Origin of the sequence: Corynebacterium glaucum (assembly GCF_030408855.1) — a bacterium.
Lineage (GTDB): Bacteria > Actinomycetota > Actinomycetes > Mycobacteriales > Mycobacteriaceae > Corynebacterium > Corynebacterium glaucum.
This window is the reverse complement of record NZ_CP047358.1, coordinates 1-114,256: the sequence shown is the minus strand read 5'-3', so window position 1 is coordinate 114,256 and position 114,256 is coordinate 1. Positions and strand designations below refer to the sequence as shown.

Annotated in this window: 98 protein-coding genes, 7 tRNA genes and 5 pseudogenes (1 of these 110 cut by a window edge); 46 read left to right on the top strand and 64 right to left on the bottom strand. The window is 63.2% G+C overall.

Annotated elements, in window-relative coordinates; all coding sequences use genetic code 11:
* The 5 genes from CGLAUT_RS00540 to CGLAUT_RS00520 all read right to left on the bottom strand — a co-directional run.
* On the bottom strand, positions 1-2,428 hold the 5' portion of the coding sequence (locus tag CGLAUT_RS00540) for an LPXTG cell wall anchor domain-containing protein (RefSeq protein WP_290185637.1). The gene continues 104 nt to the left of window position 1, outside the view; the window shows 2,428 of its 2,532 coding nt (coding positions 1-2,428); the start codon lies at positions 2,426-2,428; its stop codon lies off the left edge, out of view.
* A gap of 168 nt (positions 2,429-2,596) precedes the next feature.
* Positions 2,597-2,672, bottom strand: a tRNA-Arg gene (locus CGLAUT_RS00535).
* A 90-nt stretch (positions 2,673-2,762) separates the two neighbouring features.
* Positions 2,763-4,148: a magnesium transporter gene (mgtE, locus tag CGLAUT_RS00530; protein WP_095659006.1), complete on the bottom strand. Its 1,386-nt coding sequence runs from the start codon at positions 4,146-4,148 to the stop codon at positions 2,763-2,765.
* Between the two features lie 155 nt (positions 4,149-4,303).
* Positions 4,304-4,376 (bottom strand) — tRNA-Arg (locus CGLAUT_RS00525).
* A 1-nt stretch (position 4,377) separates the two neighbouring features.
* Positions 4,378-4,469, bottom strand: a tRNA-Ser gene (locus CGLAUT_RS00520).
* Between the two features lie 67 nt (positions 4,470-4,536).
* Here CGLAUT_RS00520 and CGLAUT_RS00515 point away from each other — a divergent pair.
* Together CGLAUT_RS00515 and CGLAUT_RS00510 are read left to right on the top strand one after the other, a co-directional pair.
* Positions 4,537-5,127 (top strand): aminotransferase class I/II-fold pyridoxal phosphate-dependent enzyme, encoded by a 591-nt coding sequence (locus CGLAUT_RS00515; RefSeq protein WP_095659005.1) that lies wholly within the window; start codon positions 4,537-4,539, stop codon positions 5,125-5,127.
* Between the two features lie 10 nt (positions 5,128-5,137).
* The gene (locus CGLAUT_RS00510) at positions 5,138-5,659 is read left to right on the top strand and encodes a hypothetical protein (RefSeq protein ID WP_157731219.1); all 522 of its coding nucleotides are present in this window, start codon (positions 5,138-5,140) and stop codon (positions 5,657-5,659) included.
* 1 nt (position 5,660) lies between these two features.
* Here CGLAUT_RS00510 and CGLAUT_RS00505 read toward each other — a convergent pair.
* Positions 5,661-5,748, bottom strand: a tRNA-Ser gene (locus tag CGLAUT_RS00505).
* 54 nt (positions 5,749-5,802) lie between these two features.
* Here CGLAUT_RS00505 and CGLAUT_RS00500 point away from each other — a divergent pair.
* Positions 5,803-6,777 (top strand): NAD(P)H-quinone oxidoreductase, encoded by a 975-nt coding sequence (locus CGLAUT_RS00500; RefSeq protein WP_095660952.1) that lies wholly within the window; start codon positions 5,803-5,805, stop codon positions 6,775-6,777.
* Between the two features lie 25 nt (positions 6,778-6,802).
* On the opposite strand, the gene CGLAUT_RS00495 is transcribed toward CGLAUT_RS00500, so the two are convergent.
* Positions 6,803-8,014: an aminotransferase class V-fold PLP-dependent enzyme gene (locus CGLAUT_RS00495; RefSeq protein WP_290185635.1), complete on the bottom strand. Its 1,212-nt coding sequence runs from the start codon at positions 8,012-8,014 to the stop codon at positions 6,803-6,805.
* Positions 8,015-8,217: 203 nt separating this feature from the next.
* On the opposite strand from CGLAUT_RS00495, the gene wzm reads away from it, so the two are divergent.
* Together wzm and wzt are read left to right on the top strand one after the other, a co-directional pair.
* Positions 8,218-9,066 (top strand): galactan export ABC transporter permease subunit Wzm/RfbD, encoded by an 849-nt coding sequence (gene wzm, locus CGLAUT_RS00490; RefSeq protein WP_290187163.1) that lies wholly within the window; start codon positions 8,218-8,220, stop codon positions 9,064-9,066.
* Positions 9,067-9,090: 24 nt separating this feature from the next.
* Positions 9,091-9,894: a galactan export ABC transporter ATP-binding subunit Wzt/RfbE gene (wzt, locus tag CGLAUT_RS00485; RefSeq protein ID WP_095659002.1), complete on the top strand. Its 804-nt coding sequence runs from the start codon at positions 9,091-9,093 to the stop codon at positions 9,892-9,894.
* Positions 9,895-10,018: 124 nt separating this feature from the next.
* Here wzt and CGLAUT_RS00480 read toward each other — a convergent pair whose 3' ends face one another.
* Positions 10,019-11,026, bottom strand: a complete 1,008-nt coding sequence (locus CGLAUT_RS00480; protein ID WP_290185632.1) for a hypothetical protein — start codon at positions 11,024-11,026, stop codon at positions 10,019-10,021.
* A 93-nt stretch (positions 11,027-11,119) separates the two neighbouring features.
* On the opposite strand from CGLAUT_RS00480, the gene glfT1 reads away from it, so the two are divergent.
* Positions 11,120-12,025, top strand: a complete 906-nt coding sequence (gene glfT1 / locus CGLAUT_RS00475) for a galactofuranosyltransferase GlfT1 (RefSeq protein WP_290185630.1) — start codon at positions 11,120-11,122, stop codon at positions 12,023-12,025.
* On the opposite strand, the gene CGLAUT_RS00470 is transcribed toward glfT1, so the two are convergent.
* Genes CGLAUT_RS00470 through CGLAUT_RS00460 form a run of 3 tightly spaced genes read right to left on the bottom strand, consistent with a single transcriptional unit; the run spans position 11,967 to position 13,848 of the window.
* On the bottom strand, positions 11,967-12,476 hold the full coding sequence (locus CGLAUT_RS00470) for a GtrA family protein (protein ID WP_290185628.1): 510 nt from the start codon (positions 12,474-12,476) through the stop codon (positions 11,967-11,969). The two genes, glfT1 and CGLAUT_RS00470, sit on opposite strands and share 59 nt — an antisense overlap.
* Positions 12,477-12,496: 20 nt before the next feature.
* Positions 12,497-13,393 carry a hypothetical protein gene (locus tag CGLAUT_RS00465; RefSeq protein WP_290185627.1) on the bottom strand — a complete coding sequence of 299 codons (897 nt, stop codon included), beginning with the start codon at positions 13,391-13,393 and terminating at the stop codon, positions 12,497-12,499.
* A 14-nt stretch (positions 13,394-13,407) separates the two neighbouring features.
* Positions 13,408-13,848 (bottom strand): hypothetical protein, encoded by a 441-nt coding sequence (locus CGLAUT_RS00460; RefSeq protein WP_095660948.1) that lies wholly within the window; start codon positions 13,846-13,848, stop codon positions 13,408-13,410.
* A gap of 31 nt (positions 13,849-13,879) precedes the next feature.
* On the opposite strand from CGLAUT_RS00460, the gene CGLAUT_RS00455 reads away from it, so the two are divergent.
* From CGLAUT_RS00455 to dprE2, 3 genes are all read left to right on the top strand, one after another.
* Positions 13,880-14,059 (top strand): hypothetical protein, encoded by a 180-nt coding sequence (locus tag CGLAUT_RS00455; protein ID WP_332461816.1) that lies wholly within the window; start codon positions 13,880-13,882, stop codon positions 14,057-14,059.
* Between the two features lie 65 nt (positions 14,060-14,124).
* The gene (gene dprE1, locus CGLAUT_RS00450; protein ID WP_095658998.1) at positions 14,125-15,540 is read left to right on the top strand and encodes a decaprenylphosphoryl-beta-D-ribose oxidase; all 1,416 of its coding nucleotides are present in this window, start codon (positions 14,125-14,127) and stop codon (positions 15,538-15,540) included.
* A 37-nt stretch (positions 15,541-15,577) separates the two neighbouring features.
* The gene (dprE2, locus tag CGLAUT_RS00445; RefSeq protein WP_290185625.1) at positions 15,578-16,342 is read left to right on the top strand and encodes a decaprenylphospho-beta-D-erythro-pentofuranosid-2-ulose 2-reductase; all 765 of its coding nucleotides are present in this window, start codon (positions 15,578-15,580) and stop codon (positions 16,340-16,342) included.
* A 14-nt stretch (positions 16,343-16,356) separates the two neighbouring features.
* On the opposite strand, the gene CGLAUT_RS00440 is transcribed toward dprE2, so the two are convergent.
* Positions 16,357-17,784 carry an FtsX-like permease family protein gene (locus CGLAUT_RS00440; RefSeq protein ID WP_290185623.1) on the bottom strand — a complete coding sequence of 476 codons (1,428 nt, stop codon included), beginning with the start codon at positions 17,782-17,784 and terminating at the stop codon, positions 16,357-16,359.
* Positions 17,781-18,470: an ABC transporter ATP-binding protein gene (locus CGLAUT_RS00435; RefSeq protein ID WP_290185621.1), complete on the bottom strand. Its 690-nt coding sequence runs from the start codon at positions 18,468-18,470 to the stop codon at positions 17,781-17,783. Before CGLAUT_RS00435 ends, CGLAUT_RS00440 begins: the two co-directional genes overlap by 4 nt.
* An 84-nt stretch (positions 18,471-18,554) precedes the next feature.
* On the opposite strand from CGLAUT_RS00435, the gene CGLAUT_RS00430 reads away from it, so the two are divergent.
* Genes CGLAUT_RS00430 through CGLAUT_RS00400 form a run of 7 tightly spaced genes read left to right on the top strand, consistent with a single transcriptional unit; the run spans position 18,555 to position 28,985 of the window.
* Complete coding sequence (locus CGLAUT_RS00430; RefSeq protein ID WP_290185620.1) at positions 18,555-19,283, top strand: sensor histidine kinase; 729 nt, start codon at positions 18,555-18,557, stop codon at positions 19,281-19,283.
* Entirely contained in the window at positions 19,280-19,936 is a 657-nt protein-coding gene (locus CGLAUT_RS00425) for a response regulator transcription factor (RefSeq protein ID WP_290185618.1), read from the top strand. Before CGLAUT_RS00430 ends, CGLAUT_RS00425 begins: the two co-directional genes overlap by 4 nt.
* Before the next feature lie 31 nt (positions 19,937-19,967).
* Complete coding sequence (locus tag CGLAUT_RS00420) at positions 19,968-21,884, top strand: galactan 5-O-arabinofuranosyltransferase (protein ID WP_290185616.1); 1,917 nt, start codon at positions 19,968-19,970, stop codon at positions 21,882-21,884.
* A 29-nt stretch (positions 21,885-21,913) separates the two neighbouring features.
* Positions 21,914-25,414: an arabinosyltransferase domain-containing protein gene (locus CGLAUT_RS00415; RefSeq protein ID WP_343898717.1), complete on the top strand. Its 3,501-nt coding sequence runs from the start codon at positions 21,914-21,916 to the stop codon at positions 25,412-25,414.
* 7 nt (positions 25,415-25,421) lie between these two features.
* Positions 25,422-26,336 carry a cutinase family protein gene (locus CGLAUT_RS00410; protein WP_290185614.1) on the top strand — a complete coding sequence of 305 codons (915 nt, stop codon included), beginning with the start codon at positions 25,422-25,424 and terminating at the stop codon, positions 26,334-26,336.
* A 22-nt stretch (positions 26,337-26,358) separates the two neighbouring features.
* Complete coding sequence (locus CGLAUT_RS00405) at positions 26,359-28,266, top strand: M13 family metallopeptidase (protein WP_290185612.1); 1,908 nt, start codon at positions 26,359-26,361, stop codon at positions 28,264-28,266.
* The gene (locus CGLAUT_RS00400) at positions 28,260-28,985 is read left to right on the top strand and encodes an alpha/beta hydrolase (protein WP_290185610.1); all 726 of its coding nucleotides are present in this window, start codon (positions 28,260-28,262) and stop codon (positions 28,983-28,985) included. Before CGLAUT_RS00405 ends, CGLAUT_RS00400 begins: the two co-directional genes overlap by 7 nt.
* Here the strand turns inward: CGLAUT_RS00400 and CGLAUT_RS00395 are convergent.
* Genes CGLAUT_RS00395 through CGLAUT_RS00360 form a run of 8 tightly spaced genes read right to left on the bottom strand, consistent with a single transcriptional unit; the run spans position 28,982 to position 33,096 of the window.
* Positions 28,982-29,194: a hypothetical protein gene (locus CGLAUT_RS00395; RefSeq protein ID WP_095658988.1), complete on the bottom strand. Its 213-nt coding sequence runs from the start codon at positions 29,192-29,194 to the stop codon at positions 28,982-28,984. The two genes, CGLAUT_RS00400 and CGLAUT_RS00395, sit on opposite strands and share 4 nt — an antisense overlap.
* Before the next feature lie 48 nt (positions 29,195-29,242).
* Entirely contained in the window at positions 29,243-29,419 is a 177-nt protein-coding gene (locus CGLAUT_RS00390; RefSeq protein ID WP_157731217.1) for a hypothetical protein, read from the bottom strand.
* The gene (locus tag CGLAUT_RS00385; RefSeq protein ID WP_095658987.1) at positions 29,403-29,990 is read right to left on the bottom strand and encodes a hypothetical protein; all 588 of its coding nucleotides are present in this window, start codon (positions 29,988-29,990) and stop codon (positions 29,403-29,405) included. Before CGLAUT_RS00385 ends, CGLAUT_RS00390 begins: the two co-directional genes overlap by 17 nt.
* Positions 29,991-30,000: 10 nt before the next feature.
* Positions 30,001-30,744: a VOC family protein gene (locus tag CGLAUT_RS00380; protein ID WP_095658986.1), complete on the bottom strand. Its 744-nt coding sequence runs from the start codon at positions 30,742-30,744 to the stop codon at positions 30,001-30,003.
* Entirely contained in the window at positions 30,745-31,038 is a 294-nt protein-coding gene (locus CGLAUT_RS00375) for an RNA-binding S4 domain-containing protein (protein WP_095658985.1), read from the bottom strand. It abuts the gene before it with no gap.
* A gap of 10 nt (positions 31,039-31,048) precedes the next feature.
* The gene (locus CGLAUT_RS00370) at positions 31,049-31,702 is read right to left on the bottom strand and encodes a LysE family translocator (protein ID WP_095658984.1); all 654 of its coding nucleotides are present in this window, start codon (positions 31,700-31,702) and stop codon (positions 31,049-31,051) included.
* Positions 31,703-32,419 carry an SDR family oxidoreductase gene (locus CGLAUT_RS00365; RefSeq protein WP_095658983.1) on the bottom strand — a complete coding sequence of 239 codons (717 nt, stop codon included), beginning with the start codon at positions 32,417-32,419 and terminating at the stop codon, positions 31,703-31,705.
* Positions 32,416-33,096, bottom strand: coding sequence for an alpha-ketoglutarate-dependent dioxygenase AlkB family protein (locus CGLAUT_RS00360; RefSeq protein WP_290185605.1), 681 nt, complete (start codon positions 33,094-33,096; stop codon positions 32,416-32,418). Before CGLAUT_RS00360 ends, CGLAUT_RS00365 begins: the two co-directional genes overlap by 4 nt.
* Before the next feature lie 465 nt (positions 33,097-33,561).
* Here CGLAUT_RS00360 and CGLAUT_RS00355 point away from each other — a divergent pair, with 465 nt between their 5' ends.
* The 3 genes from CGLAUT_RS00355 (at position 33,562) to CGLAUT_RS00345 (ending at position 36,447) form a co-directional block, all read left to right on the top strand.
* A complete protein-coding gene (locus CGLAUT_RS00355) occupies positions 33,562-34,119 on the top strand; it encodes a sugar O-acetyltransferase (RefSeq protein ID WP_232507133.1) in 558 nt (185 codons plus the stop codon).
* Between the two features lie 187 nt (positions 34,120-34,306).
* Positions 34,307-35,740, top strand: a complete 1,434-nt coding sequence (locus CGLAUT_RS00350) for an APC family permease (RefSeq protein ID WP_290185603.1) — start codon at positions 34,307-34,309, stop codon at positions 35,738-35,740.
* Positions 35,737-36,447, top strand: coding sequence for a M15 family metallopeptidase (locus tag CGLAUT_RS00345; RefSeq protein WP_095658978.1), 711 nt, complete (start codon positions 35,737-35,739; stop codon positions 36,445-36,447). The genes CGLAUT_RS00350 and CGLAUT_RS00345 overlap by 4 nt, the downstream gene beginning before the upstream one ends.
* A 529-nt stretch (positions 36,448-36,976) precedes the next feature.
* Here CGLAUT_RS00345 and CGLAUT_RS00340 read toward each other — a convergent pair.
* The 6 genes and pseudogenes from CGLAUT_RS00340 to CGLAUT_RS00315 all read right to left on the bottom strand — a co-directional run bounded on the left by CGLAUT_RS00340 (position 36,977) and on the right by CGLAUT_RS00315 (position 41,474).
* Positions 36,977-37,330: a hypothetical protein gene (locus tag CGLAUT_RS00340; RefSeq protein ID WP_157731216.1), complete on the bottom strand. Its 354-nt coding sequence runs from the start codon at positions 37,328-37,330 to the stop codon at positions 36,977-36,979.
* 125 nt (positions 37,331-37,455) lie between these two features.
* The gene (locus CGLAUT_RS00335) at positions 37,456-38,634 is read right to left on the bottom strand and encodes an IS1249 family transposase (RefSeq protein WP_290184867.1); all 1,179 of its coding nucleotides are present in this window, start codon (positions 38,632-38,634) and stop codon (positions 37,456-37,458) included.
* A 244-nt stretch (positions 38,635-38,878) separates the two neighbouring features.
* Positions 38,879-39,124: pseudogene (locus CGLAUT_RS00330) on the bottom strand (IS1249 family transposase); the annotation flags it as partial.
* Positions 39,125-39,140: 16 nt separating this feature from the next.
* Positions 39,141-39,930: pseudogene (locus tag CGLAUT_RS00325) on the bottom strand (IS256 family transposase); the annotation flags it as partial.
* Between the two features lie 123 nt (positions 39,931-40,053).
* Positions 40,054-40,935 (bottom strand): annotated as a pseudogene (locus CGLAUT_RS00320) (IS256 family transposase); the annotation flags it as partial.
* 227 nt (positions 40,936-41,162) lie between these two features.
* On the bottom strand, positions 41,163-41,474 hold the full coding sequence (locus CGLAUT_RS00315) for a transposase family protein (protein ID WP_010189373.1): 312 nt from the start codon (positions 41,472-41,474) through the stop codon (positions 41,163-41,165).
* A gap of 232 nt (positions 41,475-41,706) precedes the next feature.
* Here CGLAUT_RS00315 and CGLAUT_RS00310 point away from each other — a divergent pair, with 232 nt between their 5' ends.
* The gene (locus CGLAUT_RS00310; protein WP_290185600.1) at positions 41,707-42,105 is read left to right on the top strand and encodes an SHOCT domain-containing protein; all 399 of its coding nucleotides are present in this window, start codon (positions 41,707-41,709) and stop codon (positions 42,103-42,105) included.
* A 149-nt stretch (positions 42,106-42,254) separates the two neighbouring features.
* On the opposite strand, the pseudogene CGLAUT_RS00305 reads toward CGLAUT_RS00310, so the two are convergent.
* The 3 genes and pseudogenes from CGLAUT_RS00305 to thpR all read right to left on the bottom strand — a co-directional run bounded on the left by CGLAUT_RS00305 (position 42,255) and on the right by thpR (position 45,117).
* A pseudogene (locus CGLAUT_RS00305) lies at positions 42,255-43,602 on the bottom strand (IS256 family transposase).
* Between the two features lie 258 nt (positions 43,603-43,860).
* Positions 43,861-44,340: a class I SAM-dependent methyltransferase gene (locus tag CGLAUT_RS12175; protein ID WP_353959455.1), complete on the bottom strand. Its 480-nt coding sequence runs from the start codon at positions 44,338-44,340 to the stop codon at positions 43,861-43,863.
* A gap of 210 nt (positions 44,341-44,550) precedes the next feature.
* A complete protein-coding gene (gene thpR / locus CGLAUT_RS00300; protein WP_095660944.1) occupies positions 44,551-45,117 on the bottom strand; it encodes an RNA 2',3'-cyclic phosphodiesterase in 567 nt (188 codons plus the stop codon).
* 25 nt (positions 45,118-45,142) lie between these two features.
* Here thpR and CGLAUT_RS00295 point away from each other — a divergent pair, with 25 nt between their 5' ends.
* Positions 45,143-47,461 carry an ATP-dependent helicase C-terminal domain-containing protein gene (locus tag CGLAUT_RS00295; RefSeq protein WP_290185597.1) on the top strand — a complete coding sequence of 773 codons (2,319 nt, stop codon included), beginning with the start codon at positions 45,143-45,145 and terminating at the stop codon, positions 47,459-47,461.
* A 48-nt stretch (positions 47,462-47,509) separates the two neighbouring features.
* Positions 47,510-48,967, top strand: a complete 1,458-nt coding sequence (locus CGLAUT_RS00290; RefSeq protein WP_290185595.1) for an amino acid permease — start codon at positions 47,510-47,512, stop codon at positions 48,965-48,967.
* A gap of 5 nt (positions 48,968-48,972) precedes the next feature.
* On the opposite strand, the gene CGLAUT_RS00285 is transcribed toward CGLAUT_RS00290, so the two are convergent.
* Complete coding sequence (locus CGLAUT_RS00285; protein ID WP_232507132.1) at positions 48,973-49,731, bottom strand: TSUP family transporter; 759 nt, start codon at positions 49,729-49,731, stop codon at positions 48,973-48,975.
* Positions 49,732-49,756: 25 nt separating this feature from the next.
* Here CGLAUT_RS00285 and CGLAUT_RS00280 point away from each other — a divergent pair, with 25 nt between their 5' ends.
* The gene (locus CGLAUT_RS00280; RefSeq protein WP_290185593.1) at positions 49,757-50,776 is read left to right on the top strand and encodes an AbrB family transcriptional regulator; all 1,020 of its coding nucleotides are present in this window, start codon (positions 49,757-49,759) and stop codon (positions 50,774-50,776) included.
* A 23-nt stretch (positions 50,777-50,799) separates the two neighbouring features.
* Here the strand turns inward: CGLAUT_RS00280 and CGLAUT_RS00275 are convergent, their stop codons facing one another.
* Entirely contained in the window at positions 50,800-52,467 is a 1,668-nt protein-coding gene (locus CGLAUT_RS00275; RefSeq protein ID WP_290185591.1) for a DUF885 domain-containing protein, read from the bottom strand.
* A 142-nt stretch (positions 52,468-52,609) separates the two neighbouring features.
* Between CGLAUT_RS00275 and CGLAUT_RS00270 the strand changes: the two genes are divergently transcribed.
* Positions 52,610-53,671, top strand: coding sequence for an ROK family protein (locus tag CGLAUT_RS00270; protein ID WP_290185589.1), 1,062 nt, complete (start codon positions 52,610-52,612; stop codon positions 53,669-53,671).
* Here CGLAUT_RS00270 and CGLAUT_RS00265 read toward each other — a convergent pair.
* Entirely contained in the window at positions 53,627-54,151 is a 525-nt protein-coding gene (locus CGLAUT_RS00265; protein ID WP_095658970.1) for a gamma carbonic anhydrase family protein, read from the bottom strand. The genes CGLAUT_RS00270 and CGLAUT_RS00265 overlap by 45 nt on opposite strands.
* A gap of 146 nt (positions 54,152-54,297) precedes the next feature.
* Between CGLAUT_RS00265 and CGLAUT_RS00260 the strand changes: the two genes are divergently transcribed.
* Positions 54,298-55,629: a dicarboxylate/amino acid:cation symporter gene (locus CGLAUT_RS00260; protein WP_290185587.1), complete on the top strand. Its 1,332-nt coding sequence runs from the start codon at positions 54,298-54,300 to the stop codon at positions 55,627-55,629.
* On the opposite strand, the gene CGLAUT_RS00255 is transcribed toward CGLAUT_RS00260, so the two are convergent.
* Genes CGLAUT_RS00255 through amn form a run of 3 tightly spaced genes read right to left on the bottom strand, consistent with a single transcriptional unit; the run spans position 55,626 to position 59,147 of the window.
* Complete coding sequence (locus CGLAUT_RS00255) at positions 55,626-56,735, bottom strand: glycosyltransferase 87 family protein (protein ID WP_290185585.1); 1,110 nt, start codon at positions 56,733-56,735, stop codon at positions 55,626-55,628. The genes CGLAUT_RS00260 and CGLAUT_RS00255 overlap by 4 nt on opposite strands.
* On the bottom strand, positions 56,732-57,703 hold the full coding sequence (locus tag CGLAUT_RS00250; protein WP_290185583.1) for a Sir2 family NAD-dependent protein deacetylase: 972 nt from the start codon (positions 57,701-57,703) through the stop codon (positions 56,732-56,734). The genes CGLAUT_RS00255 and CGLAUT_RS00250 overlap by 4 nt, the downstream gene beginning before the upstream one ends.
* Before the next feature lie 49 nt (positions 57,704-57,752).
* On the bottom strand, positions 57,753-59,147 hold the full coding sequence (gene amn / locus CGLAUT_RS00245; protein ID WP_290185581.1) for an AMP nucleosidase: 1,395 nt from the start codon (positions 59,145-59,147) through the stop codon (positions 57,753-57,755).
* 20 nt (positions 59,148-59,167) lie between these two features.
* On the opposite strand from amn, the gene CGLAUT_RS00240 reads away from it, so the two are divergent.
* Positions 59,168-59,944: a serine hydrolase gene (locus CGLAUT_RS00240; protein ID WP_290185578.1), complete on the top strand. Its 777-nt coding sequence runs from the start codon at positions 59,168-59,170 to the stop codon at positions 59,942-59,944.
* 68 nt (positions 59,945-60,012) lie between these two features.
* On the opposite strand, the gene CGLAUT_RS00235 is transcribed toward CGLAUT_RS00240, so the two are convergent.
* Entirely contained in the window at positions 60,013-60,651 is a 639-nt protein-coding gene (locus tag CGLAUT_RS00235) for a TetR/AcrR family transcriptional regulator (protein WP_343898724.1), read from the bottom strand.
* 75 nt (positions 60,652-60,726) lie between these two features.
* On the opposite strand from CGLAUT_RS00235, the gene CGLAUT_RS00230 reads away from it, so the two are divergent.
* Together CGLAUT_RS00230 and CGLAUT_RS00225 are read left to right on the top strand one after the other, a co-directional pair.
* Positions 60,727-62,091, top strand: a complete 1,365-nt coding sequence (locus CGLAUT_RS00230) for a M20/M25/M40 family metallo-hydrolase (protein WP_290185575.1) — start codon at positions 60,727-60,729, stop codon at positions 62,089-62,091.
* Positions 62,092-62,095: 4 nt separating this feature from the next.
* On the top strand, positions 62,096-62,662 hold the full coding sequence (locus CGLAUT_RS00225; protein ID WP_095658962.1) for a hypothetical protein: 567 nt from the start codon (positions 62,096-62,098) through the stop codon (positions 62,660-62,662).
* Here the strand turns inward: CGLAUT_RS00225 and CGLAUT_RS00220 are convergent.
* The 4 genes and pseudogenes from CGLAUT_RS00220 to CGLAUT_RS00210 form a co-directional block, all read right to left on the bottom strand.
* On the bottom strand, positions 62,659-63,831 hold the full coding sequence (locus tag CGLAUT_RS00220; RefSeq protein WP_095658961.1) for an alpha-amylase family protein: 1,173 nt from the start codon (positions 63,829-63,831) through the stop codon (positions 62,659-62,661). The two genes, CGLAUT_RS00225 and CGLAUT_RS00220, sit on opposite strands and share 4 nt — an antisense overlap.
* Positions 63,832-63,867: 36 nt before the next feature.
* A complete protein-coding gene (locus tag CGLAUT_RS00215) occupies positions 63,868-65,109 on the bottom strand; it encodes an ATP-binding protein (RefSeq protein WP_290185572.1) in 1,242 nt (413 codons plus the stop codon).
* A gap of 55 nt (positions 65,110-65,164) precedes the next feature.
* Positions 65,165-65,587, bottom strand: a complete 423-nt coding sequence (locus tag CGLAUT_RS12170; RefSeq protein WP_343898725.1) for an SRPBCC family protein — start codon at positions 65,585-65,587, stop codon at positions 65,165-65,167.
* Between the two features lie 18 nt (positions 65,588-65,605).
* A pseudogene (locus tag CGLAUT_RS00210) lies at positions 65,606-66,844 on the bottom strand (glutaminase); the annotation flags it as partial.
* Between the two features lie 88 nt (positions 66,845-66,932).
* On the opposite strand from CGLAUT_RS00210, the gene CGLAUT_RS00205 reads away from it, so the two are divergent.
* Positions 66,933-68,228: a hypothetical protein gene (locus CGLAUT_RS00205; protein WP_290185568.1), complete on the top strand. Its 1,296-nt coding sequence runs from the start codon at positions 66,933-66,935 to the stop codon at positions 68,226-68,228.
* Between the two features lie 13 nt (positions 68,229-68,241).
* On the opposite strand, the gene CGLAUT_RS00200 is transcribed toward CGLAUT_RS00205, so the two are convergent.
* From CGLAUT_RS00200 to CGLAUT_RS00185, 4 genes are all read right to left on the bottom strand, one after another.
* A complete protein-coding gene (locus tag CGLAUT_RS00200) occupies positions 68,242-69,372 on the bottom strand; it encodes an FAD-dependent monooxygenase (protein WP_290185566.1) in 1,131 nt (376 codons plus the stop codon).
* Entirely contained in the window at positions 69,369-70,805 is a 1,437-nt protein-coding gene (locus CGLAUT_RS00195; protein WP_232507131.1) for an MFS transporter, read from the bottom strand. The genes CGLAUT_RS00200 and CGLAUT_RS00195 overlap by 4 nt, the downstream gene beginning before the upstream one ends.
* Positions 70,806-70,908: 103 nt before the next feature.
* Complete coding sequence (locus tag CGLAUT_RS00190; RefSeq protein WP_290185564.1) at positions 70,909-71,478, bottom strand: hypothetical protein; 570 nt, start codon at positions 71,476-71,478, stop codon at positions 70,909-70,911.
* Positions 71,479-71,535: 57 nt separating this feature from the next.
* Positions 71,536-71,619, bottom strand: a tRNA-Leu gene (locus tag CGLAUT_RS00185).
* A 712-nt stretch (positions 71,620-72,331) separates the two neighbouring features.
* Between CGLAUT_RS00185 and CGLAUT_RS00180 the strand changes: the two genes are divergently transcribed.
* The 8 genes from CGLAUT_RS00180 to crgA all read left to right on the top strand — a co-directional run bounded on the left by CGLAUT_RS00180 (position 72,332) and on the right by crgA (position 81,975).
* Positions 72,332-73,231: an FHA domain-containing protein gene (locus tag CGLAUT_RS00180; protein ID WP_095658953.1), complete on the top strand. Its 900-nt coding sequence runs from the start codon at positions 72,332-72,334 to the stop codon at positions 73,229-73,231.
* 48 nt (positions 73,232-73,279) lie between these two features.
* Positions 73,280-73,729 (top strand): FHA domain-containing protein FhaB/FipA, encoded by a 450-nt coding sequence (locus CGLAUT_RS00175; RefSeq protein ID WP_095658952.1) that lies wholly within the window; start codon positions 73,280-73,282, stop codon positions 73,727-73,729.
* Positions 73,726-75,090, top strand: coding sequence for a PP2C family protein-serine/threonine phosphatase (locus CGLAUT_RS00170; protein ID WP_290185561.1), 1,365 nt, complete (start codon positions 73,726-73,728; stop codon positions 75,088-75,090). Before CGLAUT_RS00175 ends, CGLAUT_RS00170 begins: the two co-directional genes overlap by 4 nt.
* Positions 75,087-76,469 carry an FtsW/RodA/SpoVE family cell cycle protein gene (locus tag CGLAUT_RS00165; RefSeq protein ID WP_232507130.1) on the top strand — a complete coding sequence of 461 codons (1,383 nt, stop codon included), beginning with the start codon at positions 75,087-75,089 and terminating at the stop codon, positions 76,467-76,469. Before CGLAUT_RS00170 ends, CGLAUT_RS00165 begins: the two co-directional genes overlap by 4 nt.
* Positions 76,466-77,932 carry a penicillin-binding transpeptidase domain-containing protein gene (locus CGLAUT_RS00160; protein WP_095658950.1) on the top strand — a complete coding sequence of 489 codons (1,467 nt, stop codon included), beginning with the start codon at positions 76,466-76,468 and terminating at the stop codon, positions 77,930-77,932. Before CGLAUT_RS00165 ends, CGLAUT_RS00160 begins: the two co-directional genes overlap by 4 nt.
* A gap of 6 nt (positions 77,933-77,938) precedes the next feature.
* Positions 77,939-79,561, top strand: a complete 1,623-nt coding sequence (locus CGLAUT_RS00155; protein WP_290185556.1) for a serine/threonine-protein kinase — start codon at positions 77,939-77,941, stop codon at positions 79,559-79,561.
* 3 nt (positions 79,562-79,564) lie between these two features.
* A complete protein-coding gene (pknB, locus tag CGLAUT_RS00150; RefSeq protein WP_290185554.1) occupies positions 79,565-81,634 on the top strand; it encodes a Stk1 family PASTA domain-containing Ser/Thr kinase in 2,070 nt (689 codons plus the stop codon).
* 65 nt (positions 81,635-81,699) lie between these two features.
* Entirely contained in the window at positions 81,700-81,975 is a 276-nt protein-coding gene (gene crgA, locus CGLAUT_RS00145) for a cell division protein CrgA (RefSeq protein ID WP_095658947.1), read from the top strand.
* A gap of 828 nt (positions 81,976-82,803) precedes the next feature.
* Here crgA and CGLAUT_RS00140 read toward each other — a convergent pair.
* From CGLAUT_RS00140 to CGLAUT_RS00125, 4 genes are all read right to left on the bottom strand, one after another.
* Positions 82,804-83,466: a rhomboid family intramembrane serine protease gene (locus CGLAUT_RS00140; RefSeq protein WP_095658946.1), complete on the bottom strand. Its 663-nt coding sequence runs from the start codon at positions 83,464-83,466 to the stop codon at positions 82,804-82,806.
* Positions 83,467-83,531: 65 nt separating this feature from the next.
* Positions 83,532-84,053 carry a peptidylprolyl isomerase gene (locus tag CGLAUT_RS00135; RefSeq protein WP_198304952.1) on the bottom strand — a complete coding sequence of 174 codons (522 nt, stop codon included), beginning with the start codon at positions 84,051-84,053 and terminating at the stop codon, positions 83,532-83,534.
* A 70-nt stretch (positions 84,054-84,123) separates the two neighbouring features.
* The gene (metE, locus tag CGLAUT_RS00130) at positions 84,124-86,382 is read right to left on the bottom strand and encodes a 5-methyltetrahydropteroyltriglutamate--homocysteine S-methyltransferase (RefSeq protein WP_290185552.1); all 2,259 of its coding nucleotides are present in this window, start codon (positions 86,380-86,382) and stop codon (positions 84,124-84,126) included.
* 19 nt (positions 86,383-86,401) lie between these two features.
* The gene (locus CGLAUT_RS00125; protein ID WP_290185550.1) at positions 86,402-87,367 is read right to left on the bottom strand and encodes a methylenetetrahydrofolate reductase; all 966 of its coding nucleotides are present in this window, start codon (positions 87,365-87,367) and stop codon (positions 86,402-86,404) included.
* 311 nt (positions 87,368-87,678) lie between these two features.
* Between CGLAUT_RS00125 and CGLAUT_RS00120 the strand changes: the two genes are divergently transcribed.
* Positions 87,679-88,539 (top strand): hypothetical protein, encoded by an 861-nt coding sequence (locus tag CGLAUT_RS00120; RefSeq protein WP_290185548.1) that lies wholly within the window; start codon positions 87,679-87,681, stop codon positions 88,537-88,539.
* Here CGLAUT_RS00120 and CGLAUT_RS00115 read toward each other — a convergent pair.
* Entirely contained in the window at positions 88,536-89,132 is a 597-nt protein-coding gene (locus CGLAUT_RS00115; protein WP_290185547.1) for a TetR/AcrR family transcriptional regulator, read from the bottom strand. The two genes, CGLAUT_RS00120 and CGLAUT_RS00115, sit on opposite strands and share 4 nt — an antisense overlap.
* A 97-nt stretch (positions 89,133-89,229) precedes the next feature.
* Between CGLAUT_RS00115 and CGLAUT_RS00110 the strand changes: the two genes are divergently transcribed.
* The 3 genes from CGLAUT_RS00110 to CGLAUT_RS00100 all read left to right on the top strand — a co-directional run bounded on the left by CGLAUT_RS00110 (position 89,230) and on the right by CGLAUT_RS00100 (position 92,470).
* Entirely contained in the window at positions 89,230-89,808 is a 579-nt protein-coding gene (locus CGLAUT_RS00110) for a hypothetical protein (RefSeq protein WP_290185546.1), read from the top strand.
* Positions 89,805-91,898, top strand: a complete 2,094-nt coding sequence (locus tag CGLAUT_RS00105; protein WP_290185544.1) for a YhgE/Pip domain-containing protein — start codon at positions 89,805-89,807, stop codon at positions 91,896-91,898. The genes CGLAUT_RS00110 and CGLAUT_RS00105 overlap by 4 nt, the downstream gene beginning before the upstream one ends.
* Before the next feature lie 110 nt (positions 91,899-92,008).
* On the top strand, positions 92,009-92,470 hold the full coding sequence (locus CGLAUT_RS00100) for a hypothetical protein (protein WP_290185542.1): 462 nt from the start codon (positions 92,009-92,011) through the stop codon (positions 92,468-92,470).
* A 52-nt stretch (positions 92,471-92,522) separates the two neighbouring features.
* On the opposite strand, the gene CGLAUT_RS00095 is transcribed toward CGLAUT_RS00100, so the two are convergent.
* The 6 genes from CGLAUT_RS00095 to gyrA form a co-directional block, all read right to left on the bottom strand.
* Positions 92,523-93,728: a beta-galactosidase gene (locus CGLAUT_RS00095; RefSeq protein ID WP_290185541.1), complete on the bottom strand. Its 1,206-nt coding sequence runs from the start codon at positions 93,726-93,728 to the stop codon at positions 92,523-92,525.
* A 102-nt stretch (positions 93,729-93,830) separates the two neighbouring features.
* A complete protein-coding gene (locus tag CGLAUT_RS00090) occupies positions 93,831-95,624 on the bottom strand; it encodes a beta-galactosidase (protein WP_290185539.1) in 1,794 nt (597 codons plus the stop codon).
* 287 nt (positions 95,625-95,911) lie between these two features.
* A tRNA-Ala gene (locus CGLAUT_RS00085) sits at positions 95,912-95,984 on the bottom strand.
* Positions 95,985-96,017: 33 nt separating this feature from the next.
* Positions 96,018-96,091, bottom strand: a tRNA-Ile gene (locus tag CGLAUT_RS00080).
* Positions 96,092-96,160: 69 nt separating this feature from the next.
* Positions 96,161-96,505 (bottom strand): DUF3566 domain-containing protein, encoded by a 345-nt coding sequence (locus tag CGLAUT_RS00075; RefSeq protein ID WP_095658936.1) that lies wholly within the window; start codon positions 96,503-96,505, stop codon positions 96,161-96,163.
* Positions 96,506-96,508: 3 nt separating this feature from the next.
* Positions 96,509-99,220, bottom strand: a complete 2,712-nt coding sequence (gene gyrA, locus CGLAUT_RS00070; RefSeq protein ID WP_290185536.1) for a DNA gyrase subunit A — start codon at positions 99,218-99,220, stop codon at positions 96,509-96,511.
* An 81-nt stretch (positions 99,221-99,301) separates the two neighbouring features.
* Here gyrA and CGLAUT_RS00065 point away from each other — a divergent pair, with 81 nt between their 5' ends.
* The 4 genes from CGLAUT_RS00065 to CGLAUT_RS00050 all read left to right on the top strand — a co-directional run bounded on the left by CGLAUT_RS00065 (position 99,302) and on the right by CGLAUT_RS00050 (position 101,129).
* Complete coding sequence (locus tag CGLAUT_RS00065; protein ID WP_290185534.1) at positions 99,302-99,514, top strand: CopG family transcriptional regulator; 213 nt, start codon at positions 99,302-99,304, stop codon at positions 99,512-99,514.
* Positions 99,511-99,783, top strand: a complete 273-nt coding sequence (locus tag CGLAUT_RS00060; protein ID WP_290185532.1) for a TetR family transcriptional regulator — start codon at positions 99,511-99,513, stop codon at positions 99,781-99,783. The genes CGLAUT_RS00065 and CGLAUT_RS00060 overlap by 4 nt, the downstream gene beginning before the upstream one ends.
* A 36-nt stretch (positions 99,784-99,819) precedes the next feature.
* Positions 99,820-100,284: a hypothetical protein gene (locus CGLAUT_RS00055; protein WP_290185531.1), complete on the top strand. Its 465-nt coding sequence runs from the start codon at positions 99,820-99,822 to the stop codon at positions 100,282-100,284.
* Positions 100,285-100,691: 407 nt separating this feature from the next.
* On the top strand, positions 100,692-101,129 hold the full coding sequence (locus CGLAUT_RS00050) for a DUF6918 family protein (protein ID WP_290185530.1): 438 nt from the start codon (positions 100,692-100,694) through the stop codon (positions 101,127-101,129).
* On the opposite strand, the gene CGLAUT_RS00045 is transcribed toward CGLAUT_RS00050, so the two are convergent.
* The 6 genes from CGLAUT_RS00045 to CGLAUT_RS00020 all read right to left on the bottom strand — a co-directional run bounded on the left by CGLAUT_RS00045 (position 101,130) and on the right by CGLAUT_RS00020 (position 109,737).
* Positions 101,130-101,942 carry an alpha/beta fold hydrolase gene (locus CGLAUT_RS00045; RefSeq protein ID WP_269768563.1) on the bottom strand — a complete coding sequence of 271 codons (813 nt, stop codon included), beginning with the start codon at positions 101,940-101,942 and terminating at the stop codon, positions 101,130-101,132.
* 56 nt (positions 101,943-101,998) lie between these two features.
* The gene (gene gyrB / locus CGLAUT_RS00040; protein ID WP_290185527.1) at positions 101,999-104,077 is read right to left on the bottom strand and encodes a DNA topoisomerase (ATP-hydrolyzing) subunit B; all 2,079 of its coding nucleotides are present in this window, start codon (positions 104,075-104,077) and stop codon (positions 101,999-102,001) included.
* Between the two features lie 709 nt (positions 104,078-104,786).
* Entirely contained in the window at positions 104,787-105,404 is a 618-nt protein-coding gene (locus CGLAUT_RS00035) for a DciA family protein (protein WP_290185525.1), read from the bottom strand.
* Positions 105,385-106,569 (bottom strand): DNA replication/repair protein RecF, encoded by a 1,185-nt coding sequence (gene recF / locus CGLAUT_RS00030; RefSeq protein ID WP_290185523.1) that lies wholly within the window; start codon positions 106,567-106,569, stop codon positions 105,385-105,387. The genes CGLAUT_RS00035 and recF overlap by 20 nt, the downstream gene beginning before the upstream one ends.
* Before the next feature lie 12 nt (positions 106,570-106,581).
* Positions 106,582-107,781, bottom strand: coding sequence for a DNA polymerase III subunit beta (dnaN, locus tag CGLAUT_RS00025; protein ID WP_095658927.1), 1,200 nt, complete (start codon positions 107,779-107,781; stop codon positions 106,582-106,584).
* Positions 107,782-108,357: 576 nt separating this feature from the next.
* A complete protein-coding gene (locus CGLAUT_RS00020) occupies positions 108,358-109,737 on the bottom strand; it encodes a hypothetical protein (protein WP_290185518.1) in 1,380 nt (459 codons plus the stop codon).
* A 96-nt stretch (positions 109,738-109,833) separates the two neighbouring features.
* On the opposite strand from CGLAUT_RS00020, the gene CGLAUT_RS00015 reads away from it, so the two are divergent.
* A complete protein-coding gene (locus CGLAUT_RS00015) occupies positions 109,834-111,183 on the top strand; it encodes an IS256 family transposase (protein ID WP_290184376.1) in 1,350 nt (449 codons plus the stop codon).
* On the opposite strand, the gene CGLAUT_RS00010 is transcribed toward CGLAUT_RS00015, so the two are convergent.
* Together CGLAUT_RS00010 and dnaA are read right to left on the bottom strand one after the other, a co-directional pair.
* On the bottom strand, positions 111,174-112,535 hold the full coding sequence (locus CGLAUT_RS00010; protein WP_290185516.1) for a vWA domain-containing protein: 1,362 nt from the start codon (positions 112,533-112,535) through the stop codon (positions 111,174-111,176). The two genes, CGLAUT_RS00015 and CGLAUT_RS00010, sit on opposite strands and share 10 nt — an antisense overlap.
* Positions 112,536-112,663: 128 nt before the next feature.
* Positions 112,664-114,256 carry a chromosomal replication initiator protein DnaA gene (dnaA, locus tag CGLAUT_RS00005; protein WP_290185514.1) on the bottom strand — a complete coding sequence of 531 codons (1,593 nt, stop codon included), beginning with the start codon at positions 114,254-114,256 and terminating at the stop codon, positions 112,664-112,666.

Sequence of the window (114,256 nt, the reverse complement as noted above, 5' to 3'; positions counted from 1 at the left end):
AGTCGCCGCTGCGGCTGCGCTTCGCGCTCTGCTTGGAATCGCTGTCGTCGGAAGAGTCGTCGCTGTCGTAGTTGTACAGCGACCGGGTCGGAGCCGGAGCAGCCGTGGTGGACACGCTGGTGGTGCGGTTGACCATCCGCGTGTTGGAGTCCCTCGCACCCGTTGTGGAACCCGTCGTTGAGCCAGTCGTAGTGCCCGTGGTGGAAGCGGTGGCGGTCGCCGTACCTGATAGCGGCAGCGGTGTCGCGCTTGCCGAGCGGGTGGCGCTGGTACCCCCACGCTGACCGCGCAGCAACGCGCCGCCAATGGCGGCTGGACCCGCGAGCTCTTTCATCAGCCCCTCGACCTCTTTGACAACATCCATGACCTCGTCGGGCTTCGACTTCGTCGAGGAGGTAGCGGTGGACGAGCGCGACAGCGTGAGGGTCACGTCGTCCTCGTAGCGGTTGACCTGCTTATCGACGGTCTTGTAACCGCTCGGGGCATTGCGCACTGCGAGTCGCACGGTCTGGCCGGTGCCGGAATTGGCGGGTACGACCACCTTGACGTAGCCGCTTGCGTCGGTGCCGCCGTTGGCACGCACCTCTGGGCGCCCCGGGCTGTAGACCTCGGCGTACTGCACTGGGTCACCGCCGTCGGTGACTACGCGAACCAAGATGGTGCTGTCCCGGTGCTGCGGGCTGCCCTGCTGCGACCCGCCCTGCTGAGATCCGCCCTGCTGGGAGGTAGTGCCGAGCTGCACGGTGGCGCTTTGTGCATCAGTTGCCAGGTCAAACGGGGCCTGAACACCGTCCTTCGACGCGGTGAAAGTCAAAGTCTTGTCGGACGCGGATGCCGGCACCTCAACGATGGCTAGGCCTGCGCTATTCGAGGTGAAGGACTTGCCCGCCATCTCTCCGGCGCCTTCGATCGTCGCACCTGCGACACTGTGGCCTGCGTTGTCCTGCACCGCGACCGGGATGGAGCGGGTGCCGCTCGCGGTCGCTGAGGTGGTGGTGTCCTCGGTGCCGGCGTTCGTCTTCGAGTCGGAGTTCAGCGTGACGCGGATGCGCGACTCGTCGGCGTCGATGACGACGGGTTCGCCCTCGACCATCGCCAGCACATCGTCGCCGGGAATGGAGAGAGCTGCTTGGCCGTTACGGTCGGTCTTCGCCGAGGCGTCGGCGCCGACGATCTCGATGTCCGCGCCGGAGACAGCGTGGCCGCGTTCGTTCATGACGGTGAACTTCACGTCGCGGCTATCGCCGGTCTGAGTCTCTGCACCCCCAGCGCCGGAAGCGTCGGCGGCACCGCCAGCATTAGCGGCGGCCTGCGCATCCTGGGCCGGCGCGGCGTTCGGGGAGACGGTCGGCTCGGTGGCGTCTTCAACCGTCGTCGGCAGAGACGAGGCCGCGTCTTGGGCGGCCGGAGCCGGGGTACCAGCATCCGTGTCAGACCCCACGTCCACCGCAGAAACCGAAGGCTGCGAGGCCGGGGATGCAGGGGACGCTGGGGTGATGAACTTGGTCACCGGGTGGTAGGGCGCACCCGTCGGCAAGTACGAGAGCTCCCGGAAGTTATCGACGACGGTGCCTCCGAAGTAGGACGCGCGGATGGTGTTGCCCTCGACCTCCAGCGAGCGGGCCTGGTCGTCGGCGAACACGAGCGTCGTTTCGTTCTTGGTGTACGCGTAGTTGAGCGTGCCGATCTCGTCGAGACGCAGGTTCGGCGCGACCTCAAGCTGGGTGATCTCGACTTTGCCGGTGGTCACATCCAGCGCCCACTTAAAGTAGTCGTTCTCCGGCGAGCGCGAGACCGCGTACAGGGTGTCGACCTCGCCCTTCTCGCCAACGGACGCCCAGGCCCCGGGCAGGCCGTTATCGCCGGTCAGGCCGTTATCGCCGGTCAGGCCGCTTTCGCCGTTGCCGTCCCCAAGCTTGAGCTCGTGGGCCGCGACCTCGATATCTGCGGTGCGGGACACGGCGGTTGGGCTGAAGTCCTTCGACAGATCCAGCACGCGGAACTTCGCGCCGGAGAAAACTACGAGCTGGCCGCGAGAGGTGAAGGCCGCGGAGGCGATGTTGTCGGCTTGAACATCGTCGAGTTCCAGCAGACCAAGATCCGCAATGCGCTTGCCCTTCGGCTGGAAGCGCAGCAGGTGGCCAGCTTCCTTGCCATTGTCGCCGGTGGAGATGGCGTACATCCGCTCGTTCGCCGGGTTGAACGCCACCGCAGTGTAGGTCCAGCCTGCCGAGGAGTAGCGGGCGTTGGCGCTGCCGCTGCCCGGGGTCAGCTTCGGCGAGGCGTTGGGGGTTGCCGGGAACGTTGTCAAGGGGGCGTCGATAAGCGAAGCCTGTGCCTGCGCGCTGACGGGGACGATGCCGAAACTGCCTGCCACCGCCGCAACCAGCGACAAGCGGGCAATAGTGCGAATGTTCCTGTGTGGCATGGGTACCTCTCCGTCGGTTTTGGGCGCGCGCCACCTCCGCGCGGCCCCCAAGAGCCACAGATCAACTTAATGGCCGGGCCAGACGTTCTCAATCGGTGAACCGATTTTTCTCTCTCGCCTGAGCTGCCCCAGAATGCAGAAAAACCCCTGCTAATCAGGGGCTTTGCGTGGTGCGCCCGGAGGGATTCGAACCCCCAACCTTCTGATCCGTAGTCAGATGCTCTATCCGTTGAGCTACGGGCGCTTACAACGTGGGACAACATTACACCGGGACCCCGCACCTACCAAAATGGCAGGTCACGCCACTAAATGCGCGCTAGATGGGAGAGGTGCGCTAAATACCTAGCACGGTCTTCGCGATGAAGAAGTACACGACAAGTCCCGTCGCATCGCAGAACGTGGAGATGAACGGGTTGGAGAACACGGCCGGGTCTGCGCCGATGGCCTTCGCCAGAATCGGCATGAGGCCGCCGACGGTCGCGGACATCGTGCAAATGCACAGCAACGTCGCACCAATGATGATGCCGATCTCCTGGCTGAACACCACCCACGCCAGTGCGAAGCCGATCGTGCCCAGCACCGCTCCGAGAGTGAGGCCGACGCGGCACTCGCGCCACATGACTTTGGCGATGTCGCGCTTGCGGACGTCGCCAAGCGCCAGCGCACGCGTGACGGTGGTGGCAGCCTGGTTGCCCGTGTTACCGCCGGTGCCGGTCAGCAGCGGAATGAACAGCGATAGCACGGTCACCTCCGCGATCGTCGCCTCGAACACGTCGAGCACCTGCACGGTCAAGATCGCGGAGACGGCAAGCACCAGCAGCCACACCACGCGCGAGCGGAACAGCTCCACCACCGGCGTGGACAAGTACGGCTTGTTCAGCGCCTCGGATCCGCCCTGGCGCGCGTGGTCCTCGTTGTCGGCACCCTCGATCACGTCCTGTGCTTCGTCGTGAGTGAAAATGCCCACGAGGCGATGATCCGCATCCACCACGGGAATCGCGATGTGGTGGGTGGACAGGAACCACCGCGCAGTGCCTTCGGCGTCATCGGTCGCCTCCGCCCATGCGGGCTCGTGCATGATGTCGCCGATCGTGGCGCCCGAATTCGCCGCGAACAGATCCTTCAGCCCGGTGATGCCGATCAGCACACGATCCTCGTCCACTACAGGCAGCGTGTAAATCGTCTCCAGGTTTTCAGCTTCAGCTTTCAGCTTGTCGACGACCCCTTCAACGCCATCGGCCGGTTCCACAACCAGCACATCCGGCGACATGTGACGTCCGACGGTGCCGCGTTCGTAGCCCATGAGCGCGTTGGTGCTCTCGCGCTCCTCCTCGTCGAGGCCGGACATGACCTGGTCGGCGATCTCCGCCGGCAGGTTGTCCAGGAGCTGGACGCGGTCCTCGACGCCCAGCGCCGCAAAGAGATCCGTCACATCTTCGTGCGCGAGCGCCCCCACGATGTCGGCCTGGTGCCCAGGATCAAGCGCGTCGAAGGCGGCGGTGGCGCGCTGCGGAGCGAGTAGCCGAAGCAGCACCGCGCCGCGCTTCGACGGCTGACGCTCAATCAGCTCGATGACCTGGCGCAGCGACAGGTTTTCCAGCGCCTCCTGCATCACCGCGAGCTCGTCCGGCTCCAAGTCTTTGCGGGCCCCGAGAACCTTCTCCAGCTCGTAGATTGCCTCGTCTTCGTTGACGAGGGAAGGAGTCTGTGGCGTCGTCATGCTCCTCTTCCTTTCCGCTCTGTCAGGCCCGAGGATTCCGCTGCCCGCTCAAGGCAGAGTAGGCGGATTGCAAGATTCCTGCCAGCTGGAGACAAGGCCCGCCCAGAGCACACCCGAAGAACACCGAAACCCCTGCACATGCAGGGGTTTTTCTGTGCGCCCGGAGGGATTCGAACCCCCAACCTTCTGATCCGTAGTCAGATGCTCTATCCGTTGAGCTACGGGCGCGTGGCGGAGACGACAGGATTTGAACCTGCGGCCCTCCGCAAAGAGGGCAACTCCTTAGCAGGGAGCCCCATTCGGCCACTCTGGCACGTCTCCAGACCTTGGAACATTCTAGACCACACCCCCACCCCAACCAAATACACTCGGCATACACTTAAACCTCATGGACACCACGCCCTGCGACGCATTCACCACCGAGCTGCGCGAGACCCTCGCCGACCACCTCGGCCTGCCAACGGCGCAGGTAGCGGTGGGCAACAACACGTTGGCTCTGCTTGGGCGACTGGTTGGGTCCACGTGTGCGTCGTCAAGCAAAGTGCTCTATACCGAGCGGACCGATGCTCCCCCACCACCTGTACTGGGGCAAGCCTGCCCGCAACCGGTCCCCTTCAAACCGGACGGTTCGCACGACTTGGAGCAGATGCTTTCGCTTATCGACGACTCAACGTGCCTGATTTTCCTCTCCTCCCCCGCGGAGCTGGCGGGGGATTCTATGACCACGCGCGAGCTCACCGAGTTCATGCGCACGGTGCCCGAGCGGGTGACGGTGATGCTGGATGAGACGCACCTGGAGTACCCGGATGAGGGGGCCGGCGATGAGGCTGGCGATGAAGCTGAGGTGGTGAGCACGGATGCGATCGCCGCGCACCCGAACCTGGTGGTGCTGCGCAGCTTCAACAAGGCGTACGGGCTGGCGGACGTGCGCGTGGCGTACGCATTTGGCAGCGAAGCGCTGATCAGCAGTTTTGTTTAGACTTATGCACATGAAACTCAACACCTGGCTGACCTCTGGTTTCTCTGCACGCGGCGACCACTCCGACGCTGCGAACTGGCTTGTCTGGTTCCCGGCTCAAATTGACTCCCTGACCGCTGGGCCCTTGAAGGGCGATAGCGAATCGGTGCCGTTCTTCCTCACCCCGAAGACCTCCGCCGTGTCTGGCGGCGGCGCGGACATTGTGCTGCTCGGCGTGCCGCTGGGCGATTTGGACCGCGCACAAGGCAACTGGCGCTTTAACGATCGCTCCGGCGCCGGCACCGACGTGCGCTCAGTGGAGTCGCTGGACGAGGTCGCCGGGTTGATGGGCACGGATTTCGCGCACCGCACGGACGGCACTGCCGTGGTGCAGCTGCGCGGCCAGTTCCCGATTGAGCAGATCCAAGTGGTCGCCGGCCAGCACCGCGCGGCGACGAAGCGCGCGATTGAGGTGCTGCGCGGTGTGGAAAGCGATTTCGACGGCGAGCGCCAGTTCCACACCATGCCGGAGTTGTTCCCGGACGAAGCGTAATTGGCGGAGACGGGGGGATTTGAACCCCCGGAGGTGTGACCCTCGCCGGTTTTCAAGACCGGTGCATTCGGCCGCTCTGCCACGTCTCCAGCGGTGAGAAAGCTTACCGTATGGCCCTTTGCATCCCGCTATCCTGGGTGGGCATGAAGGCTATCCAGATCACCGACGAATCCGATCCCCGCTCCCTTGAGCTGCGTGACGTGCCCACCCCTGAGCTGCAAGACGGCGAGGTACTGGTGAAGATAGTCGCCGCCGGTGTCAACCGCGCCGACCTGATGCAGGCGGCCGGGAAGTACCCGGCGCCGAAGGGCGAATCCGACATCATCGGCCTCGAGTGCGCCGGCGTGATCGAAGACCCGGGCACCACCGGCCGCGAGCAGGGCGAAGAGGTCGGCTGCTTGCTCGCCGGCGGCGGTTACGCCGAATACGTCGCGGTGCCGGAGGGCCAGCTCATGCCCAAGCCGGATAACCTCTCGCTCGAGGAGCTCGCCGGTGTCGTCGAGGTTGCCTGCACCGTGTGGTCCAACCTCGGCATGCTCGCCGGCGTCCACGAACCGCACGTCGACGGCAGCCCGAAAAAGGTGCTCATCCACGGCGGCTCCGGCGGCATCGGCTCGTTTGCCATCCAGCTGTGCAAGCAACTCGGCTGTGAGGTGGCCACCACCGCCGGCTCCGCCGAGAAGCTGGAGTACTGCACCAACCTCGGCGCGGACATCGCGATCAACTACAAAGAACAGGACTTCGCCGAGGAGCTCAAGGGCTGGGCGGACGTCATCCTCGACGTCATCGGCGGCCCCTACCTCGAACCCAACGTGAAGGCGCTCGCCGTTGACGGGCAGATCGTGGTCATCGCACTGCAGGGCGGCCCGAAGGGCGAGATCTCGCTCGGGCGCATGATGCCGCGCCGCCAATCGCTGCACGCCACCACGCTGCGCGCCCGCCCCCGCCCGATGAAAGCCGACATCGTCCGCTCCACCATCGAGCACGTCTGGCCGCTCGTCGAATCTGGTGCCATCAAACCTAATATCAGCGCCGCTTTCCCCCTCACCGAGGCCGCAAAAGCACACGACAAAATGGACTCCGGCGACAACACCGGCAAAATCGTCCTGACTGTGTAGCCCGCTGTAGCCCGTTGCGCAGCCGTCAGGCAAGCGACGCCACGGTGCGCGTGAGCTGCACGATGTCGGCTTGCGTGTTGAACGGGCTCAGGCCGAGGGTCACCGCTCCACCCATCTCTTCCACACCCATTTCGCGGAGCAGTTTGCTTATCGACGTCTCAGTAGCGATCATCCCGTTCGCCACCAAACGCTGATGCACGGTGGCCGAGGGAACCCCGGTCACCCCGAACGTCATCCGCGGGATGCGGTCGGCGTTGCTGTGCTCGGCAGCCTCCCCGGAGTAGCCGACGATGTGGACCATGGGCAGCGTGCCCAAGAAGGTGTAGACGTCTTCACGCAAGTGCTCCATGTAACGCGACGCCTCACCCATCGAGTCGACAAGGCGGCTGCGGCGCGAGCGGCGGCCGTTCTGCTGCTCCACCAGCGATGCGTAGTGCTCCACCGTTGCAGACACGCCACCGGCCAACCCCGGAGAGATAGGCATGGTGAGCACGTTCTCCTCAAGGCGGTAGAGCATTGCTTCATCCCGGAACACCAGGGCTGCAACTTGCGGGCCGCCGAGTTTAGCCACGTCGATGGCGACGATATCGGCTTCCCAGTCGTCGAAAGTAAGGAGGCGATACGGGGCGTACGCCGAAGCGTCGACAAGCAACCAAGCTCTCGAGCGTTCGCGTATCCGCTCGCCGATCTCGCGGACCGGAACCACCGTGCCCAGCTGCGCGTGGGCGGCGGGAACCGCAACCAGGCGCGTCGAGCCGTCGACAAGCGAATCGAACTGCCACGCCGGCAGCTCCCCGGTGGCGAGGTCGGCCAGCGCCCAGCGCACCTCGGCATCGGCGCGCTCGAGGATGCCGTTGAGCTGGGTGTTGTGAACGTTCGTGAGCACAACCGAGGAGTTATAGCGGTACAGCGGGCGCATCGCCGCTGTAAGCGCCAAGTAGAGCGCGGGTAGGCTCGGGCCGAGCAGCACCCGCTCCGGGGTCACTCCCGCGAGGTCTGCGACGGCCGCGCGTGCATCCGCAACGAACGCGTCGCCCTCCGGCCGGCCAACTCGGTCGCGCGTGTGGATGCCGCGGCTCAGCTCGGGCGCGGAGACACCGCACGCCATCCGGAACGAACGCGCCACCGCCGACGCCACCCGCTCCGGAACCTGCGGGGTGTCGTGCGCGTTCAGGTACGTCCAACCATCCGAAAGAGAGGTGTAGAGGCCGCGGACACCCGCAACATCGTAGGCCACGAAAACCTCCTAGACCTTTTCCGAATTTCTTGCCGAATTCTTATTATGCACGCTGCGTTTCCAACGTGCATACCTCCTGCTCCTTAGTACTCCGTTCGCCGCTTCGCGGAATCCAGTGGACGCGAATCCTTAAATCGCGTTGAGGGGGCGCTAGGGTGAATCACGTGCACGACGTAGAACAACTGCGGGCGGACGTCGCCCGCATGACCAGCGAGCCTGGGGAGGTCACCCCGCCGTCACCGTCGAAAACCATGCGCATGGCGTGGCGCGACTTGGTGCGCGGCTGGGGGCAGCACGAACTCTGGCTGCAGCTGGGCTGGCAAGACATCAAGCAGCGCTACCGCCGCTCCACGCTCGGTCCACTGTGGATCACCATCGCAACCGGCGTGATGTCGCTGGCCCTAGGGCTGCTCTACTCCATGCTGTTCCAAATCGACGTCGCGGTGTTCCTGCCGCACGTCACCGTCGGTTTCATCGTCTGGGGCTTCATCTCCGGTTGCATTAAAGACGGCTCCACCGTGTTCATTGAGAACGAGGGCCTGATCAAGCAGCTGCCCTCGGCACTGTCCGTCCACGTCTACCGGCTGGTGTGGCGCCAGCTGCTGTTTTTAGCCCACAACATGATCATTTGGGCGCTGCTCGTCCTGATTTTCCGCATCCACCTTGGCTGGAACGCGCTGTGGGCGCTGCCTGGCCTGTTCCTGCTGGTACTCAACGGGGTGTGGGTGACCATGTTGTTCGGCATCATCGCCACCCGCTTCCGCGATGTCGCGCCCCTGCTCGAAGCGCTCGTGCAGTTGCTGTTCTACGTCACCCCGATCGTGTGGACCACCCAGACCCTCAAAGCGCAGGGCGGCGAGGTCGAGCAGCGCGCGATGCTGGCGGAGATTAACCCGCTGTACCATTACCTGGAAATCGTGCGCGCACCCCTGATCGGGCATGAGGTCGCCGCATACCCCTGGTGGATAGTGCTGGCGTGCACCGCAGTCGGCTTGGTGGTCACACTCTTCGCAATGAAGCAGATGCGCTTCCGAGTCCCCTACTGGGTTTAAAGACGGGAGCTTCGAAAGGTTCTCATGGTTTCCATCGACACCTACAACGCGTGCGTCGACTTCCCCATTTTCGACGCCAAATCGCGCTCGCTGAAAAAGGCCATGATGGCTTCCGCCGGCGGCAAGATTGGCAAGAACGCCTCCAACACCGTGGTCGTCGAGGCGCTTCGCGACATCAACCTCCACCTGCGCGAGGGAGACCGAGTCGGCCTCGTCGGCCACAACGGCGCCGGCAAGTCCACCCTGCTGCGGCTGCTCTCCGGCATTTACGAACCCACGCGCGGCTCCGCCGTCGTCCGCGGCCGCGTGGCACCGGTCTTCGACCTCGGCGTGGGCATGGATCCGGAGATCTCCGGCTACGAAAACATCATCATCCGCGGGCTTTTCCTCGGCCAGACCCGCAAACAAATGAAAGCCAAAATGGACGAGATCGCCGAATTCTCCGAGCTCGGCGACTACCTCTCCATGCCCCTTCGCACCTACTCCACCGGCATGCGCGTCCGCTTAGCCCTTGGGGTTGTCACCTCCATCGAGCCAGAAATTTTGCTTCTCGACGAAGGCATCGGCGCGGTAGACGCCGCCTTCATGTCCAAGGCCCGGGTGCGGTTGGCGGAGATGGTGGAAAGATCCGGCATCTTGGTCTTTGCGTCGCACTCCAACGACTTCTTGGCGCAGCTCTGCAACACGGCCTTGTGGGTGGACAAGGGAGAAATCCGGCAGGCTGGCTTGGTCTCTGACGTGGTCGCCGCCTACGAAGGCCCCGAGGCCGGCGAGTACGTCGCCGACCTGGTCGAGCGCTTCCACGGCCCCGATGCCGTCGATCGCTAACCCCCGCCCCTCCCCGCCCGACCCCGTCTCACCCTGCCCGACCCCGTCTCACCCTGTAGGAACTTACTGAGACGGGCCTCCGTTGCCGCGTTTCCCCAGGTCGGATCTCGCGCGATTTAAATTCTTACAGAATTTCATCGAGCAGCCCGGCCACCGTCGTAGGCAGCGTGCCCAAGGTCCCCGATGCGAACCTCAGCATCGTCCACCTCAATGTGGCAGCGTCGAGATTGATCTTGGCGTCCTTCTGCCGGCGTTCAAAGTCCCAGTGCTGTGCGCCGTCGTACATCAAGCCGACCTTTGGCTCCATGAAAGCGAGGTCAAGGCGGGTTATCGGCTCACCGTCTTTCCGAATCACCACCTGCTCCTTCAAGGTCAGGCAATACCGATCGGCTAGCTGCTGCGCGAGGAGGCGCATTTCGGTTTCTTTCGGAGAGTCAGCGTTCTTCGAAGATGCCGCGACCACCTCACTCACCCACCGGGAATTCAGCTTTTGACGACTTGCTCGGACGATCTCTTCAGTTTCTACATCGAGGAAGCGCCGCGCGGCGTCCACGAGCTGCACTGCTCTTACGAACGCAGGGTCTCTTCCCTCTACAGGGATCGTTGACCAGCTCGCCTCCCCTTGGCGGATGGCTTTCAGCGCCTGCACCACCGCGATCGCTGGCGCTGCTACTGTGATCGGTCTGCCGTGGCAATGCACGTTCCAGACTTCATCACGCTTCAAATGGCCGCGTACCAGGGTGGGGGTCGTGGCCGTGGCCAGTTGTTTCCGGTCAACGCGGGGCCCTTCCAAGACCGTGTCGCAGGCGTCGACGAGGAAAGGCAGCCCGTAGAGCGCAAGCGCCCCAAACCCGGTCACGGTGAAATCCGGGTGCGTCAGGCCGTAAGCCGCAGCCCGGTACGCCGCGGGAATCTCGTACGCAATCCCGCGCGGGTGGTGGCGGGCGGCGGCACGTGCGATGGCGCGCTCAGTCGCAAAGCGATGCGGAATGGAGTAGCCGCCAGCCACCTCCACCAGGCCACTGAAACCGTCGCCAGGAGCAGCGCCAGGAACAGCACCAGGAACAGCGCCACTCGCCCGGATTAAGAGGTCTCCGGGCACCACGTGCATGCCGTCGAAAAGCTTGTCCACACTGGGTTAGACCTCGGTTTTCCTGCTTCGGTTCCCCGCGCCGACGCGCACTCCGCCCAGCCAGCTCGGTCTGACCAAGGCATAATCGTCGACATGACAAAGACCTTAAAATCCTCAGGAACTACGGCCGCAGTGATTGTCACCCATAAGCGCGTGGAACTTCTGCGCCACTCGTTGGAGCAAGTTGTGAACCAGACCCACCCGGTGGATTGGGTGATTGTGGTGGATAACGGCGCGGAGTCGGAGGTTGAGCAGCTGCTCAGCGACCTCGCACAGGACCGCGGCGTCTACCTACCCAGCCACACGAACCTGGGCGGCGCGGGCGGTTTCGCCTACGGCTTCCTCCACGCACTCGCACTCGGCGCGGACGCCATCTGGTGCGCCGACGACGACGGCCGCCCGGAGAGCCACGAGACCCTCGCGGAGCTCTACCGCGTCGCTGAGGAGCGCAACCTCCACGAGGTCAGCCCGATTGTCGCGGCCATTGACGACCCGAACCGCCTCGCGTTCCCAATCCGACAGGGCTTGACCTGGATGCGCAACACCGACGAGCTGGAGGGCGAGTTCCTGCCCGGCTACGCGTCCTTGTTCAACGGCGCTCTCATCTCCGCCGAGGCCATGGAGCGCATTGGCGTGCCGGATTACCGCCTCTTCATCCGCGGCGACGAGGTGGAGTACCACCGCCGCCTTTCCAACTCGGGCCTGGATTACGGCACCGCGCTCACCGCGTTCTACCTGCACCCAGACGGTTCCAGCGAGTTCCAGCCGATCATGGGCGGCCGCGCGCACGCGCAGTTCCCGGATAATGAGACGAAGCGCTACTTCGCGTACCGCAACCGCGGCTTCATCATCAACCAGCGCGGCATGCGCACGATGAAGTTCCAGGAAGTTGTGCGTTTCGCGTGGTTCTTCCTCCTTCAGCGCCGCGACCCAGCCGCTTTCAAGAATTGGTTGAAGTTACTGCGGATGGGGGCACGGGAGGATTTCCGTCGCCCATAGGGGCTTTTTGCTTGACGACGGGCTCTTGCGACTCAATTATTTTCGTCTCTTCCCTAAAGATCACCCGGCGCTGCAGCACGAAGTTGGTGACTGTGGCGACACCTTGGGCGATGATGAAGCTGATCAGGTCCGTAAAGAACTTGTTCAGCCCCAGCGCGCGTAGCGGCAACGCTGAATAGCGGTACAGCAGGATCTGCACCGCGAAGGTGGTGGCGTACAGGACGAACACCCCGCCAGCCTTCTTGGCGCTGACTTCGGCGTGAAAAGCGAACCGTGAGTTCAGCACATAGGCCACGATCGTGCCCACCACCCAGCCGATGGCCTTTGCCATCTCGCGAGACAGTGACGTGAGCTCATCGACGGGGTAGGTGATGCCGAAGTCAAGAACGGCGCAGCCCACGCCGATGATGACGAACGGGATCAGCTGCTTTTTCACACCGGAAGCACTCACGCGGGCTGAGTCTACAGCGTCTACCCCCGAATCAGATCACGGTAGACATCTAGTCGCTCCGGCAACGAGAGGTTCGCGGTGAGCGCATCGAGATCCGCGAGCGATGCCGCGCACAGCTGCCTGACCTCGGCGGCGGAGAGATCCGCAGCGCGCAGCGCCTGCATAATGGATTCGGTGATCGAGTCTGTGCTTGCCGCATCCCCGCAGCATGCGGCGGCAAGCACCGATGCCCAGAACGCGTCTCGGGCGCGCGGATCCGCCTCCACGGGCAGTCGCGCCAAGCGCGCGCGGGCCACGACTGGCATCTCCCCCGGCGACACGGCGCGCTCCACGCCGAGCGCGTGGATCAGCGGCAAGAAGTCGTGGGTGCTCGCGCGCTCCAGTACGTCGCGGACGTCGTCGCGCACCAGCGACGCGAGATCTTTGACCCGTTCCGCGCCCAGCAGTTGCGCGTTCACGCGTCCGATGTCGAAGCGGGCATCGCCGAACGACCCGGAGCCCGCGACGCACACGGCAGGTGGGGTCGATTCGTCGCGCGGGTAGACGTCGGCAAACTGCATGCCGAACTGCCACAACCCCCACGTAAAGGCTGTGGCCTCCCCCGGCGCGTCCAGCACGTCTCGCAGTTCGCAGGCCCCATCGGCCTCCGCCCGCACCGCATCGGTGCCGTCTTCAGTGGCGCGCAGCTCATCGATCCCGAACACCGTCTCCACGACGGTGCAGCACTCCCGGATCGTGGTGCGCTCATCGATGCCTACCCAGCGGTACACCGTGTCGTCGGACACCAGCACGATGCGCACGATGAGCGTGTCGCCCACATCGGCCGCAGCGGCACTGCCATTGCGGCGGCGCGTCCGCTCGGCGGCGAGGTTGATCACCGGCGCAAGCGATGCGGATCTGTAGATCGTGCTGGACATGGCGCCCAATATAGCTACGGTCGCAGCTGCTTTGCCGCCAGGTAAGCTCCGCCCGCAGCAAGGCCAATCAGAGCATCAGGCTTTGCGACGCCCCGCCCAGCCAGCCAACCGGCAATCCCCGACTGAGCTTTCGCGGCCACAGTCAAAGCGGCAATCGTGCCTGCTCCCAGCCCGGCGAGCACGCCCCAGGACAACGCCACAGATTCGTCTTCGCCTTGTTCCGCGTCCACCCGGGAAGTGAGGTCGTTTCGGGGATCTTCGTCGAACGCATTGAACAGCCCGACCGTCGTCAAGTTCAAAATGCTCAACCCAACGCGAGCCGGAACTGAACGAGTGGCGAAGAATGCTGCGATGAACCCTGCCTGGATGACTCGGCCGCCGAGCGTGTTGTCCAGTGCGTTGTAGTCGATCTGGGTTTCGTCGACTGCTTCCTGGATGGTTGCATTGGTGGTCATGGGTGCCGATGGTAGCGCTACAGTTACGCCCATGGCACAACCCTTGAACCACTTCATGCAACAACTGATGGCACAAGAGCTGCCGGTGCTGGATTCAACGAGCCGCGCGCGGGTGATGCAGCTGCTGCGCGAGCACACGGAGGCGGGGCGGCCGCAGATTACTTCCCAAGAGGAGTTGCCTGCGGAAATCCGCGAGATCCTCGAACTCTAAGCGTTAATTAAGATCACACCTATTGTGCCCGGTATTCGGGTTTTTGGTCGGTAGGCTTGGGTGCCATGGAACTGCACACCGAACAAAAGTCCCTCTACGGGTGGGGTCGCACTGCTCCGTCCACCGCCCACGTGCTGGCCACCCCGGACGTTGATGTGATCCGCGCGGCCGTCGCTCAAGTCGCGGACGAGAATTCCTCCCTCCCCGAATCCCAGCGCCGCGGCGTGATCGCGCGCGGCATGGGCCGCTCCTACGGTGACCCGGCGCAAAACGGCGGCGGCCTGGTCATTGACATGCAGCCGCTGAACCAGATCCACTCCATCGACCCGGACAGCGGCATCGTGGACGTGGACGCGGGCGTGACCCTGGATCAGCTGATGAAGGCGGCGCTGCCGTACGGCCTGTGGGTTCCGGTGCTGCCCGGTACCCGCCAGGTGACCATCGGTGGCGCGATCGGCCCGGACATTCACGGCAAGAACCACCACTCCGCCGGCTCGTTCGGCGACCACGTTGTTTCCATGGAACTGCTGGTCGCCGACGGCCGCGTGCTGCACCTCGAGCCAGAGGGCTCCGCGGACGACCCGGACGGCACCTTGTTCTGGGCCACCGTCGGCGGCATGGGCCTGACCGGCATCATCCTGCGCGCGCGGATCGCGATGACCAAGACCGAGACCGCGTACTTCATCTCGGACACCGAACGGACCGGCACCCTGGATGAGACCATCGCGGCACACTCGGACGGCTCCGAGGTGAACTACACCTATTCTTCTGCATGGTTCGACGCGATCTCCGCACCGCCGAAGACGGGCCGCTCCACCATTTCCCGCGGCTCGCTGGCTACCTTGGCGCAGCTCGAGGAGTACGCGCCGCGCCTGGCCAAGGACCCGCTAAAGTTCAACGCTCCGCAGCTGATGACGGTGCCGGACGTGTTCCCGTCCTGGACCATGAACAAGCTCACGCTGCGCATGATCGGCGAGGCCTACTACCTCATGGGCGGCCCCGCGAAGAACCAGATCAAGAACCTCACGCAGTTCTATCAACCGCTGGATCTCATCGGCGAGTGGAACCGCGGTTACGGCGATGCCGGCTTCCTGCAGTACCAGTTTGTGGTGCCCACCGACGCTGTCGAGCCGTTCAAGGACATCATCTACCAGATCCAGTCCTCCGGGCACTACACCGCGCTCAACGTGTTCAAGCTGTTCGGCGAGGGTAACCGCGCGCCGTTGTCCTACCCGATGAAGGGCTGGAACGTCTGCGTCGACTTCCCGATCCGCGACGGGCTCAACGAATTCCTCGACCGCTTGGACGACCAAGTCATGGAGTTCGGCGGCCGCCTTTACCTGGCCAAGGAATCGCGTACCTCCGCCGAGAAGTTCCACGCGATGTACCCGGGCATGGCTGGCTGGCTGGAGACCCGCCGCGCCATCGACCCGACCGGTGTGTTCGCCTCTGACCTGTCGCGCAGGTTGGAACTCAACTAGGAAACTGCGGATCAGGAAGCAGAAAGGGACCAAATAAATGCTCAACGCAGTAGGACAGGCACAACACATCGCGCTGATCGGCGGCACTTCCGAGATCGGCCTCGCCATCGTCGAGGAGCTGGTGCACCGCGGCGGTGCACCGACCGTGACGCTTTGCGCGCGCGAGGACTCCCCGCGCCTTCAGGGCGCGATTGACGCCGTCACCGCGGCAGGCGCCGGCAAGGTGCGCGTCATCGACTTCGACGCGCTCGACACCGCCGCGCACCAAGGCGTTATCGACGCCGCCTTCGAAGACGGCGACATCGACGTGGCCGTGGTGGCCTTCGGCACCCTCGGCGACCAGGAAGCGCTCTGGCAGGACCAGGCGCTCGCCGTCGAGTCCGCGCAGACGAACTACACCGCGTACGTCTCCGTCGGCGTGCTGCTCGGCCAGGCCATGAAGCGCCAGGGCCACGGCACCATCATCGCCATGAGCTCCGTCGCGGGCCAGAAGGTGCGCCGCTCCAACTTCGTCTACGGCTCGGCCAAGGCAGGTATGGACGGCTTCTACCTCCAGCTCGGCGAGGCATTGCGTAACGACGGCGTGCGGGTCACCGTTGTCCGCCCCGGCCAGGTTCGCACCAAGATGACCGCAGGTCTGGACGAAGCCCCGCTCACCGTGAACAAGGAAGACGTAGCGGAGGCTGCCGTGGAGGCAGCACTTAAGGGCGACCGCTACGTGTTCGTGCACAAGCTGTTCGGCCCGATCTCTATGGTGCTGCAGCACATCCCGGCACCGATCATGCGCAAGCTGAGCTTCTAGTCGCTCATTGCTCGCTAGTCGTTCAACCGGCCCGTTTGCGCCAGCACCCGCTGGCGGAGCGGGCCGGTTGCGTACACGGCAGCCACCGAGACGATCAAGGCGATGGCGACCAGGGCCACGAACTGGATCAGGCTCGTCATGGTGTTCGGCTGCTCGACGGACATCACTGTGCCCATCAGGCCGCCCTGGATCAATCCGATGAGGGACACAATGGCCATTGGGATCCCGATCTCCCGCACAGCGACTGCGGTGTGGAACGATGCTGGCGCACCAATGAAGTACAGCGACCTCGTCAGGTATTTTTGCTCGACGACGGCGAGCGCCTGGCCAAGCAGGGTGGAGACGCACAGCAGCGCAATGCCGAAGGTGACAGTGATGGCGACACCCGTCGGAATGTCGGCGGTGTACATATCGACTGCCACCGATTCGAATTCGGTTTCAACAAGTGACAGCCTGGACGCGAAACCCGCGGTGAAGGCAAGGAAGAACAAAGCAGCGACGCGGCGCCACGTGGTCTTCGCATCGCGTCCGACCCTGCGGGTGGCCACGTAGTTCTTCGACCCCGGCACCCTATAACTCAGGCGCGCAACGAGTTGGATCAGCCCGACGGCAAACACTGCGTTAGCCAGCATGAACGCGGCACCGAACACCAGCACTCCGAGATACACCCCAGTGTCGGCGGACGGCGACAACCCGAACCGGCTCAACATCTTGAGCAGCGCCCAAGTGATCACGAAGGACAGGACGAACGTCACCAGGTTTTGTCCCTTGGGCGGTACTCGTTTGCTGACACCGAGCGGGGTGATCGAAACGCGCCGAAGAGCAAGCCACACCGACGCCGCAGCCAACGCCAGCACCACCAGCCAGACGACAGGGATCAGCCACCAGGTCAACATCTCCCAACGTCCGATTTGCTCCCCTTGGAACGCAATGAGCGACCACACCGGCACCGTCACCGCGTAGAGCACGGTGCCTAGGACGAGGCCTATGGCGGCTTGACGCAAGGCGTCGACAATCATCATGCCCCGTACTTGGCCCGCGGTTGCGCCGAGCAGGCGCAGGGTTGCCAGGTGCGTTTCGCGCCCGGAAAGGTTGGCCCGCGCAGCTTGGGTGAGCAGGTTGAGCAGGGTGGGGATTAACAGTAGCGACGCGAACAGCGCGAGAAAGATGTACGGAATGCCCTGCGGTCCGTGCAGTTCTTCGCTGGCGGCCTGCAACACCTCCCCGGGATTGCGGTGTCGGCCCACAAACATCCAGGTACCGCCGGCCAGAGTGAGCAACATCCAGGTCGACACGGTGAACGCGGCCAGGGAGAGCACACGCACCCAACGTTCACCGCTGGTGCGCTGATCGCGTCCCTCGCGGCTGCTCGACATCGCGGCGCGGGCGAGCGTCATCGGGGTCAGGGAGTGTGACTGCGACTGCGTGGTTGACGGCTTCATCGGCGCATCCCCTCCCGGAACGTCTCGTCGTGGATCAACCCGTCGCGGATCTCAATGCGGCGGTTGCACCAGGCGGCGATCTTCGGGTCGTGGGTGACCAACACCAGGGTCACGCCGAATTTCTCTGCTACCGCAGTGATCTGTTGCATCACCTCGTGCCCGGTGGCCTGGTCGAGAGCGGCGGTTGGCTCGTCAGCGAACACCACCGATGGCGGACCGATCAGAGCACGCGCGATGGCAACGCGCTGGGCCTGGCCGCCGGACAGCTGGCCCGGGAAGCGCTCGGTGTACGCGCCGAGCCCGAGGCGGGTGAGCATCTCCGTCGCCTCGGCGTGCGCCTCCTTCTGCGCCACCCCGCGCATGATTGCCGGCAGCGCCACGTTTTCCTTCGCGGTGAGCTCCGGAAGGAGCTGCCCATCTTGGAAGATGAAGCTGAAGTGATTGAGCCTGAGGGTGGACCGCGCGGCGTCGTCAAGCGAAGAAATGCTCTGTCCCTCGAAGACAACCTCACCGGTGTCGGGGGTGAGCACCCCGGACATGCAGTGGAGCAACGTGGACTTGCCGGAGCCGGAAGGGCCCATGATGGCGAGCGATTCGCCGTGGCCGACTTCGAGGCTGATGCCTTCGAGCACCCGTTGCTGGGTGAAGGACTTGGTGATGTCGTTGAGTACAAGCATGGTGTTCATTCCAATCGGGCGCAGCGGCGAAAGCCATGGTGCGAGCGCCCAAATCAGGGTAGTGCCAGCACTACCCCGCTATTGTGCATGCATATGAGATGGCCCAGAGCACGGCGCGCCCCGGCCGGGACCGGGGTTGAAACTGGGGTCGACCACGAGGCAGCGGCCGCGGCAGCGATCCACCAGATCACGGCCTCGCGGCGGCGCATCGCGGAGGCGTACGAGGTGGAGCGGTTGCGCATCGAGCGCGACCTGCACGACGGCGCGCAGCAGTATTTCGTGGCCGCCGCGATGAAGGTGGGCGAGGCACAGCTCACGGCGAGCGGGGTGACCGCCCAGCTCCTCGACGATGCCGCGAACAACCTGCGCAGCGGACTCGAGGCGCTGCGGCGCACAGTGCGCGGGATCCACCCGCAGGAACTCACCGACCGCGGGCTGGTCGCGGCCGTGGAATCCGCCGCGGCCCACTACGGCCCGCACGTGACGGTGCGCGCCCCGCATCCGCTGCCGCAGATTGACGCCCCGGTGCTTGCGGCAGGTTACTTCTTCGCCGCCGAGGCGCTGACCAACGCCGCGAAGTACGCGCCCGGCGCGCCAGTAAACGTGCTGATTACCTGCGACAGCACGCTCAACATCGCCGTGGCAGACCAGGGTGACGGCGGCGCGCAATTCGTGCCCGGCCGCGGCCTGGAAGGGATGCGCGATCGCATCGCGGCGTTCGGCGGCAACGTCGAACTGCGCTCGCCCAGCGGCGGGCCAACCACCGTCACCGCCCGCATCCCCCTGTTGCTGTACCGAGGAGAAAGCGGGATCGCACCATGAAGATCGTGATCGCGGACGATTCCGCTCTGCTACGCGAGGGTGTCGCGGGGTTGCTCACCCGCCGCGGGCACGACATCGTCGGCCAAGCCGCCGATGCCGAGGAGCTTTGTTCGCTTGTCGACGGCTGCGTGCCCGACCTTGTCATCACCGACGTGCGCATGCCCCCGCAGATGCGTGACGACGGCCTCGTCGCTGCTCTGTCGCTGCGGGAGCGCCACGGCGGGGTGAATGTGATGGTGCTGTCCCAGTACGTCGCCCCAGCGTACGCCCGCGAGTTGTTCAGCGGGGAGCACGCGACCGGAGGCGGCACCGGTTACCTGCTTAAAGACCGGGTTGCCGAAGTGAAAGACTTTGTCGCTGGTTGCGAGACCGTTGCAGCTGGAGGTGTGGTGATCGACCCGCAGGTGGCAAGCGAGCTCATGGCCGCCAGCTCCCGCTGGTTGACCACCCTCACCCCGCGGGAGCGCGAAGTCTTAGAACTCATGGCTGAGGGACTCTCCAATGCGCAGATCGCGCAGCGGCTGTTCCTTTCCGGCGCGGCGGTGGCGAAACACGTCTCCAACATCTTCACCAAGCTCGGGCTGACCCCGGATGAGGAGAATCGTCGAGTGCGTGCAATCCTGATGTACCTCGCGGAGCGCGGTATCGGCTAAACCAGAAGCCTCTTATGCCACACTTAGACGCATGACAACCGTTGCCCCCCGCGAGTTACGCGTAACCTCCTACACCCCAGATGAGATCTCGGGTGGTGCAACGTGGGCGCGCATTATCTCCTACGGATTGATCGGCGGCGTACTCGCGTTCGTGGCGTGGTTCCTGCTGCACACCACCACCCTGCCGGCGTTCAACACGTCGATGGTGACGCGGGCGCTGTCGGTCTCTTTGTCGCTGCTGATCATCGCCCTGGCGCTGATCGCGGCGTGGCTGTGGATCTCTGCGCGCCGCCGGAACTGGTTCGTCGAGGCGGTGTTGTCGCTCGCCCCGGCGGGCATCGTGGTGTCGTCGCTGGGTATCCCGCTATCCGCCACCAAGCTGTGGCTCGACGGCATCCAGGTGGACCAGGGTTTCCGCACCCAGTTCCTGACGCGGATGACGGAGTCCATCTCCTACGCGGACATGAACTACGTCGACCTTCCCACCTTCTACCCCATGGGGTGGTTCTTCCTGGGCGGTCGAATGGCCAACCTGCTCGGCATGCCGGGCTGGGAGGTGTACCAGCCGTGGGCGCTGACCTCGCTTGCCGCCGGCGCTGCGATGCTCACTCCGGTCTGGCGCCGCCTTACCGGCTCGCTTCCGACGGCCGCGGCGATCGCCATGGTCACCACCGCGGTGGTACTCACTGAGGTGCCGGATGAGCCTTACGCCGCGCTTGTGGCCATGTTCGTGCCGGCCGCGGCGATCGGCGCTCAGCGCGCGCTGTCCGGCTCCTGGTTCGCCACCATCGCACTCGCACTGTTCCTGGGCGTCTCCGCGACGTTCTACACACTGTTCACCGCCATCACCGCGCTGACCGTGGTGGTGCTGGCCGTGATCCTCTTCCTCAACGACCGCGGGTTCACCCCCATCAAACACCTGCTGATCATCGGGTTCTCTTCCTTGGCCATCGCGCTCGTGGCGTGGGGGCCCTACCTCTATAACTTGCTCTTCGGCGACTTCCAGGCGCGCTCCACGGCCAACCACTTCCTGCCGCCGGAAGGCACGTACTTCCCGCTGCCGTTCTTCAGCATCTCTATCATCGGGCTGCTTTCGCTCATCGGATTGATATGGCTGGTCATCCGCATGAATGAGCCGGAGATCGCAGCGCTGAGCCTGGCTATCCTCGTCTGCTACCTCTGGGCCATGGCATCGATGGCGGTGACACTCGTCGGCACCTCGCTGTTGGGTTTCCGCGTGGAGGTGTTGCTCATCCTCATCTTCGCCACCGCAGGTGTGCTGGGCATCGCAGAGATTATGCTGGTGGGCTTCGATTTCTTGTACCCGGACCGGTTCAGCGACGAGGCCAACCGCGGCGTTCTCGCCGCAGTGGTGATCCTGATTGCCGCAGGTTCCCTGTTCTACGTTCAGCAGATCCCGGAGGAGAACGAATCCCACATCGACCAGGCGTACGCGGACACCGACGGTTACGGCGAGCGCGCCGACAAATTCCCGCCGGACGCCGCGCGCTACTACGGCGACATTGTGGAGTACCTCAAGACCAACGGTCGCAACCCTGGCGAGGCTGTGATCTACACAGACGAGATCAACTTCATGGCCTACAACTCCTACTACGGCTTCAACGCGTTCACCAGCCACTACGCCAACCCGCTGGGCGAGTTCGACATGCGCAACGAGGACCTGGCCGCGTGGGCGGAGCTTTCCAACACCAACCCGCGCGAAGTCACCGCTGCGATCGACGCGTCCGCGTGGCGCCCGCCGGAAGCGTTCATCTTCCGCGGCGACCTAGCGGCCGGTACGCCGCTGAAGACCCACATCGCCCACGACATCTACCCGAGCCAGCCGAACGTGCGCTACGAGGGCCTGTTCTTCAACCCCGCCGCCTTCCCCGCCGGCGAGTGGAGCCAGGCACAGATCGGCCCGTTCGTCGTAGTAGTCCGCAACTAGATTTGCCCCCGGAAGTAAGGTGACTCTGCGTGACCACCGTGTACCAGGAAACCTCAGCTGAGCCGCCGCGCCGCGTTCCCATGAACCGCCGCACGACCCCCCAGCCGCAAGGCGCCCGCCGCGCACCGCAGTCGCTGACCACCACGGCCGCAGTATCGGGCCTGATCGCGTTCGTGCTACTCATAGCGGTGCCGTTCCTGCCGGTCAACCAGGTGCAATCCTCCCTCTCCTGGCCGCAGAACGGCTCGCTCCAGGCGGTCAACGCCCCGCTAATCTCGGTTTCCCCGCAAGAGGTGGAGCTGGAGGTCCCAGTCGCTGCCGTCGGCGAGGTTCGCGACGGCCAAACGCTCATCCTGGGCACGCTGCCCGAGTCCTCGCAGGATGCCCACGACCGCGGGCTGTTCATCACCGCACCCGACGGCGGCCTGGTCGTCTCCGCGATGAATGAGATCGTCTTCGACCTCACCGCCGAGGAAGTCACCAAACTCCCCGACACCGCCGTGCTGCACGTCCACCAGACCGACGCGGCAACCACGGTTGAAATCCCCGGCACTTCCCACAGCGAGGAATTAGAGGACGACTACCGCGCGCAGTTCACCGGTATCTACACAGAGCTCAACCCAGACTCAGGGCAGAAGCTTATCGACGACGGCCTGCGCGCCGAGATCGACATCAACTCCCGATTCACCTCGTCGCCAAGCATCCTGAAGCTGATCGCCATGATCGGCGGACTGATCGCCGCGGTGTTCGGTCTGTGGGCGCTGGGGCGCATCGACCGGCTCGACGGGCGCCGCATTCCCGTGATTAGCAAGGAGTGGCGCTCCTTCACCCCGCTCGATGCGACGGTCTTGCTCACCCTCGGGTTCTGGCACGTGTTCGGCGCGAACACCTCAGACGATGGCTTCTTGCTCACTATGGCGCGGGTGGCCAACGAGTCGGACTACATGGCCAACTACTACCGCTGGTACGGCGTGCCGGAAGCGCCGTTCGGCTCGCCGTTCTACGACGTGCTCGCGCTACTCGCCAGGGTGTCCACCGCGTCGATGTGGATGCGCCTGCCCACCCTGATCGCCGGGATCCTCATCTGGTGGATCCTTTCGCGTGAGATCCTGCCGCGGCTCGGCGAAGCGATTGCCGGGCGGCGCGTGGCGTTCTGGACGGCCGCGTTCGTCTTTCTCGCGTTCTGGTTGGCGTACGACAACGGCACCCGCCCCGAGCCAATCATTGCACTCGGCCTGATCCTCACCTGGGCCCTGTTTGAACGCGCAATTGCCACGGACAGATTGCTGCCGGCTGCGCTGGGTACCATCGCCGCGGCATTCACGCTCGCTTGCGGGCCCACGGGTCTTTCCGCGGTCGGTGTCTTCCTCATCTGCTTGCCCGCCGTGTTCAGGACCATGAGGCGTCGACAAGCAATGGCTCCTGGAATCGCCCTGGTGGCTCCTTTCCTGGGGGCTGGCCTGGCGGTGATGGTGCCAGTGTTCAAGGACCAGACCCTGGCCACCGTGCTGGAGGCGACCGCTGTGCGCGCCGAGGTCGGACCTGCGCTGCACTGGTACGAGGAGTGGGTGCGCTACGCCACCTTGTTCCAGCAGACCGTGGACGCCTCGCTGGCGCGCCGCTTCCCCATGTTCGTGCTCATCTTCACCGTGGTGCTGATTCTGTGGGGCCTGGCTAAATTCAGCGGCCGCATCCCCGGCACGGCGAAGGGCACGACGGAGCGGATGATGCTGATCATCGGTCTGACATCGTTCTTCCTCATGTTCACCCCGACGAAGTGGACCCACCACTTCGGCATCTACGCGGGTGTCGGCGGCGCGGTGGCCGCGATGGGTGCCGTGGTGCTCTCGCACCTGGCCCTGCGCTCGGCGCGCAACCGCACGTTCGCGCTCGCCGCCAGCCTGTTCTTGATGGCGATGGCCCTCGCCGGCTGGAACGCCTGGTGGTACGTGTCCTCCTTCGGTGTGCCGTGGTGGGACCGCACGGTGCAGTACAAGGCTGTCGAAGCCAACACTGTCATGCTGGCAATTACGCTGCTGGTCTTCCTCATTGGGATCGTGCAGTCGCTGCGCCACAACGCCCAGCGCCTGCAGGCGAAGGAAGCGAACCGCGCCCAGGAGTTCGACCAGGCTGCGCGCGTGGACACCGGCCGCTTCGCGGGCCTCATGTCGGCTCCGCTGGCCGTCTTGGCCGTGCTCATGGTCCTGTTTTCGTGCCTGACATTTGTCAAGGCGTTTGTGGACCAGGCGCCGGCGTACTCGGTGGGCATGGGCAACGTGCGCACTTTCGCGGGTGATTCTTGCGCTCTTGCCAGCGACGTTCTGCTGGAAATGGACCCGAACGAGTCCTTCCTCACCCCAGTTGACGGCGTGCCGCTGGGCCGCTCGCTGGACGCGGGCATCAACCGCGGGTTCACCCCGGATGGCGTGCCGGCGTTCATCGCCTCGGAAAACTCCAACACCAACGACACGGGCGCGTCTGGCACCGGCGGTGGCGGATCGACCGGGTCTACTGGGTCTACTGGGTCTACTGGATCTGCTGGATCGACCGGGTCTACCGGTTCCGGCCAGATCCAGTCCGCCCAGACCGATGCCAACCAGCAGGAAACGCCAGAGGATCAGACCAGCGCTGCGGCACAGTCCACCTCGAGCGTGAACACCCAAGGCAACCGCCCGCCGAGCCTGCGCGGCGTGAACGGCTCCACGGTGCGCATGCCGTTCGGCCTCGACTACACTCGCGTGCCCGTCGCCGGCACCTTCGAGGACGACCCGAGCCGCGCCGCCAAGCTCGAAAGCGTCTGGTTCGAGCTGCCCGCAGCCAGCGAAGATGCACCGCTGTTGGTCACCTCCGTCGCCGGGCGCATCGCGCACCACGACATCAACGGGATCGAGGAAGAAGGCACCGACCTCTTGCTCGAGTACGGGCAATTGCTTAACGACGGCTCGGTCAAACGCCTCGGCGAAGTCGAAATGCTCGACCAGGGCGAGGGCCCGAACTGGCGCAATCTCCGCTATCCCGTCGCGGATCTGCCGGAAGACGCCGACGTCGTTCGTCTGGTTGGCGAGGACACCTCGCTGGCGGAAAAGGACTGGCTGGCGGTGACCCCGCTGCGCAACCCGGTGCTTACGCCGATGAACGAGGCGATCGACCCAGAGACCCCGGGCCTGCTGGACTGGACAGTCGCGTTCCAATACCCATGCCAGCGCACGTTCAACCACTACGCCGGCGTGGCCGAGATTCCGCAGTTCCGCGTCATGCCGGACGCGCCTGGCAAGGAGAAACTCTCCGGCTTCCAGGACTTCCTCGGCGGCGGCGCGCTTGCCACTGCCGAGGCAGTGAATTACAGCTACGATGTCCCGGGGTATCTGCGCAATGATTGGCAGCGCGACTGGGGCTCCGTGGCAAAGTACGAGCTACGCACTGACTCGGTTGGTGTCGCGCCAGTTGAAGCCGACATTGATCATGAAACCCACACCCGCTGGGGCTGGTGGACACCGGGCCCGATGAAGGTCCGCAACCCGAACGAGTAGAAACGTCATGAAACTTCACGCCATCGCCGCGAAAGCTGCGGCCACAATCGCCGCGGCCGCCGCACTGCTAACTCCGCTGGCCACCGCTCCTGCGGCAAACGCATTCCCCGCCCCAATCACGCCGTCGAACCTGGTTGGCGACCTGCTCGGCCAACAGGGATGCCGCGCGCAGTACCTCATTGCCGTTCCAGGCGGCGCGAACACGGTGGAAGGCGTGCCCACGTTCTTGCCGCACGGCGGGCAGGTGTTCTCCACCGGGTTGCGCACCCAGGCTCAGACCGGCGGACAGGTCCAGCCGCTGTGGGTGTCCTACAACTCCGCAGCGTTTGCGAACCGCACGTACTACGCCGCTTCGGCGGAGGCATACACGGCAACCCGCAATGTGGTGACCAGGCTTTCAAATGCGTGCCCGGACGCAACGTTCCACTTCACCGGGTACTCGCTTGGCGCGGACGTAGCCGCGCGCCTCACGCGCGACATCGCCTACGGCTCCGGCCCAATCGCGCCGGAACGCGTGCGCTCGGTAGCGCTGATTGCCAACCCGTACCAGGGTGACAACGGTGCGTGGCTCGCGCCGGGCACCTCCCCCGACTCACGCGGCGCCCTCGGCGAGCTCGAAGGCGGTTACGGCCAGCTCGCGGACCTCGTGCTGGAAATCTGCCGCCCCGACGACATCGTTTGCTCCATGGATGAGGACTACCGCCCGCTGGTGGAACCTGCGATGCGCACCCACCTGAACGCGGGCCGCGTCCCCTTCTCCGAGTTCGCCGGGATCTTTTCCCACCTGGGCGTGGAAGCACTGGGCATTCCGGGAGCGATGGGCGCGCACGGTGATTACGGCCAAGCTGCCCCGCGCGAAGCCGCAGATTGGGTCGTCCTGCACTCCGGAGATCCTGCACCGGAACCGGCATCTGAGGAGTAGCTAAACCGTTACACTCGGGGGCATGCAAGACCTCTTTGAGCTAGTCAACGGCACGTGGGTGCGTGAACACGAGATCCCTGCAGACCGCGGAATCGACGGATCATTCTACGAACTGCGCGATAAATCGGAAGCCGATGTTCACGCGTTGCTCGAAGAGAGCGACAGCCGCGGGGGCGCACTCTATCGCTCCTTCATGGACACCGACGCGATCAACGCCGGCGGCACTGCGCCGCTCGAGGGCGACCTGGAGAAAATTGCGGTGAAAAACGTCGAGGAGTTCGTCCGCAACCTCGGTGTCCTCGAGCGCGATGGCATTGGGGGCCCGCTGACCTACTGGGTGGAAAAGGACTCCCAGGGCGAATTGGCGGTGCCCTACCTAGTGCAATCCGGCCTTGGCCTGCCGGATGAGGCTTACTACCGCGAGCCCCAGCACGCAGAGACGCTGCAGAAGTACGAGGCGCACGTCGCGCGCATGCTCGAGTTCTTGGATCCGAAGTACTTGCTGGGGCTCACCCCGCAACTCGCGGCCCAGCGCATCGTGGCTTTGGAATCGCACCTGGCTGAAAGCCATTGGGATGTCGTCCGTGCCCGTGACGCGGTGGCCACCTACAATCCGACCGAGCTTGACCAGCTGCCAGGCATCATCCAGGAGATGCTGCGCGCCTCGGGCATCCAGGACGGCCGCTTGATTGACATGATGCCCTCCTACACCCAGGACCTCGCCGGCATGCTGCGCCCAGAGACCCTGGCGGACTGGCAGCTGTGGGGCGCGTGGAACATCCTGCGCTCGCGCGCCGGTCTGCTCAGCGAGGAAATCGGCGAAGCGAACTTCGAGTTCTTCGGCACCCACCTCTCCGGTGCCACGCAGCAGCGCGACCGCTGGAAGCGCGGTGTGGGACTGGCGGAGTCCCTCGTGGGCGAGGAAATTGGCCGGGTGTATGTGGAAAAGCATTTCCCGGCTTCGTCGAAAAGCGAGATGCTCGAGCTGGTCTCTTACTTAGTCCGCGCGTACCGTGAGCGGATTGCCAAGCTGGAGTGGATGAGCGAGGCCACGAAGGATCGCGCGCAGGCGAAGCTGTCGCAGTTCACCTCAAAGATTGGCTACCCGGATCGGTGGCGCAGCTTCGATGGGCTCGAATTCGACGAGTCGGGCGAGGCGCTGGTGGACAACGTGCGTGCGGGTTCCGCCTTCGAGCACGACTACCAGCTGTCCAAGATTGGCAAGCCGACTGACCGCGAAGAGTGGGTCTCCACTCCGCAGACCGTGAACGCGTTCTACAACCCGGTGGTCAATGACATCACGTTCCCCGCCGCCATCTTGCAGCCGCCGTTCTTCGACCCGGAGGCGGACGCGGCGGAGAATTTCGGGGCGATCGGAGCGGTTATCGGCCACGAAATCGGCCATGGCTTCGACGACCAGGGCTCGCGTTACGACGGCCTAGGCAACTTGAACTCCTGGTGGACCGATGCCGACCGCGAGCGCTTCGAGGAGCTGACTTCAAAACTCGTGGGCCAGTTCCAAGGCCTCGTGCCCAGCGTGCTCGCGGACCGCGAAGGCATTTCCGGCGTCAACGGCGAGTTCACCCTCGGCGAGAACATCGGTGACCTCGGTGGTCTCGGCATCGCGGTGGTGGCCTACAAGCTTTACTTAGAGGACAAGGGCTTGGGCGACGGCGAGGCGAAGCCGTTCGGCGACCTCGACGGCGAGTTCACCGGTTTCCAGCGCCTCTTTTTGGCGTGGGCCCGCGTGTGGCGCTCCAAGTCGCGCCCGGAGATGGCCGCGCAGCTGCTGGCGATTGACCCGCACTCGCCGAACGAGTTCCGCTGCAACGTCATCGCCGGCAACGTCGAGGAGTTCTACGAGGCCTTTGACGTGGAGAAAGGTTCGCCCGTTTGGATCGCGCCGGAAGATCGGGTGACAATTTGGTAGAGCCGATCAACGAGCAGCTCAGCGACGATTTCCACGTCGGCGGCCGCGACCGCGAAATGCCACCCGAGCTTCAGCTCGAGCAACTCGTCAGCTACATCGAGGCCACCTACGACCCCAGCTCGGAGCAGTACCTCGCGCTGCTTCCCGACCGCATCACCCATGCCGCCATGCTCATGCTCGGCAGCGGCATCGACCAGTCCATGCCGGGCGTCGCCTTCCCCGGCGGCGTCGAGGTCCGCCAGGTGGAGCTCGGCACCCTGTTCGTGCCCAGCTCACCCACCGCCACATGGGGCATTTCGCTTTACGACGGCCCGTCCAACGCCAAGAACAACTCCTGGCGCCCCGAGGTCGCCGGCGTGGCAGAGCTGTCGGGGGCGACCATGCTCGACGTGAACAACCTGGCTGACGCCGAAGCGGCTGTGGAGTTCGCCCGCGCGGAAGGTGCCAAGCGGATCGCGGTGTGGGCATTCGGTGCCGCCGCCGAGTCCATCCCGCCCGACGCGGACGTGCATGTGCTCACGTTTCCCACCGTGGTGCCGGATTCCAGCACCAAAGCGGTGTCGTTTTTGCAGGTCGCGCTGAAGGATGAGGTTGTGGCGCGGGTGCAGCCGCCGCGCCGAGCGCAGGTGGTTGCGTACCATTCGACCCACTACATCGCGACGCCTGCAGAGTCCAGGCGCCGCGTGCGTGACGTCGCTGAGTTCCTTGCGTCGGCCTAAGGCGTCTCGTCCTGATCTTTCTCCGCTTCTTTAGCGAAGATCGGTTTGAAGATGAGGAACCACATCACCCCAATACCGATTGCCAGCACTAGCGCGACCGTCTCACTGCTGAAGGAGTTATGGGTTCCGAAGTAAAACCCGACGCCGAGCAACAATCCCATAATGGCGGCGAGCAGGGTGCTGTTATCTCCCGATGTCTTATTGGCCATGCCCCGCAGCTTAATGCGGTCTTAGCGCCCCGCGCTCGCTGTACCGATTCACCGCTTTTCGCTCTTCGGTGGCGAGTCGTCGACCTGGCTGATGCCCATCCGCGTGTCCACCGTGTTGTGGTACGCCGAACCCGTGGTCAGCGCGGCAACGGCCCAGGTCTCATCGCCGATCTCACCCCAGGACACACTTGCCGTGGCGGTGTCTCGTTCATCCGCCCACCCCATCTTCGAACTTTTCACGCGGTCGAGGCGTGCGGTGCCGAATTCCTGGATGAACCCGTCGGCGGCGACTTCTTCCTGTTGCGCCATGCCGTCGAAAAAGCGGCTTGGCGCGGGGGTCCCACACGATGGCGGCGATGAAGGTAGCCACGTCGCGTGCCGACGTTTGTGTCTTTCCCCAGTAACCGTTGCGTTTCGTTTGGTCAAGGTCGAAATCCTTGGCAACCTTGTCAATGCCTTCGGGGTATTTCGCATCCAGGCGGGTGGCAATGGCGTCGTCGGAGGTAGTGAGCATCTCCTTGATCTCGCCCTTCTCTTTCGCAGTGCCGTGGTAGAGCACGTAGTAGCCGAGGTAGAGCTTGGACAGGCTCAGCGCCGGACGCTGCTCCTCTGCTGTTGGGGAGATGCTCACCCGCCCATCCGGGTGCACGACCGCGAGCGCGGTGCGTTCCCGGTTATACGACGGGTCCACGTGGTAGGCGTGCGCCGCGGGGGCGGCGACGAACATGAGCGCCAACAACGCCATTGCGACGACTGCAGCCGCAATTCCAGAATTCAGTACTCTCGCGCTGGTCATGGCTTTTAAGTCACAGATCCAGGATGGAGTCGGATTCGCGGATGTCGTCGAATTCGGGCACCGCTACTTCGCAGAGGTGAAAACCCGCGCCGGTGGCGTCCTCCGCGATGGCAATCAGGCCGAAGGGGCTGGCCACCGGACCGCTGATCACTTGGCCACCAAAATTGCCGACGGTCATCAGCGCGTGCTCGAGGTTTTCCACGCCGAAATAGGTCTGCCACAGCGACACACCGGCGGTTTCATCGAGCAGCATGCCCAAAAACGGTGCGCCGTCTTCCATCGCGATGAAGTAGTTGCCGTCGCGCACCACTTCCCAGTCGAAAAGCTCAGCGTAGAAGTCGATCGCGTCCTGGCTCGGCGCGATGTATTCGTGCCACACGGGCACGCCCGGCTCCCCGGCAGCCACGAACTGATCTTCCCCGTGCGGCTCGATCAACCCGAACGGGCAGCCGGTGCGGTCTTGGCAAATGGTCATCTGCCCAAGCGCCACGTCCGCAGTGCTGATCACTTCGCCGCCGAGCTTCTCCACCCCGTCGGTGCCCAACCCGAGGAAGTACGGCGTCCAGCCCAACAGGTCGGTCTCCGCGCCGACGATGCCAGCTACCGGCAACCCCTCTTTGCGGGCGACGCGGTACGCATCGTTGGAAACTTCCCAGCCAAGCAGCTTCGCGTAAAAATACGCTGCTTTTTGCGGCTGCGTGGTCACCAAATCCTGCCAGTACGGCATGCCGGGTTTCGCCTCGAATGCGGGCATTTACATGTTCCTCCACTTTTCGGGGTCGAAATCATCGTTGGCGGTGCGCTCGTCGAAGTAGTCGTCCTCGCCGTCCTCCCCACTACACACGACGGTCGCCGAGGTGTCGCCGACGGTGACCCGTGCACCGTCGCCAAGCGAAAAGCCCCTCGAAGAGACCACCTCGCCGTCGACTTGCACCTCACCTTCTGCGATGAGTTCTTTCGCGTGACCGCCGGATTCCGCGAGGTTGGCTAGCTTGAGAAACTGGCCGAGTTTGATGGACTCGCCTGCGATGGGCACCTCGATATGCATGCGGACAAGTCTAAGCCAGATGCTGCGCCGCGGCAGTCACTCCCTCAACCACCATCCACAGCGCGATCGCGATGAACACGGCGCCGGTAGCAATGTCAATCCCCCAGCCGTAACGCTGAATCGGCGCGGCCAGCGCGCGCACCGCCGCCGCGAACGCCACGAACCAGATGATGCCCGTGACAATCAGCGTCAGCGCGATGATGAGCATCCACTGCGCGCCCATGCCGGGGCGGACGAACTGCGCGAAAATCGCGCCGAAGAAGAGGATCGCCTTCGGGTTGGATAGGTTTGTGGCCACACCGATGCGAAACGCCTTCGCCGGAGCGACGGTGCGAGCGTGTTGGGGTGCTCCGGCTGCGGCCGGGTCCGGCCTGCGCCCCGCCAACCCGCCGCGCAACGCGCCAATGCCCATGTACAGCAGGTACGCACCACCGACAATCTGCAGCACCACCAAGATCTGCGGCACCGCTTGGATCAGCGCAGACAGCCCGAGCAGCGAGCCGATAATCCACAGGGCATTGCCCACCATGATCCCCAGCGCGCACGCCACACCAGCCGCGCGGTCTTTCGCGCCGACGCGGATGATCTGGAATACGTCCGGTCCGGGGCTGAGAATCGCCGCGATCCAGGTGGCAAGCAGTGCGGCGAATGCTGATCCCGTCATTTAACGTTCCGCCTGGTCAGCGGGCATAATACTCATGGTGTCTACGTTCACACGCGGCGGCAGCGAGGCCACCCAACGGATCGCCTCGGCGATGTCCTCCGCCTCGAGGTTGAGCTTGCCGTCGTACACCGCGGCGGCGCGCGCCTCGTCGCCGGCGAAGCGGTTGAGCGAGAACTCCGTCTTCACGCGGCCCGGATCGATCTCGCACACCCGGATGTCGGGAGCTTCTTCACGACGAAACGCCCGCGTCATCCCACGCAGCCCGTACTTCGCCGCGTTGTAGCCGCTTCCGCCCTTGTACGCGTCAGTACCGGCCACGGAGCCAATGTTGATCACCAGCCCCTTCGCCTCCTTGAGCTGCGGGTACAGCGCCTTGGTCACCCGCATCGTGCCCAGCACGTTGGTGTCAAACATCCACTGCCAATCTTCGGCGCTCGCGTCGCGCAGGTAATCCAGCTCCTTCGCACCACCCGCGTTGTTCACCAAAAGGTCGACTTGAGGGAGCTCTTTCAGCTTGTCGACGCTTCGTTGATCCGTCACGTCCAACTCCAACGCAATCCCGCCGATCTCTTGCGCGATGGCCTCGCACTTCTCGACGCGGCGCGCGGCGACGTAGACGGTCCAGCCGTCTGCCGCGAGTGCCCGGCAGGCGGCCTCACCAATGCCGGCGGAACCGCCGGTGACTACTGCGAACTTCTCGCTCTCTGGTGCGTTCATAGCCCATTAGCGTACCGGGCGGAAGGGGCGTGCACTTGCCGCATCGTGATGTTGATTCGGCCCTCGGTGAGACCCGTGCCGGCCGGGCCGGTGCCCGCGCGCACGCCCATCACGCCGTGGCGGGCCCGGCGCGCCGGCCCGCCGAACACTAGCGCGTCGCCGGACATGAGCAGCAGGTCGACGGTGCCGCCGGGCGCCTCGATGCGGAAGATAGTCTCCTCCCCGATCGACAGACTCACCACCGCGTTGTCCGACTCTTCCTCCGCATCGACGTGCATGCCCATCGAAGTGCCTGGCGGGTAAAAGTTCACCAGCGCGGTTTCCACCTCGGGCGTGGCACCGACCTGCGGGTCGATCTCGCGCGCTGCCGCCATAACTTTGGCCGCGATTTCCTGGTAGTTCGCGGGTATTGGTGGCGTTGGGTGCCCGTCTACCTCGCGCACCAGCCGGTACGGCTTCGTTGCCCAGAACCAACCGAGTGAGAGCATCCAGGTGGTCATCTGACCGGTGCCAACGTAAGGCCGTCGCATAGCAACCGGCGTGCCCGCCACTGACCGGGCGATTTTGCGCGCCTGCGTAACCAGTGCTTCCTGCTCCTCCAACGCCAAGAAGTTAGGCACGTGCACGACTCCGGGAGCGGGGTTGGAAGGTTCGCGCGGGAGGGCGTCGAAAAGCATAGGCTCCAATTTCCGTACACGGAGAGTTGAGATAGTGAAAGGGCCCCTCCCGATGCTTCGGCGGATGCCGGTATTCGGACGTGGCCCCTTCTACTGGAGTCAATCGGCGGTCATCAGACCACCATCGCTCACTCAACATGGAATAATAGTCCGAAGTTTGGGAGACATCAAGGTCGACTTCTAACACGGGGTGGGGAACTATGCGCGGATCTGCGCATGCACAAGAAGTTCTAAGCGCATTGAGCCAGCCTCGCACAGAAAAGTATCTGCGCTCAGCTCAGGAGCGAGATATTCGAATTCATGAATTGCATGGAGCCGAACGTCCTGGAAGATTATTCGTCCAACGACCCTATTCCCGGCATTTTGAGAGCCGATCCGAGGTCGCGCAAAAAGTAAACGATATTGCGCCGGAGGTGGGTTTGAAGGCTCGCGCGGGAGGGCGTCGAAAAGCATAGGCTCCAATCTATGCACGACATGGAACGCATGCGCTCAGGCCAGTGGTACATCGCCGGCGAGGAAGCGGCTGCGCGACACCGCGAGGTCCGCGAGCTGATCCGCGAGTTCAACGGGCTTGCAAACACGGATCCGGAGCGCTCGCGGGAGCTGCTGCGCGGATTGTTTCCGCACGGTGAGTTGCCCAATATCTGGCCGCCGCTGCACCTCGAGTTCGGTGTGAACACCCGCTTCGGTGAAGGGTGTTACATGAACTTCAACTGCACCATCCTGGACATCGCCGACGTCACCGTTGGCGCTCGCACCCTGTTTGGGCCGGGCTGCCAACTGATTACCGTTGAACACCCGGTGAACGATCATGTTGAACGCGCCGAGGGCTGGGAGCGCGCACGCCCGATCCGGATTGGCGAGGATTGCTGGTTCGGTGCAGGGGTGATCGTGCTGCCAGGGGTCACGGTGGGTGATCGCGTGGTGGTCGCCGCCGGCAGCGTGGTCACTCGCGACATACCCTCGGATTCGTTGGCCGCGGGAGTCCCGGCGGAGGTCAAACGATCGACGAAGGAGCAGTAGATGGAAGCCTTTCACGTCATTGTTGAGCCGCACTCCCAATTCGGGCTTCGTAAAGCCTTCGAGGCTACGGGGGACAACGTGCCGTCGTAAAGCGAAAAGCCTTCCTGCGCCCTTGAGCTCTGCTTAAGATATGGCGCAATCGCGAACTGCGTGATGTGAGTCAACCGATGTGAAGGGAGTGGAAACGGTGGCTGCGGATCAGCTGAAGAAAGAACTCGGCATGTTCACCCTGATTGCACTGGGTGTGTCAGGCGTGGTGGGGTCGAGTTGGATTTACACGAACGGTTCCTTCTTCGAGGAATACGGTGCCGGCGGCATGATCTTCGGCCTCGCCCTGGGCACCCTGCTTGCGGCGTGTGTGGCATTGTCGTACGCGCAGCTCACCGGCCTGTTTCCTCGCGCGGGCGGAGAGGTGGTGTTCAGCTTCACCATCCTCGGGCGGACGTGGGGCTTCATCGCCGGCTGGCTGCTGATCGGGGCGTACGTGTCTTCGCTGGCGTTCTACTTCACGTCGTTCGGTGTGCTGCTGGAGTTCTACATCCCGGCGATGGATGAGATCCCGGTGTACACGCTGGCTGGGTCGACCGTGACGCTGCCGATCCTGGTCGCCGGACTGGCGCTCACGCTGCTGTTCTACTTCCTCAACGTGCGCGGTGCGAGCCTCGGCGGGCAGTTGCAGGTGATCTTGTTCATTGCGCTCATCGGCATCGGCCTGGCGCTGGCGGTGGTGGGTTTCGGCGCGGGTAGCGTCGATAATTTCTGGCCGCCGTTCTACGAGGACCAGAACGCCGCGATGAGCGTGCTGCGCTTCGTGGTGCCAGGCATGACGTATATGGCGGGCTTCGGGCTGATTGCCACTCTTGCAGAGGACGCGAACCTGCCGCCGAAGAAGATCGGTTGGCTGGTCGTGGCGACGGTGCTCATTGCGGGTTCGTTCTACTGCATTGTGCTGGCATCGTCGGCGTTCATCATGCCGTGGCAAGAGGTCGCCGGCATGGAGCAGGGCACGATCACCGCGTTCACGGAGGCGGGCTTCCCCGTCCTGGGCACGCTGGCTTTCGCCATTGCGATTCTTGGCCTGCTCACCTCCTTCCTTGGCCTGTTCATGGCCACCAGCCGCATCGTCGTCGCGCTCGCACGCGTGAACCTGCTGCCCGAACGTTTCGCTGAGATCGACCCGAAGCACGGCACGCCGAAGAACGCGCTGATGCTGGTCACCGCGATCACGATTGCGCTGGGCCTGCTCGGCCGCGGCGCCATGGTGTCCTTCCTGGAAACCGGCGGTATCTATCTCGGCCTGGTCTGGATCCTGGTGGTTGCGTGCCAGTTCCGCTTGAAGACGAAGTACCCGTCGCTGTACGAAGCGTCGAAACTCAAGGCTGGGTTTGTCCCGCTGATCGGTGCCGTAGGCGCGGCGCTGGTGATCATCCTCGCCCTGTGGCCGGGGACCAACATGAGTCTCGCGTGGCCGCTTGAGTACGGCGTGCTCATCGTCTGGGCGGTGATCGGCGCAGTCTTCTACTTCATGAGCAAGCCGATCGACCACGAAGTCGCGCTTGAGCGGCTCCTGGGCGAGCACAAGGAGTCGCTGCCCCGCCAGCTCAAGGAGGATGCAGCATGACCGTGCCCGAGCGCTGGCTGCAGCCCTACGACTACGACGAGCTGCGCGCCATCACCCCGACGGACTTGACGCCGCTACCCGAGCCCCCGTCCACGGATGTGGCACGAACCGTTCCGGTGGAGGAAACCGGCGGCGCGCTGGTGGAGATCCCAGATGACCTGGCCACGTACCACGCATACCTGGAGCTCGGTTCGCAGGCAATGCCGCGGGTCATGCTGGCACGTGAGGAAGTGATTGACCGGATCCGCCGCGCGCAGGCCTCGCTGCCAGCACCGTTCACGTTCCTCATCCTGGACACGTGGCGCTCTGTCGAGGCGCAGGCGGAACTGGCGCGTATCTATAAGCAGAAGTACCCCGATCTCGATGCCCGTTACATTGCCGACGCCTCCGACACCGAGCTCATCGCACCGCACACCATGGGCGCGGCCGTCGACCTCACGTTGTGCGTGGACGGCCAGGGCCTGCCTTTGGGTGCCGACTTTGACCAGTTCGATGAGTCAGCCGGCGCGATGTACCTGGAGCGTCTGGAGGATCCGTCGCCGCAGCAAGTGCTCAACCGCGACCTGCGACGCCTGCTCAGCCACACCATGTTCGACGCAGGCTTCGCTCCGCTGGACAGCGAGTGGTGGCACTTCTCCTACGGCGACCAGCGCTGGGCAACGTTCACCGGCAGCTCGGCTAGCCTCTACGGACGAATCGAAGCGTAGCTATTCACCGTCATATTCCTGCGTTCTTGGAGCGTCATTCTGTTGATCCGGGTGACAGCCGTAGAGATAAACGCGTGACTATAGAACCATCAAAACGGTTTCTGTGCGAAAACTCGCGGCACGGCACTATTGACCCGTAGCCATTCAGCCATGTCTCTATCGAGCATGCGGGCCAAACTCAAAATCTCATCGTGCGCCTCCGACGGAGTCAGCCGTATAACCGACCCATTGCTTGACTGGCCTTTGAGCGGGAATCCGTTAATTACCGGTTCGTGATGGGCAACTCTATTTCGGATATCGTTAACCCTCTTACAGACCTGAAAGACCCAAGCCCTGGAGAAAGTAATCTCGTTGGCATTAGCGGGATTATTCCGGCGCTGCAGCTTAGCCTCTATTCGTCCGCCAGGAAAAGCTTTGAGCAGGGCTGGCCAGTTATCGTCATATGTAATTTGGCGCCGACGAGGGCCAATACCCGTGTAGCCCCCTTGATCAAGCAGATTCGTCCAAAACCCGAACATACAATTTGCTACTAAACGACCTGGAAGATCACCCCTACGGCGATCTTTCCGTAGGTTCTCAGGCAACCGACTCCAAGCTTCCGCCAGTCCTTTTTGCGATCGGTAATCCAAGGGCATCTCTTCATACCAATACACCCCCACTTTTCAGTTGCAGCTCTGTGCAATCCCTCTCTCAGCGCAATCTCCAGAATTGCAAGATCAGCAAGGAAAGCGGCAGCCAATTCACGGTCCCAGATATAGAGTTTCAGAGCCTCGTCTGCCGTTCCATTTGGGGCATTACGCAGGAAAGTCGCCATACGGGCAGGAGGAATAGAACTCCATAACAACGAATCTTGCGATGTCGGAGGTTGCACTGGGTAGGTCACACATGTAGCCTAAAGCACGTAGTCCCTCGGGTTTGGGTTCACGGACATAGACTCCGCGTTCCTCCGAGGGTTTTAATTTTGGGTTAAGGGTCAAAAAGTGTGTCTGGCTCGGCGTGTCGTGGGGGTTAGATGTGGCCTTTTTGGATGCCGATTGAGTGGTTGTAGTTGGTGTCGATAGCGTTGTCGTAGAGGGCTGGTCGTCCTGTTTCGTGGTCGGCTTGGTTCTCGTTGTGGGTCAGGATTTGGACTTTGGCGAGTTGATCCTTTCCCCAGTTGGATTGTCTGGCGATCTTGATGGGGTCGTCAGGCAGTTCTGTTTTCAGGTACAACCACCAGTCGAGCATGCGGCGTTGGTGTTCGTTGGTGCGCCCGCGGTGGGCGTAGGCAAGGGCTTTGACTTGGGCGTTGATCCCGCCTTCAAGACTGTTGGTGGTGGCTTTGACTCGGGCGGGATCGAGCACTTCTTCGGGTGGGTCGAGGTAGACAAACAGCAGGTTGTTTCGCCATAGGTGATGCAAGCTGTTGTAGGCCTTGCGCACACTGGGGTGCGTCCAGGTGGTGACCCACATTCCGGTGGCGGGGTCTTTGCTTCTGGTTTTCTCGTTCATCCAGCTTTGGTAGATGGTGGAGAATTCATGCAGCTGCCCACCCCAGGTGGCGGCCTGGTCCAGTGTGGTGATTTGGGTGAGGTTGAGCGCTAACCGGTAGATCGTTTGTCCTGCGTCGGTGCGTGGGTGTGAGGTGGTGTGACGGCGCACGACGCGTTGGGCGTGGACTAAGCAGCGCTGCACTTTAGTGGTTGGCCAGCAGATTTTGATCGCGCTTGCTGCGCCTTGCCCGCCGTCGAGCACGACGATCAAGGGGGCGGGGATGCGTGAGAGCAGGTGTTGGTAGTCGCGGCTGGTTTCCCGGTAGCACCAGTGCCAGGCGATGACGTGGTCGAGGGTTGCGGCGACGATCAGACATCCGCCTGCGGTGTAGGTGCCGTCGATGAAGATCTGGTCGTAGACGCGCCCGGTGTGATCGATGGTGGGATCAGGCACGTCAACGAGCCAGCACCAGGTGAAACGCCGTTTCAGGGTGGAGTGGCTGACGCCGAGTCGTTTCGCGGTAGCGGAGAGGGTTTCCGTGGTGGTGCAGTGCGTGATGAATTGGGCAAACGTGGCTGCGTTGGTGACATCGAGGCGCTTTTTGGAGGTAGAGAAACCGCAGGCTTTACACCGCCAGCGAGTTGTGCCTTTGGATGTGGTGCCGTTGCGTTTCATCTCAGCGCCGCAGTGGCAGCGTGGTCGGTTCTTTGGCATTGGGTCACAACACCACCAGCCCATACCACATCCCGGTTGCCACACCGAGGATTTCGCCGACCCCAGCCCGGTATACGCCCTGGAAGCGTATACTTTCGCCGAAGAACGAGGTCAGGTACCGAAAATCACCGAATCCAGACACACATTCTGACCCTTAACCCTAATTTTGGGGTTGCCAGTCCAAAAGGGTTAAGTAGCAAAATGTGTGTCCGCTCGGCGTGTCGTGGGGCGGGCACACCGTTTGTTATTTCATGGGGCCTTTTCTGATTCCTATCGAGTGTTCGTATTCGGTTGGGATAGCGTTGTCGTAGAAGGCTGGTCGTCCTGTTTCCTGGTCGGCTTTGTTGTGGTCTTCTTCGGCAAGATCGTTGACTTTGACGAGTTGATCTTGGCCAAAATCGCACTGCCTGGCGATGTCTAGTGGGTCGTCAGGCAGTTGCTTTTTGGTGTGGAGGTACCACTCGAGCATTTTCCGTTGACGTTCTCCGGACCCGCACCTTTTCGTAGAGGTTTTTGGCGAAGTGGGTGCGACAGCGCTGCCACGACGCATCAGGCAGCACTTCAGAAATGGCGTGCTGGATGCCCTCATGAGCATCACTGGTGATAAGGAAGACCCCGCAAAGCCCGCGGGCCTTGAGGTCTTGGAAGAAGCCCTTCCACGACGCGTTGGATTCCGCAGTGGCAACGTGCATGCCGAGCATTTCCCGGTAGCCGTCGGCGTTGACCCCGGTAGCTAGCAGCACGCAGCATTTGACCACACGTCCGCCTTCACGCACTTTGATCGTGAGTGCGTCACACGACAGGTAGGCGTACCCGCCGGGGTCGAGTGGGCGGTTTTTGAAGTCTGCGACCATCTCGTCAAGTTCTTCCGACATCCGCGAGACTTGCGATTTTGACAGGTTAGAAATCCCAAGGGTTGCCACCAGATCGTTCATTCGGCGGGTGGAGACCCCTTTGAGGTAGCACGTCGCGATCACGGTCGACAGCGCGCGTTCTGCTCGTGAGCGGCGCTCTAGTAGCCAGTCGGGGAAGAACGCGTGCGTGGCGCAGTTTCGGCACTGCCACGTCGATCGTGCCGACACGGGTGTCGAGGTCGCGGTGGCGGTACCCGTTGCGGTGGTTGACCCGCTCGGTGGAAGCAACGCCGTATTCGGCGCCGCAGACGGTGTCGGCCTGGGCGGAGAGGATCTGGTTGATAAACCCTTGCAGCATCTGCCGCATCAGGTCAGGGGAGGCTTGGGCGAGCAGATCATCCAAGTAGGTTGCAGGGTCGATAGAATGCGGTGCAGCGGTCATCGTCATGTGCCTTTCGGTGAGATGTGGTAGTTGAGTCGAAAGGTTACTGGCGGTGGCCGCCCCACTATTTTCAAGGGCCCACCATCAGCAAGCGTTACACCACACTAAGGGACGCAACCCCTGATACGACACCCACCGGTTCGTAGCCCGAATCAGGTGCACAATGCAGGTCTGCACCATGGAATTCGGCCAGGTTGCCTCCACGGCTTCCGGCAAGCCTTTGAGCCCGTCGCAGCACACAATGAACACGTCCTGGACACCGCGGTTGGCCAGATCCGCGCACACCGATGCCCAGAATGCAGCGCCTTCATTGTCGGCGATCCACAATCTCAGGATGTGCTTGATGCCGTCCATGTCGACACCAACCGCCATATAGCAGGCTTTGTTGACCACGCGGTGGCCGTCACGGATTTTCACGCGTAGCGCGTCGAGGAAGATCACCGGGTAAAACTCGTCGAGCTGGCGGTTTTGTCAGATCATGACCTCGTCTAACACCGCATCGGTAATGGTGCTGATCGTATCCGGGCTCATATCCACCCCAAGGGTGGTCGCGAGGTGATGCTGGATATCGCGCACTGTCATCCCGCCGGCGTAGAGCGAGACGATCATGTCGTCGAGTTCTGTGAGCCGGCGTGCGCCCTTGGGCACCATCCGGGGAGTAAACGTGCCGGCACGATCCCTGGGCACGGTCACTTCCACCGCGCCGTAGCCAGAATTGACGGTCTTGGTGTACGACCCGTTGCGGTGATTGCTCTCCTGCGCGGTTTCCACCTGGGCTTTGGCCTTGCGGTCGGAATGGCTATAGCCCAAATGCGCATCCATCTCTGCCTTAAGACCAGCGTTGATCGATGCCTGCAACAAGCCTTTGACCAGCTCGCTGGCATCATCAGCAGTGGTCGACAGCTCGCTGATCAGGCTGGCGAGCTCAGGATTTTCCATCAGCTTCTCGCTGATCTCGTTGACCCTCGCCGGGTCATGGTTTTTCTTCGGTGACACCGTAGTCATTATCGGTGAAACTCCTTCTAGATCAGAGCCTCACACACAAACTTCCTGACACCCTTCAGGAATGACAGGCGAGGAGCAATCCGCGGGGACGGATAAGGCCACAGCGCGTTCAAATGTCTCACATGAGTGCAACGGTGAGGGGTGTAGAGAACGCACGGTGGGCGGTTGCGAATAAGTGACCACGCTGGCAGCCAAGAGGTACGAGCGATGAAAGATCAGCTCGAGCATTAGCGAACGTACTGACGTCGCTTTATTAGGTGTACTGACCGGGTACGTTGCGGGCACGCCGGTTCGGCGCACCGCCACAGCCGCTTGCGCCACACCAGCAGCACCGGCCGCCCCGCCGAGGGGATGTCACGCACCAGATGCTCACGCCGGCCGTGGGCCACCGCGACCACCCCGCACCGCGGGCACCCGGTCACCGACTCGGAGGTCTCCACCAACAGCTCCAGCTCACCGCCGTACTCACCGACGGCAAGCACCACCAACCCCGAGATGCCGAGCATCGCAGCGGGCAGGACGGTAGCCTCAACACTCACCTGGGACTCCTCTCGATCCGTTGCTTGGTCGCTACGAATCGTGGAGTCCCAGGCCCGTCTTCACCAGCCCAACCCGGTCAGCGCGTCGCAACCCGGCTACCACGCTTGGTGAGGAAGAGCTGCTAACGTGGTTCGGCGACGGCCCGGGCACGTCCTTGTTCCTAACCGTCGTGCGCTGGGGTCCGCGTGGACCGCTCGGCCAGCGTCCATCCAGTCAGGAGGCAGTCAGCAGATGTTCGACGACAACGGCTCATTCCTACTCGCCATGTTCGAGTTCTTCATCTTCTTCGCATGGTTCATGTCCCTGTGGTGGATCTTCGGAGATCTCTTCCGCAGCAAGGACCTCGGCGGCTTCGCGAAGGCGCTGTGGGTGGTGTTCATCGTCGCGCTGCCGTTCATCGGAATGCTCGCGTACCTGCTTGTTCGAGGTCGGGGGATGACCGACCGCGCGGTCGAGGCGCACCAGGAGCTCCAGCAGCGGCAGGATGAGTACATCAAGTCCGTCGCCGGCGGCTCCGCCGGATCGAGCCCGACCGATGAGATCGCCTCGGCGAAGGCCCTTCTCGACTCGGGAGCGATTACCCAGCAGGAGTTCGACCAGATCAAGGCAAGGGCGCTCTCCTCGGTCTGACCCTGGTCCGCTCCCTCGCCAGCCGCAGCGTCGCGGTCCGAGGGCGGCCATCCGGCGCGGCCTAGGTATTCGCCAAGTGTGCGGCTTGCGCGCGCGAGCAGGCGCATACCGGGCAGAGGGTGTCCGATTGTTTGTGTGCGGGGGGTGGTTTACAAGTAGTCCGCGAATCGGTCGGGGTAAGCCACGGCTAGTTGGTTGATGGCTTGTTTCCACCCGGTGGCTTTCGCTCCTTCAATATAGCCGTTGCATTCAATGTCGCGCTTTGCTTTCTTCGCCCGCTGGGCGGCACGCTTGTTCGATGTTGCAGATCATCAGCCACAGCGTTTTCTGCGCCGCGGTATCGTTCGGGAATTGGCCCCTGTTGCGGGTAGCTTTACGCAGTTCAGCATTCAGCGACTCGATTGAATTGGTGGTGTAGAGCACCCGGCGTGCCGCCGGCGGAAACTGCAGAAACGGCACGAACCGCTCCCAAGCGTCGCGCCAGACTTTGACCGACTGCGGGTATTTCCGGCCCAGTTCACTGGCTTCGAACGCATCCAAGGCGGCACGGGCGGTGTCCTCGTTTGCGGCCGTGTAGACCTCACGCAGCGCCCGGGAGACACCTTTGCGGTCCTGATACGACACCCACCGGTTCGCAGCCCGAATCAGGTGCACAATGCAGGTCTGCACCATGGAATTCGGCCAGGTTGCCTCCACGGCTTCCGGCAAGCCTTTGAGCCCGTCGCAGCACACAATGAACACGTCCTGGACACCGCGGTTGGCCAGATCCGCGCACACCGATGCCCAGAATGCAGCGCCTTCATTGTCGGCGATCCACAATCCCAGGATGTGCTTGATGCCGTCCATGTCGACACCAACCGCCATATAGCAGGCTTTGTTGACCACGCGGTGGCCGTCACGGATTTTCACGCGTAGCGCGTCGAGGAAGATCACCGGGTAAAACTCGTCGAGCTGGCGGTTTTGTCAGATCATGACCTCGTCTAACACCGCATCGGTAATGGTGCTGATCGTATCCGGGCTCATATCCACCCCAAGGGTGGTCGCGAGGTGATGCTGGATATCGCGCACTGTCATCCCGCCGGCGTAGAGCGAGACGATCATGTCGTCGAGTTCTGTGAGCCGGCGTGCGCCCTTGGGCACCATCCGGGGAGTAAACGTGCCGGCACGATCCCTGGGCACGGTCACTTCCACCGCGCCGTAGCCAGAATTGACGGTCTTGGTGTACGACCCGTTGCGGTGATTGCTCTCCTGCGCGGTTTCCACCTGGGCTTTGGCCTTGCGGTCGGAATGGCTATAGCCCAAATGCGCATCCATCTCTGCCTTAAGACCAGCGTTGATCGATGCCTGCAACAAGCCTTTGACCAGCTCGCTGGCATCATCAGCAGTGGTCGACAGCTCGCTGATCAGGCTGGCGAGCTCAGGATTTTCCATCAGCTTCTCGCTGATCTCGTTGACCCTCGCCGGGTCATGGTTTTTCTTCGGTGACACCGTAGTCATTATCGGTGAAACTCCTTCTAGATCAGAGCCTCACACACAAACTTCCTGACACCCTCTACTGGGCATCGTGGTCTGTTTTTACTCACCCGGAAAGCACACCAACCCCCGATTAGCACATGCGAGTGCCATTCCGGTGGATTGAACACAAATCGGGCGGATATAAGGTCTTGCTGCTTATATCCGTCCGATTTACCTAGACTGATCAGCAAGAACGCCGAAACTCAGACACACATTTTGCTACTTAACCCGTGTTTCCATCTAGCAACGCTGTGCAAGAACGTCTAGGTGCGGCCTAATGCCATCCGTGTGTCGAGAATGGACAGAAATCGCCTTAAAGCCAGCCGACTCCAACTGCTTGAGTAGCTCTATCTCTGACCAGTAGTAAGCCGTAGTAATTGCATGCTCGAATGGAGCACCTTGCTCACCTAAAAACGCTCCGAGAAGCAAAGATCCATCCGGCTTAAGAGTCCTAGAGAATTCACTCAAAACCAAGGCCCAGTCATCTGGCCGCAAATGAATCAACGAGTACCAAGCAAGTATCCCCCCGAGACTGGATGACTTAAACGGTATCTCCGACAACTCGCCCAAGACGAAGTTGGTGGAGGGAAATCGATTCTGCGCAATTCCAATGAACTCTGAGACCATATCAAGCCCGACTACTTCACAGTCCAAAGTGCGCAATAGGTCTGTCCAGTGTCCGGGCCCCGACCCCGCATCCAGCACCGGACCACTAACCATTCTTCCCCACTCAGAAATGAGTACTATGTCTTGAGGACTCATATCCTGAATTGAGCCCAAGGCCTCAACGTATTCGGGAGCGCGCTTTGCATAGGCCTGCTTTATGACGTCGTACAACGCGCCTCCGTCAACTCCACAAAGAATGTGCCAATGGTCTTGACTTCTAGAAAGTCTAACTCACAACGCGAGGTACGGGAGCACAACCAAGCCCTAGCTCGCCTGCCGGCGCGCCGGGCCGCGCAGGTAGAACGTGTCCACGACCTCGTACTTCGGCCCGCCGGAGCGGCCTTTGCCCAGGTGCGACTCCATCAGGTGCACCTCGTCGGCGATGAATTTCGGCCCGGAGTACACGCTGAGCGCATGCGCGTGGTCGTCGAGAAGCCAAAAATCGCGCGTCCGGGTTCCGGTACGCGCGACGGTGAGGTGGGCCCTTTGGCGGCCTCGCTGATCTGGTTCGATCATGGAGTCTGCCATCAGCTCGCGAAGCCCCACCTTGTCGCCGCCAACGCCGATCCAGAGCGTCCGCCGGTCGAAGCACCCGGCTCCGCGAAGTTGCAGGTCAAGCGCCGGGGCCCAGGCCGTCGCTGCGGCGAGCGTGTCCGTGACCAACGCCGCGTCGTTCGGCTGCGATCCGTAGAACGCGAGCGTGATGTGCCAGTTATCCGGGTCCGTCCAGCGGGACTCGGTGCCGAAGCTCTCGCGGATCGGTCGCAACGCTGTGACCAGGTGCTCGCGTACTTCGGCGGGTGGGACGATTGCAGCGAACAGGCGTCTCATGCCCATAAAGGTACCCTGGGAGCCCATGTTTAACCTGGAACGAATCGGGGCCGGTTTGCCGGTCGCGTCGGTCATCGGCGAGCTGCCAGACACCGGCCCCCTGGTCGTCGAGGCCCCACCCGGCACCGGCAAAACCACCCTCGTTCCCCCGGCCGTTGCCAACAAGGTCGGAAAAACACTGGTCACCGCACCGCGCAGGGTTGCAGTTCGCGCAGCGGCTCGCAGGTTGCAAAAGCTTTCGCTTGACGACGCCTCGTTACCTCCCGCAGCAGTCGGCTACGCCATCCGCGGTGAGCATGAGCGCGGTGAGCTGGTCGAGTTTGTCACCCCCGGCGTGCTGCTCAACCGCCTGCTTCGCGACCCCGGGCTGGAGGGCATCAACGCCGTCATCATCGATGAGGTGCATGAACGCCAACTCGACACCGATCTGGTGCTGGCCATGTGCATGGAGGTGGCGATCCTGCGCGACGATTTCTACCTCGCCGCGATGTCCGCGACACTGGACGCGGCTGCCTTTGCCGAGCACATGGGCGCGCAGATCCTTTCCACCCGCGCCGAGACGCATCCCCTTGAGGTGCAGTACGCCCCGCACTCGGGCCGTCTCGAGGGCACGCGCGAGTTCTATCGCCATGTCGCCGGGCTGGCATCGGAAGCTCTTCAGGACGATGGCCGCACGCTCGTGTTTGTGCCCGGCGCGCGCGAGGTCGACATGGTGGTCGAGTTCCTGCGCGCGAACGGCCGCGAGGCCACCCGTTTGCACGGGCGGTTGAGCAGCGCGGAACAAGACGAGGCGCTAAACGGCGATGCCTCGGTGGTCGTGGCCACTGCGGTGGCGGAGTCCTCCATCACGGTGCCGGGTGTGCGCTGCGTGGTCGACGCTGGCCTGTCGCGCGAGCCGCGCCGCGACGCCCGGGGCATGACCGGTCTGGTCACCGTCTCCGAATCCAAGGCGAGCGCGAACCAGCGCGCCGGCCGTGCCGCGCGCCTCGGGCCGGGCGCGGTCATCCGCGCATTCACCGAGCCGGACTACCAGCACTTCCGCGAAGATGCCGCCCCCGAAATCGCCACCTCCGACCTCACCGGTGCCGCTCTAGCGATGCACGCCTGGGGCTCGCCCGACCTGCCGCTGCTCACCGCTCCGCCGGCCGCCGCATTCCGCGAGGCGGAAAATCTGCTCGAACTACTCGGCGCAATAGAAGGCACCGGCACCGGCGACACCGCGACGATCACCGACTTCGGCCGCCAGCTCGCCCGCCTCCCCCTCGACCCACGCCTCGGCGCGGCGCTCCTCAGCCTCGGTGCCGGCGCCGCGCCGACGGTCGCGGCCATCGCCGAAGGCATCAGCGGCGACCTTACCCGCGCGCAACCCCCGAAGCGTCAGGTGGAGCGCCTGGCCAAGCTCGCACCCGCTGGCCCGCCGGTGCCGGCAGGCGATGTGGTCGGGGCGGCGTTTCCGCAGTGGGTGGCCAAACGCACCGGCGAAGACTACCTGCTAGCCAGCGGCACCCGCGCCCGCCTCGGCGCAGAGCTGGCCGGAACCATGGGCAGCCCGGAGTGGCTCGCCGCGGCCGAGATCCAGCGCACCAACACCGGTTCAAGCTCCGGCTCAAGCTCCGGCGCCATCATCCGCACCGCCGCGGCGACCACGCTGCCCGAGGACCGCGTCACCGAGGAGTACCGCGCCACCCTCGTCGACGGCCGAGTCCAAGGGCGCAAGGTCAAAGCGGTGGGCGCGATTGAACTGTCCTCCACACCCGTGCAGCTCACCGCCGACCAGGCCATGGAAGCCCTCACCGATCTCAGCTTCGAGCACTTCACACTTGATGACGCCGCGCAGCAGCTCAAGCACCGCCTCGACTTCCTCCACGCCACTCTCGGCGACCCATGGCCGGACGTGACCCAGGGTGATTACGGTGTGGAGATCGGGGAGGTTGCCAAGGGGGCGTCGATAAGCAATGTGGACATGAAAACCGCAATGCTTCGCAACCTTCCTTGGCCCGAGGCTGCGAAACTTGATGAGCTCGCGCCGCAGCGACTGGAGGTGCCCAGCGGCTCGCACCCGCGGGTGGATTATGCAAGCGGGCGGCCGGTGGTGCGTGTCAAGCTGCAAGAATGCTTCGGGCTGGCGCACTCGCCGGTGGTGGCCGGGGTGCGGGTGCAGTTCCACCTGCTGTCGCCTGCCGGGCGCGAGCTGGCCGTGACCGATGACCTGGAGAGTTTCTGGAACGGCCCGTACGCCCAGGTGCGCAAGGAAATGCGCGGGCGCTACCCGAAGCATCCGTGGCCTTTAGACCCGTGGAGCGCGACTGCGACGGCGAAGACCAAGGCTCGCATGGGAAAATAGTTGGCCATTTTAGGAAAGGTGGGCCTGCACCAAGTAATGTAACCCATCATGACCACTGCTCTTTCGACTGCGCAGAAGACGCACACCGTGACGATGTGGACGCTGGTGTCCCTCATCATCGGCTCCACCGTCGGCTCCGGCATCTTCGCGCTGCCGCAAAACATCGGCTCGGTGGCCGGGCCCGGCGCGATGCTCACCGGATGGCTCATCGCAGGTGTGGGCATGCTCTCCATCGCGTTCGTGTTCCAGATCCTGGCGCAGCGCAAGCCGCACTTGGATTCTGGCGTGTACTCCTACGTGCGCGCTGGGCTGGGCGATTTCATCGGGTTCACCTCGGGGCTGGGCTACTGGCTCGGCTCGGTGATGGCGCAGGTGGGCTACGCCACGTTGTTCTTTGGCGCGCTGGGCTACTACTTCCCGGTGTTCAAAAATCAGTGGGTGCTGGCGGTGGCGGTGTCGGCGCTGACGTGGCTGATCTTCGCGGCGCTAACGCGCGGCGTGAAACAGGCCGCGGTGATGAACCTCGTGGTCACGGTGGCGAAGATCCTGCCGATCCTTTCCTTCATCGTGCTGGTGGCGTTCCTCGGGTTCTCGTGGGACAGGTTCACCCTGGATTTCTGGGGGGAGTCGACCGGGTCCTCGTTCTCCAAACAGCTGCAGGGCATCATGCTGTACACGGTGTGGGTGTTCATCGGTATCGAGGGCGCCTCCGTGTACTCGAAGCAGGCGCGCAAGCGTACCGACGTTGGGCGTGCCACCATCATCGGCTTCCTCTCGGTGCTGGCAATGCTGGTCGCGGTGTCGACGCTGTCCTTCGGCGTGCTCACCCAGGAAGAGCTCGCGGCGTTGCCGGATAACTCCATGGGCGCAGTGCTCGAGGCCGTGGTCGGGCCGTGGGGCGGCGTGTTCATCTCCATCGGCGTGTGCCTTTCGGTGCTTGGCGCGTACGTGTCCTGGCAGATGCTCTGCGCCGAGCCGATCGTGCTCATGGCCCGCGACGGCCTGCTGCCGGCGGTGCTGGGACGTGTGAACCGCGCCGGTGCGCCGTTCGCCGCACAGCTAGTGTCCACCGTGGTCATCCAGTTCTTCGTGATCGTCTTTTTCGCGTCTGAGACCTCCTACAACGCGATGGTGCAGCTGGCCACCATCATGTACCTGTTGCCATACATTTTCTCGGCGCTCTATTTGGTCATCTTGTGCCTGCGACCGGAGGACGATCCGACGAAGGGCGAGGTGCGCCCCGGGACTAGCGAGAATCGCCGCCACTTAGTTGTTGGCGTGGTCGCCTTTATCTACTCGCTGTGGCTGATCTACGCTGCCGATCCGGTGTTTGTGCTCTTCGGCGCGCTGGCGGTGCTGCCGGGATTGGTTCCGTACGTGTGGACGAAGCGCGCTCGCGGCGAGCGGCTGTTCAACACCTTCGAGTGGTTCGTCGTCGCGCTCGTGGTTGTGGGTGCCGTGATCGCGTTGGTCGGTCTGCTTAACGGGACGCTGGTGCTGGGGTAGGCGGGTTAGAAGAACTCGTCGATAAGCAACTTGGTGCAGAGCACGACGACGAGGCCGAGCAGCGCATACCGGACCAGCTGAGAGCCACCCTTGAGCACCGTGCGGGCGCCGAGCTGCGCGCCGGCGACATTGGCGACGGCGAGCGTGAGCGCGAGGGGCCAGTGGACGTAGCCGCCGATGATGAACACGGTGAGCGCGCCGAGGTTGGTGGCGGTGTTGACCACTTTCGCCATCGCGGAGGACTCGAGGAAGCTCTGGGTGAAGATGGCCGTGAACGCCATGATGAGGAACATGCCGGTGCCGGGGCCGAAGATGCCGTCGTAAAACCCGATGGCGGCGGCGGCCGCGAGGGCGAGGATCGTGCGCGCGGGTGTGACGGTGCGGGTGCGTTCGCCGGCGCCGAATTGGGGGCGCAGCGCGACGAACGCGCCGACGGCTAAGAGCAGGACGATGATGGCGGGGCGGACGATGTCGTCCGAAATCAAGGCCACTGCGGTGGCGCCGCCAGCGGAGGCTGCAAATGCGGCGACCGCGAACGCCCAGGTCGCGCGTGGAATGCCGACGCGGCGCGCGAGTGTGATTGCCGCAGACGCGGTGCCGGTGACCGCGGCGACTTTGTTCGTCGCCAGCACGGCGGCAGCCGGCATGCCAGTGGTGCTCATCAGCACCGGGATGAGCACGAGACCCCCGCCACCGATCACCGCGTCGATCCACCCCGCGAACGCCGCTGCGACGATGGCGATAAGCAGCGTAGCGAGGTCCATTTCAGAAAGACTACTATGACAGCCCATGAACCGATGGCTCATCGCTGCACCTACGTCAGTGATCCTCGGTGCCTTATTTTCCTGGCTGCACGTGCCGGCGGCGTGGATTCTGGGCGGCATTATCGGCTCGGGTGCGGTGGCGTTGGCAAGCGGCCGTGATCTGCCGCTAAACAAGCACCTGTTCAACTTCGCCCGCGGTGCGATCGGTGTTTTGGCCGCGTTGCCGCTGCTCGGCGTGCCGCTTGGGCAAATTCTCCCGTTCCTCATTCCGGCACTGGTGGCAGCGGCGGCGGCGCTGGCGATGGCGTTCGGGGGCGGGATGGTGCTGGCCAATCACGGGGTCTCGCGCGAAACCGGGATCTTGTCGCTGCTGCCCGGTGGGGCGTCAGTCATGCCGGCCATTGCCGACGAAGTGGGCGCGGACATGCGCTACGTCGCCCTGAGCCAGTACCTGCGCTTGCTCATCGTCTCCATTACGTTGCCATTGGTTTCCGCCGTGCTCGACGCGCCGGCAGCCGGGCCGATCCAGGCTGTACAAGCCGACTGGTGGATGTGGCTGCTGGTTCCCGCGCTCATCGTCGTTGGCGTGCCGCTGGGCAAGCTACTGCACCTGCCGAATGCGTCAGTGTTCGGCCCGATGCTGACGACGGTCGCGGTAGGCAGTGTGCTGAACATTCCGATTGTCTCCCCACGACCGCTGAGCGTGGTGGCGTTTGTGGTACTCGGCTGGATGTGCGGCGGCGCGCTGTCGGTGCCTGCACTCAAGCAATTCAGTCGGCTCCTGCCGGCCACCCTTGCCTACATCGCAGCTCTGATGGCGGCGTGCGCGGGTCTGGGCTGGGTGATGTCGAAGTGGATGGGCATCACGTTCTACGAGGGATACCTCGCCACCAGCCCCGGCGCGCTTGAGACGGTGCTGGTGCTCTCCACAGAGGGTGGCGCGGGCCCGGCCGTGATCGCGATGCAGCTCGTCCGGCTGATCTGCGTGCTCATCTTCGCCGCATACCTGCCGGGGATTCTGAAGCGGATGCGGCGCGGGCGTTAGGCGACAGCCAAAGGCTGGGGCGCTTAGTGGTTGAGCACCTCGTTGGCCAGCATGTCCATCGGCATCGAGCCGAGGCGGAGCGCCTTGTCGTGGAAGCGGCGCAGATCCATACCCTCGGCGAGCGCTTTGTCGCGCAGGGTGAGCCAGTCGCGGTAACCGATCGCGTACGACGGCGCCTGTCCCGGCCAGCCCATGTAGCGGTCCAACTCGAAGGACAGGTTCGCCTCCATCATGGCGCAGTTATCGCGCAGGAAGGCCTTGGCGTACTGCGCATCCCACGTTCCGATGCCATCCGGGGTGGCTTTCTTCAGGTGCACGCCGACGTCGACAAGCACTCGTGCGAGCCGCAACCTGCGAGAATCCAGCAAGCCCATGCGGTAGCCCGGATCGTCGAAATAGCCGTGGTCGGCCATGAGGTGCTCGGCGTAGAGTGCCCAACCCTCGCCGTGGCCGGAGTTCCAGTACAGCGAGCGGCGCCACAGATTCAGGTCGCGGCGCTGCAGCAGCGTCGTAGCGATCTGCAGGTGATGGCCCGGCATGCCCTCGTGGAAGACCGTGGTCAGCTCCTGCCAGGTGTGGAAGACCTCCTGGCCCTCCGGCACGGACCACCACATGGTGCCTGGGCGCAACAGGTCGTCTGACGGCGGGGTGTAGAAGATCCCGCCGGAGCCGGCACCGTCGATGGCGCACTCGACGGGGGGCAGATCCTCAGGGACGGTGAGGTCCTTGCCGTTGAGTTCGCTGCGCACATCGTCATTGACGCTGCGCATCCACTCCATCAGCGCGTCGGTGCCGTGGACTTGGTAGCGCGGATCTTCGTTGAGCTGGCGGTACGCGCCCAGCACGTTGGTGTCCGAGCCGTAGAGTTTGTGGGCGAGCTGCACCTGCTCGTCGACGGTTTTTGCCAGTTCGTCCTTGGCCCAGTTGTACGCCTCGTCGAGGTCGATGCTGCGGCCCAGGAAAAACTCGGAGAACATCTCGTAGCGGTCGCGCCCCACGCCATCTTCATGGGTGGCCTGTGGGGAGAGCTCTGTGGAGAGCCAGTCGGCGAACTCTGAGAACGCTTGCTTCGCTTCCTCCACCACGGCCGATTCAGGCGGCAGGCCCTGGCGCTCGAGCAGGGAGCCGTCGTCCGCAAGCGCCTCGCACTGGCTAATCACGCCGTCGATCTGACGGTGCGAAGCGACATCGCCGGTCTGCGCAGCCTCGGCGAGCGATTCCGCGTAGCCGCGCAGCGCCGTGCGCACCTTGGACATGCGCGAGGCAATGTTGTCGAAGTCTTCCGGGGTGACCTTCGGCATCAGCGCGAACGAGTCGCGGATGGTCTGCACTGGGGAATCAATAATGTTCAGTCGGCGCAGGTATTCGCCGCGGTGGTGCAGGTCCAGCTCAAACGTCATCTGGTCGCGCAGGATTGCAGCGGTCAGGCGGTCGACATCGTCAAAATCATCTTCGTCATCGCACGCGTCGGTGGAGTCGTTGAGTGCCTCCACGTCCTGGACCAAGTCGCGGATGCGGTCCGCGACTGCGTCCCAGAACGCTGGGCTATAGTCCTGCAGCTCCCCGTCGTGGCCGTCGAGGCCGATCTGGGTGCCCACGGTGGGCACGAGTTCGACGAGGTCATAAACAAAGTCTTCGCAGGTTGCGTCCAGTAGCGAGGTTTCGCGTATGGCCGCGGAGAGTGAAGTCATGGCTAGGGATTCTAACCCACGGACCCAAAACCGCTGAACCGTTGCGAGCAGGCCCCATACGGCATACCAAGCGGTCTATTCTGCCTTGCTGGACACGTCAACGAATGGACAAGGCGGTCTACCTTAAGGTAGTACTTGCAACATGGCTTTCTCTCGACCCAGGTCGCCCGCCGCGAAGGCGTTACACCTTGTGCGCCTGGGCGAGCTGACGTCGAGAAGCGAGCTCATCGAAGCCACCGGGCTGTCGCAGCCGACGATCACCCGTGCGGTAACGGCCCTGGTCGAGGCCGGTTACGTTACCGAGCGCATGGACCTCGCCCGCTCGACGGGCCGCGGCCGCCCCACGGTGCCGCTCGAGTTGGCGGAGCCCCGGGCGGTGCACGCCGGGGTGTCTATTGGCACCGACTCCACCTACATCGGGCTGTTCGACCTCAAAGGCCACCTGCTGCGCAGCGTTGACCTCGAACTCTCCGTCGCCGCGCTGGATCAAGACGACTTCATCCAGCACATCATGGCTGGCCTGAACCGCCTTTCAGCGGGTCTGAACCGCCCGCTGGCCACCGTCGGCGTCACTGCCTCGGGCACTGTGACCGACTCCGGCAGCGTCACCGCGCCGAACCTCGGTTGGTACGACGTTGAGCTCGGCGCGCAGCTGCGCGAACAGTTCGCAGTCCCCGTGCAGGTCACCTCGGTGTCCGCGGCCATCGTCGGTTCCGAGATGCAATCCAGCACCGACCTCGCCATGCCCTCGGTGCTCGCGCTTTTCGCCGACGATTCCATCGCCGCGGCGGTGGGCACCGATGAGGAAGTCGCTCCGATCGAAGTGGTCCGCGAGGATTTGACCACCCAGGGGCTCCTAGAGCAGATCAACGAGCCGTCGATACGCACCCTGCGCCAAGCGGTGACCGACACGACCGTGCAGCACGTTTCGCGCGAGGCCCTCGACCGCCGTGCGCGCGGTTTGGGCGAGCTGGTCGGCGAGCTGTGCGAAGCCCACGAACCTGCAACCGTGGTCATTGCGGGCAGCGCGTTCATCGATGATCCGCTCGCCCCCGCCCCCTTCGCGCAGGCTGTGCGCGAGACGTTCAGGGCGAAGGTGGACCTGCGCATGCTGCCCACCCACCGCGAGATGGTGCGCGACATCGCGCGCGCCGTGGCGCTAGATCTTGTGCTCGCGGATCCCGTCGCGATGGCGCCCAGCTAGCTTCACGTACTGCGCGGCGTGGGAAACGCGATCCGCCCGGGTCGCCGGATCCAGCTCCCGCTTCACTTTCGCCGGCACCCCCGCGGCGAGAGAAAACGCCGGAATCTCCTGCCCCTCGAGCACCACCGCTCCCCCAGCGATGATCGTGCCCTCGCCCACTACAGAGCGCGACAGCACCGTCGAGCCCATCCCAATCAAGCACGCTGGGCCCACCGTGCACGAATGCAGCAGCGCCAGGTGGCCGACGGAAACATCCTCTGCAAGCACCGTCTCGCCCCCGGTATCCACGTGCACCACGCAGCCGTCTTGAATGTTCGAGCGCGCGCCGATGACAATCCGGCCGACATCGCCGCGCAGCACCGCTCCCGGCCAAACGTTGACATCGGGCCCGAGCGTGACATCGCCGATGACCGTCGCGCTCGGAGCCACATACGCCGTCTCGTGGATGGTCGGGGCTTTGCCCTCAAAGGCATAAATCATGGGCCCAGCTTAAGGCTTTTTGCTTAACGACGGCACGCTTAAGACAGGTCGGTCTACTTCTAGATCTTGACGTTCTAGGAGAAAAGAGTAGGTTGTGCGCTAGTAATTTCACCTATATGAACTGATCTGTCTAGGAAAGAGCGATCATGCATCTCCCAAAGTGGGCCTCGAACTTCGGTGCCCAAGTCATCGCCGGTTTGATCATCGGCTTGATTCTCGGTTTCGTCGCCGCCGGAATGGGCGACGGTAACGCGCTCGCCGCCACGCTCGCGTGGGTGGGCTCGACCTACGTGCAGCTGCTGAAGCTGCTCATTCCGCCGCTAGTATTCACCGCGGTGGTGACCTCGGTCGCCAACCTGCGCAAGGTCACCAACGCAGCTCGTCTCGCGGTCCAAACCCTGGTTTGGTTCGCCATCACCGCGTTCTTCTCAGTGGTCATCGGCATTGTGGTTGGCCTGGTTGTGCGGCCGGGCATGAACTCCACCGTCGACGCCGCGAACGCCACCGAGCCCAGCTCGACCGGGTCGTGGATGGGCTTCCTCAACTCCGTCGTCCCGTCGAATTTCCTCGGCCTTAGCGCGAAAGTCGGCGACACCGGCGCAGTGAGCGTCTCCTTCAACGTGCTGCAGATCCTGGTGATCTCGCTGCTCGTTGGCGTTGCCGCCGTGAAGGCGGGCAAGGCGGCCGAGCCGTTTATCGAGTTCTCCGGCTCCCTGCTCAAGGTGATCCAAGAGGTGCTGTGGTGGATTATCCGCCTCGCACCGATTGGCACCGCGGCGCTGATCGGCAACGCCGTTGCCGCCTACGGATGGGAAGCGCTTGGCTCCCTGGGCAAGTTCGTGCTCGCGATCTACATCGGCCTCGGCCTAGTGCTCTTCGGCTTCTACCCCGCGCTACTCGCGCTCAACCGCATCCCGGTCGTGGGCTTCTTCAAGCGCGTGTGGCCGGTCACCACCCTGGGCTTTGCCACCCGCTCCTCGATGGGCGTGATGCCAGTGACGCAGCGCATCTCCGAAGAATCCCTCGGTGTCCCACGCGAGTACGCCGCGTTTGCGGTGCCGCTCGGCGCTACCACCAAGATGGACGGCTGCGCCTCGATTTACCCGGCCGTTGCTGCGATCTTCGTTGCCCAGTTCTACGGCATCCAGTTGGAGTTCACGGACTACCTGTTGATCGTGATCGTCTCCGTGCTCGGGTCGGCAGCAACTGCAGGTACCACGGGCGCCACCGTGATGCTCACCCTTACGTTGTCCACGCTGGGCCTGCCGCTGGCCGGTGTCGGCCTGCTGCTCGCGGTTGACCCGATCATCGACATGGGCCGCACCGCCCTCAACGTCACCGGCCAGGCACTAGTGGCCACGATCGTGTCCAAGCGCGAAGGCATCTGGGACAAGGAGGTCTGGGACAACGCTACGCCCGGCGGGGACGCCGAGTCCCCGGCCGAGCCCAAAGCGAAAGCAACTGTCGGAGCGCGCTAGGAGCGCTGCGCCAACGCGCCGAAGGCTTCGCGGGCAACAAACCACACCATGAACCCGATGGGCACCGCGGTGAAGAGCAGCTCCGGCACCATGAACAACCCGTACGACACATTCAGTGCTACGTACGGGAGCATGAACAGCGTGAGTGCGAGCACACCCCACCACCGGTAGATCACCACGCCGAACGGCACGATCCACACCCAGTGGTGATGCCACGAGAAGGGGCTGACGAGGCACGACGCCATCCCGATGAAGGCGACCGCTAGGGCAACCTCGTCCCGTCGTAAAGCAAAGTGCGCGGCCACTGCAGCCAGTACCGTGACTGCTACCGCGAGCGCGAGCCAAACCCCCGTGGAGTCAATGCCGAACTGACGCTCCAACACCTGGCGGATCGCCTGCGCACCCGGGTTATCGGCGGAGCCGACGCGGTCGGAGTTGAACATTGACTCCGTCCAGAAACGGCCGGCATCCTTGACCTCGGCAAAGCCCGTTGCAACCGTGCACAGAAACGTGAACGCCGCAACGAATACTGCGCCCCACTGGCGGCGCAGGGCAAACAGCAAGATGAAAAACGCCGGTGTGAGCTTGAACCCCGCGGCCAAGCCGGTACCCACGCCAGACCAGCGGTTCTTCGGCAGAAAATCCAGGCAGACCAGCGCCATGAGGAAGACATTGACCTGCCCGAAAAACAGCGTGGCGTGCACCGGCTCCGTACACACGACGAAGAACGCAGTCAGCAGGATTACCGGCGTAAATCCGGAACCTTTCCTCCCCGACTCCCACACCACCCAGGCCAGCACAATTATCGACGCCACGGTCCACGCGATCCCGAGCGCCGGGCGGGCCTCGCCGAACCACGAGAACACCACCCCGGCGAACGGCGGGTACGTGAACGGCAGCCCGGGCAAGAGGTCGCCGCCATAAAGCGGCAAACCCTCAGAGACGCGCTGGCCGCCAAGAAGATAGACCTGCAGATCTGTCGGTACTTCTTCAGCCAGGTGGTTCGCGAAAACATTTCCCAGCTCGTCGGCGTTGACCTGGTATCGCCACCACGCGAAGGCGAGGATAGCCACAAGACCCAGGGCATTGACGACGGCTGCGATCATAGGCCCAGCCCGTCGAGGACTTGATCCAGCGCGTCACCCACATTGGTGCGCCAGACAGTGTCCGCCTTGGTGTCCGCCCGGCCGGGTCCCCCGTTGATTACCGCGACCGGCTTGCCCTGGCGCTTGGCATCGAGCACGAACTTGTACCCGCTCATCACCGCCAGGCTCGTGCCAATCGCGATGACGGAGGTGGACTGCGCAAGCCAGCGGTCCGCCTCCGCGCGGCGGGACTTCGGCACGTTCTCGCCGAAGTAGACCACGTTCGGCTTCAACCGCGCACCGCCGCAGGCGGGGCAGGCGACCATTTCGAAGCGCTGCACATCGGCATCGCGCAGCTCCACGTCTCCGTCCGGGTTGATCATGGATCCTTCGACCCGCACCGATTCGAAGAAGTCGGGGTTGGCGGCGTCAAACAGGGCGTCGATAAGCGATCGCTCATGCAACGCGTGGCAGTCGAGGCACACCACATGGTCCATGTCCCCGTGCAACGCAATGACGTTCGCGGAACCGGCCTCGGTGTGCAGACCGTCGACGTTTTGGGTGACGATGCCGGTGGTCAGCCCGGCGCGCTCCAGCTCCACCAGGGCGAAGTGTGCGCGGTTCGGGTGCGCCGCCCGCATGAAGCGAATGCCGACAAAGGCGCGGGCCCAGTAGCGGCGCACCTGCTCCGGCGAGTGCGCGAACTCCTGGAACGTCATGGGGCGGCCCTTGGTCAGGCGGCCGTTCTTCGAGCGGTAATCCGGGATGCCCGATTCGGTGGACATGCCCGCGCCGGTGACAATCAGCACTTTGGGGTGTTCCAGCTGCGCAAGGACGTTGCGCTTCGCCTTCGACGGGTCCGTCGGCACCGCGGTTTCACAGACCACCCGCTCGATCGAGCGCACGGCGCTACGGTGCGCAATCGCGATCGCGGGGTCGTCGAACTGCGGCTGCGTCTGCGTCCTGTCCGGGGAGGTGTGCTGGGCCATCGTTTCGCAGGGTAGTGCGTTTGCGCCGGATTGCGCAGGATTGCCACTCCTAGCGGAACGGAACCTCGCCGATCGTGCGGCGCAGCTTGCGGGTGCGCAGCCGACGCGGATTCCTGGCTAGGCGCTCCATCGCGCGCACGGCGCACATCACGTGCGCCTCCTTCGAGTTGGAGTAAAACGCCTGCGCGCCTGCGGGCAGCTTCGGCACGGCGTGCAGCGGCAGGTCGGACACGGCGAGCAACGTGCCGTAGGGAACGCGGTAGCGGTATCCGTTGGCCGCGAGCGTGCAGGACTCCATGTCCACCGCCACCGCCGTGGAGCCGCGCAGCCAATCCCACAGGTCGCGCGGGGACTTCCACTCCCAGTTCCTATCCCCCGTCGACAGCACGGTGCCGGTGCGCATCAGCGACGTCTCATCGCCGTAGACCTTTTCCACCGCCTTCTCCAGCGTGCGCTGGATCTCGGGCACGGCGGGGATCGGCTGGTCACGGCCGATGTGCTCGTCCAACACATGGTCCCGACGCTCGTAGGCGTTGCCCAAGATCAGGTCGCCGATACGCATGCGCGCGTCCATGCCCGCACAGTGCCCGATCATGATCCACGCCTCCGGGCGCAGCACCGCCAGACAATCCGTAATCGTCTTCGCGTTCGACGGCCCAACACCAATGTTGATCATGGTGATGCCGTCGCCACCTTCGCAGACCAAGTCATAGCGCGGCATCTGGAACTTCGAGCCGAGCTCCAGGTCCTCCAGCGCAACGGTGTCCGACACCGTCTCGCCCGAGGGCAGCACCAGCCTGGTGTAGCGCGAATCCGGGTTGGAAAGCTCGCGCACCCCGAAGCGCACGAATTCGGTGACGTGCATGGCGTAGTTGGTGAACAGGATGTACTTCTGCAACGACTCCGGCGAAATGCCCGTGTAGTGCTCTAGGCGGGCCAGCGCCAGATCAAAACGCTGCGGCCCGAATTGGAACAGCGGTTTCTCTTCGCCGTGGAACGCGTCCCAGTGCCCGTCGACAATCGCATCGTCAACCTCGTCCAGCGTCGGGCGCGGCACGTGCGGGGTGTTGGAGCCGCGCACAGCCGACAGGTCGTCGATGCCGGTGATGTACTCCGGCGGGATGCACACGTCCGATTCCCCGACCCACACCTCGCACTCGTAGTTTGAGGTCAGCGCCTCGAGTTGAGCTAAGAGGTATGGGCGCATGAGGTCGGGGCGGGACAGCACCGCGGAGTAGACCCCGGCCTCGTCCACGTAGCCGAATGGCTCGGAGCGGTTGATCGGATGCCACGCTGTCACGCGCACTGAGAGCTTCGGGTAGACCACGCTGCTGTAGGACTCGTACTTTCCGCTTGCGATTGCGTCGCGCGCGCGACCACACGCGCCGTCGTAAAGCGAGATAAGTTCCTCGACTGCCTGGGCTGCTGTGTCCACCTGGTGCATAGACCCTAGAATACTGATCTGTGAATGCGAAACGGGTGGTGTCGATCGCGGTGCTGGCGGGGATACTCAGCGGATGCTCAACGCATGCTGAGCCGGAGCCGGTAGTGGTAGCGGAGACCAAACCACCAGTTGACGCGGGCATCGATACGCAAAAACTTGACCGCGAGATCGCCCGCATCGAACGGCAAACTTCGACCCGCCTGGGGCTTTCGCTTTACGACGGCACGTCCGAACTCAACTTCGGCTCAGTCCGGTCCCTGCCGGCGTGGTCGACGGTGAAAGTGCCTATCGCGTTCGCAGCCGAGGAGCACTGCGAATACGACGACGACTACATCGCGGACTTGATTGAATCCTCGATTGAAATCTCCGACAACGACGCGACCGACGCTTTGTGGTACTGCCTCGAGGCCGCAGGCGGCGCGCAGGAGCTGGTGCACGACGAGATAGGCGGGCGCGTGGACATCGCGTGGGGCCGCACGCCGTGGCCCTTTGCCGCGCAGGCGCGCTACGCCTACGGGCTTTCGCAGCGCCCGGACGTGAAGTCCAGCCAGGTCATCCGGCACATGCGCAACATTGCCGACGAGCAGGCGTGGGGCCTCGGCGAGTTGAACATTCCGATCAAGGGCGGCTGGGGCGACATTGACGAGGACGGCTCCTGGCAGTCGCGGCAGATGGGTTTCGGCGAGATTGACGGGCAGCTTTACGGCATCTCGGTTGGCGCGGTGAGCGAGGACGGCTCGTTCCAAGACACCATCGACGCGATTGATGCGCTGACCGAGATGCTCGCGCAGCTCTAGCGGCGCTAGCTGCTCTAGCGGCGTTAGCGGCGCTAGCTGCTCTAGCGGCGTTAGCGGCGGTTGCGGCACTAGTCGGTGACGGACTCGCCCATCGAGAACGCGCCGAGTGTGCGGCGCACGTCCTCGATGCGGCGCGCAACCTCGTCCGGCTCTGTGCCCTCGGAAAGTCCGCGGGCGAAGACCTCCTGCGTGCCGGCAGCAAGGAAATGCGCCGTATCATCCATCATCCCGGCATCGACGTCCACGTTCGCGGCTTTGAGGTGGACCTCTAGCTCAGTACGGATTGGGCCGTAGAGGATGTCCACCGCGAAGTGATTGAGCTTGCCTTGCGCGGCGGAATCCAGCAGCGTGCGCACGGTTGCTCCGTGCTCACCCATGCGAGCGAAAAGCTTGGTCACCTGCTCCGGGTAGGTGGTGTCCGGGGTGAACGTGGTGATGAACTCGGTGTAGGCGGGCTCAAAGATCGCCCGACCGGCAGCCAGCACCACCGCGTCTCGGTCGGTGAAGTGCTCGTAGAACACCTGGCGGCTGACCCCGGCGACGCGCACGATGGCGGTGACGGAGAGCTCGTTGGCCGGCTGCGTGGCCAGCAAGTCAATTGTGGCGCTGACCAGCGCTTCGCGGGTGCGAATTGCGCGCGGGTCAATGCTTGTTTCACGACGTGCGATAGGTACAGTCCTTCCGCGAAGAGAGGCTATATACGCCACCGAGTATGCAAATCACTGCAAATCATGCCATAGAGCCGGAAGCGCTGCGACAAGTTGTAGCTATTATCGATTCGCATGGACTCTCGCTCCGCCTCTGATGCCCGAAGCTCCGTTGCCTCTGCGACGATTACGCTGCTCAAAGACCTGATCCGCAACGCGTGCGTGAACGACCTCACGCCGGATTCCGGCCAGGAAGCCCGCAGCGCAGACACGTTGGAGGCATTCTTCGCTGAGGTCGGTGATACCGCGCTTCCGGTAAAAGTACAGCGCTTCGAGCCGCACCCGGGCCGCGTCTCCGTCGCTTTCACCATCGAGGGCACCGACCCGGACGCTGAGCCGCTCACCCTGCTCGGCCACACCGATGTCGTGCCGGTGGATGAGGCGAAGTGGACCCGCGACCCTTTCGGTGCCGAGGAGGACGGCGGGCGCATCTACGGACGCGGGGCGACCGACATGCTCTACATCACCGCCGCCATGGCCGCGGCCGTACGTGATGTCTCCTCCTCCGGAGTGGCCCCGCGCGGCACGCTGACCTTTGTCGGCTGCGCGGACGAGGAGGCTCGTGGCGGGCTCGGCGCTGGTTGGCTCGCTGAGCACGCCCCCGATGCGTTCTCGTGGAAGAACTGCCTGAGCGAGGAGGGCGGATCCCATCTGCCGGTGACGGACGGTTCCGATGCGCTCATCGTCGTCGTCGGCGAGAAAGGCGCAGGCCAGCGCCGCCTAACGGTGCACGGCGACGCCGGCCACGGTTCCGCGCCACACGGGCGTAACCTCGCGGTGGCCAAGATCGCCGAGGTCGCGCGACGCATCGCCGCCATCGAGCCCAACGTCAGCCGCGACGAGCCGTGGCCCGGCTACGTGCGGGCCTTCAAGTTCGATCCAGTCACGGAACAATCGCTTCTCGACGGTTCCTCGTACGACGCCCTCGGGCCCCTGAAGCGCTATTCCCACGCCATGAGCCACTTGACGATCGCGCCCACCGTGCTGCGAGCCGGTCAGGCGATCAACGTCTTGCCGTCGACGGCCTGGCTCGAAATGGACTGCCGTCCGCTGCCCGGCCAGACTCAAGCGGACATCGACGCGCTGTTGCGCGAGGCGCTCGGAGATCTCGCTGACGAGGTTGAGATCACCCACCTGATCACCGAAGATGCCACCGTCTCCCCCACCTCCGGCCCGCTGTACGATGCGATTTTGGCCACCTTCGACGAGTTCTTCCCAGGTGTCCCCGTTGTGCCTACCCTGGCTGCGGGTGGTTCGGACCTGCGCTTTGGCCGCCGCAAAGGTGGGGCGGGCTACGGGTTTGCGCTGCACGGCCGCAATCAGACGCTGGGCAGCGTGCTCGATCTGCTGCACACTCATGACGAATACGTTGAGGTGGAGGACGTCAAGCTCACCGCGGATGCCTATCGCGCACTGGTGCGCCGCTTCGTCGGCGCGTAGGGTCATGCGCATGAAGATCCGCGCATTCGCTGCGTCCGCGCTTGTCGCCGGTACGCTCATCGCTTCCCCCACCGCCTCTGCCGATATCGTCGACGACGCGCTTGCCGCGCTGCCGTCCGGCCCGATCTCCTGCGAACAGGCCCAGCGCTACTGGACCGACGAGGCAGACTACTACAACAAGGTTGCCCAAGCCCAGATGGTGGCCCGCTTCGATCCGCGCGGCCCGCAGATCCTCGCAGCGCTTGCGCGTGTCGACGAAGCCGCCACCCGCTGCGGCCTCAAGGGCGGCGGTGCTGCGCCGGCACAGCAGCAGGCACCTGCGCCGGCACCAAGCCAGCCAGCTCCCAACCAGCCAGCGCCAGCGCAGCCGGTGCCTTCGCAGCCCGGGAATGCGCAACAGGGTCAAGCCCCGGTGCTGCTCAACCTCGCGCCAGCAAACTCGCCGTCCTTTGAACTGCCGGTTGCGGACATGGGCTCGGTCGTTTTGCCGGATGTGTTAGAACTCGTTCGCCAGGCGCTCGCCGGGATCCTCGACTCCTTCAACATCAAGGTCCCTGGCATTAACGCCTAAGACCACTCGTAAAGCGTCTCGCCCCCGGCGTGGATCCGCACGCCAGGTTTTGGCTGCACCCACGCGTCGAGCTGCAGCTCACCGTCGTCGCTGAAGGAGCGGAACGAGATCGTCTCGTTTGTCTTGTCCAGAACCTCCGTCGTGGCGCGGGTAAGCCACCGGTTGCGCCGGCGCACCCCGATCAGCTTTTGGTGCTCGACGTAGATCCAGTTGCCCAATGGGGAGAGCTCTTTCGGTGAGGCGGGCAACGCGGGACGCACGCTGTCGTCGGCACTAAAGCCCTCGGTGCGCAACCCCTCAAACCCTTGCTCATCGCCGTAGTAAATACTCGGCATGCCGGCCACGCTCATGAGGATGGCAAGCGCGAGAATTGCCCTGTCCTGGCCCACCTTGGAGGCGATCCGGTCGACGTCGTGGTTGCCGATGAAGGTGTTAGGCAGTGTCTTCGACGCGATTGCTTGGTGGCGCGCCAGCGCGTGATCGAGTTCCCAGAAGTTTTCGTCGTGAAGCGAGCTCCAAATCCCCTTCCACAGCTCGTACTGGGTGACTGAATCCAAGGTGCCAGCCTGCGCGATCTCGGCGTAGTCGCCGTGGATGACCTCGCCGAGGATGAGCGCGTCGGGGAACTCCTCGCGGACGCGGGCGAGCACGTCGCGCCAGAACTCCGGGGGTACCGAATACGCCACGTCGAGGCGCCACCCGGCGATCCCGCGACGCAGCCAGTGCAGCATGATGCCCGTGACTGCCTGTTTCACCTGCTCATCTCCGTGGTGCAGGGTGGCAAGCTCGCCGTGGCCTTCCCAGTCGGTGTCGCCGGCAAGCCCTTCGGCAACCCACGGGTGGGTACGCGCGACGTGGTTGAACACGCCGTCAAGCATCACGTTGATGCCGCGCTCCTTGCAGGCGGCGATCAAGTGGTCGAAGTCTTCGTCATCGCCTAAGCGGGAATCGATGCGGTAGTGGTCGAGCGTGTCGTAGCCGTGCCCGACCGACTCAAAAATCGGGCCCAGTAGGAGGCCGTTGCAGCCAAGTTCGATGAGGTAGTCCAACCACGGCTCGAGCTGGCGGAGGCGGTGATCTGCGTCGTTTGGGTTGTCGCCGCGGTCGCGGATCGGGGCGCCGGTCGCGCCGAGCGGGTACACGTGCCACCAAATGGTGTCTTCGATCATGCCCACCAAGGTACTACTCGGGGTATTGGCCGGGCCCTACTCGCCGAGGAGCCCAAGCGGAATGACGGCAACTCCATCCGGCCTGCGGTATGCGCGGGTTCCGGTGTTCAGGACTACGAGGTCGGCGACATCATCGGGGATTTGGTCGCGAAACCAGGTCAAGTGCCGAACGTCCTCGTCAGTGACGTTTGCCGTGAGCTTGACCTCTATGGCGATGATGCTGCCGTCCTGATCCTGGGCGATGAGGTCGATCTCTCGATCCCCCTTAATAGTTCGAAAGTGCCCCACCCTTCCGAAGACGGCTTGCACCGCCGCTCTGACGCTGAGTGTGGCCAGAGATTCGAAAAGCGGTCCCAGCATGTAGTTGAAGCGAGTGGTCAATTTCGAGGCAGGGATATCGAGCAGCCGCAAAACAAACGCCGGATCCGCAAGCTGGTGCTTGGGGGATTTTGCCAACCCGGCAAACGGTGAGCGCCGTAGATCCCACGCCGGAACTGGATCGAGCATCCAGATTTGGGAGAGTTTTTCCCGGTACTGAATTGTGGTGGTTTTCGCCGGCTTGTCGGCTTCGCCCGGTGTCGCAGCGTCAAGGATTTCCTGGTAGCTCGTTGTTGTGGAACTCGCTGCTGCGTAGGCTGCCAGCCAGTTCATCAGCGCCGCCGGGTTGCGGGCAGAATATCCCTGCTCCGGTAGGTCGCGGTCAACAATGCGTGCGAGGTAGGAATCGAGTTGCTGGTTCCGCGCGACGGGCGGAGCCTCGTAGAACCCGGGAAATCCGCTGCTCGCAATCGCGTCAACATAATCGCTCAGAGTCTTATCCGTACTGGCGGCCACGTCGGCCGAGCTGGCGAACAGTTCCGTCAAGCTGATCGCTGGTTCCCAGCCGCGTCGCTCAAACAACGCCATTGGACGCATTCGAAGCGAAACGATCCGAGCTGCCCCGCTGTGTGTATCCACGCCAGCGACCGGTGTCGCTGAGCCTGTCATTAGAAAACTACCGGGGCTGGCTCCGGCATCTACAGCACGGCGCACCTGATCCCAGGATTCAGGCTGTTTTTGCCACTCGTCGATGAGCAGGGGGGTTTGGAAGCTGGTGAACGTTGGGTCTGCAGCGATCGCGGCCGCATCTTGGGCTGAGTCCAACTGCATCACCGTTGATGCGCGACGGCTTGCCGTTTCGGTTTTGCCGACGCCCTTTGGACCCTCGATCGCGATTGCCGCTACGTGAGGAAGGAGCTGGTCAAGCTGGGAATCGATGACCCGGTGACGGTAGGACATAGCTTAACCATACGAATTTTCCAGCCTGAACGCTACTAATTTTCCGTCTCGAAGACTACTTTTCTTCCGCCGACAAGACCTCGCCTTCCTCCTCGGCGACGCGGCTCAGCAGCGGTTCAAGCCGCTCCCGCAGGCGGTCGCGCCACGTTTCCTCGGCATCCTCGTAAGCGTCGTCATGCGGGCTCATGCCGCGGTGGGTGAAGCTGACCTTGGTGCTGCCCGCATCGCCCTCCTCGATGTCGAAGATGAGTGAGGTGTCGTCCCAGTCCCTGTCAGCGTTCTCGTCGCCAGCCGTTTCGACGTGCCAGACCACGCGCTTACCGTCGGCGGCTTCCTCGACCTTCAGTGCGACCGTCTGGCCGTCGTTCTCCACGGTGAACTCGGAACCTTCTGCATCGGCCTCGCCTTGGATCCGTTCCTCCCACCAGTGCCGTGGTTTGGTAATCGCGTCGAAGACTCGGCGCGGCGCCGCCGGCACGGAGAAAGACACGGTGAGGTCCTCAACGGACTCGGCGATAGACCCATCGGAAAACTCGTAGTCCGGCAGTGCGCCGTCAGGGTCGTAGATCGCAACAGTCGCGCCCTGGTCTCGGAACTGCATCAAGCCGTCCTTAATCATCTTGCGGCCGGCCTTGTTGAATGAAGTCACCCCAGACACGTCGAGCACCAAGTTCTCCCCAATGAGATCGCGTTGCACCAACTCGTGCAGGATCTTTTCCGCAGCGATGAAGTTGATTGAGCCCTGCAGCTCCACCACAGTGGTCGGCCCTTTGCGCTGCACGGAACGAATCCCCGGCGCGATGTAGAAGTCGGAGGACATCAGGTTGAGCCCCAGCGCGTCAGAGAGCTCGTTGAAGATCTTCACGCCTCGCACGGAGTTGCCCTTCTCGTCCAGGCGGGGGCTGAGCGAGGCAATGCCCATCTGCCCGGGCATGGTGCCAATCAACCCGCCCGAAACACCGGACTTTGCAGGGATGCCCACACGCACCATCCAGCGCCCTGACGCGTCGTACATGCCGGCCGAAACCATCACCGCTTGCGTCACGCGGCAGGCTTCTGCGCTGAGGATCTTCTCACCGGTGATCGGCTGCGTTCCACCGTTCGCCAGGGTCGCCGCCATCACCGCGAGGTCTTGGACATTCACCAACACTGAGCATTGGTAGATGTAGCTGGAGACGGCGTCGTAGGCTTCGTCAACAACCATGCCCACCTCGCGCAGCATGTGCGCAATCGCCATGTTGCGGTCGGCGCCCGCGATTTCGGATTCGAAGATTTCCTCATCTATCGAAAGCTTGCGGCCGGCGAGTCGCGAAAGATAGTCGCGGATCTTCTCCACACGGTCTTTCACCGGAATGTTCGGCCCGCCGATGAGCTGGTTGACTGTGATCGCGCCTGCGTTGATGAGCGGGTTCGCTGGGCGGCCGTCGCGATCCAGCGAAAGCTTGTTGAATCCCTCGCCACTCGGCTCTACACCGACGTATTTGTGCACTTCTTCAGGGCCGTAGATGTCCAGTGCCAGCGCGTACACAAACGGCTTGGACACGGATTGAATGGAGAATTCGTATTCACAATCGCCCACTGCGTACAGGTGTCCGGCGGTCGTGCATAGTGCCAAACCAAGCTTGTCCGGATCAGCGTTTTTCAGCTTCTCTATGTAGTCGGCCCTCTCCCCTTCGTCCTGGTCGCGGACGGTGTCCAAGATGTCAGCGAGGTACTGTGGCACTGGCAATGGCATGCGCTTGAGTCTACAGAGCAGAATCATGTTCGATTCCAGCGTTCGACCAGCCCAAGCCATGTCGGTGCCGTCTGCTTAACTGCGGGTCATGAACTTGGAAACGGCACGCGGCGGCACGATCACCCTTGGTGGCAACGCATTCACCTGGCGCATCACGGGCACCGCGTCACCGCAGCTGATGGACACACTCGAGGCCGACGTGACCGAGTTCCTTCGCAGCTGGGAACCCGCCTCGAACACGCATCCGCTCCCCATGGACACCTACATCGAACTGGCCTACGCGCGCCAGTGTTTCGACCTCGCCCGAGACGCCGCGGAGCTCTCACCGTCCGAGCTGTACTGGCACATTCAGCGGTTGCGCGAGTCCCTCGGTCGCCTCGAGCGGGCCGATGCGCGGTTCACCTACCTCCACAGCACGGCCATCGCCGCCGAGCAGCTCATCGGCGAATGCGAGGTCGATGACGGCATGGGCGCGTGGGAGGAGCTTGCGGCTGTCATGCCGCAGCCCTTGCCCGCCCCGCTTCCCTGGGCCCAAAGCTACGTCGTGATCGACGACGCGCAGACAAACGCCCAGTTCGCCCGCAGCCTCGCACCGAACAAGGCACTCCTGCACGGGCACTTCACCAAAAACCTGCCGGACATCGATTTCATCCGTCCCGGCCGCATGGTTTTTCCCATCGACATCTTCGACGACACCCACACCGCGTTCCTCGCCATCGACCGCTACATCGGCAGCAGTCGCGTCACCGTCGTCGCGCATCTTGTCGACGACGGCAGCGGCGAAGCCTTCAGCTTGGCTCGGGAGCTTCGCATGCTTATCGACGGCTCTTTGCAACGCAAACTCTCCCCCACCACGCCAACCACCCCAACCGTGGAGGCGGTGGCGACACTCGCCTATGTCCACGCCTGCGCCCAGCTCTTGTTTCAGGTCCAGGCGCGCTCCGATATGGCTCGGCAGGCCCAACTGCTTTCGGAGGTTGTCTCGTCTCTGACCTGCATCGCGGATCGCGAGTGGAGTGGATCCGGCGACGCCGCGCTCGCGCGTACCCTCGCCAACCGCGCACTCCATGCCTGCGACGAACACGACGCGCTCGCGCTTGTGGCGTGTGTGAGAGCCATGCGCGCTTCGCTTCCTGAGAACCTCCGCCCGCGAGTTCCCACGGACCGCAGCCACTCGGACATCTGCGACATCGCCGACCAGATTGTCGACCACCTCCGCGTCGAGGAAGGCGCATCACAGTTCTACGGCGTGGTCAACGCGCAGCCCGAAGCGCACTTTGCAGATTCCGGGCTCCCCAGCCGCGTCCACATGGCTGTGTTCCACCTGGGCCCGGACCCCGACCCGGAGGCGTTCACCCGCCACGACTATGTCTTCGGGCTGTGACCCCGGTGATTGGTCAGCGCCAATCGGTCACCCGCTTGGTCTGTCTCTCCGTGAGGGCATCAGGAGTTGCCTGCAAGACGCGGTTGCGAAGCCACGCGACCCTGTGACCTCCTGTGTGTGCCACATCTCCAACCAATCGCGACTGTCGAGCAATGCGCTGGCTTCGTTTCACGCGTTGTTGGTCGTAGAGAGCGAGATCCAGAGTGTCATCCACAGTGCCGTCCCCCGCACCGCCCAGCAGGTCGGCGAGCACCGCTACGTCTTCAAGTCCCTGGCAGGCGCCCTGACCTAGGTTCGGAGTCATGGCGTGGGCGGCATCTCCAACCAGCACCACTCGGCCGTTGGTGTAACTAGGCAGCGGCGACGCCAGCTCCCTGATGGGTAGGAACTGTATGTCCTGTTCTGGGGTCGCGGCGATGAGCTGCGGGATGGGATAGTGCCAATGGTTGAACGCGTCCTTCAACGCGTCTGGGTGGGTCTCCTCGGCCCCGGCTGGAGCTTCCGGACCTGTCTTGACTGCGAACCAGTACGTTGAGCCGTCTTGAAGCGGCACGACCCCGAACCGCGCCTTCGAGCCCCAAGTTTCAGAACCGAACTCGAGGCCGACGATCTTCGGAGCAATCGCACGCCAAGCGTTATACCCGGCATACCTGGTGCCGGGGTCGTCAAAGCATGATCGGCGGACACTGCTATTTATCCCATCCGCCCCAACGACAAGGTCGAACTTCCGGGTCTCACCGGATGCCAGCTCAATTTCACCGGTTTCCGGGTTCGCGCCGACAACCTCCACACCAGTGTGCAGACTCCCATCCGGAAGCCCGTCCTTGAGAAGTTCGTGAAGTTTCGCACGGCTGATCGCGAGTGATTGTGTCGTGACTTCGGCTGGGATGCGGCTCAGCCATGTACCGCGCGGATCCTTCAACCCACCTCGAAGGGGCAACTGCTGCTCCTGCAGCGCGCGGAACCGCTCCCCTAATCCCAAGGCATCAAGCGCAGCAAGACCGTTGGGGGCCAAGGTGATTCCTGAGCCGCCGGCCCTAACTCGCGCGCTTCGCTCGAAGATTTCAACATCGACGCCCCGCTGTACTAATGCGTTCCCCAGAGCAAGGCCGGCGATGCCCGCTCCTACGATTCCAATCTTCATCGAACCTCCTGCGCTACATCTCCCGACTTCGGATTGTCGCGGAAGCACCACCAGGTGCCCAGTGCCAACAAGACGGAGATCACAGCGAGCACGATGAGCACGCGATGGTAGGCGAAGGTGTACGCACCGTCGTATTCAACGGACTGACTCACCAGCTGCCAACGCGCGAGCAACGACCCGGTGATTGCCACCGTCAGCAAGGTACCGAATTCGTACGACACTTCTTCCACACCGGCCGCCATTCCAGAGCGGTGCATTGGCGCTGCGCCCAGGATCGCGATCGAGGACACGCTCATCACTGCGCCCGCAGATAAACCGACAAGCGCGAGCGCGGACACCTCGACGGGCAACGACTGCAGCTGCGAACCCCACACGAGCATGACAACGCCGCCGGCACAGCCAGCGAACCCGCCTGCAATCAATGGCAAGAAACCCACGCGGTGGAGGTTCGCGCCTCCAAGAACCGAGGCGGGAAACGCCCCGGCAGCCATGGCGACTACGGCGAAGCCTGCTTGGAGGGGTGACAGGGCGTCGACAAGCTGAAGTTTTTGTACGGTCTGCAACTCGGCCCCGATGAGTACGAACATGCTTCCTGCTGCCGCGATTACACCACCGGTAAACAGGCGCGAGCGGAAAATGTCGAACGTGAGCAGTGGGTCTACGAGTGTGTTCTGTCGGCGGGTGAAGAGGACAGCTCCGATGAACGCCGCGACGATGGCGACGCTGAGCAGGGCCGGTGTGCGATCCGGGTTGGCGGCCTCTTTGATGGCCACGGTGAGACCGGACAGTGCAATGAGTGCGTAGACCGAGGAGAGCACGTCGAAGTGCTTGTGCGGGTTGGGGAGGTTTTCCGGTGCGAGCCAGACAGTGAGCACGATTGCAGCGACGACGATTGGCACGTTGATGAGGAAGACCGAGCCCCACCAGAACACCTCGAGGAGTGCGCCGCCGATGAGCGGGCCGACCGCGGCACCAATGACAGCGACCGAGCTCCAGATGCCGATGGCGGTGTTGCGCTCCTGCTCGTCGGCAAACGTGAGCCGGATCAGTGCGAGGGTGGCGGGCATCATCGTGGCGGCACCGAGACCGAGGAAGCCGCGCGCGACGACCAGCACCCAGGCGGTAGGGGCAAAAGCGGCGGTGAGGGACGCGATGCCGAAGATCATGAGGCCGGAGAGGAACATCAGCCTGTGGCCGATTTTGTCTCCGAGCGCACCAGTGCCCAGGAGCAGACCGCACAGTACTAAAGGGTAAGCGTTGAGAATCCACAACGCCTGCGTGGGCGTAGTTTCCAGCTGGGCGTTGAGTTCCGGAAGCGCGGTGTAGAGGATCGAGTTGTCCAGACTGATCAGAAACAGCCCGAGCGAGATGACGGCAAAAAACGCCCAGCGTTGGGCGGGTGTCGTTGGCTCGGGTCTGGGCTGTCTGGTCACGAAACGCGACTATAGCCAGTGGGCACTAGCGGTGCGACACCACGGAGACGCGGATTTCGCCGCCCGGGGAGGAGAACCGATCCTCGTATGAAATGAACGATACCTAAATATGTTCGTGCATTGTCGCCCATTGACCACCGAATTCACCCTCCAGCTCCTGCCGCAGATCGTTCTCGGCCCCATACATCTCCGCGGTGATGGCGAGCGACGAACACGCGACTGCGTTGTCCAGGTTCCAGTCGGTGATCACCGCGCGGTGGTCGCACAGCGGGCAGGTGTGCTCCGGCGCAACGCGCGTTTCCCACCACGAGCCCACCACTTCAATGAACGGGTCCGCACTTTCCGCACCGATTATTGGCTCGGCGCGTTCGCCGCACGCCGGGCAAGCGGGCGGCTCGTAGTTCGCCGTTGCGGTGTATGCCCGCCACCCGGAGGTAATGGTCACCGCGATTTCACCGCGCGGTTCGTTGCGCAGCAGCTGCATGCCCTTCGGCGCCAGCGCGTCGGTGAGCCGGAGCAGCCCGCTTTCCGACGTCGTCGGGTGCGGCGCCTTGAACTCAGCTTCGGCCGCGCGCGTCCACGCTCGCTCGCGCAGCCACCGCTGGAGGTGCTGTGCCTGGTCCGGATCGTCGGTGGCGTCGAGCTGCACAAGGTCAATACAGGAGTCGCTCATAGCACAAGAATAACCCCGCAGTACCGTTTGAGCTGGTACTACGGGGCGTTTCGTTTGTGCCCGGGGGGGGACTTGAACCCCCACGTTCTTGCGAACACTGGCACCTGAAGCCAGCGCGTCTGCCAATTCCGCCACCCGGGCGGGCGACTCGATAAATATAGCACCGGAGTGCTGCGAATCACCAAATCGCCAGCGCATCGCGGAATGACCGGCCAAAGAGCGCAGACGCGACTCGAGGGCCGAGTACCGTGACTCCTCCCTCCCAGCAACCCCGAATCACCCCTATCTGGGGGGACTGTTACCTGAAAGTTACCTTTGGGCCAGGTGTACGGGTCGCGACCACGTCACCTACCGCTGAACGCACAGGGTGTGTCGGCGATCCGCCCGCGAGTGGCGACCCAGTACGGCCAACTTTCCACCTGAAAACTAACTTTGAAGATTCCGTTGTCTACACTTCTGGCGCCACCGTATCGCTTCCGTTCACCTCAGAGCTTTCTTAAACTGCGACTTGTTCAATTCAACCTCCAGAAAGGGAAGATCATGACCCAGATCCTCAACAACCTCGTTAACGTTTTCGTCGGCGCAATCTCCGCCATCCTGAAGTTCCCGATCATCGTGATCGACCAGCTCTCCTCCGCCATCTAAGTTGGCGTTGCCCGAGAGGGCTAGCACGCCGCGACCCGGTACCGGGTTGCGGCGTTTGTTTTTCCCGCACCGCCTCGCCGCTAGTTCCACTAGGTTCGATGCGCTCGTGCAACATATAATTACGGCGCTGTAAAACACCCAAAGCGCATGCTGATGTCTAGCGCAATCGCCCAGCGCGCACCGAGTGCAGGAAAGGAGGTGCGGGGATATGTCGTTCATGGACCGGCTCGCCAAACTCGATAGCTCCATCCAGCGCGGACTGGACAACTCCATGGCCGCCGTTTTTGGCGGGAAAGTTGTTCCAGCTGAGATCGAAGAGCTGATCAAGCAGGAAGCGCAGGATTCGGTCGTTGTCACAGACAACGACGAGCTGATCGCGCCGAACGTCTACGCCGTCGGCGTGTCGTCGAAAGATTTGGAGAATCTCTCCCAGCAACGCGAATTGCCCGCAGACCTCGCCGAGCAGCTCACGCGGTACGTACGCAACCAGGGCTGGCTCCTCGACGGACCCGCCGTGGTGCGAATCGCAGAGGAATCCGGTTTGCGCACCGGGCAACTTCGGGTGTCTTCTTACATTGATACCGTGCCCGATGTGGCAAGCGGCTTCGACGCGATCTACGCTGAGCCGTCTCCGAAGGCAGCGCGCTCGCGCGGCCCTCACTCGCAGGAGCAAGAAAGCACTATGTCCGAACCCAATTCCATGAACCCCGGCGCATCCAGCCGACCCACCGTCAGCCTGCTGCTGCAGGACGGTTCCTCGCGCACCTACCTCGTGCACGAGGGCTCGAACATCCTCGGCCGTTCGAACGAGGCAGACTTCCGTCTGCCGGACACCGGCGTCTCCCGCCAGCACGCGGAGATTACGTGGGACGGCGAGGTCGCGGTCCTGGTGGATTTGCAGTCCACCAACGGCACCACCGTCAATGATGAGCCGGTAGAAAACTGGATGCTTGCCGACGGCGACGTGATCACCGTCGGACACTCTCACATCGAGGTCCGCATTATCGAGCCCGGCGCTCAGCCCCCCGCGACTCACTCCCAGCAGGCGCAGCAACCCCAGGCAGCGCAGCGCGGGGAATACCCTGGTACCGAGTTCTTCCGCATGTAGCACTCGGCACGCACCTCCCGCCCAGGCTTCGAAGAGAAAGGCCAGCCCATGGATTCCACGGTGATCTTGAGCGCCCGCTTCGGGCTCCTCGCCCTGCTGTGGCTGTTCATCCTGCTTGCAATGTGGGTACAGCGCAAGGATCTGGTGCGCGCGGCGGGCGCGGTGCGCAGGCAGTCGGCCACCACAACTCCGGTGAGGCGCGAAAAGGCCCGCGAACTCGCCGTAGTCGAGGGCCCGCTTCGCGGCTCGCACATGGAAATCGCCAGCGTCGAAGATGTGACGATCGGCCGCGGGCCGGATAATGATTTCCAGCTCGGCGACGACTTCGCGTCCTCCAGGCACGCGCGACTCTTCCGCCGTGGCAGCGAATGGTTTGTCGAGGATTTGGATTCCAGAAACGGTACGTTTGTCCAAGGGGTGCGAATTGACCAGCCGGAGCGGGTCTCCGTAGGCACCGACATCAAGATGGGCAGCACGATTGTGAGGTTGGTGCCATGACAGACCAGACCAAGCCGACGCTGCGTCTGCACTACGTCACCACCTCGGACCGCGGTCTGGTGCGCGGCAACAACGAAGATTCCGCTTACGCCGGCCCACACCTGCTCGCCCTCGCAGACGGCATGGGCGGCCACGCCGCCGGCGAGGTCGCCTCGCAGCTCATGGTCACCCACCTGGAGCACTTGGACAAAGATCCGGAAGATGCCGACATGCTCGCTCTGCTCGGCGCCGCCGCAGAAGACGGCAACGCCGCCATCCAAGAGTCGGTTTCGAAGCACCCGGAGCAAGAAGGCATGGGCACGACGCTCACAGCCCTCATGTTCAACGGCGAGGTCTTCGGCATGATTCACGTCGGCGATTCTCGGGGCTATTTGCTTCGCGACGGCACGTTGCGCCAGCTCACCGTGGACGATACCTTCGTGCAATCCCTGGTCAAGGATGGAAAGCTCAACCCCGAAGACGTCTCGTCCCACCCGCAGAAGTCGCTGATCCTCAAGGCGTACACCGGCCGCCCGGTTGAACCGCACCTGGAAATCGTGGAGGCCCGCGAGGGCGACCGATACCTGCTGTGCTCGGACGGTCTATCCGACCCGGTGACCAACGAGACCATCGGCGTGGCACTCGGCCAGGGCTCCCCGGAAGTCGCGGCCCAGCGCCTCATCGAACTCGCGCTGCGCTCCGGCGGCCCAGACAACATCACGGTTGTGGTGGCCGATGTGGTCGCAGGTGGGCCGTCGACAAGCGAACAAGCTTCGACCCCTGCTGTAGCCGGCGCGTTGGCTCCAGCCTTTGAATCCACCCACCCGAGTTCTGCTGCGAGCCGGGCGGCGGCGCTGCTGCGCAAGTCCGAGACGATCGAGCCGGACCACAACAAAGCGAAGACCCAGCCCGCGGATGTCGGCGGCGACGACGAGGAGGGTCCCCAACGGCCTAAAAAGTCCAACAAGACTCGGTGGCCGTGGATAGTCGGCGCGCTGCTGCTCGCGTTGATTCTGGTGTTCGCCGGCGTGATGTGGGCGAAAAGTCGTGTCGCTGACCAGTATTTTCTCTCCGTCGAGGACGACGGCGCCTTTGTGATCGAGCACGGCAGCCAGTCCAAACGCGAGCCAATGCAGCGCGCGTGCATCGACGAGCGCAATCGGCTGCAGATTGTGGATATGGAGCACACCGACTGTCACATTTTCGGGCAAGACGATCTGCCGCAGAACCAGCAGGATGCCGCCGAGCGCTTCGGCGGCGGCACCTACGATGACGTTCTCGGGGTGTTGAGCAGGCTGGCTGAAGAGGCGTTGCCGGTGTGCGTCGATAAGCAAGAGAGCTCCTCTGAGGGAGCGGCCAAGTGCCGGGAGGTGAAGAAGTGACGGGATTGCTTGGACGCAGCCGCGAGCTGCTGCTGTTGCTGTGCTCGGCGGGGTTGCTGCTGCTGATGCTCTTTAGCCTGGAGATGAGCCAAGGCCGGGCACTGACCACCGAGATGCTGTATTTGGTGGGCGGGTTTGTCCTGGTGTACGCCATCGCACATGTGGCAATCGGGTTTTTGGCGCCGCATGCGAACCAGACGATGCTGCCGGTGGTTTCCCTGCTCAACGCGATCGGGCTGGTGGTGATCTACCGGCTTGACCTCGCGGAACGGCCGTTGGTGGGACCGCTCGCAGAGCGCCAGGTGATGTGGTCGCTGGTCGGCGTGGTGCTAATGGTGCTCACCCTGATCGTGGTGCGCGACCACAAGGCGCTTGCGCGCTACGCCTACCTGCTCGGCTTGGTGGGTCTGATCCTGCTGGCGCTGCCGCTGGTGTGGCCGCAGCCACCGGGGTTTGAGGAAGCCCGCATCTGGCTCTGGCTGGGACCGTTTTCCATCCAGCCCGGCGAGTTTTCCAAGATCCTGCTGCTGATCTTCATCGCGCAGCTGCTCACGCAGAAGCGCGCGCTGTTCACCGTGGCAGGCCGACGGTTTTTGGGCATGACGTTCCCGCGCCTTCGTGACCTCGCGCCGATTCTGGTGGTGTGGGCGATTGCAATCCTGATCATGGGCATCTCCAACGACTTCGGTCCTGCGCTGATCCTCTTCGCAACGGTGCTGGCTATGGTCTATTTCGCTACGAGCCGTGCTTCGTGGCTGCTCATCGGTGTCGGCCTGGTGGCGGTTGGCGGCTACGCGGTGTACCAGATCAGCTCGAAGATCCAGGACCGTGTGGCCAACTTCATCGACCCGTTTTCCAACTTCGACACGTTTGGCAACCAGCCCGCCAACGCGCTGATCGCCTTGAGCTGGGGCGGACTGACGGGCACAGGACTTGGATACGGCCACCCCGACCTGGTGCCTGTTGCGCACTCGGACTACATCCTCGCCGCGATCGGCGAGGAGCTCGGGCTGATCGGCGTAGCCAGCGTGCTGTGCCTGTTCGCCATCTTCTTCACCTGCGGGTTCCAAACCGCGCTGCAGCTGCGCGACACCTACGGCAAGCTGCTGGCCGCGGGTCTTTCCACCATGATCGCAATCCAGATCTTCGTGGTTGCCGGCGGCGTCTCGTCGATGCTGCCGATGACCGGTTTGACCACTCCGTTCATGTCTGCGGGCGGTTCCTCCATCATGGCCAACTACATCTTGCTGGGCTTGCTGCTGCGAATTTCGAACTTGGCGAACCGCCCGGCAGAGTCCGACGCGGCGGCGCCGACCGCGGCACCTGGCGGGCGTCGACGCCGCGCGGCTCGCGCTGCTGAGGAGGTGGCCGCCCAATGAACAAGTCCATCCGTTTCGGAGCATCGTTTTCACTGCTCCTCATCATCACCCTGCTGATCAGTTACTCGGTGGTTCAGGGCTTCCGTGAAGAGGAGTACGCCCAGAACTCACGCAACGCGCGCATCACCTCGGAGCTAAAGCGGATCAACCGCGGCCAGATCAGCGCCGGCGGCGAGGTGCTGGCCGAGTCGTTCAAGAACGAATCCGACTACTACCAGCGCACCTACCCGAACATGCCGTACTCGTTTGCGCCGGTGTTGGGCTACGTCTCCAACCAGTTCGGCACCGCGCAGTTGGAAGCCGGGTTCAACGCAGAGCTGACCGGTGAAAAGCGCGGCGGCGCATCGCGCTTCCTGCGCACCGGTCAGGAGCAGGACCAGATGGGTAACTCGGTTGAGCTGACCATCGATCCTTCGCTGCAGGCGCTGGCGTACGACCAGCTTTCCAACCCCGGTTACGAAGGTGCCATCGTAGCCCTGCGCCCGTCGACCGGTGAGGTGTTGGCCATGGCGTCGTCACCCTCGTACGATCCGAACCTAATCGCCGACCCTGCCACCGCCGACGAAGCCTGGGGCGCGGTCACCGAGGCGCCGGGCAACCCGCTGCTCAACCACGCGATGCAGGAGCAACTGCCACCAGGGTCGATCTTCAAAATCATCACCACAGCCGCAGGCCTGCGCGCAGGCTACACGCCAGATTCCATGCTCACCGGCGCCGCGCAGACCGTCCTGCCGGGCACCGAGATCCCGCTGACCAACTACGGCGACCAGGCCTGCGGCGGTGGCGGTGGCGGGCAAGTCACCCTAGCCACCGCGTTCGCGCTGTCCTGCAACACTGCGTTCGTGGAAATGTCTCTGGCCACCGGTGCCGACGGGCTGCGCGAGGCGGCAACCGCATTCGGTGTCGGCGAGCGCTACGACCTTGGGCTGCCGGCCGCGTCTGGCTCGCTCGGTGACTTGCCGGGCGAGGCGGAGTTGGCGCAATCCTCGATCGGCCAGCGCGATGTGACCATGACGGCCCTGCAGGCCGCAGTCATGGCATCGGTGGTGGCGAACGATGGCAAGCGCATGGCGCCATACGTGGTCCGCCGCGTGCTGCGCCCCGACCTCACCGAGGTGTCTGCCACCGAACCCAAAATGCTCAACGAGGCCCTGTCTCCCGAAGAAGCTGACACGATTCGGGGACTTATGCTCGGTTCGGAGCGTTCCACATACGGCTACGACGGCAACGCGTTCGCCTCAAAGACCGGTACCGCTGAGCACGCCGAGGGTGCTAACCCGCACGTCTGGTACGTCGCCTTTGACAAGGACAAAGATGTCGCCGTGGCAGTAGTTGTGAAAAACGGCGGCAACGCTGGAGCCGGCGCGACCGGCGGCCAAGTTTCCGCCCCGTTGGGGCGGGCGGTGCTGCGCGCCGCGCCAGCCCCGGCGCCAGCCCCGAACGCCGAAAAGCCCTCGAGGTGATCGAAGATGAACACTGAAAACCGCGACGACCTGCAGGCCCTCATCGGCGCCGACTACCAGCTGCAGTGGATCATCGGCCACGGGGGCATGTCCACCGTTTGGCTCGCCGACGACGTGGCCAACCAGCGCGAAGTGGCGCTCAAAGTGCTGCGCCCCGAGTTCTCCTCCAACGAGGAGTTCCTCGCCAGGTTCAGAAACGAGGCGCTCGCCGCTGAGGGCATCAATTCCCCAAACGTGGTGGCAACCTATGACTACCGCGAAGTGGAAAGCCCCGCCGGGTTCTCAATGTGCTTCATCGCCATGGAGTACATCCGCGGCGAGTCGCTCGCCGATCTCATCGCCCGTGAAGGCCAGCTCGACGAGCCGCTTGCGCTCGACGTGCTCGAGCAGGCTGCACACGGGTTGGCGGTAATCCACCGCATGGGCCTGGTGCACCGTGACATCAAACCGGGCAACCTCATGGTGACCCAGAACGGTCAGATCAAAATCACGGATTTCGGCATTGCCAAAGCCGCCGCCGCAGTCCCGCTTACCCGCACTGGCATGGTGGTCGGCACCGCCCAGTACGTCTCCCCGGAGCAGGCGCAGGGCCTCGACGTGGGCCCTGCCTCGGACGTCTACTCGCTCTCCGTCGTAGGCTACGAAATGCTCACCGGCAAGCGGCCGTTTACCGGCGACTCCTCGGTGTCGGTCGCGCTCGCGCACGTGAGCAACGAGCCGCCTCCGATGCCCATCACCGTCGGGGCGCAGACCCGCGAGCTCATCGAGATCGGCCTACGCAAGGATCCCGCGCAGCGCTTCGCCGACGGCAACGAGCTGCAGCTCGCCGTCCACCAGGTACGCGAAGGCGAGCGCCCAGCACAACCGGGGGGCCGCACCCAGGTCATTGCCACGGAGCCATCGCCCACCGCTTCAACACAGATGCTTGCCGACGTCTCGGAGGAACGCACCACCCGTCCCGCCGGCGCCTACCCTCCATCGGCGGCGCGCGCGGTGCAGGCGAGCCACCAGGCCGCACCACCTCAAATGCGCCCCGAAGCGCATCTGACGCCGGCGCGCGCCGCAGGCTCGGTACCGGGTTCGGCTGGGAGCGCGCAAGGGGCCGTCGATAAGCAAAAGTCCTCGAAAGCTGGGCCGTGGATTGCTGGTTTGCTGCTGCTTGCCTTGGCAGGAGGCGGGGCCGCGTGGGCTTGGACGAGCGGGGCATTCAACGGAATCTCAGGCCAGCGAACTGCGCCGACGTCCACACAGACGACGGTGACTGAGACGGAGACAACCGTTGAGGAGGAGCCGACGGTGACCGTGACGGAGCCCTCGCGGCGACGTCCGTCCCACGAGCAGTCCGAACCCGGCACGCTGAAGGTGGAGTCGGACACCCCGAAGCCGTCGCCGTCCGAGGCCGAGGAGCCCACTGCGTCGCCGTCACCGTCTCCGGAATTGCCGACGGAGCAGCAGACGCCCACGCCTTCGCCATCACCGTCTCCAGTGCCCCAACAGCCGCAACAATCGGCCCCGCAGCAACCGCAGCCGCAAAATCCGGCGGAAGGTCCCGCGCCGCAACAGCCTGGTCAGGGTAACGGTGGGATAGAATTGTCCTACTTTCCACCCGTCACAGGAGGTCTCCCGTAACCCATGAGAATCGCTGACCGCTACGAGCTCGGCGACATCATCGGCACCGGCGGCATGTCCGACGTCTACGCAGCCAAGGACACCATGCTTGGCCGCAACGTTGCCGTAAAGATGCTCAAGGTCGACATGGCCCGCGACGAGAACTTCCGCGAGCGGTTCCGCCAGGAGGCCAAAAACTCGGCTCGGCTCAACCACCCCAATATCGTTGCAGTCTACGACACGGGCTCTCAGCTTGTCGACGACATCGATGTGCCGTTCATTGTGATGGAACGGCTCATGGGCCGTAACCTGCGAGACATCCTGCGCGCCGACGGACCGCTGCCGCCGCCGGAAGCAGCGGCGATGATGATCCCGGTCACCCGCGCGCTGCAATCCAGCCACGACGCGGGCATTATCCACCGCGACATCAAACCGGCGAACATCATGGTCACCAACACCGGCGAAGTGAAGGTGATGGACTTCGGCATCGCGCGTGCGATCGATGATTCCACCTCCGCGATGACGCAGACATCCGCAGTGATTGGCACCGCACAGTACCTCTCGCCGGAGCAGGCGCGCGGGAAACCAGCGGATGCGCGCAGCGACCTCTACGCGCTTGGGTGCGTATTGTACGAAGCGACGACCGGGACGCCGCCGTTTGAGGGCGAGTCGCCGTTTGCCGTCGCCTACCAGCATGTGCAGGAAGATCCGGAGCCGCCGAGCGAGCGGATTGCGTACTCCTTGTCGCCGAACGAAGCGGTCAACGTCGACGCGGTGATTCTCACCGCTATGGCGAAGCACCCGGCCGACCGGTACCAAACGGCCACCGAAATGGGCAGTGACCTCGCGCTTTTGGAGCGCGGTTCCGTGACCAACGCGGCGCGCACATACCTTGCGGCAGCGGAGTCGGACTACGGTGCGACACCGGATGCCACGTCAGTGTCGGGCACCGCCGTACGGGGCGGTCCGCCGGTGCGTCGCGAGCCTGTGCCGCGTGGCGGTGCAGGCGCTGGCGCAGCCGCGGGTGCGGCCGGTGCGGCTGGTGTCGCGGGTTCCCGTCGCGCGGGCAGTTCCGGCGCTTCGGCTGGTTCCACTCGCTACGCGGACCACCGCCGCGCGAACAGCAAGAACGACTCCGGGTGGATGAAGTGGGTTGCTGCCCTGCTAGGTCTGGTGCTGCTGGGCGCCACCGGGTGGTTCGCATACTCGTACTTCTCCGGTGACAACGAAGACCCCGCCAAGGTGCAGGAGAACATGATCGCCGTGCCCGACGTGGCAGGCAAGCCGCGCCAAGACGCGCAGAGCGAACTTGAAGGCTTGGGATTCCGGGTTGTGATCTCTGATGAGCCGCACCCGGAAGTTCCGCGCGGCAACGTCATTGCTACCAACCCGGTCGCTGGCTCGCAGCTGGCCGCTGGCACGCTGGTGACCTTGAACGTCTCCTCTGGCCGTGAGCTGACTGACGTGCCCGACATCACCAGCCTCACCGCCCAGGAAGCGGCCGAGGCATTGGAGGAAGCTGGTCTGGAGCTCAACGAGGACATCCACCGCGAGCATTCCGATTCCGCGCCGGACGGCGTGATCATCTCCCAGCACCCGGCTGCTGGCTCCCAGATCTCGAAGGGGTCGAAGGTGACCGTCACGGTTTCCGACGGTCGCGCGAAGGTGAAGGTCCCGAACTTGGTCGGCCTCGACGTCGACCAGGCGACCGCCACCCTGGCGTCGCTGAACCTGGAATCTACAGTGAGCCGCGTCGACTCCGAACGCCCCGACGGCGAGGTGCTCGCTGTTGCCGGTTCGGGCAGTGAAGTCGACAGCGGAACCACCGTTGAGCTGCGCGTTTCCAACAACATGCTGATGAAGATGCCGGAGATCACCCGCATGACGCCGACTGAGGCGGACAAGCTGCTGCGTGAAGCTGGCTGGACTGGTCGCCTCGTTGCCGGGCCGACCGTGTCGACGGGCGCACTTGTCGACGTCGGCCAGATCGGCCACCAGGAAGTCGAGGCGGGCGAGTTGATCCGCAAGGACCAAACTGTTGGCTACAACCTCTGGGAGTTTGACCCGGCCAAACTCAATCCGATGAATAACTAGGAGATCAGTGCCGGTGATACCATTACGCCGACCGCTTGGTGAGCACGAAAGGACCCGAACGAGCAATGCCTAAGGCAAAAGTCACCAGAGACACCACCCGCCCGGCTTCGACGACCTCAGCGGGTGCTTCGCGCACCCCGGTGAAGATCAACACAGGTGGCACCCCGACCTGGTACAAGGTCATCATGTTCGGCCTGATGCTTCTCGGCCTCGGCTGGATCATTGTCTTCTATCTCGCCGGTGACCAGGTACAGTTCCTCGCCGAGCTCGGCCCCTGGAACTACCTCATCGGCTTCTCCGGCATGATCGCTGGTTTGCTTATGACGATGGGCTGGCGCTAACTCCCTCCCAGCCCACCCAGCTCTCCCAGCTCTCCCATCTCTCCCATCCGTCCGTCCCGGCCTCGTCGGGGCCAAACCCGGACAATTTCGCCAAACCCGGATAGTTGCGATCCCTTACGTGTGCTGCTGCACACATAGAGGGCACTAACTATCCGGGTTTGGCTCTATCAGAGCCAATAGCGGGGAATCCAACCGTCCACCACCCTCGCCACAGCCGCCTCACGCCGCTGCTTCGAATTCCAACCCAACCGAGCCACCTTCCAATCAAAGTGGCGCAATCACCGGTTGAACGAGCGTGCGATTTTGGGCTGGATCCGACACCTGCAATCCGAGTTTTGTGACAGGGCGCCAGGTAAACACTACCCTCGTTTGTTCAGATTTCTTTGGTCACAATTTGCACACACTATGTACAGCTTTATTCACAGGCTGTGGAGTGCGATGAGTCTTTCAAGAATCTCACAACCTGTGGATAAAGCTGTGCACTACTCGCTTCGAAACTAAAATCTGCGGTCCGTAACGGCCTTAAGAGGGGTTCTAAGGCGCCTATGACTCGCTGTTCGAGGAATAACACAGGTGTGAGTATCCACAGTGTGCACAAAACCTGTGGATACTCACACCCCTCCCAAGTTTGGGGACAACCAGTGGAAAGGTTGCAAAGAGGTGAACAGGAGACGTCTTTTCGCAACTGTGGATAACTCCGCGATGGCACCGAATCCGCGCGGAAAAGCGCCGGATTCCGCGGCGTGGAACGAACGTTTGTGCGCACGCACAGGCCGGACGCACACAGGGGCCGCGCGCAGAGCGCATATGCAGAGAGCGCGCTAGCCGCTACGTGTACATCTGCGACGTCGGCAGCGTCGGCAGCCACACCGCTACCGCGGCCAAAACCAGGCCGATCCACGCGGTCCCCCACCGCACCCGCGCATTCGCCGACGTCAACGGCCACGCCAACACAGCGCCCGCGACTAAACCGCCTGCGTGCCCCCAGAAACTCACGTTCGGGGCGATGAAGGTGTACACCACGTTGACGGCGATCAGGACGAGCGGCGCGCGGAGATCGGCGGACCGTCGTGAAGCAACTGCGACAAAGATTGCCATGAGTGCATACAGTGCACCGGACGCTCCCGCGGTGGGGACTGCGAAGTTAAACGCGAGCACGGCGGCCGAGGCGGCAAGCCCCGCCGCCGCATACGCCACCGCGAACGGACCGGTGCCCACCTGCCGTTCGATCGGCGGGCCGATGACCGTCAAGAGCACCACGTTGAGAAACAGGTGCGTGATGTCCAGATGCAGGAACCCGGCGGTGAGGGCCCGCAGGTACCCGGGGCCGTCGACAAGCGGGCCCCACAGAATCATGTTGGAGCCGAGCCAAGAATCCCACACCACATCGGTGATCGATCGCGCCTGCACCGCAGTGATCACAAACACCACGCAGCACAGCACCGCAATCACAGCGGTCGCGGGCGCACCTTTGAACTGGGTCTTCAACATGGGAGAAAAGAGGAAAAGGCCCCCGCGGCCAGTGCGGGGGCTAGAGCTTTTCGCTTATCGACGCCTTAAGCAACGTCCACCGATTCAATCACCACATCCTCAACCGGACGATCCATTTGGCCGGTCTTGACGTTGGCGATCTCGTCGACAACCTTGCGCGACGCTTCATCGGTGACTTCACCGAAGATGGTGTGGCGGTTGTTCAGCCACGGGGTTGCGTCGACGGTGATGAAGAACTGCGAGCCGTTGGTGCCCGGACCAGCGTTGGCCATTGCGAGCAGATACGGGCGGTCGAACTGCAGCTCCGGGTGGAACTCGTCGGCGAACTGGAAGCCCGGGCCACCGGTGCCGGTGCCGGTCGGGTCGCCGCCCTGGATCATGAAGCCCGGGATAATGCGGTGGAAGATCGCACCGTTGTAGAACGGGCCGGACGTGGAACCGGACGCGTTCTGCGCGGAGTATTCGCGCTCGCCGGTAGCCAGGCCGGTAATGGTCTCCACGGTGTTCGGGGCGTGGTTGCCGAAGAGGTCAACAACGATGTCGCCGTGGTTGGTGTGGAACGTAATCGTCTGTGTCTTTTGAGTCATGCGTTCCACAGTACCGACATCCGCGCCCGAGCCGCGTGAGGCCTGCAAGGCCCGACAGACCCTGCAGAAACTACAGGCCCTGGGCCACCTCGTCGCGGGCCGCGATCATGTTGCGCAGCGACGGATCGACCTCGGCGTAGCCGCGGGTCTTCAGACCACAGTCCGGGTTCACCCAGAGGCGCTCGGCCGGCACGTTCTCCAGTGCGGCGCGGATCAGGCCCGCCATCTCCTCGGTGGACGGCACGCGCGGCGAGTGGATGTCCCACACGCCTGGGCCGATCTCGGAGTGGAAGGTCTCGTCAATGTCCTCGAGCAGCTCCATCTTGGATCGTGCGGCCTCGATGGAGGTCACGTCGGCATCCAGACCGGCGACTGCGTCGATGATCTGGCCGAACTCGGAGTAGCAGAGGTGGGTGTGGATCTGGGTCTCCGGCTTCGCCTGCAGGGAAACCAGGCGGAAGGCGCGCACCGCCCAGTCGAGGTAGGCGGGGCGCTCGTCGGCGCGCAGCGGCAGCAGCTCGCGCAGCGCCGGCTCGTCGATCTGGATGACCTTAATGCCGGCTTCCTCGAGGTCACGCACCTCGTCGGCAAGCGCAAGCGCGATCTGGTCGGCGGAGACGGCCAGCGGCACATCGTCACGCTTGAAGGACCACGCGAGGATGGTCACCGGGCCGGTGAGCATGCCCTTGACCGGCTTCTCGGACAGGGACTGCGCGTACTGCGACCACTCGACAGTCATCGCCGCCGGGCGGGAGACGTCGCCGATCACGATTGGCGGACGGGTGCAGCGGGAACCGTAGGACTGGACCCAGCCGTTCTCGGTGACCACGAAGCCGTCGAGAAGCTCTGCGAAGTACTGCACCATGTCGTTGCGCTCCGGCTCGCCGTGCACGAGCACGTCCAGGCCGATCTCCTCCTGCAGCGCGATGACCTGCTTGATCTCCTCGCGCAGCGCCTCGGTGTACTGATCGTCGCTTAAGGTGCCGTCGCGGTGATCGGCGCGCGCCTTGCGGATTTCCTGGGTCTGCGGGAAGGAGCCGATAGTGGTCGTCGGCAGCAGCGGCAGGCCAAGGGCCTCGCGCTGGGCAGCATTGCGCTCGCTAAACGACGGCTCACGCTGGACGGTGCCGGTCGGCAGCGCGTCGACCTTGGCGGCCACGTCTGCGTTGTGGGTGCGCTCGGACTCGGCGCGGGTGCGAACGGCGCGATCGGAACGTGCGAAGGCGTCGGAAGCGCCTGCCTCGCCAGCGACCAGCGCCTGGATCTCGCCGATCTTCTCATCGGCGAAGGACAGCCAGTTGGCCACGTCCACCGGCAGGTTCTTCTCCGCGTTCAGGGAGTGCGGCACGTGCTGCAGCGAGGTGGAGGTGGACACGTGTGCGTCGTCGGCGATACCCAAGGACTCCAGCACCTCCGCCTTCACGCGCAGGTTGGCGGCCCATACGTTGCGGCCGTCGATAAGCCCGGCGACGAGGGTGGTGGAATCCGCAACCTGCGCGCGCACGCGCTCCGGATAGCCGGAATCGGAATCCAGGGTCCACGGTGACAGGTCGACGTGCAGCGCCTCCGGGGCGAGCTCGCCGAGCACTGACAGCGCCTCGCGCGCCGCGCCGTACGGGGTGGTCAGGTAGACCTGCGGGCGGGCTTCCTCGGCGAGCAGCTGGCTCCAGGCCTGGCGCAGGTAGTTGGCAAGCTCCGCGTCCGCGGTGGACAGGTCGGCCACGACGGCTGGCTCTGCAACCTGGACCCACTCCACACCGGCGTCCTTCAGCGCGCGGAAGACCTCGGCGTACGCCTCAACCAGCGCCGGCAACAGCGACCACTCGGCCGGCTTCGACAGCGCGATCAGGGTGACCGGGCCGACCAGGTACGGGCGCACCTTGTGGCCGGCTTCGCCTGCCTCCTCCACCAGCCGAAGCACGCGCTCCGGGGCCGGGGTGATGTCCTGGCCTTCGGCGATCTCGGGCACGAGGTAGTGGTAGTTGGTGTCGAACCACTTAGTCATCTCCAGCGGCACGCGGGTGTCGTTGCCGCGGGCAAGCGCGAACTCCTCATCCAGGTCGGTGCCGCCCGGAATCAGGCCGACAGTCAGGCCGGTCTCCAGCACCTGGTCGTAGTACGCCACATCAGCCGGAATCGCGTAGTCCTCGGTCAGGCCGAGGTCGCGCAGGTGGTTGTAGGTGTCAATGCGCAGCGCGCGGGTGGTGGAGCGGAAGGTCTCCGCGTCAATGCGGCCAGCCCAGTAGCTCTCCAACGCCTGCTTCAGCTCGCGGTTCGCGCCGATGCGCGGGTAGCCTTCAATCGTCGCCTTGGGAAAAGGTACAGTCATTGCTTGTCCTTAAACTAAATTACGGTTGTTGAATGCCGACGCGTCCAAGCAGGTCGCGAGTCACGGCAAGGTTGTTGTGGGTATACACGTGCAGGCCGCCGGTCCCGGCGTCCAAGATCGTCCGCGTGAGCTCAGCCGAAAGCTCCATGCCCAGCTCATACTCCTCCTCAGGGGAAGTTGCGGAAGCAAGTCGCTTTTCGACGGCCTCTGGAACCTGCAATCCCGACAGCTCGCCCATTCGCTTGGCCCTGGCCAAGCTCGTGATGGGCATGATGCCGGGGATGAGCGGAATGCGCACGCCCGCGAGGCGCGCCACCTCCACGAACTCGAGGTAATCCGAGGCGTCGAAAAACAGCTGCGTGATGGCGAAATCTGCGCCGAGGCGCTGCTTCGCCAACAGCACGTCCAGATCGTGGTCGAAGTGCTTCGACTCCGCGTGCCCCGAGGGGTAGCACGCCACCGACAGCGCCAGCTTGCCCGCCGCTAGGCGGAACGCCTCTTCCTCCTGCACCTTATTGATCAGGTTCAGAAGATCGGTGGCGTACGGGAGGTAGCCCTCTGGTAGCGAAGTCTGCCCCGGCTGCAGGTCCCCCCGAAGCGCGAGAAAACCGCGAACGCCGACGTCGATAAGCTGGCGAATCCACCCCTCAAGCTCGACCTTCGGCCCGGCGGTGCACGCGAGGTGCGCGATCGGGCGAAGATCTGTAGTGCTTGCGATGCGCTCGATGAGTGCCGAGGTGCCGGCCAGCCAGTCGCTGCGCATAGAGCTGGTCACCGAGACGTAGTCGGGGTGGTAGGCGGCCAAGCCTTGGATAAGCTCATCGAGCTTGGCGGAATCTGTGCTGTTGCGCGGCGGGATGAGCTCAAAACTCAGCGCTGTGCGCGTGCCGTGGTGCTTCACCACCGGCGAGTACTGGTCAACCTCGAACGGGCTGTCCAGGGGTGCCGAGGCTGACAGCCGAGTCGAAGCAAAATTCCCACGCATGGAAACAGATGCCTTTCGATCTTCTTGGGTGTCTGGCCGGGCTCGGCACTTGACGTTCAACCGTTTTACAACGGCTGTGCAAAACTTATTGCGCCCAAGTTTCAGTCTCAATGTACCTCTCGGTCTTGTGGGTGTTTGCGCTGGTTGAACAGCCGAGTAGGGTGAATAAAATAGCACCGGGCGAAAGGCGGAATGAACCGCTTGGTTCAGTTTGTGTAGCGCGGGGCATTCAGCGTTTTCGCTACCCTGGGAGCGGATTCACGCGCGCGTGCGAATGCATCGCGCATCACACAAAAAGGAGTTATTTCGTCATGAACCGGATCATGCTTCGCTTGGCAATGGGCGCCGCCACCGGCGCGTACAACATGTACCGCAACAGCGACTCGAAACAGCAGCGCAAGACCTACGACGCTCTGCTCGGCGCACTGAAAGACGGCAAGCTGGGCGACCTCGCTGAGGAGCTCGGCATCGACGACCTGGAGGAGCTGCACGGTGCCGCACGCGCGAACGCCGGCGACCTGACCCGCGACGCGCACGACCGCCTCGATCGCCGCCGCGCTGCATTCGCCGCGGCTGCTCCAGACCGCAAGGCGCGCCGCGAGGCGCTGAAGCACGCGGCGAAGCAGCAGGAGAAAGACAACCGCGGCGGCGGTGTCGGCAAGTTCATTGGCATCAGCCTCGGCATCGCAGGCGCAGCTGCCGCTGCGTGGGCCGCGTGGGAGTTCTGGCTCTCCGACAAGCAGGCAGCGACAACCACCCGTCCGGCTCCGACCCGCACTGAAACCGACGAGAAGGGCAACTCGACCCTCGTGTACTCCACCACCACCGAAACCGCAGGCACAGCGTCCGGTGCGCGCGCGACCAACGACCCAGATAACGACATGCGCCCGAAGGCGGACATGCACGGCTCTGCAGGCCCGCTCGGTGAGGAACCGGCTGAGCGCGACGAGGAGCTGCTCACCTCCATCGACGAGCAGCTGACCACCCTTGACACCCTCGAGGATTCGCAGCGTGAGGTAACCGAACCGCGCCACGCGAAGAGTGATGTAAAGAGCGATGTGCTGCGCGACACCGGTTCGGGCAACCGTAGCGATAAGACCTCAGATGCCGACACCACGATCGGCGCGTCCGGCCGCCACGAGCTGCGCAAGGACAACGACGCGAAGCGTTAAGCGCTGTTGCGCTGAGTGTGCTGAATGTCCACTCGCGGCGCACGCCACGCTAGTAAGAGGTGGCGCACGAGCCGCTCCCGGACATCGGGAAACAGGGCATTGAGCTGTTCGTTCATCGGACGGGTGACCACGATCAGCTCGGAGGCGAGTTCTAGCGGCCGCAGACCCGGGTCAACCAACCCGTGTGCGGCCGCATTGTCGAGCAGCGCCTGGACCCTGTCGAAGAATTCGTCGCGTCTTGCCGCTACCTCAGCGTCAATCGTTCCGGGCATCTCGTTGACCAACGCGCCGACGAGCATGCCCACGCCGTAATCCACCAGCTTCCAAACAAAGCTCTCCCACTGCTCGTGGGGAGCATCATCGAAAGCTGCAAGTGAGTTGTCGAGGAACTCGTCGAGCACGTGGATGAGTTCAAGGGCACACGCTTGGCGCAGCTCGGACCGAGACGGAAAGTGGCGATACACGGTGGCGATACCGACATTGGCCTCTGCGGCTATGCCTTCCATGGTCACCGCCGAGGCTGGCCGGGTGCGGAACTGCCGCATGGCGGCGGTGATGATTTGAGCGCGTTTTGCGCGTGCATCTGCGCGCACAGTTCCACCTCCTACCCGTTACTTTTGACACGACTGCTAATGGCGAGGATGATAACACCGGATTTAAGTGATAGCTAACCCTCCGTCTGGAGCAAGGATGACAGTAGTACTCACCACGCAGGACCTTGTGGTGCGCAAGGGTGGCACCCCGGTGACGCTGGTTGCGGAAGAGGGGCTAACCATCGTGCAGACGCGTCGCGAGGCGGGCGGCTCCCGGCTCGCGATGGCGCTCGCGGACCGTTTCAAGCCCTATTCCGGCACCGTGGACGGTCCTGGTTTTAAACGCACCGCATTAGCCGGCGCGGACTTCATTGACACCCTGGAGCGGCATGTTTCCGCTCGGGAATCGATACGGGAACAGGTCGCGTGGGCTCAGCCGTTTTTCGCCCGTGTACCGAAGGACATCCTGGGCCACAAATACGTCCAGCCGTGGCTGGAGCCGCTACGCCTCGAAGAGCTGAACGTTGACAAGACGGTCGGCGAACTGGGCGTGATGGATCGGTTCCGTCTCCGGATCCTGCTTGCTCTCGTATCCCGGCCGAACGCCGAGCTACTCGTGGTCGATGACGTCGACCAGGTGAAGAAAATGGCCCTGCGCCGCCAAATTATGGATGACCTCAAGGTAGTAGCGTCGTACCTGCCCGTCATCGTGACCACCGTGAATGAGGAGCAATGAGCGGACTTCACATCGGCACTAACTTCCGAAAATTCTTCCACGGCACCCTGCCGCCGCTTGCACTGATTGCCATCGCGCTGTTGCCGCTCCTGTTCGGCGGCCTTTTCGTCTGGAGCTACTTCGACCCCCTCGGCAACTTCCACAAAGTGCCGGTAGCGCTGGTGAACTCAGATGAAGGCGACGCGGGCCAAAAGGTCGTCGACGAACTCGTGGCGGAAAGTCCGATGGACTTCCACGTAGTCAGCGCCGATGAAGCGCGAGAAGGCGTGGAAAACGGCACGTACTACTTAGCCATGGAGCTGCCAACGGACTTCACCGATGCCGCGACCAGTGTGCAGTCGGACAACCCGCGTCAGGCCAAGATCAACGTCACGCTGAATGAGACCAACGGTTTCATCCCCACCATGCTCGGCAGCACCGCTACCACCCAAGTTGCGGAGGCCGTCTCGCACAGCATCGGCGCTGAAGTGGTGAACCAGCTTTTCGTTGGCTTCAACACCATCGGCGACGGCATGGACCAGGCCAAGGATGGCGCGAGCCAGCTTGACGACGGAGCGCAGTCGGCAAAGGACGGAGCTGGCCAGCTCGACGACGGTGCTGGTCGTCTAAACGATGGTCTGAACGAGTTCAACGAGAAGGCCCAGCAGCTTCCGGAAGCGGCCGGCGAACTCGACAACGGCGTCAGCGAGCTGCAGAACGGCGCACAGCAGCTGAACGAGAATTTGGGCACCGCCGCAGACGGAGCCCAGCAGCTGTCCGACGGCCTGGGCAAACTCAAGACCGCTACCGATGCCCTCGGTTCCGGTGCCGAGCAGGTTGCCGGCGGCGTGGACAAGATCGCAGACCTCGCTGGTACGTTGAGCGCAGCACAGCAGGCGTACGAGGACATCGACTCCTCGCTGGCACAGGTCATTGAAGACCTCGACCGCTCCCCCATCCCGGGATCCGAGCTGATCGCGGAGCAGGCGCGCGCCACCCGCGCGCAGCTGAACTCCGGCACGCTCGGCGCTGCCGCCGGTTCTGATCTAGTCAGCCAACTCACGCTGTTACAGGACGGCGCGCACCAGGTGGCATACCAGCTCCACGACCCCGAATCCGAATACCTCTCCGGTATGAACACCGCCGTCGGCGCAGCAGAGACGCTGGCCAAGGGCCTTGCGGCACTGGACGAGGGTTCCGGCACGCTCCTGGCCGGCGTGACCAAGCTCAAGGACGGTACATCGGCGTTCGTCGTTGCGGCGAACGCGGCTGCCGACGCCACCTCGAAGCTTGCGGAAGGCTCAGACCAGCTAGTTGTGGGAATGGGCGAGCTTAGCGACGGCCTGGTGCAGCTTTCCGACGGCACCGGCGAGCTTTCCCTGAAGCTCTCCGAGGGCGCAGAGAAGGCGCCGCGGTGGGAAGGCGAGCGTCTTGATATGGCCGTCGAAAATGCCTCGAACCCGGTCGTTGTGAACCAGGTGGGTGACGAGCTGACTTTCTTCGGCCGTGGCCTGTCGCCGTTCTTCCTGTCGCTGTCGCTGTGGTTCGGCGGCCTGATCACGTTCATGGTGCTTCCGCCGCTGTCGCGTCGCGCGATCGATTCCGGCGCCCTGCCGACACGTGTCGCGTTGAACACCCTGGTTCCGGCTTACCTCATCGGTCTCGCTCAGGTCATTGCCTTGTGGGTCGTGCAGGTCTTCGTGCTCGACGTGCAACCCAAGCACCCGGGTTGGCTTTTCGCCGTACTGATGTTCGCCTCCTGGGCGTTCATCACCACCATCTTCGCCCTCAACGCGGTCTTCGGCGCCTCAGTGGGCCGCCTGATCACGATGGCACTGATGTCGCTGCAGCTGGTGGCCTCCAACGGCCTCTACCCACCAGAAGTGCAACCGGAGTTCATCCAGTGGGTGCACAAGCTGGACCCGATGACGTACGTGGTCGACCTCACGCGCTTCGCGCTCTTTGGCTCCGCGGCAACAGATCCGCGCATGCACCGGGCGGTCATCGTGCTGGTTGCGCTTGCCATCGGTTCGTGGCTGGTCTCGTGCCTGGGTCTGCGCGCGCTGCGGCGCCCGACAGAGAAGGACATCTACCCCGAGATCTCGGTCTAGCCGCGCCTGCAAACAGCCCCAACCGGTGGCGGTAGAGTGCTGTCGAAGCGTTTTCGGTACCGTCGTAAAGCGAAAAACTCCTACGACCAAGTACCGAAAAGGATTTCACAATGTTCAACCCCCTGAACCTTCTCCCTGTCAGCATCTTCTCAAAGCAAGACAAGACCAACCTCGGCTTCGCCTCTGCGACGCTGCGCGTGCCCCTCGGCCTGTACATTCTCAACTCCGGTCTGGGTAAGTTCGGCGCCGACAAGGAAACGGCTGAGGGTCTGCAGGACATGGCAGCCACCGGCATCCCGGCGCTCGACGAGTTCGACCCGGAGACCTTTGCCAAGACCCTCGCCGCGAGCGAGGCCGCCCTCGCAGCCGCGCTGCTCCTCCCGTTTGTGCCCAACCGTCTCGCTGGTCTGGGCCTCGCGACCTTCGGCGCGGGGCTGCTCACCATGTACTTCGGTAACGACCAGATGACCGAGGATGACGGCATCCGCCCGTCCCACGACGGTCTGTCGCTGTCGAAAGATGCCTGGCTGGTGGCCATCGGCGCGGCGCTGATGGCGCTGCCGCGCAAGTAGTCGCACGAGCCGCGCTGGGGTCCATGGGGTCCGTGGGGCCATGCGAACGGCCCTAGTCGCGCATCTCCTTCGGCGGGTTCGTTTCGGTGTAGTACTTGATCGCCCAAGCGGCTGGTTTCCACGAGCCGTCTTCACGGATCACGCCGAAGTAGTCCTCTTTGTCCTGGCTAGCGTTGTACTGCTTCTTATCCTCGATGTGATAAAAGAGGATCGGGCCGACATTGTGCGACTGCCCCCAGGTGTTGAGGTATTGGCTGTAGCGTTCCTCTTGAATCGTCTCGTCGGCGGTGCCGCGCACCGTGTCTTGGCCGACCTCTGTGAGCCAAATGTCTTTGTCCCCGTCACCATTAGCCCGCATGAGTGAGTAAAGGTTGTCCGCTGGGGCATTGAGGGTCGGTTGGTCGCCGAACATGTAATCCCAACCGTTCCATACCCACTCTTCCGAATTGATGCCGTACGGGTGGTGCGACAGCGAGTCGAAGTTCCCCTGCGCGCCAGCAGCGTACATCCGCTTGAGGTACTCGGTTGCGCCGATGACGGAATCGTCGGCCTCGGTCGGCAAGACCACCTGCCCGCCGGCGATGACATTTACATCGCGGTTTGCCTTATGCGCCGCCGGGTACGCGTGCTTCAGCAGCTGCGCGTAGCTTTCTGGGCTGGCTTTGGGGTTGTCCGGGCTGTCCTTCCAGAAACCGGCCGATCCGGGCTCGTTCCAGACCTCGTAGTCGCTCACGCCCTTCTTGCTGTAGCGCTTGATCACTTTGGCAAAGAACTGCGCATAGTCGTCGTAGTGGTCCGGTGTCGGAGCATACGTGTCCATTCCGGGTTGGAGTGACTCACGCTCCTCCGGCGCAAGCTTGTCAACCCCGGTCGCCCACTCGGGAGCTGTAGAGACTTGGATGAGCACGTTCATTCCGTGCTTGTTCGCCGCGGCGACGCTCTTATCTGTGGAGTCCCAGTTGTACTCACCAGGGCTCGGCTCAACGTAGTACCAGGGCACGACCACGCGAGTCCACGTCGCCCCCATTTCAACCGCGTTTTCGTAAGACTCTTCGACCTCATCATCCGAGTACCCGTGGTCGAATGCCTTGACAATGACGCCGACGCCGTTGTCATTTTCCGTCTCAGAGTGCTCTGAGATGCAGGTTGACGTGACAAAGACGACCGTGAGTGCTGCGAATACCGCGAGAGCCCGAGTCGCCCGCGACAATCCGCCGAAGCGCGGTCGATTGCTTGCGCTAGAAAAACCGCTACCCATCTCTCTTCTCCCATCCGCGTCATCACTCTATGAGAGTAAGTAAGCGTAACAACTCACAGCGCGGATCAATGAACGGTAGGCGGGTAATCTCCCACCCCCGCACTATTTCAGGTAGCCGGTGAGCCACTTCCAGATCTGGGTGCGGATGAATAGGAGCAGGGCCATACCCAGCGGTGCCAGGCCAATAGCTGGTCCAGTTGTGGCTTCTGGCTGCACTGCTCGCGCTGGTGCGTCTGGCTGGGCTTCCGCAGGTGCAGACGGCGGGGCCGGAGCTTCCGGCCGCGGTTCAACCAATGCTTCCGGAACCGGGGCAGGTGCGGGAACCGGCGCAGGAGCCGGTGCGAGTGTGGGATCCGAAGCGCGCGGGTTTTCCAGCGTTGGCCAAGTCACAGGTGGCACTGGGCCGATGACGGGTGCTTCCTCCGCGAACGCTTCGTCGACAAGCGGTGCCTCTGGGTCGGCTGCAGGGGCGTCTTCCAGGGCGGGAGTTTCCGGAACGAATGGATTGTTCGGCTGGGTAGGTGCCTGCGTCCGCGGCTTGGGGGCTGCAGGCGGTACCGGCGCGCCCTGCTCGACATCCGGCGTGGTGCCGACGGGTGCATCCAGCGGCGCCGGTGCCGGTGCGGGTACTGGCGCCTGATCTGGCGCTGGCGCTGGTGCTGCTGCGCGAGGAACCGTCCCGGATTCTGCGGCGTTGGTGTAGCTCTTGATCGCCATCGCGGCCGGCTTCCAGGAGCCGTCGTCACGGATCACGCCGAAGTAGTCCTCCTTGTCGAAGCTGTTACCGTAGGACTTCTTGTCCTGGAGGCTGTAGAAGATCATCGGGCCGATGTTGGGGGTGTCTCCCCACGCATCGAGGTAGAGCTGGTAGCGCTCCGCCTGCATCTTCTCGTCCACCCATCCGTGCCGGGTGTCCTGACCGAGCTCGGTGAGCCAGATTTCCTTATCCCCGTCACCGTGCGCGCTCATCACCGAGTGCAGGGTGTCCCGCGGAGCGTTGTTCGTCTTCGGTTCGTTGTACATGTATGCCCAGCCGTTCCAGATCCACTCCGGAGAGTCAATGCCGTACGGATGGTGCGCCAGAGAGTCGAAGTAGCCCCCTGCGCCCGCAGCGTACATGCGCTTGAGGTACTCCACGGCGTTGATGCGGGACCCGTCCGCCTCCGTCGGCAGAACAACCTGGCCGCCGGCGATCACGTTGACGCCACTGTACGCACGGTGGGCTGCCGGGTATGTCTCCTTCAGGAGCTGGGTGTAGCTCTCCGGGCTGGGCATGCGGTTGTTGGTGTCTTCCTTCCAGAAGCCCGCGAGCGCCGGTTCATTCCACACCTCGTAATCCACAATGCCGCGGGGCGCATAGCGCTCAACGACGTCGGCGAAGAAGTTCGCGTAGTCGTCGTAAAACTCCGGTTTCGGTGCGTAGGTATCGGGATAGTGACCGAGCGAGCGCTTTTGGGCAGGCGACATACTGCTCAAGCCGGTTGCCCACTCCGGTGCGGTGGTGACCTGCATCATCACGTTGATGTCGTACTTCTCCGCCATTGCGATGGTCTGGTCGAGGAACCTCCAGTTGTACTGGCCAGGTTCGCGCTCAATGTGGTACCAAGCCGCGCCCACACGGGTCCACTCCACGCCCATTTCCTTTGCGGTGCGGAAGGACTCCTCCACCTCAGCGGCACTGGTCGAGTCGTCGAACACCTTCGTCACAATGCCGACACCGTTGGTATCGCGGAATGATGAAGGATACTCCTGTGCGCCTGCTTCCGCCGCACACATTGCTGAGGCGACCAGCGCCGTCACCACGCAGGCCGCAATGGTTGCCTTGGCGGCTCGCGGTGCCGCCAGCATCAGAAACTTCAGCCGTTCGAACTGGCTGTGGGAGACGTGAGTGCCCATAGAGTTTTCCGCCTTTAAACGCGTTTTCCGTCTTTTGTCTCAGAAAAGTAACCTGAGTATAACGTGAGGGTAACGTGAATAGAAGAAAGGCGCAGATAAGTGCATCGAGGTTACACCCTCGGGGTGTACACACCAGCCTCACCAGAACACAAATCAGCAGTGCGCTCACAAGCTTCGATTGCTTATCGACGAATTGCGCCGCCGAGTACCCGCGTCCCCCAAATGGGGACAGTTTCGCCCGTCGCAAGGCGAAAAGCTCCCCCTGCCGAAACAGAGGGAGCGATTTGTGGAGCATAGGAGAATCGAACTCCTGACATCCTGCTTGCAAAGCAGGTGCTCTACCAACTGAGCTAATGCCCCATGAAGTGTGGAACTACATTGTAGCCTACACCGTGGGCCTAGCAGGAATCGAACCTGCGACCTCATCGTTATCAGCGATGCGCTCTAACCGACTGAGCTATAGGCCCGTTGAACGAGATAGAACATTACCCAGCGACGGCGTAGGCACCAAATCGCCAGGTAGCGCCCTATTTCGTCTAGCCGACGCGGTTGGACATCGTGTAGGTAATCCCGCCCACGAGATCCGCGATTGCGTTGTAGATCACGGTGGCCAACGGCGCCATCACTGCGGTGAACACCACACCGATCAGCCCAACGAGGCCGGCTGCAGAAAGCACCAAGCCCATGTCGATGACCTGGTCACCGCCGACTCCGCCGATGAGCGAATTCATGGATTCGATCACGCCGGCGCGCTCGAGACCGAAGTAAATTACGGTCGCGGCGATCATCCACGCGACAAACCCGATCAAGGCGAGGATCGTTGCCACCTTGAACACCGATCCCACCCCGACGTGCTTTACCGCTACTTTTCGTGCGGCCATGCGTTACTCCTCGTCATCATCCTCAGGATCGTAATCGACGTTTGCCTCCGCGTCGCCCTCACCAGATGCATCAGTGATGCCGGTCTCAATCGGGTCGTCGTCCTCCCAGCGCTCTCCGGAGACGCCAAGCTCCGAGCCCTGGCCGTCAGCGGATTGGGTGCTCGAGTTCTCGTGGCCGTGCGCCGATGAGGTCGCCTCCTGGGCTTCCTCCATCGTCTTCTCGCCCTTGGCCACTGCGGTTGCTTCTTCCTCGCCCTCGTCTTCGACGTTCTTGTCGATGGCCAGGAGCTCGACGCCGTCCGCAAGGTCGACGAGTCGCACGCCCATCGTCGCGCGTGACGACGGCCGGATCTGCGCAACCTCCGTACGGATGACACCGCCAGCCGACGTGATGGCGAAGATCTGATCGTCCTCTTCCACTGCGAGTGCACCGATGAGCTTTCCGCGCTTCGGGGTGTACTTGAACGTCATCACACCCATGCCGCCGCGGCCTTGCGGGTTGTACTCCTCGATCGGCGTGCGCTTTCCGTATCCGCCGGAGGTAGCCACCAGCAGGAATTCGCCGTCGTGGACCACGGTCATGGCCAGCAGCTGGTCATCGCCGCGGAAACGCATGCCCTTCACGCCGGCGGTTGCGCGGCCCATCGGGCGCAGCTGCTCGTCATCGGCGGTGAAGCGGATCGACTGGCCTTGCTCGGAGACCAGCAAAACGTCATCGTTCTCGCCTGCGAGCGCAGCGCCGATCAGCGCGTCGCCCTCGTTGAGGTTGATCGCGATCAGGCCGGCGGAGCGAGCGGACTCGTAGTCAGTCAGACGCGACTTCTTCACGCGGCCGTCGCGGGTCGCCAGCACCAGGTACGGCGCGTCCTCGTAGGACTGGATCTGGATCACCTGGGCGATCTTTTCCTCCGGCTGGAACTCCAGCAAGTTGGCCACGTGCTGGCCTCGTGCGGTGCGGCCCGCCTCCGGCAGCTCGTAGGCCTTGAGTCGGTAGACGCGACCGAAGTTGGTGAAGAAGAGGATCCAGTCGTGCGTGGAGCAGATGAAGAAGTTCTTCACCACGTCGTCCTGCTTCAACTCAGCGCCGCGCACGCCCTTGCCGCCACGCTTCTGGCTCTTGTAGGAATCGACCTTGGTGCGCTTGGCGTAGCCGGTGGAGGTGATGGTGACCACCACATTCTCGCGCGCAATGAGGTCTTCCTCGGTGACATCGCCGGTGGCGGCCACGATGCGGGTGCGGCGCTCGTCGCCGTACTTCTCGGTGATCTCGCGCAGCTCTTCGCCCACGATCGCGCGCTGGCGCTCGGGCTTGGCCAGGATGTCCTTGTAGTCGGCGATCTGCTTCTCAATCTCGGCGAGATCGTCAACGATCTTTTGGCGCTCCAGCGCTGCGAGTCGACGCAGCTGCATCGCCAGGATCTCGTTTGCCTGGATCTCGTCGACGTCGAGAAGCTCGATGAGCCCCTGTCGAGCATCATCGACGGTGGCTGAGCTGCGGATCAGCGCGATGACCTCGTCGAGCATGTCCAGTGCCTTGACCAGTCCGCGCAAGATGTGCGCGCGCTTTTCGGCCTCGTCGAGGCGGTACTGGGTGCGGCGAACGATGACTTCGATCTGGTGCTTGACGTAGTAACGCAGCATCTGGTCGAGGCGCAAGGTGCGCGGCACGCCGTCGACGATGGAGAGCATGTTCGCGGAGAAATTCGTCTCCAGCGCGGAGTGCTTGTACAGGTTGTTCAGCACCACACGCGGCACGGCGTCGCGTTTGAGGGTGACCACGATGCGCATGCCGACGCGGTCGGAGGATTCGTCGTCAATGTCCGAGATGCCAGCCATCTTGCCGTCCTTGATTTGGGTGGCAATGGACTGGATGAAATTGTCCGGGTTGACCTGGTACGGCAGCTCCGTGATCACGATGACCTGGCGGTTGCCTACCTCTTCGATCTCGGTGACGCCGCGCATGCGGATCGAGCCGCGGCCGGTGGTGTAGGCGTCCTTGATGCCGGCGTCGCCGACAATCAGGCCAGCCGTCGGGAAATCGGGGCCCTTCACGCGCTCCGTGACGGCGTCGAGCGTGGCGCGCTCGTCGGCCTCGTGGTTCTCCAGGATCCAGATGATCGCATCCGCCAGCTCGCCCAGGTTGTGCGGCGGGATGTTGGTGGCCATGCCCACGGCGATGCCGTTGGAGCCGTTCATCAGCAGGTTCGGCACGCGCGACGGCAGCACCGTCGGCTCCTGCGTCTTGCCGTCGTAATTGGGCACGAAGTCGACCGCGTTTTCGCGGATGTCGCGCACCATCTCCATCGCGATCGGCGTGAGCTTGCACTCCGTGTAACGCATCGCCGCCGGGCCGTCGTTGCCTGGGGAACCGAAGTTGCCCTGGCCGTCGACAAGCGGGTAGCGCATGGACCACGGCTGGGCCATACGAACGAGGGTGTCGTAGATCGCGCTGTCGCCATGCGGGTGATAGTTACCCATCGTGTCGGCGACCGGCTTCGCGCTCTTCACGTAGGAGCGCTCGGGGCGGTAGCCATTGTCGTACATCGCGTAGATGATGCGCCGGTGTACCGGCTTCATTCCGTCGCGCACGTCCGGCAGTGCGCGGCCCACGATCACGCTCATCGCGTAATCGATGTAGCTCGTCTGCATCTCCTCGTTGATGTCAATGGGCTGGATGCGGTCGAAGCCGTCGCCGCTCAGGGTGTCGTCAGCCATAGAATCCCTTTCTTGGTTGCTTCACCTGCATTCTAACGCCCGTAGAGCGTTTCTCCGTCTCCGCCGTGGTATCAAAATGGTATGGCTATGACGCTTCGACTCACCGCCGACGAGGACACCGCGTTGGTCCTCCTCGCCTCCGCATGGGGTTGCTCCAAGCAGGAGGCCGCCCGGCGCGCGGTGCTCACCGCCGCCTCGCGCATGCTAGACACCGCCGCCGTGCAGGCCCTGGCCCGCGAGCACATTCCCGAGTACCGCGCCACCGAATCCCGCATCAGGCAGGCCCGCGGATGACGCGCGCCCTCTCCCCCGAGCAGCTCCTCGCCATCGCGGACGAGTTCTGCGCCGCATATAAGGTGCACATCCGCTCCTTCGCCGCGCTCGCCGCCGCCGCAGCCGTCCCCGGCGCGCGCGTCCACGGGGTTCCGGTTTGTGGGTCAGTCACCGAGGGGAGCAGTTCGCTTCACGACGCCATCGTCCAACTGCAGCCCCTGACCAACCACAACTCAGCCTTTGCCGACGTGACGCGAGACGTGTATTCGCGCTGGGCGGAAGGTGATTAGCCGCCGTAGGTGCCCCCGTGTCCTAGAGTGACCACCATGAAACGATCGCTGACCCCCGCCACGCGGATGAAAACCGCGGCTGCCGCAACCGCTGTCACCGTCGTGTTGGCCACCGGTACCGTCGCCGCCGTCGCCGCCGTCACCATCGCCCCGGCGGCCTCCGCCCAGACCGCAGCCCTCGAGCTCTCGAGCGCACTGAGCAGCACCCGCGGCTCCTCCGACCGGGACTACCGCCTCGACCCGGACAACCCGGGTGTCGACGTGCCGAAGCAAACCCCGCTGGGCAGCGCCTACACCGGCATCGCACCGATTTCCCTCGCGCTCGCGCTGGCCGCGGCCGCCGCTGCCCTGCAGGTCATCGTCGATGCTACCCCGCCGCTGCGCCAGGCCGTGGACAACGCCGCCGCGCAGTTCGGTCTCTCCCAGGTCGCCGGCTCTTCCGAGGGCAACCGCATCATTGATGTCGATCGCGTCCTCGCCCTGATCAACGCACCGCACTAACCCGCCACTTCCCGCCACTCCCCTTCCGATCCCTTCCACCCCAACTTTCAAGCACCAAGTTGGGGCTTATCGCGATCTTTAACACCAACTTGGTGCTGAAGAATTGGGGTTAAAGCGGGGCCGTGCAGTCGCCGAGTAGTGAAAGCGCCAACACTCCCCCGAAAGTGGCGGACCCATGGGACGCATGATACGGTTGTGCCCGTTGTGGTTACAGTGACTCGTGTGACTGATGTGATTCAGGAGCCGGGTGCTGTGGTGGAAGAGCTACGACACCCGATCGAACGGCCCAACGCCAACGCTCACGAGAGCCGGCGAGGGCCGTTTTCGCTTGCCGCTCGTGACACGCTCTCTGCGCGTTCGCAACGAGCCCGCAGCCCACAGCCCACCAGCCGCTAAACTCGGAGCACATGACTAACTTGAATGCCCTGCTTGAGGGCGATACCCGTCAGACCGTTGTCGCTGAGCTGGCAGAGCTGATTGACAAGACCGTGTCCAACCAGTCCGGCCTCACCGGCATGGCCCTGAAGTCTGCCGTCGCTGCAGGTAAAAAGGCCGATTCCGACGCCATCCCCAAGGGCGTCAACCGCCTCCTCCCCCAGATCACCGAAGAGCTCGCGCCGTTCTGGAGCGGCTACGAGTCCTCCGACACCCAGGGCTTTGGCAGCTACTTGGTCTCGCGCGAGAACGAAGTCGTCGAAGCGATGCTCGGCGCCGCGGACAAGGCCACGTCCGACATGCCGTCGGCAATGCAAAAGGCCTACTCCACCCTGCGCGGCAAGGCCGGCAAGATCGTCTCTCCCGCCCTGCCCGAGCTCGGCGACATCATCGAGCGCCACGCCAAGTAACTACAGCTCGTCAGCAAACTCGAGCATTCGCTTAACGACGGCACGCGGTTCCCTCGCCCACCGATTATGGCCAAGCCCACCGTCGAGCTCTTCGACGGTGGCTCCGGAGACCTGATCGGCCAACGACTGCGCGGAAGCGACCGTGCAGTCACGGTCATTGGTGAAACGGGTGAGCACCACCGGCACGTCGATACGCTTCATCGCCTTGATGTAATCCATGTCCGCGCCCGCGAGTTTCCCGCGCTTGCCAGTGCGGTTCATGCGCGCCCACTCATTGATGTAAGTGCGCGGATGGCGGCCCCAGCTGCCGCCGACTGAGATCTTGTCTCCCGGCCAATAGCCCAGGACCTGCGCAACGAGCCAGATGAACTGGATGCCCAAGCCGTACTTCAGCTTGTCACGCAACGGAAACGCCTTGTGCCACGGATTGCCGGCGCCAACGCCGAGCATGCCGACCACATTGCACTCCTTAGCCTCTGGACGCGCCATGAAAAGGGTGCCCACTTGTCCGCCCATTGAATGGGTGAGGAGGATGACAGGCGTGTCGTCGTCAAGCGTAAGCTCCTGCTTAGCCTGCCTGATCGTGGCTGGATAGTCCTCCGCTGCGACGTGGTGGTAGCCCCACTGGTTGGAGCGGGAGGCGACGGCGGGGCTCTCGCCCTGGCCGCGGAGCTCTCCGATAGCTGTGGGGAACCCGGCGTCTGCGAGCGCCCCGGCAATTGGGCGGTAGTAGCGTGCGCCCATGCCCATGCCGGGGAAGATGACGACGAGCGGGCGGTCGCCGTGCTGGCTGGATGCGGGGTAGGTGTCGATGGGTTACGGCTCCTCGGGCTGGGGCGGATACTTTTGCCGAGGATAGCGAAAGTGCTTTAGACGTCGAGGAAGCGAACGTCCTTTGCCTTGCGGGTGATGAAGCTGCGGCGCGCGGCCACGTCATCACCCATGAGGATGGAGAACAGCTCGTCGGCGCGCTGGGCATCCTCGACATCCACGCGGCGCAGAATACGGGTCTCGGGATCTAGGGTGGTCTCCCACAGCTCCTTGGCGTTCATCTCGCCGAGACCCTTGTAGCGCTGGATGCCGTCGTCGGTATTGATCTTGCGGCCAGCCTCCTGTCCGGCAGCGAGCTGCTCGTCGCGCTCGCGGTCGGAGAACGCGTAACCCGGCTGCCCCTTCTGCCACTTGAGCTTGTACAGCGGCGGGTTGGCCAAGTACACGTGGCCTTCCTCAATCAGCTGCGGCATGAAGCGGAAGAGCAAGGTCAGCAGCAGGGTCGCAATGTGCTGGCCGTCCACATCGGCATCGGCCATGAGCACGATCTTGTGGTAACGCAGCTTCTCAATGTCAAATTCGTCGTGGATGCCGGTGCCCAGGGCGGTGATAATGGCCTGGACCTCAGCGTTCTTCAGCACGCGGTCCATGCGTGCCTTCTCCACGTTCAGGATCTTGCCGCGCAGCGGAAGGATCGCCTGGTACATCGAATCGCGGCCACCCTTCGCGGAACCACCTGCGGAGTCGCCCTCCACGATGAAGAGCTCGCTCTTGAGCGGGTCTTTCGAACGGCAGTCGGCAAGCTTGCCCGGCAGGCCACCCAGGTCGGTCGCGGATTTACGACGGACCAGGTCACGCGCCTTTCGCGCCGCCTGGCGCGCCTGCGAAGACTGCACAGCCTTGTTCACGATCGCCTTCGCCTCGGCCGGGTTCGCGTCGAACCAGTCGGAGAGGTTCTCGTTCACCGCGCGCTGGACAAAGCCCTTGATCTCGGTGTTGCCCAGCTTCGTCTTGGTCTGACCCTCAAATTGCGGGTCGGCCACTCGAACCGAGATGACAGCGGCCAAGCCCTCGCGGCAATCGTCGCCGGTCAGATTGGGCTCTTTGTCCTTGAGCAGCTTGTGGTCGCGGGCGTACTTGTTCATCATGCTGGTCAGCGCCGCGCGGAAGCCCTCTTCATGCGTGCCGCCCTCATGAGTATTGATCGTGTTGGCGAAGGTGTGCACCGACTCCTTGTAGGAGGCGTTCCACTGCATGGCGATTTCAGCCTCGTGCTCGCTGCCCTTCTGCTCGAAGCCGATGATCGTCGGGTGGATCTCCGTCTTGCCCTTGTTCAGGTACTCGACGTAATCGATCAGACCGTTCGGGTAGTGGTAGGTCACCTTCTTCTCGCGCTTGCGCTTGGTCTCCGGGGCGACCTCGTCCGCGGAATCCGGGGACGGCGTGTCCACCCGCTCGGTGACGGTGTCGTCGTCGAACGTGGGCTCGTCGAGAAGCGCTGCAGTGTCGCCCTCCTCTGCGATGGCCTCGAGCTCAAGCTCCTCATCGGTGACCCGCTCGTCCTTGAGGGTTATGGTGAGGCCCTTGTTCAAGAAGGCCATTTCCTGGAGGCGGCGCGCGATGGTGTCGTAGTTGAACTCGACGGTTTCGAAGATCTCCGGGTCCGGCCAGAAGCGGATCGCGGTACCGGTGCCGCGGGCGTTGCCGCCTTCGACGAGCTCGTCTGGCACGGCATTGTCGAAGTGCTGGATCCAGTGCTTGCCGTCGCGCTTGATGTCGGCCTCGACGCGGGTGGACAGCGCGTTGACCACGGAAATGCCCACACCGTGTAGACCGCCGGAGACGGCGTAGGACTCCGAGTCGAACTTGCCGCCGGCGTGCAGCTGGGTCATCACGACCTGGACGGTCGGCGCACCCGACGGGTGCATCTCCACCGGGATACCGCGGCCGTTGTCCACGACCTCGACACCACCGTCTGCCAGCAGCGTCACATCGACGCGATCGGCGTAGCCCGCCATCGCCTCATCTACCGAGTTGTCCACAACCTCCCACACCAGGTGGTGCAAACCGCGGACACCAGTGGAACCGATGTACATGCCCGGGCGCTTACGCACGGCCTCGAGGCCCTCGAGGATGGTGATTGATGAGGCGTCATAATGCGGTTCTTGTTCAGCCACGGAAACGGACTCTCCTCTAGTACTTTCTTGACTTCTCAGCACGCTGGCGCGCTGTGAAGCGTTTTAACCCGTCTCATCTTACACCGTTGGGGGTCTATGCCCGGTAGCGCTTCAAACCGCGAGAGGGCGTTTCTCGCGCGGATTTCAGCGTTGGGGTATCTAAACCGGGGCAGGCGCGCGACTCTGCTAGGGGATAAACTCGTCGTGAAAGTTCAATAACCCCGGCGATGTACGTTTCCGTAGGGATCGCTCCGGGGCTTTCGGGGGAGAGTTTACAGGACTATGAGCAATAAAGTAAACAGACCACGCCGAGTGGACCTCGACAGATGGTTCTCTACAGACAGAATGGCCCGGTACAGCTTTCACCAGTCTCCCGAGTCTTTGTATTTGTGGAATACCCACCTGACAAAAGCTTTTCTTGAGGACATTCAACACGTAGAGGTCCTTTTACGGAATCGGGTTCATGACGTATTGGAAGTGCCAGTCGGGCAAGGTGGATACGGACCATTCTGGTTACAGACTTCGCAATCGATGCGCCCACCATGAGTCCTTGGTTTTCCCCAACCAAGCTCATGAGACTGCCAATCTTGACCGTCAGGTGCAGGCCATCAACAATGTTGCGAACTGGATCGAGCCAGCTGCTGCGAAGTGGATCGCTCACCACTCCCGCGTCCAGTTGGTCCGCATGCAGCGACCCTGACGCCCGCTTTTATCCGTACGTATCCCGCGGCCCCCGCCCCGGCACATGCAGCGGACCCTTGCGCCACGACTTCGTTTTCGGCCCGTAGATATGCAGCTTGGTAATCACACCGGCACCAACCTTTTCCGCGATCGCTTTCAGCACCGTCGACTGCATGTACTTCAGCTGCGTCGCCCACGCGGTCGAGTCGCACTCGATGTGCACCTCGCCCTCTTTGATCATCTTCACCTCGGTGTGCTGCGCAATCTTGACACCCACCAGCGATTCCCAATTGCCCATCACCCACCCGTAGGCCATGTTTTCGCTCCAGTCGCGCTTGCGAATCTCGCGCCCCAGCAGCGCACCCAGCGAATCCACCTTGTACCCACGCGGAATCGCACGGCCATCCTGCCCAGTTGGCCGGCCTCGCAGGGGTTGGGGCTTTTTGCTTATCGACGCCTCGTCCAACGCCAATCCCGGAACCTTCACCTGCGATTCCCCTGCCGCGGAGCTAGTCACCGCAGATTTTCCGACGCTGCGCCTCGGCACCACCGACGTGCCCTGCCGCGACAGATCCGGCAAGCGCCCACCCCGCCGCCGAGCTGTCTCGCGCCAGACTTCAAAGGTGTCACTGATCAGATCGCTCAATGCTGCTCACCCCTTCATCCATGGTCACGGCGTAGCGCGCGGTGACTGCGTCGTCGAGGTTGCCCGGTAGATCGTCGCCAACCGCGGCGGTGATCAGCACCTGCTCTGCACCCTCAGCGACGTGGACCAGGCGCTCGCGGCGCTTCGCGTCGAGTTCTGCAAACACGTCGTCGAGGATGAGCACAGGGTCGGAGCCATCTGAGCTGAGCAGCTGGTACTCGGCCAGGTGCAGCGCGAGCGCGTAGGACCAGGTCTCGCCGTGGGAGGCGTAGCCCTTCGCCGGGTTATCACCGAGCATGAGCACGAGGTCATCGCGGTGCGGGCCGACCAGCGTCGTGCCGCGGTCGATCTCCTCCGAGCGGCGCCGGCCCAACTCGGAGAGCATCGCTGCCTCGAAGATCGCTGGGTCTCTGGTTTCCCCGCCCGCGAGCTCGGCGACAGCTCGGTCCAGCGTGGACTTGATCTGTACCGCCGCGGGGCGCGACTCCGGGGCGACGGCGGCGTAGGCCTCGGTGATGAGGTCGGACAGGGCGTCGATAAGCAACATGCGACCGGCGAGCACCTGGCTGCCGTACGCTGCGAGCTGACCGTCCCAGACGTCGAGTGTGCTCAGCGCGCTGGCGCCGGTGTCGTCGCTGTAACCGCGGCGCAGCGCCATGTTGGAGTTTCGGAGCAGTGCATTGCGTTGGCGCAGGACCTTCTCGTAGTCGGCGCGCGCTCCGCCGAGGCGCGGCGTGCGCAGTGCGGCGAGGTCGTCGAGGAAGCGGCGGCGCTCAGACGGCTCGCCGTTGACCAGGCGGAGATCCTCCGGCGAGAACATCACGGTGCGCAGCACTCCCGCGAGTTCGCGGGGCGACTTCAGGCGAGTGCGGTTGATCTGCGCTTGGTTGCCGCCGCTGTGCTGGATCAGCAAGTGAGTGGTCAGCGCGCGGCCCTCGTTGATTGTGGTCGCGGAGATGCGCGCGTTGCTTGCCTGCGCTCCGATCAGCGGGCCGTCGCCGGAAACGCGGTGGCTGCGCAGGTGGGAGGTGTAATAGAGCGCCTCGACGATGTTGGTTTTGCCGTGACCGTTGCGACCGGCGAAGACGGTGACACCCGGCTCAAGATCAAGGTGCAGTTCCGGCCAGGAGCGGAAATCTCGCAGGTCAAGTTCGGCGACGTACAACGGAGTGAGGGTTTAACCCGGCAGGCGCACCGGCATGAGCAAGTAGGTGAAGAAGGTGTCCGGGGTGGGGAACGTGCCGTCGGCATTGGCCTCCGGGAGATCCTCCGGCTCGGGGACCATGATCGCCGGTCGTGAGGCCTCGGTGAAACCGAACATGACGCGATCGGTGCCGATGACGGAAAGCCCATCACGCAGGTAGCCGGCGTTGAACGCGATGAGCAGTTCGTCCGCGCCGGTGAATGCGGCCGGCAGCGTTTCCTGCGCTTCACCGGAATCCGCACCGGAGGCGTGGAGCGCGAGCTCGCCTTCGCGGAAGTGCAGGCGGATCTGCGCGTTGCGGTCGGCGACCAAGGACACGCGGCGGATGGACTCCAGCAGCGGCGCGATCTCCACCGTGGCAATCGAGGTGTGCGCCTTCGGCAGCAGCGGCGCCACGTTCGGGAAGTCCGCGTCGAGCATGCGGGTGGTGGTCTCGCGGTTACCAGTACGCAGACCAAACAGGCCCTCGGCGCCGACGTTGCCGGTTCCACCGACGGCGATCTGCACTGGGTCATCGATGTGCGTGTCCAGCGTGCGCGCGTTATCCAGCAGCGTTTTCGCCGGAATCAGCAGTTTCGCCTCGGTGTCCGCTCCGGCCGGCTCCCACTCCAGGGAGCGCAGCGCCAGGCGGAAACGGTCCGTCGCGGTGAGCTTCAAGTGGTTGCCTGCGATCTCCATGTGGATACCGGTAAGCATCGGCAGCGTGTCGTCGCGGCCAGCAGCAGACGCGACCTGGGTCACCGCAGCAGTTAGCGCAGCCGGGGCGATTTCGCCGGTGACCTCGGGAAGCTCCGGCAACTGCGGGTAGTCGTCGAGGCTCATCAGCGGCAGCTCGAACTTCGCGGACCCGCCCTTGAGCTTCATCTTGTTGCCCTCGGTGGTCACCTCAACCGGCTTCGCCGGCAGGTTGGAAACAATGTCGGCGAGCAGTTTGCCGGCCACCGCGATACGGCCAGGCTGATCCACCTCCGCGCCAATCCGCACGCGGCTGGAAACCTCGTAATCAAAGCCCGCGAATTCCAACCCGTTGTCGTCGGCGGTGATCACCACAGCTCGCAGCACCGGCTGTGTGTTTTTGGTAGGCAAGCTCCTGGCAACCCAGGCCACAGCGTCCGACAGGTCTTCCTTGTGAACGCGGAACGACACGGCGTTGTCACCGGCGATGTCAACCATGCTGCTGGCTGCTCCCTCGAGGTCGGTTGTGCTGGATTCTTGAAATTACGTTTTCACTCTAGGCGGGCATGCTCGAAATTTCTAAAGCTTCCTCGCCGATCCCCGAGCATGCGAGCCTCACACTGAGCCAAGGCGCGCAGTCTTGTGCACACCCTCTCTTTCTCTTGATGAATTACAAGGAAAAAGAACGGTAACAACAGTAAGCGGTGTTGAAACTGTGGATTGAGCCGGGTTTGCCGCGGTCGCAGCACAATTCAATCTTGTGATTCGGCTTGTGGATCGCTTGTGCACAACCCGGCAATCTTGTGGAGCAATTTTCGCTTATCGACGAATCCCACAAACCGCCCCGGTTTCCCCACCGCCAATCCACACGCGGCGCTTTCTTATCCCCATCTCCCGACGCGGACCCCGAATCTGTGGAAAAGCGCCTCTGTGGCCGACGTCACCAAATTTCTCCGTCGTAATTACACAGGTGTGAATAACCCTGTGGATAAGAAAAACCCGGCTGCTGCACTCCGTGATGAAGTGCGACAACCGGGGGATTCGGCTTCGGGAGGATTGAAGCCGAACTATGTCCTAGTTGCTGGAACCCTGCTCAGCGTCCGGGCGCGGCACGCAGAAGTAGAACAGGTAGCTTGCGACGCCGACGACTGCGGCGGCAATACCAGCCCACTGCAGGATCTGCTGGTTTTCTGCACCGATGCGGTTCACCTGGGCGTTGAACTCCTGAACGGCACGTGCAGTGTTCTCGTCGAAGATGCCGAGCTGCTGTTGGATCTGGTTGTTCGCCTGCGTGATGCGCGAGTTGATCTCAGCCGAGTAAGCGTCCAGGCCCGGGATCGAGACCTGCTGCAGCAGATGCAGCGGGATCAGAGCCAGCAACGGGATGGTGAGACCGATCGCTGCCGGGATGCAGCGGTCATCGACGATGCCTTTCGCTGACGAACCACCCTCGCCGCCAATGGAAGATCCGCCTAGAATCCCGCCATCATTGGACGAGCCTGGGAACAGTTCCGCGGTGGTTGTCACCGTGACGGTTTCTTTCGCGCCTGCATTTCCTGCACCTGCGTCGTCAGCACTGACGGTGGTAGTGACGACCTGCGTTTCAGTTTCGGTGACGGTAACAGTTGCAGTCGCGGTAGCCGGCTCACGACCTGGAACCACCGTGGTGGTCTCAGTTTGTGTCTCTGTAACCGTTGCATTGTTGGTGACGGTAACTGGTTCGCCTTCAACGACGGACGTAACTACGTTGTCCACCGTCTTTTCAACCGTCTTCTCGATGGTGTTGTCGACCGTTTCCGTCACCGTATTGTTGACCGTCTGCTCCACGGTTTTCTCAACAGTGTTGTCGACGGTCTCCGTAACGGTGGAAGTATTGGTGACGGTAACTGGTTTACCTGGAATTTCGTTGACCACCGTTACCTCAGCGGTCACTGTCTCCGTTACCGGCGCAGGCGTGACGGTCTCCACCACGGTCACTGGTTCCTCAGTAACTGTCGTCGTCTCAGTGGAGGTAAGAACCTGCATGTCCGTAGCGGTGGTTGTCGCCGTCGTCGTTTCAGTCTCTGTGGCTGTAGCGGTTGTCGTGTCTGTTTGAGTCTCGGTCTCTGTGGCCGTTTCTGTGGCCGTCGCGGTTTCAGTTTGGGTCGCAGTGGCCGTCGCGGTCGCAGTTTCCGTTGCTGTCTCCGACTGAGTAGCCGTTGACATCTCTGTTTGCGTCGTAGTTTGGGTGACGGTGGTTGGAGTCGGCTCTTGAGTTTCTGTTGTCGTCACCGTTACTGTTTCGGTTTCTGGATCTGGTGTTTCGGTCAGCGTTTCGGTGAGGGGATCCGGCACTTCAGTGACTGTGACGGGATCCGGCGTTTCGGTCACAGTCTTCTCAACCGTTGAAGGTTCCGGAATTTCAGTAACAGTTGTGATTTCAACTGTTGTCACCGCTTCGGGAATCTCAGTCACAGTGGTTGTGATGGGTTCTACGGTCGTGGTCTCGGTTACCGGAGGGTGCCAGGAAGTTTGTGTGTGAGGCTCTGATCTGAAGGAGTTTCACCGATAATGACTACTGTGTCACCGAAGAAAAGCCACGACCCGTCCAGGGTCAACGAGATCAGCGAGAAGCTGATGGATAACCCCGAGCTCGCAAAGCTCATCGGGGAGCTGTCCACCTCCACCGACGACGCCAGCGAGCTGGTCAAGGGGCTTTTGCAGGCGTCGATCAACGCCGGCCTGCAGGCGGAGATGGATGCCCATTTGGGCTACGAACACTCCGACCGCAAAGCGAAAGCCCAGGTAACAGATGCTGGTGGTGGCAACCACCGAAACGGGTCGTACACCAAGACCGTCGATTCCGGCTACGGCCCTGTTGAGGTCACGATGCCACGGGATCGCGCGGGCACGTTCACCCCGCAGATGGTGCCCAAAGGCTCCCGTCGGCTCACAGAGCTCGACGACATGATTATCTCGCTGTACGCCGGCGGGATGACCGTGCGAGATATCCAGCACCATCTCGCCACCACCCTGGGGGTGGATATGAGCCCGGATACGATCAGCACCATTACCGATGCGGTCTTAGAAGAGGTCATGATCTGGCAAAACCGCCAGCTCGACGAGTTTTACCCAGTGATCTTCCTCGACGCGCTACGCGTGAAGATCCGTGACGGCCACCGCGTGGTCAACAAGGCTTGCTACATGGCGGTTGGTGTCGACATGGACGGCATCAAGCACATCCTGGGATTGTGGATCGCTGACAATGAAGGCGCCGCATTTTGGGCATCGGTGTGCGCAGATCTGGCCAACCGCGGGGTCCAGGACGTGTTCATTGTCTGCTGCGACGGGCTCCAAGGCCTGCCAGAAGCCGTGGAGGCAACCTGGCCGAATTCCATGGTGCAGACCTGCATCGTGCACCTGATTCGGGCGGCGAACCGGTGGGTGTCGTATCAGGACCGCAAAGGCGTCTCTCGCGCGCTGCGTGAGGTCTACACCGCTCCCAATGAGGAGACGGCACGCGCCAGCCTGGATGCTTTCGAGGCCAGTGAGCTGGGCCTAAAATACCCCCAGTCGGTCAAAGTCTGGCGCGACGCTTGGGAGCGGTTCGTGCCGTTTCTGCAGTTCCCGCCTGCGGCCAGGCGGGTGCTCTACACCACCAATTCGATCGAGTCGCTGAATGCTGAACTGCGTAAAGCTACCCGTAACAGGGGCCAGTTCCCGAACGATACCGCGGCGTTGAAGACGCTGTGGTTGATGATCTGCAACATCGAGGACAAGCGCGCTGCGCAGCGGGCGAAGAAAGCCAAGCGCGACGTTGAGTGCAACGGCTATATTGAAGGAGCGAAAGCCACCGGGTGGAAACAAGCCATCAACCAACTAGCCGTGGCTTACCCCGACCGATTCGCGGACTACTTGTAAACCAAGCCCCCGCACACAAAGAATCGGACACCCTCGGTTACCGTCGACGGTGTCTCGGTCGTAGTTTCCGTGACTGTAACTGTCACAGGTGCAGGGTTAGTGACGGTACACTCAGCTTCGCCGCCAGCCTTTGCTGGGACGATAAAAGAGTTGCCGTTTCGCTCCCAAGGCTCACCATCAGCCGAGGTGCAAGAGACGTTTTTGAACTCCGCTCCGACTTCCTTGATAGTGAAAGAACCGCTTGCTGCGTTATCAGGTGCAACGTAACCGAAGGTCGCTTTCCCATCATCACCGGTGATCGCCGTGGTGTTAGTGAGGTGGAACTTCTCTGAAATCCCTGATGCTTCGAACGAGAAACCCGCGGGAGAATCGTTTGTGAGATTTCCGTTGGCGTCAGTCAGCTGCTTCTGGATGGTAACTTCGCCCGCGCAGCCTTCAGTTGCTTGAGCTACCAATTGTTTTGTCAACTGACCGTAATCATCGACTGGAATTGCATCCCCTGGTCCAGAGATGTATTCGAGGTAAGTGCTAGCGAGATCGCCTTTAACGTCCTTGCCCACCGCGAGTGGCACGATGCGTGTACCGGATGCTTTAAGAGCGTTTGCTGATTTCACAGCTTCCTGGACATCGAGTTTCGCGGCAGCGTAATCCTTGTTCGCTGCACCACCATTAGCGTGATTGAAAGCAGGTCGGTTGTTCGCTCCACGTTGGGTATCGACGCTGCCAACTGCGTCACCGTATGCGGTGGGCAATCCGTCTGTGATGAAGTAGACAACGTCATAGGTTCCGGTGGGAATCTGGCTGATACCTCGATCCCAGTTGGTCCCTTGAATGCGCGGTCGGGCTGGAATCGCTAGCTGCGCGATTTTTTCCTTCAGCACCTCTTCCGAGCCGGTTGCTAGTGGACCTTCCTTCGTCTGTGCGCCTTCGCTGTAGGACGAAGGCGCCTTGGTCCCGAAATTGTAAATACCAATTTGCACAGGTGCATCGTTGAGCGCCGTCACCACCGCGTCCCCTGCAGACTTAGTGTCTCGAAGACCGTCTTCTCCGATTGACGAGGAGACATCGAAGACGAGCGCAATCTTTAGATTGCCATTTTTGCCACCGCAAATCCCAGGAGTTAACGAGGGATTATTTGCGATGTCCTGCCCGGGCCCGAACGGAAGCTTCGGATCCCAAGCTCGAGAGTCGTCTGGATAATCCGGCTGGACGGCCGGTTGCGCTTCCGCCATAGGTGCCGCTGTAACAGACCCCAGCGCAAGCGCTACACCAGTCACTGCGGCAACCACAGATTTTCGAATGCCGGAGAAGGGGCGCGTTTTGCCGCCCGAGCTCCCATTCTGAATTAACATGTATTCCTCCCTGAAAAGATAGGACCTGGTAAGCGTACAGGGAGCTTCCATGCATGTCTACAGGCTGAACATGGAATCTTTCAGGGGTTACACAAGCTTTACCTAGCTAATTAAAAACCCTCTCACCGCTACCGCGTCCGCGCGCGGTTCTTGATTAACTGCGTGAGTTCCTGGATCTCGTCGTAGGTGCCGCGGTTTTCCGTCATTTCTTTCCGGATTTTCCGGTCCGCGTACATCACGGTGGTGTGGTCCTTGCCGCCGAACTCGTCGCCGATCTTCGGCAGCGACAGATCTGTCAGCTCGCGGCACAGATACATCGCGATTTGGCGCGCGTGCGCCACATGCCGGGTCTTACCAGCACCGGTTAGCTGCTCCACACCGACCTGGAAGTACTCAGCCGCGGCGTCCTTGATTGTCGTCGCCGTGACGGTCACATCGTTCTCATCCGGCAGGATGTCCCGAAGCGCCACCTGGGCGACGTCCATGGTGATCGGCTCGTCGATAAGCGACGAATACGCAGACACGCGAATCAACGCGCCCTCAAGCTCGCGAATTGATGATTCAAACTGCGACGCAATGAGCTCGAGCACGTCGTGGCTCACCTGCGTCCCGTCGGCCGCGGCCTTCTTCATCAGAATCGCAATGCGCGTTTCCAAATCCGGCGGCTGAATGTCAGTAATCAGCCCGCCCTCAAAGCGCGTGCGCAGACGGTCCTCCAGCGTCGTCAGCTGCCGCGGCGGCCGATCCGAACTCAGGATGATCTGCTTGTTCGCTTGATGCAGAGCGTTGAAGGTGTGGAAGAACTCCTCCTGCGTACCTTCCTTGCCCTCAAGAAATTGGATGTCATCGACCATCAAGATGTCCAGGTTGCGATAGCGCCGCTTGAACGATTCTTGCCGGTCATCACGCACGGAGTTGATGTAATCGTTGGTGAACTCCTCCGAGCTCACGTACTTGATCTTCAAGTTCGGCTCGAGCACGCGCGCGTAGTTGCCGGCCGCGTGCAGCAAGTGTGTCTTGCCAAGCCCAGAACCGCCCCATATAAACAGTGGGTTATATGCGCGCGCTGGATTCTCGGCCACGGCTACCGCGGCGCCGTTGGCGAAGCGGTTCGAGGAGCCGATCACAAAGTTCTCGAAGGTGTACTTCGGGTTCAGGCTTGCTTCACGGTCTGGGTCGTGCGCAGGTTTCTCACGGCGGATACGCTGCGGCACCGTGGGGTGAACATTTGCTTGTCGACGCTCATTTTCCTCCGTTTGCCTCGCATGCATCTGCGCCAACTCGTCAAGCCCCATCGGGATCTGGTCCCCGGGTGCGGCGAATCCGTACGTCGATTCTGCCGGCGGGTGTAGCGTGTGGGAGCTCTGCGTCGCGGTCCACTCTGTCTGCGGCTGGGCGATCGGCGGCTCCTGCTGCGGCGGGCCGACCTCCTGCACGCCGGGAGCCGCGATCGAGACCGCGAGCGTGAACGGGGTGCCGAGACGCGCTTGGAGCTGAGCCTCGATGTGCGGGGCGAGCGACTCCTCCACCACGGTTTTGGCTGCGGTGTGCGGTGCGGAAAGGATGGCGTAGCCGTCGACAAGCACTACTGGCTTGACCAACTGGAGGTAGGCGCGTTGCTGGTGTGTGAGCGTGGGAACGGGTGAATTTGGGCGTTCGGAGAGTTGGAGGAGTTCTGCAACCAGGTCGCGCCAAAGTGCCTCGAGTTGCTGGTCTGCCAC

Coding starts and splice junctions, on each gene's coding strand:
- mgtE (WP_095659006.1), bottom strand. CDS start 4,148: ATGACGACGCCACAGACTCCTTCCCTCGTCAACGAAGACGAGGCAATC.
- CGLAUT_RS00515 (WP_095659005.1), top strand. CDS start 4,537: ATGGACACCACGCCCTGCGACGCATTCACCACCGAGCTGCGCGAGACC.
- CGLAUT_RS00510 (WP_157731219.1), top strand. CDS start 5,138: ATGAAACTCAACACCTGGCTGACCTCTGGTTTCTCTGCACGCGGCGAC.
- CGLAUT_RS00500 (WP_095660952.1), top strand. CDS start 5,803: ATGAAGGCTATCCAGATCACCGACGAATCCGATCCCCGCTCCCTTGAG.
- wzm (WP_290187163.1), top strand. CDS start 8,218: ATGACCAGCGAGCCTGGGGAGGTCACCCCGCCGTCACCGTCGAAAACC.
- wzt (WP_095659002.1), top strand. CDS start 9,091: ATGGTTTCCATCGACACCTACAACGCGTGCGTCGACTTCCCCATTTTC.
- glfT1 (WP_290185630.1), top strand. CDS start 11,120: ATGACAAAGACCTTAAAATCCTCAGGAACTACGGCCGCAGTGATTGTC.
- CGLAUT_RS00465 (WP_290185627.1), bottom strand. CDS start 13,393: ATGTCCAGCACGATCTACAGATCCGCATCGCTTGCGCCGGTGATCAAC.
- CGLAUT_RS00460 (WP_095660948.1), bottom strand. CDS start 13,848: ATGACCACCAATGCAACCATCCAGGAAGCAGTCGACGAAACCCAGATC.
- CGLAUT_RS00455 (WP_332461816.1), top strand. CDS start 13,880: ATGGCACAACCCTTGAACCACTTCATGCAACAACTGATGGCACAAGAG.
- dprE1 (WP_095658998.1), top strand. CDS start 14,125: ATGGAACTGCACACCGAACAAAAGTCCCTCTACGGGTGGGGTCGCACT.
- dprE2 (WP_290185625.1), top strand. CDS start 15,578: ATGCTCAACGCAGTAGGACAGGCACAACACATCGCGCTGATCGGCGGC.
- CGLAUT_RS00440 (WP_290185623.1), bottom strand. CDS start 17,784: ATGAAGCCGTCAACCACGCAGTCGCAGTCACACTCCCTGACCCCGATG.
- CGLAUT_RS00435 (WP_290185621.1), bottom strand. CDS start 18,470: ATGAACACCATGCTTGTACTCAACGACATCACCAAGTCCTTCACCCAG.
- CGLAUT_RS00430 (WP_290185620.1), top strand. CDS start 18,555: ATGAGATGGCCCAGAGCACGGCGCGCCCCGGCCGGGACCGGGGTTGAA.
- CGLAUT_RS00425 (WP_290185618.1), top strand. CDS start 19,280: ATGAAGATCGTGATCGCGGACGATTCCGCTCTGCTACGCGAGGGTGTC.
- CGLAUT_RS00420 (WP_290185616.1), top strand. CDS start 19,968: ATGACAACCGTTGCCCCCCGCGAGTTACGCGTAACCTCCTACACCCCA.
- CGLAUT_RS00410 (WP_290185614.1), top strand. CDS start 25,422: ATGAAACTTCACGCCATCGCCGCGAAAGCTGCGGCCACAATCGCCGCG.
- CGLAUT_RS00405 (WP_290185612.1), top strand. CDS start 26,359: ATGCAAGACCTCTTTGAGCTAGTCAACGGCACGTGGGTGCGTGAACAC.
- CGLAUT_RS00395 (WP_095658988.1), bottom strand. CDS start 29,194: ATGGCCAATAAGACATCGGGAGATAACAGCACCCTGCTCGCCGCCATT.
- CGLAUT_RS00390 (WP_157731217.1), bottom strand. CDS start 29,419: ATGGGGTGGGCGGATGAACGAGACACCGCCACGGCAAGTGTGTCCTGG.
- CGLAUT_RS00385 (WP_095658987.1), bottom strand. CDS start 29,990: ATGACCAGCGCGAGAGTACTGAATTCTGGAATTGCGGCTGCAGTCGTC.
- CGLAUT_RS00380 (WP_095658986.1), bottom strand. CDS start 30,744: ATGCCCGCATTCGAGGCGAAACCCGGCATGCCGTACTGGCAGGATTTG.
- CGLAUT_RS00375 (WP_095658985.1), bottom strand. CDS start 31,038: ATGCATATCGAGGTGCCCATCGCAGGCGAGTCCATCAAACTCGGCCAG.
- CGLAUT_RS00370 (WP_095658984.1), bottom strand. CDS start 31,702: ATGACGGGATCAGCATTCGCCGCACTGCTTGCCACCTGGATCGCGGCG.
- CGLAUT_RS00365 (WP_095658983.1), bottom strand. CDS start 32,419: ATGAACGCACCAGAGAGCGAGAAGTTCGCAGTAGTCACCGGCGGTTCC.
- CGLAUT_RS00360 (WP_290185605.1), bottom strand. CDS start 33,096: ATGCTTTTCGACGCCCTCCCGCGCGAACCTTCCAACCCCGCTCCCGGA.
- CGLAUT_RS00355 (WP_232507133.1), top strand. CDS start 33,562: ATGCACGACATGGAACGCATGCGCTCAGGCCAGTGGTACATCGCCGGC.
- CGLAUT_RS00345 (WP_095658978.1), top strand. CDS start 35,737: ATGACCGTGCCCGAGCGCTGGCTGCAGCCCTACGACTACGACGAGCTG.
- CGLAUT_RS00335 (WP_290184867.1), bottom strand. CDS start 38,634: ATGCCAAAGAACCGACCACGCTGCCACTGCGGCGCTGAGATGAAACGC.
- CGLAUT_RS00310 (WP_290185600.1), top strand. CDS start 41,707: ATGTTCGACGACAACGGCTCATTCCTACTCGCCATGTTCGAGTTCTTC.
- CGLAUT_RS12175 (WP_353959455.1), bottom strand. CDS start 44,340: ATGGTTAGTGGTCCGGTGCTGGATGCGGGGTCGGGGCCCGGACACTGG.
- thpR (WP_095660944.1), bottom strand. CDS start 45,117: ATGAGACGCCTGTTCGCTGCAATCGTCCCACCCGCCGAAGTACGCGAG.
- CGLAUT_RS00295 (WP_290185597.1), top strand. CDS start 45,143: ATGTTTAACCTGGAACGAATCGGGGCCGGTTTGCCGGTCGCGTCGGTC.
- CGLAUT_RS00290 (WP_290185595.1), top strand. CDS start 47,510: ATGACCACTGCTCTTTCGACTGCGCAGAAGACGCACACCGTGACGATG.
- CGLAUT_RS00285 (WP_232507132.1), bottom strand. CDS start 49,731: ATGGACCTCGCTACGCTGCTTATCGCCATCGTCGCAGCGGCGTTCGCG.
- CGLAUT_RS00280 (WP_290185593.1), top strand. CDS start 49,757: ATGAACCGATGGCTCATCGCTGCACCTACGTCAGTGATCCTCGGTGCC.
- CGLAUT_RS00275 (WP_290185591.1), bottom strand. CDS start 52,467: ATGACTTCACTCTCCGCGGCCATACGCGAAACCTCGCTACTGGACGCA.
- CGLAUT_RS00270 (WP_290185589.1), top strand. CDS start 52,610: ATGGCTTTCTCTCGACCCAGGTCGCCCGCCGCGAAGGCGTTACACCTT.
- CGLAUT_RS00265 (WP_095658970.1), bottom strand. CDS start 54,151: ATGATTTATGCCTTTGAGGGCAAAGCCCCGACCATCCACGAGACGGCG.
- CGLAUT_RS00260 (WP_290185587.1), top strand. CDS start 54,298: ATGCATCTCCCAAAGTGGGCCTCGAACTTCGGTGCCCAAGTCATCGCC.
- CGLAUT_RS00255 (WP_290185585.1), bottom strand. CDS start 56,735: ATGATCGCAGCCGTCGTCAATGCCCTGGGTCTTGTGGCTATCCTCGCC.
- CGLAUT_RS00250 (WP_290185583.1), bottom strand. CDS start 57,703: ATGGCCCAGCACACCTCCCCGGACAGGACGCAGACGCAGCCGCAGTTC.
- amn (WP_290185581.1), bottom strand. CDS start 59,147: ATGCACCAGGTGGACACAGCAGCCCAGGCAGTCGAGGAACTTATCTCG.
- CGLAUT_RS00230 (WP_290185575.1), top strand. CDS start 60,727: ATGGACTCTCGCTCCGCCTCTGATGCCCGAAGCTCCGTTGCCTCTGCG.
- CGLAUT_RS00225 (WP_095658962.1), top strand. CDS start 62,096: ATGCGCATGAAGATCCGCGCATTCGCTGCGTCCGCGCTTGTCGCCGGT.
- CGLAUT_RS00220 (WP_095658961.1), bottom strand. CDS start 63,831: ATGATCGAAGACACCATTTGGTGGCACGTGTACCCGCTCGGCGCGACC.
- CGLAUT_RS00215 (WP_290185572.1), bottom strand. CDS start 65,109: ATGTCCTACCGTCACCGGGTCATCGATTCCCAGCTTGACCAGCTCCTT.
- CGLAUT_RS00205 (WP_290185568.1), top strand. CDS start 66,933: ATGAACTTGGAAACGGCACGCGGCGGCACGATCACCCTTGGTGGCAAC.
- CGLAUT_RS00200 (WP_290185566.1), bottom strand. CDS start 69,372: ATGAAGATTGGAATCGTAGGAGCGGGCATCGCCGGCCTTGCTCTGGGG.
- CGLAUT_RS00190 (WP_290185564.1), bottom strand. CDS start 71,478: ATGAGCGACTCCTGTATTGACCTTGTGCAGCTCGACGCCACCGACGAT.
- CGLAUT_RS00180 (WP_095658953.1), top strand. CDS start 72,332: ATGTCGTTCATGGACCGGCTCGCCAAACTCGATAGCTCCATCCAGCGC.
- CGLAUT_RS00175 (WP_095658952.1), top strand. CDS start 73,280: ATGGATTCCACGGTGATCTTGAGCGCCCGCTTCGGGCTCCTCGCCCTG.
- CGLAUT_RS00170 (WP_290185561.1), top strand. CDS start 73,726: ATGACAGACCAGACCAAGCCGACGCTGCGTCTGCACTACGTCACCACC.
- CGLAUT_RS00160 (WP_095658950.1), top strand. CDS start 76,466: ATGAACAAGTCCATCCGTTTCGGAGCATCGTTTTCACTGCTCCTCATC.
- CGLAUT_RS00155 (WP_290185556.1), top strand. CDS start 77,939: ATGAACACTGAAAACCGCGACGACCTGCAGGCCCTCATCGGCGCCGAC.
- pknB (WP_290185554.1), top strand. CDS start 79,565: ATGAGAATCGCTGACCGCTACGAGCTCGGCGACATCATCGGCACCGGC.
- crgA (WP_095658947.1), top strand. CDS start 81,700: ATGCCTAAGGCAAAAGTCACCAGAGACACCACCCGCCCGGCTTCGACG.
- CGLAUT_RS00140 (WP_095658946.1), bottom strand. CDS start 83,466: ATGTTGAAGACCCAGTTCAAAGGTGCGCCCGCGACCGCTGTGATTGCG.
- CGLAUT_RS00135 (WP_198304952.1), bottom strand. CDS start 84,053: ATGACTCAAAAGACACAGACGATTACGTTCCACACCAACCACGGCGAC.
- metE (WP_290185552.1), bottom strand. CDS start 86,382: ATGACTGTACCTTTTCCCAAGGCGACGATTGAAGGCTACCCGCGCATC.
- CGLAUT_RS00125 (WP_290185550.1), bottom strand. CDS start 87,367: ATGCGTGGGAATTTTGCTTCGACTCGGCTGTCAGCCTCGGCACCCCTG.
- CGLAUT_RS00120 (WP_290185548.1), top strand. CDS start 87,679: ATGAACCGGATCATGCTTCGCTTGGCAATGGGCGCCGCCACCGGCGCG.
- CGLAUT_RS00110 (WP_290185546.1), top strand. CDS start 89,230: ATGACAGTAGTACTCACCACGCAGGACCTTGTGGTGCGCAAGGGTGGC.
- CGLAUT_RS00105 (WP_290185544.1), top strand. CDS start 89,805: ATGAGCGGACTTCACATCGGCACTAACTTCCGAAAATTCTTCCACGGC.
- CGLAUT_RS00100 (WP_290185542.1), top strand. CDS start 92,009: ATGTTCAACCCCCTGAACCTTCTCCCTGTCAGCATCTTCTCAAAGCAA.
- CGLAUT_RS00095 (WP_290185541.1), bottom strand. CDS start 93,728: ATGGGTAGCGGTTTTTCTAGCGCAAGCAATCGACCGCGCTTCGGCGGA.
- CGLAUT_RS00090 (WP_290185539.1), bottom strand. CDS start 95,624: ATGGGCACTCACGTCTCCCACAGCCAGTTCGAACGGCTGAAGTTTCTG.
- CGLAUT_RS00075 (WP_095658936.1), bottom strand. CDS start 96,505: ATGGCCGCACGAAAAGTAGCGGTAAAGCACGTCGGGGTGGGATCGGTG.
- gyrA (WP_290185536.1), bottom strand. CDS start 99,220: ATGGCTGACGACACCCTGAGCGGCGACGGCTTCGACCGCATCCAGCCC.
- CGLAUT_RS00065 (WP_290185534.1), top strand. CDS start 99,302: ATGGCTATGACGCTTCGACTCACCGCCGACGAGGACACCGCGTTGGTC.
- CGLAUT_RS00060 (WP_290185532.1), top strand. CDS start 99,511: ATGACGCGCGCCCTCTCCCCCGAGCAGCTCCTCGCCATCGCGGACGAG.
- CGLAUT_RS00055 (WP_290185531.1), top strand. CDS start 99,820: ATGAAACGATCGCTGACCCCCGCCACGCGGATGAAAACCGCGGCTGCC.
- CGLAUT_RS00050 (WP_290185530.1), top strand. CDS start 100,692: ATGACTAACTTGAATGCCCTGCTTGAGGGCGATACCCGTCAGACCGTT.
- dnaN (WP_095658927.1), bottom strand. CDS start 107,781: ATGGTTGACATCGCCGGTGACAACGCCGTGTCGTTCCGCGTTCACAAG.
- CGLAUT_RS00015 (WP_290184376.1), top strand. CDS start 109,834: ATGACTACTGTGTCACCGAAGAAAAGCCACGACCCGTCCAGGGTCAAC.
- CGLAUT_RS00010 (WP_290185516.1), bottom strand. CDS start 112,535: ATGTTAATTCAGAATGGGAGCTCGGGCGGCAAAACGCGCCCCTTCTCC.